This is a genomic window from Curtobacterium sp. PhB170 (genome assembly GCF_003752345.1).
Classification (GTDB): Bacteria; Actinomycetota; Actinomycetes; order Actinomycetales; family Microbacteriaceae; genus Curtobacterium.
On sequence record NZ_RJUM01000014.1, the window covers coordinates 1 to 113,424 of the forward strand.

Sequence of the window (113,424 nt, forward strand, 5' to 3'; positions counted from 1 at the left end):
TGTGTTCGTTGTCTTCTCGTTGGGTTTGCGGGGTGGGTGGGTGTTGTTTTCTGTGCTGTTCTGTCCCGCGGGCGGGGGGGGGGGGGGGGGGGGGGGGGGGGGGCCCCCCCCGCCCCCCCCCCGCCCCCCCCCCCCCCCCCCCCCCCCCCCCCCCCCCGCTCGCGGGACCCCACGCTCGCGGCGGCGGCGGCGGCGGCCGACCGCACCGCACGCCCACCCGCACCCCCCGCACTCCCACCCCCCCCACCCCCCCCCACCCGCCTCCACCCACCCCGCGGCGGGCGGCAGGCACTCGCGGGGCCCCTCACGTGTCGGCGGGCTCCAGTAGCGTCGGGACCATGGAATTCAGGTACCTGGGCAACTCCGGACTCAAGATCTCCGAGATCACCTACGGCAACTGGCTGACGCACGGCTCGCAGGTCGAGAACGACGTCGCCTCCCAGTGCGTGCGGGCAGCGCTCGACGCCGGCATCACCACGTTCGACACCGCGGACACGTACGCCAACACCGCCGCCGAGACCGTCCTCGGCGAAGCGCTCAAGGGCGAGCGGCGGGCGGGGCTCGAGGTCTTCACGAAGGTGTACTGGCCCACCGGGCCCAAGCAGCACAACGACGTCGGACTCTCCCGCAAGCACATCACGGAGTCGATCAACGGCTCGCTGACCCGCCTGCAGACCGACTACGTCGACCTCTACCAGGCGCACCGCTACGACCACGAGACCCCCCTCGAAGAGACCATGCAGGCCTTCGCGGACGTCGTCCGTCAGGGCAAGGCGCTCTACATCGGCGTCAGCGAGTGGAACGCCGAGCAGATCCGCGCCGGCGCAGCGCTCGCGAAGGAGCTCGGCTTCCAGCTCATCTCGAACCAGCCGCAGTACTCGATGCTGTGGCGGGTCATCGAGGGCGAGGTCGTCCCCGCCTCGAAGCAGCTCGGCCTGTCGCAGATCGTCTGGTCGCCCATCGCGCAGGGCGTGCTGACCGGCAAGTACAAGCCGGGTCAGCCGCTGCCCGAGGGCTCACGTGCCACGGATGAGAAGGGCGGCGCCGACATGATCAAACGGTTCATGCGCGACGAGGTCCTCGAGGCCGTGCAGCGCCTGCAGCCCGTCGCCGACCAGGCCGGCCTCACCCTCGCGCAGCTCGCGATCGCGTGGACCCTGCAGAACGACAACGTCGCCAGCGCCATCGTCGGTGCCTCGCGTCCGGAGCAGGTCACGGACAACGTCAAGGCCGCGGGCGTCACGCTCGATGCCGACGCGCTCGCCGCCATCGACGAGGCGCTGGGTGACCTCCCGGAGCGCGACGCGGCCAAGACCGTGTCCCCGGCGCAGCGTCCCGCCTGAGACGCGACCCACCATCGGACGGGAGGCCCGTGGCGATGCCGCCACGGGCCTCCCGTCCGCTTTTCGGTCGGCCGCACAGCCCTGTTGGCCTGCACAGACCGGTCCGGTCTGCACAGACCGGCCGTCCGTACCCCGGATGAACGGCACGTGTCGTGGAACTGGCAGACGCCTGGGTAAGCCCGTACCCCACCCAAACCACGAGCCACTTACCCCCGAATCGGGGGCATGACCCGAACTGATACCCCCGTTCTGGTGTCGCCCGACACCGGTACGGTGCCGACCGTGCGACCCGGCACGGTCTCGCGCCTGCTCGCCACCGCGAGGCAACTCGCGTCGTTCGGCACGATCGGTGCCGTCTGCTTCGTCATCGATCTGGGCATCTACAACCTGCTGCGCGCCACCGTCATGCCCGACGGTCCCATCGCCGCGAAGATCGTGTCGGCCGTCGTGGCGACCGCCGTGGCGTGGATCGGCAACCGATTCATCACGTTCCGCGCCGAGCGCCAGACCGGCCGCCGCGAGACCGTGCGCGAGGGGCTGCTCTTCGCTGCCACGAACCTGATCGGGCTCGGCATCGCCGCGGCCTGCCTGTTCGTCTCGCACTACGTCCTCGGGTTCACCTCGACCCTCGCCGACAACGTCGCCGGCAACGGCGTCGGCCTCGTGCTCGGAACCGCCTTCCGGTTCGCCGCGTACAAGGCCCTCGTCTTCCGTTCCACCGATGCTCGTCGCACGAAGGGGCTCGCCGCATGACCATCTCCGCCACGCTGCTGACGGCCGCAGGGCCGCTGCTCCAGCCGAACGAGGGGACCGCTCCGTCGAGCGTCCCGAACCGAGGGACCACCGACGTCCCGACCGGAGGCTCCGGTGCCGTCCAGCAGGCCGCGTGGTCGCTCGGTGAGTGGATCGGCTACTCCGCGCTCATCGCGATCTCCGTGCTGCTCACGATCGTCGCGCTGACGACGCTCTGGTGGATGCTGCACGCCTGGCGCTCGCGGGACGCGCTGAAGTCGACGAGCTTCAGCCAGACCCCGCGCCCGGCCGCGCACCGCTTCACCCTGCTGGTGCCCGGACGACACGAGCAGGAGGTCATGGGCCAGACGCTCGACATGCTCGCGAAGCAGGATCACCCCGACTTCGAGATCATCGCGATCGTCGGCGAGGACGACCCGGAGACGGACGCCGTCGTCCGCGCCGCCGCAGCCCGCCACCCCGAGCTGATCCGGGTGGTCGTCGACGACACCCTGCCGAAGAACAAGCCGAAGGCGATGAACCTGGCGCTGCAGTACGCGACCGGTGACGTCGTCGGTGTGTTCGACGCCGAGGACGAGGTCTACCCGCACCTGCTCACCCTGGTGGACTCGCGGTTCCAGGAGACCGGGGCCGACGTCGTGCAGGGCGGCGTGCAGCTGATGAACTTCAAGTCCAGCTGGTGGTCGCTGCGGAACGTCCTGGAGTACTACTTCTGGTTCCGCTCGCGCCTGCACTTCCACGCCGGCTCGAAGTTCATCCCGCTCGGCGGCAACACCGTCTTCGTGACGAAGGAGCGCCTCGACTGGTCGAACGGCTGGGACGCGCACTGCCTCGCCGAGGACTGCGAGCTCGGTGTCCGTCTGTCCGCCGACGGCGCGAAGGTCGTCGTCGCGTACAGCCCCGAGGCCGTCACCCGCGAGGAGACCCCGCCGACCTTCGCCTCGCTGCTCAAGCAGCGGACGCGCTGGAACCAGGGCTTCCTGCAGGTGCTCGGCAAGGGGGAGTGGAAGAAGCTGCCGTCGTTCCGTCAGCGCTTCTTCGCCCGGTACATGCTGACCATGCCGTTCATCCAGGCGGCCACCGGACTGCTCATCCCGCTCAGTGTCCTGATGATCTTGTTCGTCAAGGTGCCGACGGCGATCGCCCTGGTGTCGTTCATCCCGGTGGCACCGACGCTCATGCTGCTGGCCGTCGAGGTCGTCGGCCTCAACGAGTTCGGTCGCATCTACAAGGAGAAGGTCCGGTTCCGCGACTACGTGAAGCTCGTGCTCGGTCTCGTGCCGTACCAGATCTTCCTCGCCGCAGCAGCCGTCCGAGCCGTCGTCCGCCACGCCAAGGGGCAGAACGGCTGGGAGAAGACGGAGCACACGGGCCAGCACCGGAACGCCGAGCAGCCCGCCGAGGTCGTCGGCTTCGCGTCGGAGTTGACCGGTTCCGCGGGCGCGACGTCTTCTTCGTCTTCGTCTTCGTCTTCGTCTTCCGAGCGTGAGCTCGCCGGTACGACCACAGGAGGGACCCGATGACCGCCAGCATCACCAACACCACCGGCATCCCGATCCGCGGTGCCGTCGCGGGGAACCACACCGGCATCGGCGCCTGGTTCCGCCGGCACGCCGCGAGCCTGACGTGGCTGCTGCCCGTCGTCGCCGTCACCGTCATCGTGCAGGCGTGGAACATGTCCGGCACCCCGCAGCGGATCGACGACGAGGGCACGTACACGGCGCAGGCCTGGGCGATCATGCACCTCGGCGAGATCACGCACTACACGTACTGGTACGACCACCCGCCACTCGGCTGGATCCAGATCGCCGGCTACACCGGTCTGACCGGGGCGTTCGCGCGCTACCCGTTCGCCGTCGAGGCCGGCCGCGAGGCGATGGTCTTCTTCTCCGCCGTCTCCAGCATCCTGCTGTTCGTCCTGGCCCGCCGCCTCGGTGCCGGTCGGATCACCGCTGCCGCAGCCGGACTCGTCTTCGCGTTGTCGCCGCTCGCCTTGCAGTACCACCGCACGGTCTACATCGACAACGTCGCGACGCCGTGGTTGCTCGCCGCGTTCGTCCTCGTCCTGAGCCGTCGCCAGCAGCTCGCCGGGTTCGCCGGCGCCGCTGCGTGCCTCGGCATCGCGGTGCTCTCCAAGGAGACGTACCTGCTCGCCCTGCCGTTCCTCATCTGGATGGCGATCCGTCGCGCCGACAAGAGCACCCGCCGCTACACGCTGAGCGTCGCCGGTGCCGTGCTCGTGGTGATCGGCGGCGGGTACCTGCTGCTCGCCGCGGTCAAGGGCGAGCTGTTGCCGAGCAGTGGTCGGGTCAGCCTGTTCGAGGGCATCACCTACCAGCTCGGCTCGCGCTCGGCATCGGGTTCGCTGTTCGACCCGGGCAGCCTGGCCAACGCCGCCGCGTCGCAGTGGTGGGCGCTCGACCCGGTGTTCATCGTGCTCGGCTCGGCCGCTGCGGTCGTCGGGCTCTTCCTGCGCCGGGTCCGTCCGATCGCCGCGATGCTCGTCTTCCTGCTCGCGATGATGTTCCGCCCGAACGGGTACCTGCCGGTGCCGTACGTCATCATGCTCATCCCGTTCGCCGCCCTGCTGGTCGCCTACACGGCCGAGCGTGCCGTCCTGGCGATCGCCGGGCGGGTCCGCACCCGAACCCGCCTCGGCGCTGGGACCCGTCGTGGCCTCGGCATCACCTGGGCCGTCACCACCGCGGTCGCACTCGTCGTGGCGGTGCCGCTCTGGGGAACACAGCTGCGCGGCTTCGTGCTGGGCAACCTCGACCTGCCGATGCAGCAGGCCGAGCAGTGGGTCGGGGACAACGTCTCGAAGTCCTCCCGACTGCTGGTGGACGACGCCATGTGGGTCGACCTCGTCGAGGACGGCTTCGCCCGGAACAACGTGGTCTGGTACTACAAGCTCGACACCGACGGAGCCGTGGAGCGCCAGTCGCCCAACGGGTGGAAGGACTCGGACTACGTCATCACGACGGACTCCATGCGGACCGGCGGCAACTCGTCGTCCGACATCCGCCAGGCGATCGAGAACTCGACGGCCGTCGCGACCTTCGGGTCCGGTGACCAGCAGGTCGAGGTCCGACGCATCCACGCCGAGGGGTCGACGGCCGCACAGACCGCGATCACCCGGGCCAGCGACCTGCGGAAGACCATGGGCACCGAGCTGGCGTCGAACCCGGCGCTCCGGGCCGACGACGGCACGAAGTCGCAGTTCCGTGCGGGTCAGGTCGACTCGCGAGCGATGATCGCGCTCGGCCAGGTTCTCGCCGACCAGGACGTCCGCGTCGACCGCTTCACCCCGCTCACGGGCGAGACCGGCCAGCCGTTCCGCACCGCCGTCCTGCACACGAGCGACGCTGCCTCGGCGGAGCGCGTGGCCGCCACCCTCGAGGCGATGCCCGATTCGTTCCGGCCGGCGTCGGTCGAGCGTGAGGGCGAACGCCTCACCGTCACCTACACCCCGGCGGACCCGACCACGACCGCGACGAGCGCCTCGTGACCCGCCGCCCCGCCGAGCGGCGCGCCGCCCGGATCGCCGAGCGGGCGAAATGCCCGGGTGCTCCGGACGCCGACCCCGGTATTTCGCCCGCTCGCGGGGCGGCTCGCGGGGCGGCCCGCGAGAACACCCCCGGGAACGCCCGCAGCACCCCCGGGAACGCCCGCAGCACCACCGCACACAACTCGACCAGCACCACGACCCGAAGGAGCACGACCATGACCGCACACACCCAGCGACGCCGCACCGTCGTCGTCGGCGCACTCGCAGCGACCCTCGTCGCCGCGACCGTCGGACTCGCAGCACCCCAGACCGCCTCCGCCGCGACCGCCGACGAGGGCTGGCTCCGCGTCGGCCACCTCTCGCCCGACACCAAGGGCGTCGACGTCGAACTGTCCAGCCTGTCCGGTGGCAAGACGATCTTCGAGCTCGACGACGTCACGTACGGCCAGGTCAGCAAGTACCAGGAGCTCCCGGTCGGCACCTACGTGCTGTCGATGCGGGCCTCGGACGCCCCGGACTCCACGCCGGTGATCTCCACCGACGTCAAGGTCGACAAGGGCGACGCGAGCACGGTCGTCGCGTACGGCAAGAACACCGACCTCAAGACGACGGCGTTCACCGACGACCTGCAGCAGCCCGGCGACGGCAAGGCGAAGCTCCGGCTCGTCCAGGCCGCCACCACGGCGAAGCAGGTCGACGTGAGCACCTCCGAGGGCACCGCCATCGCCGAGGGAGCGAAGTTCGGCACCGCCACCAAGTACGCCACCGTCGACTCCGGCAAGTGGACGCTCGACGTCTCCGGCAGCGGCCAGCAGGGCACCGCCAGCGTCGACCTCGCGGGCAACACGGTCTCCACCCTGTTCGTCCTCGACGACAGCAAGGGCGACCTGACGGTCGTGCCGGTCACGGACGCCGCAGCCACCGCCGCGACGCCGACCGGCGGCGTGCAGACGGGTGGCGGCGGCGCAGCCGCCGACCGCCCGATGACGGAGGCCGTCCACACGGCCATCGCAGCGCTCCGCTCGCTGTACCGCTGACGCCCTGGCCGGGAGGCACGGATCACGTGCGCCGTCACGCTCACGTGATCCGGCCCTCCCCACCGGCACGGCCGGTCCGCCGCTGGCGCGTCGGCCCGGAACCGGCGTCGTAGGCCGACCCGCCAGATCCATCGTCACCATCCACGGAAAGGCAGGCCAGCATGACCCGCAGGACCTGGATACCCGTCACCGCCGCAGCGGCGGTGGTCGTCGCCGTCGGCGTCGCGCTCATCGCGGTTCGCCCGTGGGGGCAGGACACCGAGGCCTCGAGCGGCTCGGTCGCCACCCCGACCTCGACCAGCGCGCCCGACGCGGCACGCTCCCCGAAGGAGCTCCGCACGGAGTTCCTCGACCGGTACGTGCAGGACGGCCGTGTCGTCCGCACCGACCAGGGCGACGACACCGTCAGCGAGGGACAGGCCTACGGGCTGCTCATCGCCTTCGCGAACGGTGACCGCGACCGGTTCGACGACATCTGGAAGTGGACGAAGACGCACATGCTGACCGACGACGACCTGCTCGCCTGGCGTTGGACGCCCGACGACGGTGTCGCCGACGAGCAGCCGGCCAGTGACGCCGACCTCGACGCCGCGCGGGCCCTGGTCCTCGCCGGTGATGCCTGGGGCGAGGACCGCTACACCGCAGCTGGCAAGCGCATCGCCTCGGCGATCCTGGAACACGAGACCGCGACCACGGAGCTCGGCACGATCCTGCTGCCCGGGCCGTGGGCGGACTCCGAGCCGTACCGGTACAACGCCTCGTACGCGTCTCCGGCAGCCTTCGCGGTGCTGGCGAAGGCCACGGGCGACGACCGCTGGACCACGCTGAACCGTGGGTCCCGCGCGGCGACCGCGGCGGTGCTCGACGAGTCGCAGCTGCCGAGCGACTGGTCGCAGGTGCACGCCGATGGCACCGTCGACCCGATGCCCGCCACCGGTGGAGACCAGCGCGTGCTGTACGGCTACGACGCGATGCGGACGCCCGTCCGCTACGCCGAGGCCTGCTCCGCCGACGACCGCGCCCTCGCCGGATCGCTCGCGCCGACCCTGCGTCGGACGACGCAGCTCGCGGCGCAGCTCGACCTGGGCGGCACCGCCGTGACCGGGGACACGAACGCCCTGGCGTACACCGCCCGGGCCGCCGCCGAGTACGCGGCCGGTTCCTCCGGTGCGGCCGCCGACGACCTGGAGCGGGCCGACCGGACGGCTGCCACCACGCCGACGTACTACGGGGACGCCTGGGCCGCACTCGGTTCGACCATGCTCACGTCGGACGTGCTCGGCGGCTGCGCGACGACGGCCGGAGGCGCATCGTGACCGGCCGGCGATCCGCCGGGCGTGGTCCGGCGTTCGGACGTCGTGGCGTGGTGATCGGGGCCGTGCTCGCCGCGGTCGTCGTGGGCGGCGGCGTCACCGGTGTGGCGCTCGCGTCGACCGTCGGCAGCGACGGGTCGGACGGGCGGGCCGGTTCGGCGGCGTCGAGTTCGGCGTCGGCATCTGCTTCTGCTTCTGCTTCTGCAGGGTCGGGCATCGAGGGGTTCCAGGACCCGGCGGCACCCGCTGCCCGATCCGAGGCAACCCCCGTCAGTGTCTCGATCCCCGCGATCGGCGTGCAGTCGAACCTCGAGGACCTGCACCGCGGCACGGCCGGCGAACTCGACCCGCCGGTCGACTGGGACAGCGCCGGGTGGTTCAGCGACGGCATCGTCCCCGGTGAGGTCGGCCCGGCCGTCATCGCCGGCCACGTCGACAGCCCGACGAGCGCCGCCGTGTTCTTCCGGCTCGACGAACTGGTCGCCGGCGACGAGATCCACGTCGCGATGTCCGACGGCAGCACCCGCACGTTCACCGTCGACCGCTCGGAACGCGCCGCCAAGTCGGCGTTCCCTACGAGCGACGTCTACGGCACCACCCCGACCCCCCAACTCCGACTGATCACCTGCGACGGCGTGTTCGACACCGCCACCGGGCACTACACGGACAACCTGATCGTGTTCGCAGACCTCTCGTCGGACTGACCCACCACCGACCGATACATTCGATGTGGAGCACGAGGAGCACCATGAGCGAGACCCTGGTCATCATCCCGACCTACGACGAGGCGGAGAACGTCCGTCCCATCGTCGAGCGCACGCTCGCCGCGACCGACGAGAACGTGCACGTGCTCGTCGTCGACGACAACTCACCCGACGGCACCGGTGACATCGCCGACGCGATCGCCCGCGAGACCGACCGCGTGCACGTCATGCACCGGACGGTGAAGGACGGCCTCGGCGGCGCGTACCTGTCCGGGTTCGCGTGGGGCCTCGAGCACGGCTACGCCAAGCTCGTCGAGATGGACGCCGACGGCTCGCACCACCCCGAGTACCTGCCGTGGATGCTCGAGCTCGCGGACACGAACGACCTCGTGCTCGGGTCCCGCTGGATCAAGGGCGGCAAGGTCGAGAACTGGCCCTGGTACCGCGAACTGCTCTCCCGCGGCGGCAACCTCTACACGCGCCTGGCCCTCGGCATCGCTGTCCGCGACGCCACCGGCGGGTTCCGGGTCTTCACCTCGCGGGCGTTCGAGCGGATCGACCTGGCCGGCGTCGCGTCGAAGGGGTACTGCTTCCAGGTCGACCTGTGCTGGCGTGCCCTCGAGGCCGGTCTGCGCGTCGTCGAGACCCCGATCACGTTCACCGAGCGGGAGTTCGGTGTCTCGAAGATGAGCGGCAACATCGTGCGCGAGAGCCTGGCCCTCGTGACGAAGTGGGGCATCGACCGCCGCATCCGCGAGACCCGTTCCCTGGTCAAGGACCACCGGAAGCTGCCGTCCGTGCGCACCAACGCACACGCCGTGGCCGACCACGCGGCCTGACCCGCTGGAACGGCGTCCGACGTCGGCGTCCGACGTCGGCGCCCGGCGTCGGTACCGCGAAAGCGACAGTGTCCCGCGAACCATTCGCAGGACACTGTCGCTTTCGCGGATCGGGCTCCCATGGGCAGCCCGGTCGCCGAGCGCACTGACTAGCGCAGCACCACCACGCCCCGCCCGCGGAACCGCACGCAGTCCGTCGCGACGTCGGCCGCTCCGAACCGGTAGAGCTCTTCGCCGGTGGCACCGGGGACCGGCACCTCGGCAGCGTCGTCGAGGAAGTTCACCACGACGTGCACGGGTGCCACGTCCGGTCCGAGCAGCCCACGTGTGAGCACCAGCCACCGCCGGTCCTCGCTGAACCGCACGGCGTTCGCCTCGTACCGGTGGTCGACGAAGGCCTGGTCGGTCCGGCGCAGGGCGACGAGCACCCGGTAGGCGCGCAGGATCGCCGCACCCCGCTCGGAACTGACGTCGGCCCAGTCGAGCTTCGAGTTCGTGAACGTCGTCGGGTCCTGCGGGTCCGGCACGGCCGACTCGTCCCAGCCGTGCTCCGCGAACTCGCGGATGCGGCCCTCGGCCGTCGCCTTGCCGAGCTCGGGCTCCGGGTGCGACGTGAAGAACTGCCACGGTGTCGTCGCGGCGAACTCCTCGCCCATGAACAGCATGGGCGTGAACGGACCCAGCAGCGTCAGCGCCGCGGCGATGACGAGGCCTTCGTCGTCGAGCGTCGCCGCCAGACGGTCGCCCGCCGCGCGGTTGCCGATCTGGTCGTGGTTCTGGTTCGTGACCACCAGGGCCGTCGCCGGGGAGGTCCCACGGTCGATCGGTTGCCCGTGGCGTCGGCCACGGAACGACGACCACGTGCCGTCGTGGAAGAACCCGTGGTCGAGCACCTTCGCGAGCGCCGACAGCGGTGCGAAGTCGGCGTAGTAGCCGTTCGTCTCGCCCGTCAGCGCCACGTGCACGGCGTGGTGGAAGTCGTCGGACCACTGTCCGGCGAGCCCGTACCCGGCGGCTTCCCGCGGGCGGAACATCACCGGGTCGTTGAGGTCCGACTCGGCGATCAGCGACAGCGGACGACCGACGAAGGAACCGTAGGCGTCCGTCTCGTCGGCCATCTCGGCCAGCACGTGCGGTCGGGTGGTGTCGCGGATCGCGTGCACGGCGTCGAGTCTGAGCCCGTCGACGTGGTGGTCGCGGAACCACATGCGCACGTTGTCGAGGACGTACCGACGCACCTCGGGGTGCTCGACGTTCACCGAGTCACCCCACGTGTTCGCGAGCCCCTGCACCAGGTACGGCCCGAACAGCGGCAGGTAGTTGCCGCTCGGCCCGAGGTGGTTGTAGACGACGTCCTGGATGACGCCCAGACCGAGTGCGTGCGCCGTGTCGACGAAGCGGTCGTAGGCTTCGGGGCCGCCGTACGGGGCGTGCACCGCGTACCAGGCGACCCCGTCGTAGCCCCAGTTCCACTCGCCGTTCACACCGTTCACGGGCAGCAGTTCGACGAACTCGACGCCGAGCTCGACCAGGTGGTCGAGCTTCTGCGCCGCCGCGTCGAGGGTGCCCTCCGGCGTGTACGTGCCGACGTGCATCTCGTAGATCACGGCACCGCGGGCTGGACGTCCGGTCCACGACTCGTCGGTCCACGCGAAGCGCGCAGGGTCGACGACGGCGGACGTGCCGTGCACTCCGTCCGGCTGGAAGCGACTGCGGGGGTCGGGTCGCACCGCGTCGTCGTCGCCGAGGCGGAACCCGTAGCGGGCACCGACGACCGGCATGATCGCGTCGGTCGACCACCAGTCGTCGTCGCCCCGGGTCAGCGGGTACTCGACGTCGTCGACGACGAGCCGGACGCGGTCCGGCTCTGGCGCCCAGACGGCGTAACGGTCGGGTGCGGTCATGCGTGACCCTCCAGGATGTCGATCTCCGCTTGCGCGTCGGATTCGGTCGCCGGGGTGGTCCGGGCGGTCGACCGGGAGGCCCGTTCCGAGCCGGACGCGTCGGTCACCGTGTCGGCGTGGCCGGGTTCCCCGACCGTGGCGGCCGGCACGAGCAGCGCGACCGGGTAGGTGGTGAGCAGGTCCGCGAGGGCGATGCCCCGGCTGGCCGGGAAGGACCTGCCGGTGAGCAGGTCGACCCGGTCGACGGGGACGGCGTGCACGAGGGTGTCACCCCAGCCACCGACCCGTTCGAGGCCGATCGGCAGTCGCGTGGCGATCGTCACGGCACCGCCGCGGTCGAACGCGACGACGTGGTCCGCCGCGCTGCCCGTCGCCTCGAGCGCGAGGTACCGCGTGAAGAGCTCCGGGTGGTCGCGGCGGAGACGGAGTGCACGGGCGGTCACGAGGAGCTTCGCGGCGCCGTCGATCCCGATCGCCGGGAGGTCCTCGGGGCCGTCGTCGTCCGGGCCGTCGATCTCGGCGAGGACGTGGCGCCGTTCGGCGTAGTCCACGGCTCGGCGGTTGTCGGGGTCGACGAGGGACCGGTCCCAGAACTCGGTGCCCTGGTAGACGTCGGGGACGCCGGGTGCCGTGAGCTGCACGAGCTTCTGCGCGAGCCCGTTCGACCACCCCGCCGCGTCGATCCGTTCGTCGAGGGCATCGAGCACGGCCACCACCGCGGGCTCGTCGAACGCTGCGTCGACGAGGGCGTGCATGCGCTCCTCGAACCCCGCGTCCGGCTCGGTCCAGGTGGTGCTGTCGCCGGCTTCGCGTGATGCCTTCTCGGCGTAGGCGTGCAACCGCTCACGACTCGCGGGCCGGGCGCCGACGATCGCCTGCCAGAGGAGGTCCGCGAACACGCGGTCCTCGAGCGGGACGAGGGACTGCAACCGGTCGAGCGCGTCGGCCCACTCGCTGCCGAGCTCGGCCAGGACCGCGATGCGTGCGCGGGTGTCCTCGCTGCGCTTCGTGTCGTGGGTGGTGAGGGTCGTCATGGTGTGCGGCCAGCTGCCGAGTCGGTCGCGCTGCGCCTGGTGGAAGTCGGCCACGGACACCGCGAAGACGCTCGGGTCACCCCCGACCTCGCTCAGGGACGTCAGGCGCGATGTGCGGTAGAACGCGGTGTCCTCGACGCCCTTGGCCATCACCATGCCGCTCGTCTGCTGCAGGCGGATCGCGGCGGCGTTCTCCGGGTCGACGAGCGCCGGGGCGATCCGGTCGATGACGTCGTCGAGGTCGGGACGGGCCTCTGCCGCGCGTTCGAGCGACGCGATGAGGTGGTGCGCGCCCTCGGGCAGGTAGGTGCGGTACACGTCGAACGACGCCACGACCTCGGCGAGGGCGTCGACGAGCCGTTCGTGCGTGATCGCGTCCGCTCCGGCGGTGACCGGCGCGAGCAGTCGGGCGAGTCGCTCGACCTCGCTGCCGAGGATCCCGTCGGCGATGCCGCGGCGGGTGTCGTGCGTGAGCTGCTGCCAGTCGGCGGGCTCCGCGCCCGATGCCGCGGTCAGCGCGGGTTCGCCCGCGGGGTCGACGAGCACACGGTCCAGGACGCCGAGCGCGTCGTACCCGGTCGTGCCGTCGACCGGCCAGGAGCTCGGGAGCTCCTCGCCGGGTTCGAGGATCTTCTCGACGAGGGTGTACGCACCGCCGGTCAGCTCGGCGAGGTCCTGCAGGTAGCCGGCGGGGTCGTACAGTCCGTCCGGGTGGTCGATGCGCAGTCCGTCGACGAGGCCGTCGCGGAACCAGCCGCCGATGACGCCGTGCGACGCCGCGAACACCTCGGGTTCCTCGACCCGGATGGCCGCGAGCGTGTTCACCGCGAAGAACCGGCGGTAGTTCAGCTCGTGGTCCGCACGCTTCCAGTGCACGAACGCGTAGTGCTGCAGCGCGTGCACGGCCTCGACCGAGTCGCCCGGGTGGGCGGTGCCCGGCGCGGTCGGGTACGCGGTCTCGCCGACCCGGAGCACCGGGTGCTCGGCGTCGGACGTGTCGAGCGTCACCGCGTCGAGCAGCCGGTCGTCGAGGACCGGCACCCGGACCTTGCCGTCGCCGGCGTCCCAGTCGACGTCGAACGCCCAGGCGACGGGGGAGCCCTGGCCGAGTTCGAGCAGGGACCACCACCACGGGTTGACCGCCGGGGTGGCGACCCCGACGTGGTTCGGGACGACGTCGACCAGCACGCCGAGCCCGACCGCGTGCGCGGCCTCGGCGAGGACCCGGAGGGCCTCGTCGCCGCCGCGGTCGGTGTCGACGTGCGTGTGGTCGACGACGTCGTAGCCGTGGTTCGAGCCGGGCTCCGACTGCAGGACCGGCGACAGGTACAGCCAGTCGGCCCCGAGGTCGTGCACGTAGTCGACGAGGTCGCGTGCGGCGGCCAGGTCGAAGTCCGCCGACACCTGCAGCCGGTACGTCGAGACGGGCACGCGACGCCCGGCCCCCGTCGTGCCGGTCGTCATCGCGCGGTGCCGCTCGGTGCGGTGGAACCGGCCGGGTTGGCCGGGGTGACGGCGTCCTGCGGGGACCGGGGCTCGGGGGCGCCGTCGTGGTGCTGCACCTCGACCGGGGTGACCGAGACCTCGTGGTTCGGCTCGGCACGCAGGACGATCATCGACCGCGCCGGCACGTCGAGCGGTGTGCCCGCCTCGACGATGTCGTCGCGGGCACCGGGCTCGGCGGTGTCGATGCGGACCGTCCAGCCGGGTGCGTACTCCTCGGGCGGCAGCGTGAAGGTCACGACGTCGTCGTGGGCGTTGAAGTACGTGATGAACGCAACGTCGGTGACGCGCTCGCCGCGGGAGTCACGCCCGCGGATGCCGTCGCCGTTCAGGTACATGCCGACGCTCTTGCCGAAACCGGAGTCCCAGTCCTCCGGCGACATGGCGTCGCCCTCGGGCGTGAGCCAGACCACGTCGGGCAGCGGCTCGTCCTGACCACGGCGCACCGGGCGCCCGTTGAAGTACCGGGTGCGGCGGAACGTCGGGTGGTCGTGGCGCAGCTTGACGACGTCGGCCGTGAACTGGACGAGGTCGTCGTCCGCGGTGTCCCAGTCGATCCAGCTGAGCTCGGAGTCCTGTGCGTAGACGTTGTTGTTGCCGGACTGCGAACGGCCGAGCTCGTCACCGTGGGCGATCATCGGCACGCCCTGGCTGAGGAGCAGCGTCGCCAGGAAGTTCCGGCGTCGCTGGAGCCGCAGGGCGTTCACGGACTCGTCGTCCGTCGGGCCCTCGGCGCCGGAGTTCCAGGACCGGTTGTGGCTCTCGCCGTCGTTGTTGTCCTCGCCGTTGGCGTCGTTGTGCTTCTCGTTGTAGGCGACGAGGTCGTACAGCGTGAAGCCGTCGTGGGCGGTGATGAAGTTGATGCTCGCCTTGGGCGTCCGGCCGTCGTGCTCGTACAGGTCGGCCGAGCCGGAGATGCGCGAGGCGAACTCACCGAGGGTCGACGACTCGCCGCGCCAGAAGTCGCGCACGGTGTCGCGGTACTTGCCGTTCCACTCGGACCACTGGGGCGGGAAGTTGCCGACCTGGTAGCCGCCGGGGCCGACGTCCCACGGCTCGGCGATGAGCTTGACCTGCGACACGATCGGGTCCTGCTGCACGAGCTCGAAGAACGCGGACAGCCGGTCCACCTCGTAGAACTCGCGGGCGAGCGCCGAGGCGAGGTCGAAGCGGAAGCCGTCGACGTGCATCTCGGTCACCCAGTAGCGCAGGGAGTCGAGGATGAGCTGCAGCGAGTGCGGGTGCCCGACGTTGAGCGAGTTCCCGGTGCCCGTGTAGTCCATGTAGAACTTCTTGTCGTCGTCCACCAGGCGGTAGTACGCCGCGTTGTCGATGCCGCGGAACGACAGCGTCGGCCCGAGGTGGTTGCCCTCGGCGGTGTGGTTGTAGACGACGTCGAGCACGACCTCGATGCCGGCACGGTGGAGCTCCCGCACCATCGTCTTGAACTCCTGCACCTGCTGCCCCTGGTCGCCCGAGGACGAGTACGAGGAGTGCGGCGCGAAGAAGCCGATGGTGTTGTAGCCCCAGTAGTTCGACAGCCCCTTGTCCTGCAGGGTCGAGTCGTTCACGAACTGGTGCACCGGCATGAGCTCGAGCGTCGTGATGCCGAGTCGCTTCAGGTGCTCGATGACCGCGGGGTGCGAGACGCCGGCGTAGGTGCCGCGCTGCTCTTCGGGTACGTCGGGGTGGGTCTCGGTGAGGCCCTTGACGTGCGCTTCGTAGATGACCGTCTCGCCGTAGGGCGTGCGCGGTGCGCGGTCGCCCTGCCAGTCGAAGAACGGGTTGATCACGACGCCCTTCATCATGTGCGCCGCGGAGTCGTCGTCGTTCGTCGAGTCCGGGTCGCCGAACGTGTAGGCGAAGAGCGACTGGTCCCAGTCGATCTCGCCGCTCGTCGCCTTGGCGTAGGGGTCGAGCAGGAGCTTCGACGGATTGCAGCGTGCACCGTTGTCGGGGTCGTACGGGCCGTGGACACGGAAGCCGTACTCCTGGCCGGGGCCGACGTTCGGCAGGTATGCGTGCCAGACGTAGGCGTCGACCTCGACGAGGGGGATGCACTCTTCGTTGCCGTCGGTGTCGAACAGACAGAGTTCGACGCGCTCGGCGACCTCACTGAAGAGCGCGAAGTTCGTGCCGCTTCCGTCGTAGGTCGCCCCGAGCGGGTACGGGTTGCCGGGCCAGGTGTGCAAACGGTCCTCCAGGTGATGGTCGCGCCAACATATCGGTGACACCCGTCCGCGTCCGCAGACAAGCACCAGCTGTGTACCCGTGCGCGCGTGGCCCGCCCTGTGGAGGAACGGACGAGTAGCGTCGCGCGCATGGCCAACATCGTCACGCAGATCGCAGACAAGGTACGCCCGATCGGCGTCTCCACGAACTACGGAGACCCCGTCGAGGTCGGCGACCAGACCCTCATCCCGGTGTCCCTCGGCTGGTTCGGCTTCGGGGGCGGCGGGGACGACGAGAACGGCGGCGGCGGTGGCGGCGGCGCGTCGATCCCGGTCGGCGCGTACATCCGTCGCCCCGGCAAGGACCTCGAGTTCGAGCCGAATCTCATCTCGCTCGTCGCCGTGAGCATCCCGCTCGTCTGGGTGACCGGCACCGTGCTCCGCAAACTGGTGCGCGTCCTGAAGAAGTAGCGACACATCGGACGGGAGGCCCGTGGCGGACCCGCCACGGGCCTCCCGTCCGATGTGTGGTCGCGACCCGTCACGTGGTCGCGACCACGTCTAGACTGCTGGGACACACACGGGAGTCCGGGACCGCCGGGCTGAGAGGGAGCGAGTGGCGCTCCGACCGTCGAACCTGATCCGGATCATGCCGGCGCAGGGAGGAGTCCAGCACCATGTCTTCTGGCACGTCATCAACCGTCCACACCGCACCGCGGCGATCGCTGCGCTGGCGGGTCGTCGACATCGTCGTCGCGAGCGTGCTCGCGGTGGCGCTCGGCGTCGTCTTCCGGCTGTGGGAGTTCGGCTACGAACCCATCAGCGCCGTCATGGACCTCGTCCTCCCGGGAACGAAGGCCCTGTTCGGCGGAGTGTGGTTGCTCGCCGGGCCGCTCGTCGCGATCGTCGTCCGCAAGCCCGGCGCCGCGCTCTACGGCGAGATGGTCGCCGCGTCCGTCGAGGCACTGTTCGGCACGCAGTGGGGGTGGCTGACGCTCGAGGCCGGACTGGTCCAGGGACTCGGTGCCGAGATCGTCCTCGCACTCTTCCTGTACCGCGTGTACCGGCTGCCGGTCGTCGTCCTGGCGGGCGCCGCAGCCGGCCTCGCGCTCGGCATCAACGACACCGTGCTGTGGTACCCGGGTCTCGACGCCGCGTTCAAGGTCGTCTACGTCGTGAGCGCGATCGTGTCCGGTGCCGTCATCGCGGGCGCCGGCTCGTGGCTGGTCGTCCGCGCGCTCGCACGCACCGGCGTGCTGTCGTCGTTCGCGGCCGGCCGGGAGCACAGCCGGCGTCGGCCCCGCGAACTGGTGTGACGGTGTCCGCTCCGTCGTCGACGTCCCCGGACGTCGTCGGCGTGCGCGCCGCGCGCATCGCGTTCCGCGACTGGGGGTGGCGCTACCCCGAACGCGCCGAGTGGGCCGTCCGCGGCGTCGACCTGACCGTCGAGCCGGGGGAACGGGTCGCGATCGTCGGGCCGTCCGGCTCCGGCAAGTCGACGCTGCTCCGGGCAGTGGCCGCCGTGCTGCCCGACGAACCCGACCCCACCGACGACACCGCTGCTTCCGTGCAGGGCTCGGTCCTGGTCGACGGTGCCGACCCCCGCGCGGTCCGCGGGCGTGTCGGCCTCGTCATGCAGGACCCCGAGGCGCACACCGTGATGTCGCGGATCGGCGACGACGTGGCCTTCGGGTGCGAGAACCTCGGCGTCCCGCGCGACGAGACCTGGGCACGGGTGCGGGCGGCGCTCGCGGTCGTCGGGCTCGACCTGCCGCTCGACCGTTCGACCGCGATGCTCTCCGGCGGCCAGCGGCAACGACTGGCGCTCGCCGGGGTGCTCGCGATGCGTCCGGGAGCCCTCGTGCTCGACGAACCCTGCGCAAACCTCGACCCGGCCGGCGTGGCCCAGGTGCACGACGCCGTCCGCGCACTGCTCGACGAGACGGGGGCGACCCTGCTCGTGGTGGAGCACCGGATCGGCACCTGGCTCGACCTGGTCGACCGACTCGTGCTGCTCGAACCCGGCGGCGGGGTCGTCGCGGACGGCGCGCCTGCCGAGGTGCTCGCGCGCCACGGCGCCGCGCTCACCGCGGCCGGGGTGTGGGTGCCCGGCGCCGAGCCCGAGCGTGGTGCGGCCCGCGGGCGGATCCGTGCGGCTGCGCGAACGGGCGAAATGCCCGAGTCGGCTGCCGAAGGGACCGCGGCATTTCGCCCGCTCGGCGAGGGGGCCGGAGAGGTGGCGGGCGACGAGTTCCGTGCGGCTGCGCGAACGGGCGAAATGCCCGCGTCGGCTGCCGGGGGGACCGCGGCATTTCGCCCGCTCGGCGAGGGGGCGGGCGCGGGCGTCGGGGCGGGGGCGGGCACTGGGGCGGGCGCGCTGCTCGTGGCGCGGGACCTCGGGACTGCCCGGGGCAAGCGACAGCGGGTGGGCAGCGGGATCGACCTCGAACTCCGAGCCGGGCAGGTCCTGGCGATCACGGGGCCGAACGGGATCGGCAAGTCGACGCTCGGCCTCACGCTCGCGGGGCTCCTGCCGCCGGCCGCGGGGGAGCTCGCGGCCACGACGGACCTCGCCGCAGGCCTCGACCCAGCGCCGCACACGTGGTCGAGCCGCGAACTCGCCGCCCGCATCGGCACCGTCTTCCAGGACCCCGAGCACCAGTTCGTCGCCGGCTCCGTCCGCGAGGAGGTCGAGGCCGGCCCCCGCGCGATCGGTGCTCCGGACTCCACGGGTCGGGCGGACGTGCTCCTCGGCGAGTTCGGCCTCGCCCACCTCGCCGACGCCAACCCGTTCACGCTCTCCGGCGGCGAGCAGCGACGGCTCGCCATCGCCGCGGTCGTCGCCGCGCGGCCGCCGGTCGTCGTGCTCGACGAACCGACCTCCGGGCAGGACCGGTCCACGTGGGACGCCGTCGTCCGGCACCTCGGAGCACTCGCCGACGCCGGCACCACCGTCGTCGCCGTCACGCACGACCGCGACCTGATCCGGGCGCTCGACGCCGATGAGGTCGTGCTCGCGGCGGACGGCGCCCGGCGTGTGGACCGCGACCAAGGGGGTGCGACGGCGACCACCCCGGAGACGGGGCCGACGTCGACGGGCCGAACCGCGCCTCCAGGCCGAACCCACGCGACGACCGCCACCGCGACCGATCCGCCCGCGCCCGCCACCGACCGGACAGACCACCGCCGCGGTGTCCGCGCCGTGCAACCGGTGGCCTCGCTCGTCGGCGTCCTCGCGCTCGGCGTGTGCCTCGTGCTGAGCCTGGACGTCGTGTCCGCAGCCGTCGCCCTCGCTGTCGAGCTCGCGCTGCTGCCCCTCCTGCGGCTGCCGGTGCGGACCCTGCTGCTGCGGGTGTCACCGATCCTGGTGGCAGTGCCGCTCACGGCGGTGAGCATCGCGCTGTACGGGCGGCCCTCCGGACGGGAGTGGTTCGACTTCGGCTTCGCCCACGTCACCGACGGGTCGCTGACGCTCGCCCTGGCGACGGCGCTCCGCGTGCTCGCGGTGGGGCTGCCCGCGGTCGCGTTGTTCATCCGCGTCGACCCGACCGACCTGGCCGACGGGCTCGCGCAGGTGCTGCGGCTGCCGGCGCGGTTCGTGCTCGGGGCCCTCGCGGCCATCCGGATGATGACGCTGCTGGTGGACGACTGGCGGCAGCTCGCGATGGCGCGGCGTGCGCGGGGTCTTGCCGACACCGGACGGCTGCGGCGCGGGGCGTCGATGGCGTTCGCGCTGCTGGTCCTGGCGCTGCGACGGGCGACGACGTTGGCGGTGGCGATGGAGTCGCGCGGGTTCGGGGCTCCCGGGCGACGCACGTGGGCGCGGGCCGCACGGTTCGCGTGGCCGGAGTGGGCGATGGTGGCGGTGCTCGTCGGGATCGGTGTCGCGTCGATCGCAGTCGCCGTGGCAGCGGGGACCTGGCGTGCGTGAGTCGACGGACCCGGTGGACCCGGCGGACCCGGCGGACCAGGTGGACCCGGCGGACCCGGTGGACCCGGCGGACCCGGTGGACCCGGCGGACGGCGAGGGCCTCGCCGCAGGCGTCGCTGCGGCCGCGGCCGGTGCTGCGGCGGCATCGGGCGGGCGCCTCGTGGTCCTCGTCGACGGCCGCTCCGGCACCGGCAAGACGACTCTCGGCGATCAGCTCGCGCAGCTGCTGGGGGCGCAGGTCGTGCACCTCGACGACCTCTACTCGGGGTGGGACGGACTCCGCGCGGCGGCCGACGCCGTGGTCCGCGACGTGCTCGGGCCTCCCAGCGGGTACCGCCGGTGGGACTGGGTCGCCGACGGCCCGGCGGAGTGGACCGCGGTCGACCCCGACCTGCCGATCGTGATCGAGGGTTGCGGGGCGGTGTCCCGGGCGTCGGCGCCGCTGGCCTCGTTGGCGGTGTGGCTCGAGGCCGACGACGCAGTCCGCTGGGACCGGGCGATCGGCCGCGACGGCGACACCTTCGCGCGCGAGTGGGACCGGTGGGCGGCGCAGGAGCAGGACTTCATCGCCGCCGAGAACCCGGCGTCCCTGGCCGACGTGGTGCTGCGGACGTAGCGGACCGGCCGGCGCGACCAGCTGGCCGCGCCGAGTCTCGGGCCGGCCGCGCCGAGTCTCGGGCCGGCCGCGCCGAGTCTCGGGCCGGCCGCGCCGAGTCTCGGGCTGAGCGACAGTTCACGGACGCCCGAGCGCGAGAACTGTCGCTCACCGCGAGACTCGGCCCCGCGCAGCGCCCCGCGCAGCGCCCCGCGCACCGCCCCGCGCACCGCCCCGCGCCCGCGCGACCGGATCCACCGCGAACACCGCCGCCACGATGGTCAGCACCGCGTACACCCCGAGGTACCCGCACAGGATCCACGGCGAGCCCCCACCGAGCTCCACGAACACCGCGGCCAGCAGCGGCGTGAGTCCCACCGAGAAGATCGACCCGATCTGGTACCCGAGCGACATCCCCGAGTACCGCCGACCGGTCGGGAACTGCTCCGCGAACCAGGCTGCCTGCGGCCCGTAGATGCTGTCGTGGAAGACGCACATCCCGATCAGCGCCACGAGCGGCAGCAGCACGAGCGGCCCGGCGTCGAGGAACGCGAAGAACGGCCAGATGAGCACGGCGATGCCGACGGCCGACCAGATCGTGAGCACGCGGCGTCCCACCCGGTCGGACAGCCACCCCCAGAACGGCGTCGACACGAGCGACACCGCCGAGATGACGAGCACCGCCTGGAGCCCGGCGGCCGACCCTTCCTCGCCGCGTTTCGCCAAGAGGTACGTCAGCGAGTACGTCGTCAGGATCGAGTACAGCGCCGGCTGCACCAGGCGCAGTCCGGCGGTCACCAGGATCGCGCGCGGGTGGTGCCGGATCGCCTGCCAGACCGGGAACCGCTCGACCCCGCCGGAGGCCCGCAGCTCCTGGAACACCGGAGCGTCCTGCACACCGAGCCGGATCACCAGTCCGACGGCCACGATCACCGCGGAGAACAGGAACGGCAGCCGCCACCCCCAGGCCAGGAACGCCTCGTTGCCGAGCAGGGACCGCACCACGGTGAACACGCCGGTCGCGAGCAGCATCCCACCCGCCGATCCCATCTGCGTGAACGCCCCGAACAGCCCGCGGTGCCGTTCGGGTGCGTGCTCGACGGACAGCAGTGCAGACCCGCCCCACTCCGCGCCGGCGGCGACACCCTGCAGCAGCCGCAGGAACACCAGCGCGACGACGGCACCGACCCCGATGGTCGCCGCCGACGGCACGACCCCGATCAGGGTCGACGCGATGCCCATCAGCACCAGGGACGCGACGAGCAGCTTCTTCCGCCCGATCCGGTCACCCAGGTGGCCGGCGATCACTCCGCCGAGCGGCCGCGCCACGAACCCGACGCCGTAGGTCGCGAACGACGCGATGACCCCGACGGCCGGCGTCACGGACGGGAAGAACGTCGGTGCGAACACCAGCGCCGAGGCCGTCGCGTACAGGTAGAAGTCGTAGTACTCGACCGTCGTGCCGACGAACGAGGCGAGGGCGACGCGACGGCGGGTCGCGGTGGTCGACGGTGCGGCGGGACGGCCGGGAGGCGCGGTGACGGTGCTCGGGGTCGGCATGCCTCAGGAGCATGGTCGCCTCCAGGGCCGGGGGGAACACCGCGCGTAACGGAAGGTCACGTCGCTGTCGTCCGGCGGTGCCCGCCGACCACGATGGGGTGCATGAGCGATGCACCGAACCGACCGCTGCGCTTCGCGGCCTTCGTCATGAACACGACGTCGCACATCCAGCACGGCCTCTGGCGGCACCCGGACGCCCGCCAGGCCGACTTCGACGACGTCACGCTCTGGACCGACCTGGCGAGGACCCTCGAGCGCGGCAAGTTCGACGCGATGTTCTTCGCCGACGTCGTCGGGACCTACGGGCCGGGGCGCGGCGACTACTCGACCAACCTGCGCGAGGGGCTGCAGATCCCCTCGGACGACCCCTCGGTGTTGCTCTCCGCGCTCGCCGTGTCGACCGAGCACCTCGGCCTGGCGTTCACGTCGAGCGTCATCCAGTCGCACCCGTTCGACTTCGCCCGCAAGGTCTCCACCCTCGACCACATCACCCGGGGCCGGATCGGCTGGAACGTCGTCACGAGCGCGCTCGACAGCGCCGCCCGGAACTTCGGCGCCGACCGGCTCGAGGAGCACGACGAGCGCTACGTCTGGGCCGAGGAGTACCTCGAGGTCTGCGCGAAGCTCTGGGAGGGCTCGTGGGAGGACGGCGCCGTGCTGAAGGACCCGGTGCGTGGCTACGCCGACCCCGACAAGGTGCACCGCATCGATCACCACGGGAAGCGCTACGACGTGCAGGGGCCGCACCTGAGTGCGCCGAGCCCGCAGCGGACGCCGGTGCTGTTCCAGGCCGGCTCCTCGCCCGCCGGTCGGGCCTTCGCCGCACGGAACGCCGAGGCCCAGTTCATCCTGACCTCGAACCGCGACGCCACCGAGCAGCTCATCCGCGAGACCCGCGACCTCGCCCAGGCAGCCGGGCGTCGGCGGGAGGACATCGCGTTCTTCCTCGGGCTGACCTTCGTCACCGGGTCCACCGAGGCCGAGGCGAAGGCCAAGGAAGCGGAGATCGACGAGTACCTGGCCGCCGACGGGTTCCTGGTGCACTCGAACCTCGGCTTCGACCCGGACACCGGCGAGGCCCTCGACCCGGACACCCCGCTGTCCGAGGTCCGCACCCACGCCGGGCAGTCGCACCTGCAGTGGCTCCGCGAGGCCGCCGGCGACCGCGAACCGACCATCGCCGACCTCGCCCGCCTGTCCGCCAAGCTCCGTGCCCGGGTCGTCGGCACGCCCGACCAGATCGCCGACGAACTCGCGGACTGGCAGCGCGTCGGCGTCGACGGGGTGAACGTCATCAACTGGACCCTGCCCGGCTCGTACGAGGAGTTCGTCGACCACATCGCGCCCACCCTGCAGGAGCGTGGGTTGATGCAGTCCGAGTACCGCGAGGGCACCCTGCGCGAGAAGCTCTTCGGGCACCCGCAGCTGCCGGACTCGCACCCCGCCCGGCAGTGGCGCGGCGCGTTCACGGGCGGCGCGAGCGCGACCGTGACGGCGCCTGCGAACGCGGCACGTGCCGTGGAGGTGACCGCATGACGGACGCGACGACGACCGACGGACGGGTGACGGGCCTCCCGGCCGATCGTCTGGCGACCCTGCGCGAACGCTTCGCACCCGTGTTCGCGACCATCCGCGAGGGCGCGGTCGAGCGCGAGCTCGCCTCCGGCACCCCCGGCGACCGGCCGTTGCCGCACGCCGAGGTCCGCGCACTCGCCGACGCCGGGTTCGGGCGGCTGCGCGTCCCCGAGGACCGCGGCGGGTTCGGCGTGAGCCTGGTCGAACTCGTGCACCTGGTGGCGGACCTGGCGGCCGCGGACTCGAACATCGCGCACCTGTGGCGGGGGCACTTCGGGTACACCGAACTCGTGCTGCTCCGGCGATCGTCGGCCGGACGGGATGAGTGGCTCCAACGCATCGTCGACGGGGCGATCGTGGGGAACGCGACCTCGGAGCGGACCGGGACGACCCTGGCCGACATCTCGACGACGGTGACGCCGGCTGGCGATTCCCTCCGTCTCGACGGGCGGAAGTTCTACTCGACCGGCACGCTCTACGCCGACTGGATCTACCTGGCGGCGGACCGCTCGGGGGACCGCGTGACGTTCGCCGTGCCGGTCGACGCGCCGGGCGTGACGAGCGTCGACGACTGGGACGGGTTCGGCCAGCGGCTGACCGCCTCCGGCACCACGGTCTTCGAGGGTGTGCCGGTCGACCCCGCCGTGGTGTCGGCGTACAAGGACGCACCGCTGTCGCACATCCAGGCCTTCTTCCAGCTGTACCTGCTGGCCGTCCTGGCCGGCATCGGACAGGCGGTGTCCGACGATGCGGTCGCCTTCGTGCGGCCGCGGACCCGGACGTACATCCACGCGAACGCGGCGACGCCGGGGGAGGACCCGCAGGTGCTGGCGGTCCTCGGTCGGTTGTCCGCCGGGGCGTTCACCGCCCGGTCGCTCGTCGTCGCGGCCGCGGGGCTGCTCGACCAGGTCGTCGCGACGAACGAGCCGGGGGTCGGGGTCGACCACGTGCTGCTCGATGCCGCCGAGAACGCCGTGTACCAGGCGCAGGTCGAGATCGGGCCGCGGGTTCTCCGGTCGTGCTCTGAGCTGTTCGAGGTCGGCGGGGCGTCCGCTGCCGACCGGACGCGCGCGCTGGACCGGCACTGGCGGAACGCGCGCGTCGTGGCGTCGCACAACCCGGCCGTCTACAAGGAGCGGCTCGTGGGGGAGTACGCGCTGCACGGGCGGGGGCCGGTGGACGCGTGGGAGAAGTACCACGAGGTGGGGCCGACGCGGTTCTGAGGGGCGCGGGGGCTGTCCGGGCGGAGGCGGCGAGACTCGGCGTGGGCGACACTTCTCGCGTCCCGAGCGCCGAGAAGTGTCGTGCAGCCCGAGTCTCGGCCCCCGCGCGACGAGTCTCGGGGCGCCTACGCCCAGCCGAGCTCGTGCAGCCGCTCGTCGTCGATGCCGTAGAAGTGCCCGATCTCGTGCACGAGGGTGGTGTGCACCTCGTCCTTGAGCTCCTCGACGGTGTCGCACTCGGCCAGGTGCTGCTTGCGGAACACCACGATGCGGTCGGGCAGCTCGCCGAAGCCGTACTGCCCGCGCTCGGTCGCCGCGATGCCGTCGTACACGCCGAAGAGCTCTTCGCCGTTCTCCGGCTCGTCCTCGACCACGAACACCACGTTGTCGAGCCCGTCGACCATCTCGTCGGGGAGCAGGTCGAGTTCGTCGGTCACGAGTTGCTCGAAGTCGTCGGCGGACATCTCCATCACGCAGGGATCGTCCCACACCGCCCTGACCACTCGCGGCGAAGCCGCACGGCGCCGGAGGCGCCCAGACAAACACTGAGGGAGAGCCCCGGTTGCGTCACACGCAACAGGACTCTCCCTCGACTGGGGTGAATAACGGGTCTCGAACCCGCGACCTCCTAGACCACAACCAGGCGCTCTACCAACTGAGCTATATCCACCATGCACACACCGGCGGACCGGCGCGACCACTCAATAGTAGTACATGCTGCGGGCGGTGCCGACCACCCGTGTCGTCACTCGGCCGCAGGCTGTGCCAAGCGCGGTTCCCACTTCTCGACGACCTCGGCCTGGACGGCTCGCACCTCGTCCGTGGTCGGCCCCGGCTCGGCGACGAAGCCGGCGCGGCGGTAGTACTCGAGCTCGCGGATCGACTCGAGGATGTCCGCGAGGGCACGGTGCCCGCCGTGCTTCTCCGGCGAGTTGAAGTACACGCGCGGGAACCAGCGGCGGCAGAGCTCCTTGATGCTCGACACGTCGACGCTGCGGTAGTGCAGGTGGCCGTCGACGCGGGGCATGTACTTGGACAGGAACGCCCGGTCGGTGCCGATGGTGTTGCCGGCCAGGGGAGCGGTGCCCTCGGCCGGGACGTGCTCGAGGATGTACTCGAGCACCTGGTACTCGGCGTCCGCCAGGCTGACGCCGTTCGGGATCTCCTCGATGAGTCCCGACGTGACGTGCATGTTCGTCACGAACTCGTTCATGTTGTCGAGCGCGGACTGGTCCGGCTTGATCACGATGTCGAATCCGGGGTGCACGGGCTCGAGGTCGAAGTCGGTGATGACCACGGCCACCTCGACGAGTTCGTCGACCTCGAGGTCGAGGCCGGTCATCTCGCAGTCGATCCAGACGAGGCGGTCATTCGCGGTTGCCATGTGCACGATCCTATTCCCGGCCCGCGCGCGCCCCGTGCGCAGGTGGTGCGCGGCCGCTGTGGGGCTCGCGTCCGCGGCTGGTGCGCGGTCGCGTGCCCCGAACCCGCGAGCGGGCGAAATGCCCGGGTCGTGTCGCGGGGCACACGGGTGTTTCGCCCGCTCGCGGGCGCGGCGGTGCCGGAGGCGCGTGTGGCGGTGGTGGTGACGGCCTGGAGGCCCGGTTCCGGTCCGCCGGGCGGGCGCCGCGCCTCCCGGCTGGTCGCGTCCAGTGCGCGCACCGCGAGCGGGCGGAATGCCGCGGTTGCGCGGCGGGGTGACGCGGGCATTTCGCCCGCTCGGCGAGGCGCTCGGCGAGACCCTGGGGAGGGGCTGCGCTCTGGCCACTCCGCGCCAGCGCGAGCGGGCGGAATGCCCGGGTCGCGTCGGGAGGCACCCAGGTGTTTCGCCCGCTCGGCGAGCGGGCCGGCCGAGGGGGCGGGGCGGACGCACGCCCGGCGGTGACGATGACCACCTGGAGGCCCGGTGGCTGTCCGTCGGACCGGCGCCGCGCCTCCAGGCTGGTCGCGCCCAGTGCGCAGAGCGCGAGCGGGCGAAATACCCGGGCCACGTTGCAGGGGACCCAGACATTCCGCCCGCTCGCGGCCGGCCAGCCGGGCGGACGACGGCAGGCGGACGTGCGTGGGCAGAGCGCGAGTGGGCGAAACACCCGGGCTGCGTCGGGAGGCACCCGGGTGTTTCGCCCGCTCGCGGAAGCGGCAGCGGGGCGGGGCGGGGCGGGGAGGGTGAGCTGTGCGGCTAGGACATCTCGCCGGCGCCGATCGCCTCGGCCTCGATGCGCTCTGGCTCGGCACCGTCGTCCACGCGGCGCAGGACCTTCGTGGTGCAGAGGATGACGACGAACGCGACGGCGACGGACGCTCCGGCGAAGACGTACGCGGCCGAGGGGGCGTACGCGTCGGCGAGCAGGGTCGCGACGGGCGGGGCGATGGCGCCGCCGATGAAGCGGACGGCCGAGTAGGCGCTCGAGGCGACCGAGCGGGGCAGGTCCGTGGCCTCCATGACGCACTCCGTGAGCACCGTGTTCAGAACACCGAGCACGAGTCCACCGATGATGACGCAGATGATGAGGCCGACCTGCGAGTCCACGACGACGGCCGCGGCGAAGAGGTCGAGTGCCAGCAGGGGCAGCGCGATCTTCAGCACCGTCGTCCTGCGGAGACGGGCGGTGAGCATCGGGGCGACCCAGACGGAGGTGATCGCGAGACCGAGCCCCCAGCCGAAGAACGTGAAGCCGATGCCGAGCGCACCGAAGCCGAGCGGGAACGGCGTGTAGGCGAGCAGGACGAAGAAGCCGATGTTGTAGAAGAGCGCGGTCGCGGCGAGTGCGGCGAGCGCGGGACGGCCGAGGGCGCGGAACGGCGCCGAGAGCTTCGTGGGCGTGGGCTTCTCGAGGCTGCCGGTCTTGAGGAGCGCCACGATGGCGATGAACGCGACGGCCATCAGGGTGGTGACGCCGAAGAACGGGCCGCGCCAGCTGACCGACCCGAGCAGGCCGCCGACGAGCGGGCCGACGGCGATGCCGAGGCCGAGCGCTGCTTCGTACAGGATGATCGCCGAGGCGGTCCCGCCCGACGCTGCACCGACGATGGTCGCCAGGGCGGTGGAGATGAAGAGCGCGTTGCCGAGGCCCCAGCCGGCACGGAAGTCGATGATGCTCCACACGCTGTTCGACGTCGCGGCGAGGACCGAGAACACGACGATGAGCGCCAGGCCGATGAGCAGCGTGCGCTTCGCGCCGATGCGGCTCGAGACCCAGCTCGTGAAGAACATCGCGACGCCGGTGACGGCCAGGTAGCTCGTGAAGAGCAGTTCGGTCTGCGCCGGGGTCGCCTTGAGCGATCCAGCGATCGCGGGGAGGATCGGATCGACGAGGCCGATGCCCATGAAGGCGACGACGCAGGCGAAGGCGATCGCCCAGACCGCTGAGGACTGCTTGAGGATGGAGCCGGACTGGCCGGCAGGTGCGTGGGCGTTCACGCGGTGGTCTCCGTTCTGGTGTTGGTGCGCTGGGCGATCAGGACGGACGCGTGGTGCAGCACGTCCCAGTCGTCGTCGGTGAGGTCGGCGAACAACGGGCCGACCGTGTCGGTGAGCGTGGCGCGCCAGGCGGTGAGCCGGGCGCGCCCCGCGTCGGTGATCTCGATGAGCTGGCCGCGGGAGTCGTCGGGGTCGACGCTCCGCGTGACCAGGCCGTCGGCGAGCATGCCCGTGACGAGCCGGGTCATCGTGGGCTGCGCCACGCGCGAGGCCGCCGCGAGTTCACCGAGCCGGAGCGGCTCGTCGGACTCGAGGATGCCGAGCGTGCGCCAGACCGCGGCCGACGTGGTGTTGCCCGTCGACTGCGCGGCGCTGCGGATCAGGCGGTTGACGGAGACGAGGAGTGTCTCGATCGTCTGCGCACGCGTTGTTTCCATAGCTGAACTATATAGCAATGCTATGCGTTCTGCAACAGACCGCAACAGACCGCATCAGGGGCCGCCTGGTAGAAGGGATGCATGAGCGACATCACCATCCACGAAGGCGACGAGTACACCGCGATCTTCCACGGCGGACCCTTCGACGGCACGACCGACACCCGCACCGCGACGAGCGACGCGCTGGACGACGAGGTCACGGTGTTCGCCGACGTCGAGGGCCTGCAGACGGCCTTCACCTACCGCGCCACCAAGTCCCGTCAGGTCCTCGACCAGACCTCGGTCGAGTTCACCTACGAGCCGGGGGAGTCCGACCCGGTGGACGACCTCGCCGACCGCGGCGACCGCAGCGGCGAGTTCGACCGGGAGTAGAACCCCGCGCCGCCGCGTTGCACGGTCACATGCAGCTCGACCTCTGGACGTCCGCCTTCTGTGCGCCGTGCGCCGCCGCCCGCCGGGTGTCGGCCGAGGCGTCGGCGCTCGTCCCCGGGCTCGCCGTGACCGAACGCGACGTGGCGTCGTACCCCGATGACGCAGAGGACCTCGGCATCCGTTCCACGCCCACGATCATCGTGCGGCGGGAGGACGGGGCCGAGGTCTTCCGTTCACCCGGCGTCCCCACCCGCGACCAGCTCCTGCTGGCGATCGCCAAGGCCCTCTGACGCGGCGTGCGCCGCGCCGCCCGCCACGCGCTCGCCGCCCGCGCCGCCCGCCACGCGCTCGCCGCCCGCGCCGCCCGCCGCCCGTTGGGAAGTCGGCGCCGCCACCACGACCGGCTCCGGCGGGTCGACCAGCGCCGTGGCTTTCCGCGCCAGCCGCTTCGTCGTCCGGATCGGCGCCCCGATCACGAGCGCGAGCCAGCCCAGCGCCGAGCGGTCCGCTCCGCCCAGGGCGTTCTTCCGCTCCCAAGCCCGGCGCAGCACCCCGCCCCGGCTGCGGCGTGCGGGTTCCCGGTCGACGAGGGTCCCGGCGTCCCGCTGCACCATGAGCTCGGTGAGCCGGCGCTGCCAGTCGTCGTCCGAGGCCGGGTGGAAGTAGTTGTCCTGCATCCAGCTCGGGCGGACCGTCCCGAACCGGCCGTCCACCAGGTCGACCGAGTCGCCCTCGAGGCCGCTCGACACGAACACCTCGTTGATGAGGTGGCGGCCGATGCCGAAGTCCGTCAGCGTCAGCGCGGGCACACCACGTGCGGCCGCTTCGAGCACCGCCGTCGAGCTGATCGTCACGAGGGCCACCGCACGGTCGAGGTGTTCGGCCATCGGCCCGCTCTCGACCACGAGGTTCGCCGGTGCGTCGGCCGGCACGAGGTCGGGGTAGGGGTGTTCCTCGCGGTGCGTCTGGTGTTCGCCGGCGGCCGCGCGGGTCTTGATCACGACGCGCCACTCCGGGTGCTGCCGTGCGGTCGCGACGAGCCACTCCACGACGAGGGCCCGGTCGACGCGCTCCAGCGGGACGCTCGGCTGGGCTGCGAAGACGACGGCGTCGCGGACGGGCGCACCGTTCGCGCCCGTGCTGGCGCTCGCGGTCGCGCCCGTGCTCCCGCTCCGGGCGAAGGGCAGCGTGGCGAGCGCGAAGTGCGGCTCGACACCGCCCCCGATCGCCATCTCCTCGTACGCCCGCACCTCGCGGTGGCTGTGCAGCACGAACAGGTCGGCACGCGCACGGAAGAAGATGCCCTTCCACTTCGCCGGGAACGAGATGCCCGGCAGGCCGGACACCAGCACCGGCCGGTCCGGGATCCGGCGGTGCACCTCGTCGATGACGAGTTCGGCGACCGGGCCGATCAGGGACACGAGGACGGCGTCGGGCGGATCGACGCGAAGCTCCTCGACGACGGCATCGACGTCCTTCGGCGTCGGCGGAGTCGTCCGCAGGTGCGCGAGTCGTGCGTCGAGCCCGCGGAACGCCGAGCGCAGCTGCTTCGCGCTGGCCGAACGCGGCGTCGCGACGGTCCGCAGGTCGAGGTCCCAGCCGGCCGGCGCCGCCGCGAGCAGGTGGGCGCCCCACTTGGCGAACGAGTCGGTGTCGACCAGGGCGACCACACGTCGGCCGCGGGGTGACGGGCCGGACGGGAGGCGCGCCTCCCATCCGACGGTCGACGCACCCCCGTCAGCCGGCACGTCCAGGGCGCCGGTCTCGTCGACCGGGCCGCTCACGCGGTCGCTGCTCACGTGGTCTCTGCTCGCGTGGCTTCCGCTCACGCGCCGACGCGGCGCAGCTTCGCGAGCGGCGCCCGCTCGCCCGGGAAGATCCGCTTCACCCCGTCGCCGAGCGCGGTCTCGATGATCCGGATGTCCCGCGCCAGGGTCTTCAGGCCGTGCGGCTCGAGCGAGGCCGCGTGGTCCGAGCCCCACATCGTGCGGTCGAGCGTGATGTGCCGTTCGACCGCGGTGGCGCCGAGGGCAACGGCGGCGATCGAGATCTGCAGCCCCGGCTCGTGGCCGGAGTACCCGACCGGAACGCCCGAGTAGCGGTGCGCGAGGGTGTCGATCATGCGCAGGTTCGCCTCCTCGGCGGGGAGCGGGTACGTCGACGTGGCGTGCATGAGCACGAGGCGGTCGGTGCCGAGGGCGTCGACGGCGGCGTCGATCTGCTCGAGCGTCGACATGCCCGTCGACAGGATGACGGGCTTGCCGGTCGCGGCGACGGCCGCGAGCATCCCGAGGTCGGTCACCGACGCCGAGGCGATCTTGTACGCGACGACGTTGAGGTCCTCGAGGAAGTCCACTGACGGCTCGTCCCAGGGGGAGGCGAACCAGTCCAGGCCGCGCAGCGTCGCGTGGTCGCCGATCTCGATGTACTGGTCGCGGTCGAACTCGACGCGGTAGCGGTACTCCAGGTAGGTCATCTCGCCCCACGGGGTGCTGCGGGGCGTGTTCTTCATGTGCTCGGGGGTGGAGATCGCCGGAGTCCGCTTCTGGAACTTGACGGCCTGCAGCCCGGCGTCGGCGGCGACGTCGATGAGCTGCTTGGCGATGTCGACGTCACCGTTGTGGTTGAGGCCGATCTCGCCGATGAGGTACGCGGGGTGGCCCGCGCCGATCGTGGACGTGCCGATGGTGACGGTCATGGTGCTCCGTTCAGTGCGGGGGCTGCCCGCGTCGGGGATGGGTCGTGATCGTGGTCGTGGTCGGGGATCTGGGGAGCGACGACATCGGCCGCGGCTTCGGCCGTGACATCGGCCGCGGCTTCGGCCGTGATCAGGTCGGTCTCGTCGTCGATGTCGATCGCGCCGGCGGGGTCGACGGCGATGAGCTCGACGCGGCCGTGGAAGCGGTGCCGGTGCTGCCGGAAGCCGTCGGTCCGCATGACGTACGAGGCGCCGGTCTCGCGGTACTCGGCCGCGCGGTCCTGGCGACGCGGACGGATGGCCGCGTCGTGGTTCACAGCGACGGCGGAACCGTCGTCGGCGATCCGCCACAGGAACGCGTGCGACGGCGCTGCGGCGAACACGACATCGGCGTGCCCCTCCGAGACGCGCCGGATCGCCGTGTCGAGGTCGTCCGGGTCGATGAACGGCGAGGTCGCCTGCAGGAACACCAGGACCTCGGGCAGCGCACCGCCGGCGGCCTCGAGTTCGTCGAGCACGTGGAGCAGCGCGGACTCCGATGACGCCTGGTCGCCCGCGAGGTCGGCCGGCCGTCGGACCACGTCGGCACCGGCGGCGCGGGCCTCGGCGGCGATGGCGTCACCGTCGGTCGTGACGACCACGGCGTCGATCAGTGCTGCGCTGCGTGCCGACTCCACGGCCCGGCGGACGAGCGACCGACCTCCGACCGTCCGGAGGTTCTTGCCCGGGATGCCCTTCGAGCCGGCGCGTGCGGGGACGACGGCGAGGACGGTGGCAGAGGAGTGCATCTCCCGGACGGTACGAAGCGCGGGTGTCCCGGAGGCGAACTGCGGGCAGACGACGGCCGAACCGTTCCGGAACCGCTCGACCGGCGGGTCCCGGTTAGAATCGACGTCGCTCGCCTCCGTAGCTCAGTGGATAGAGCAGGTGGTTTCTACCCACCGTGCCGCGGGTTCGATTCCTGCCGGGGGCACGACGCGAACGGGCCGCCATCCGATCGGATGGCGGCCCGTTGCTCGTTCGTGGGGGGTGTCGGACGCTGGGTGCTGGGTGTCCGTGCCCGCTACTCGTCGTCGTCCGTGGCGCGGCGGCGGAGTTCGGAGGCGCTGATCGGCTGCGTGTGCGTCGCCTCGGACGTCTCGTCCGCGTCCGTGGGCTCTGCCGGCGCCTGGGTGATGCGGGTCGGGATCGACGTCGTGTTCGTCGTGCCCGGGGTCTCGACCCTCGGAGCAGGAGCGGACGCCGGGGTCGTCGGTGCGCCCGGGGTCGTCGGGACGTCGTTGGCGGGCGTCCGGTTGACGTGGGCGTCGGCCGAGGTGGGCGCCGGCGTCGCGACGGCGGACGACGCGGGACGGTCGGTGCCGCGGGCCGGGGTCACCCGGTCGGTGTCACCGAAGGCCTTGGTGACGGCGTCGTCGTCCACCACCTCGGTGTCGTCGGTGCCGCGGCTCGGGGTGGAGCGTGCGGGGGACGTGGGGGTGCCGAGCGCCGGGCGCACGGGCGGTGCGGCGTCGTCACCGTAGACGCGGGTGGTGTTCTCGCCGTAGGAGCGGGTGGCGTTGGCGTCCGACCCACCGCGGTTCACCGAGAACCCGGGTCCTGCAGCGGGAGCGGACGCCGACCCGGCTGCGGCAGCGGGGGCGCCACCGGCGGGGGCCGACCCGGCGTTGGCCGGGGCCGACGGCGCGGAGGCGGGCGTGCCTCCTGGACGCTGTGCCGGACGCAGGGAAGTCGTCGTCGGCGTCGGGCGCTCGACGGGAGCGGCCTGAGCGGCCTGAGCGGGCGCTGCCGGGGTCTGCGGGCGGGCGGTGCTGTTCTGGTCGGCGTTCCAGTCCTGCTGGCGCTTGATCAGGTCGGCATCCGGGTCGGGGGACTCGAACTTCCAGCGCTCGAGGTCGGCCTTGAAGAGCTTGCGTGCGCGGCCCGGACGGGCCTGCCACTCGAGCAGGCGGTCGCGGAACTCCGCGAGCGACTGGTCGGCCTGGAAGCTGAAGGTCGACGAGTTCTTCTTGATGTCGGCGATCTCGTGCTGTGCCCAGTTGGCGGCGAGGGGCGCACCCGGCACGGGGAGCAGCCGGAGCCGGATGTCGGCATCCTCTGCCAGGTGGTCCGCGTAGCCGCGTTCGTCGTGCCCGAGCGAACCCCAGGCAGCGGCCTTGCGCGCCGCGGAGATGATCGCCGCGACGGCGGCGTTCTTCGACTCGCGCTCCTGCAGGGCGACGACCCGTTTGGTCGCACCCCGTCCGATGAGCGCCGCGATCACGCCGGCGACGACGATGGCGACGAAGGGGATCACGGCACCCGAGATCACCCGCCACCCGTTGTCGGACGCAGTCCAGTCGGTCAGGTCGTTCCACCAGTCCATGCGCGCACCATACTCACGAAACGGTCAGGCCCCGGGGAGGACGAACGGCGTTCCGCGCATCCGACCCGAGACGATTCCAATCTGGAACATCATGACCAGCGGAGGCAGTCCACGGCGTCGTCGGCGGACCACACGTTCGGCAGCTCGACGAACCGACGCTCGGTCGCGACGTAGCGACGGGCGCGGTAGGCGGTGCCACCGGCGACGTCGATGCGGTCGACGTAGCCGACGATCTCGCCGTTGGCGCGGGTCACGCGGCTCAGGTCGTCGCGGACGTCGAGGATGCGGTAGTCGCCGCGCGACCGGGAGAGCGGGACGGTGCGGATCCGCAGTGCGGGTTCGGTCGTGGTCTGCATCGTGGCCTCCTGGTCGGTGTGGTCTCGACGCTACGGGCCACCACCGACACGCCGGGGCCGTGCTGACGCATCGTGGACGGCGGAGTGGGCGGTGCGTGCTGTGGAGGGCATGTCCCCGGTCCGGCCCCGCGCAGATGTCGGGGAGGTAGGTTGTGGCCATGACCACGTTCGTGCTCGCAGGTGGATGTTTCTGGTGTCTCGACGCCGTGTACCGCACGTTGCAGGGCGTGCAGGACGTGGAGTCCGGCTACATCGGTGGCCGGGTCGAGAACCCGTCGTACGAGCTGGTGTGCACGGGGTCGACCGGTCACGCCGAGGCGGTCGCGGTCACCTTCGACGAGACGGTGATCCCGGCCGAGGTCATCCTCGACGTGTTCTTCACGCTGCACGACCCGCGGCAGCTCAACCGGCAGGGTGCCGACGTCGGCACGCAGTACCGCTCGGCGATGTTCCCGGCCGACGACGCGCAGCGCGCACTGTTCGAGCAGGCGATCGAGCGCGCGTCCGACATCTGGGACGGCGGGATCGTCACCACGATCGAGCCGCTCACGACGTTCTACCCGGCGGAGGAGTACCACCAGGACTTCTTCGCGAAGAACCCCGGTCAGGGCTACTGCCTCGCAGTCGCGCTGCCCAAGGTGAACAAGGTCCGCAAGGCCTACAGTCAGTACATCCTGACGTCCTGATCCTCGGGCGTCGGGGCCACGAGGAGGTGGTCGAACGATGACGAACAACACCGGGACCTGGGTCGCGATCGGTCCGGCAGGTGCGGTGGGCAGCATCCACCGTGCCGCGGACGGCTTCCAGGTCGAGCTCTACGGACGAGGGCGCACCGGCGGGCTCTACCCGTCGCTCGAGTCGGCGAAGGGCGCGGTGCACGCCGCGCTCGGCCCACTCGCGGCGCGGCCCGAGTTCCGAGCGCACTAGCGGTCCAGGGCCGGACAGGAGGCCCGGGGGACTCGTCCTCCACAGGTCGCCTGATCGGGTCCACACGCCACAGATCGAGCCCGGGGCTGCTTCCGCAGCCCCGGGCTCGATGACGATCGACGCATGAACGACATCATCACCGTCTGCGGAATCGTCGCCACGGAACCCCGTCACCTCGTCACCGAGACCGGCATCGCCATCACGAGCCTGCGCCTCGCCTCACCGTCACGTCGATGGGACCGGGCCAGCGCGGCCTGGGTCAACGGTGCGACCAACTGGTACACCGTCACCGCGTTCCGCTCCCTCGCGTCGAACGTGTTCAAGTCCCTGAAGAAGGGCGACCGCATCGTCGTGTCCGGACGCGTCCGGATCCGCACCTGGGAGCGCGATGGCCGGGGCGGCACGTCGGTCGAGATCGACGCCGACGGCATTGGGCACGACCTGGCGTGGGGCATCAGCAACTGGGTCCGCGTCCCTCGTCACACCGGGGAGCCGACCGCGCCTCCCGGACCTGCCCAGACGGTCGACCCGCGCACGGGCGAGATCGGCGCTGCCGGTCCGGACGCGGACACGCAGATCGACGGCGACCACCCCGACCTCGACCACCACGACCTCGACGCCGACGGTGGTCACCCGCAGCCCGATCCTGCTTCCCCGGACGCGATCGGGCAGGATCCTCGCCGACCCGCAGACGACGACGGGGACCCCAGCACGCGGATGGCGGCGTGAGGTCCCCTCGACGGAATCCGACCCGGGCGCTACCAGCGCTGGGTGATCATGGCGATGCCGGCGACCTCGGTCGTGTCCCAGTTGCCGCCCTTCGGCAGCCCGGACACCCGACCGTCGACCCAGAACGTCGCGCCCTGGACCTTGCCCGGGTTGGTCTGCTTGGCCTTCAGTCCGTGGAACGAGAAGTTCGGGTTCCAGGTGCCCTGGAGTCCGCTCACACCGGGCTTGTTGCGCACGGTGATCTTCACGTCACGCATCGAGGAGTGGACGACGTCGCCGTTGAGACGGCCGTTCCCCTCGACGTTGAAGAACAGCCGGCCCTTGAGGTTCAGGCCGACCGCGGCGATCGTGTGGCCGTTCGCGAAGAACGTGCCGACGTTGTTCGGGTAGAAGCGGAGTCCGACGGGTGTCACGTTGTGCGTCGCCGGACCGAGGTACCCGTAGGTGAACTTGCCGTTCTGCACGCGCTCCCAGATGAACCGCGGGGCGCCCTTGCTGACCGTCGACCCCTTGTCCGACTGGATCCCGACCGAGAAGGCGTTGTTGTAGGCGTCGTGCACGTTGATGTAGGACGAGTAGCCCGTCCCCGAACCACCCTCGGTGATGTTGGCCGTGTACTCGACCAACGGGGTGCCGTGGGGGGCGACGGTCGCGGCGGACGCCGTCGACGTGGTGCCCGTCGGGACGACGAGGGCCGCTGCGAGGGCGATGGCCCCGACGAAGGGGAGTGCGAGTCGGTGCAAACGTGTTCTGGTCATGATCCTGATCCTGATCTCCGCATGGACGACGATGCCTCTGGTCGAAGGCGAGGCCACGGTACGTCGAAGTACGCGAGGACAACACCCCCCGTGCGGGTTCCGGCGATCCGTCAGTAGACTTGCACCGATATGGCTGAGTACATCTACCAGATGGTCCGCGCCCGCAAGGCGGTCGGCGACAAGCTGATCCTCGACGACGTCACGATGTCGTTCCTCCCCGGCGCCAAGATCGGCGTCGTCGGACCGAACGGTGCGGGCAAGTCGACGATCCTGAAGATCATGGCCGGTCTCGACCAGCCGTCGAACGGTGAGGCGAAGCTGACGCCGGGCTTCACCGTCGGCATCCTCATGCAGGAGCCGGAACTCGACGAGACGAAGACCGTGCTCGAGAACGTCCAGGAAGGCGTCGGTGAGATCCACGCGAAGCTCGCCCGCTTCAACGAGATCTCCGCCCTGATGGCCGAGCCGGACGCCGACTTCGACGCGCTCCTCGCCGAGATGGGCACGCTGCAGGAAGAGATCGACGCTGCCGACGCGTGGGACCTCGACTCGCAGCTCGAGCAGGCCATGGCCGCGCTCCAGTGCCCCCCGGGGGACGAGCTCGTCACGCACCTGTCCGGCGGTGAGAAGCGTCGTGTCGCGCTCTGCAAGCTCCTGCTCCAGAAGCCCGACCTGCTCCTGCTCGACGAGCCCACCAACCACCTGGACGCCGAGAGTGTGCAGTGGCTCGAGCAGCACCTGCAGCAGTACCACGGTGCCGTCCTCGCCGTGACCCACGACCGGTACTTCCTGGACCACGTGGCCCAGTGGATCGCCGAGGTCGACCGTGGTCGCCTCTACCCGTACGAGGGCAACTACTCGACGTACCTCGAGAAGAAGCGTGCGCGCCTCGAGGTGCAGGGCAAGAAGGACGCGAAGCTCGCGAAGCGCCTGTCCTCCGAGCTCGACTGGGTCCGCAGCAACACCAAGGGCCGTCAGGCGAAGTCGAAGGCCCGTCTCGCCCGGTACGAAGAGATGGTCACCGAGGCCGAGCGCACCCGCAAGCTCGACTTCGAGGAGATCGTGATCCCCGTAGGCCCGCGTCTGGGCTCGCAGGTCATCGACGCCGAGAAGCTGCACAAGCAGTTCGGAGAGCGCGTCATCATCGGTGACCTGTCGTTCACGCTGCCCCGCAACGGCATCGTCGGCGTCATCGGCCCGAACGGTGTCGGCAAGACGACGCTGTTCAAGACGATCGTCGGGCTCGAACCCCTCGACGGCGGCACGCTGAAGATCGGCGACACGGTCGACATCTCGTACGTCGACCAGAGCCGTGGCGGCATCGACCCGAACAAGAACCTGTGGGAGGTCGTGTCCGACGGGCTCGACTACATCCAGGTCGGCAAGACCGAGATCCCGTCCCGCGCCTACGTCTCGCAGTTCGGGTTCAAGGGCCCGGACCAGCAGAAGCGCGCCGGCATCCTTTCCGGTGGTGAGCGCAACCGTCTGAACCTCGCGCTGACGCTCAAGCAGGGCGGCAACCTGCTGCTCCTCGACGAGCCGACCAACGACCTGGACGTCGAGACCCTCGGGAGCCTCGAGAACGCCCTGCTCGAGTACCCCGGTTGCGCCGTGGTCATCACCCACGACCGGTGGTTCCTCGACCGCATCGCGACCCACATCCTGGCGTGGGAAGGCCTCAACGAGGACGGCACGCCGAACTGGTACTGGTTCGAGGGCAACTTCGAAGCGTACGAGGAGAACAAGATCGAGCGCCTCGGTGCCGACGCCGCGAAGCCCGGGCGCGCGACGTACCGCAAGCTCACCCGCGACTGACCCGCGTGGCGAGACTGCACGCTCCCATCCGCATGCGGTGGAGCGACATCGACGCCTACGGCCACGTCAACAACTCCGCGATGCTGCGCCTGCTCGAAGAGGCGCGCATCGTGGGGTTCTGGGGCCCGGACGCCGGTGAGCTGTCGGCTGACGGCAGCCTGCCCGAGCCGATCATCGACGGTCGGCCGGGCTCCGGCACGATGACGGTGATCGCCGGACAGCGCCTCGAGTACCTCGCATCGATCCCGTACCTGCGCCAGCCGCTCGACATCCAGATGTGGATCGGGCGGCTCGGTGGGGCGAGCGTCGACGTGTCGTACGAGGTCTGGTCGCCGGTCGGGCAGCAGCCGGCCGAGCTCTACACCCGGGCGACGACCGCGCTCGTCATGGTGGACGCCGCCACGAACCGTCCTCGGCGGTTGACCTCGGCTGAGCGCGCGGCGTGCGAGCCGTACCTCGAGGCCCCGGTGGAGTTCAGCCGCCCGTAGGGACCCGCATCATGCCCTCCTGCGCCACGGTCGCCAGCAGGCGTCCGTCGCGGGAGAACATCCGACCGAACGCGAGCCCGCGGCCGCCCTGCGCGCTGGGGGATTCTTGCGTGTACAGGACCCACTCGTCGGCCCGACCGTCGCGGTGCCACCACATCGCGTGGTCGAGGCTGGCGCTCTTCACGCCGGGCGTGCCCCAGGCGACGCCGTGCCGCCGCATGATCGGTTCGAGGATCGACAAGTCGCTGGCGTACCCGAGGACCGCACGGTGCAGCGACGGGTCGTCCGGCAGGTCGCCCTGCACACGGAACCAGACCGCCTGGTGCGGCACGTGCTCGCCCTGCACGTCGACGAACACCGGTCCCTCGACGTGCCGCAGGTCGATCGACCGTTCGGCCCAGGCCTTGGCGACGGGGTGGTCGATGGTGGACAGGATCGACGCGGCGGACGGCAGCGACTCCGGTGACGGCGTGTCGACCGGGTACGGGTCCTGGTGCTCGACCCCGGTGTCCGGCACCTGGAACGACGCGATCATCGAGAAGATCGGCACACCGCGCTGGTAGGCCTGCACGCGCCGCGTCGCGAAGGACCGACCGTCGTGGATGCGTTCGACGCCGAAGGTGATCGGCACGTCGATGTCGCCGGGGCGCAGGAAGTACCCGTGCATCGAATGGATGTCACGCCCCTCGATGGTGGCCTGCGCAGCGACGATGCACTGAGCGAGCACCTGGCCGCCGAACACCCGCCCGCCGGGGGACCAGTGGTTCGCACCGGTGAGGATCGTCTCACCCGTGCTCGCACCGGTGTCCTCGAGTCGGAGTGTCCGCAGGAAGTCGGGTTCGCCGTTCACGTGGTGCAGTCTACGAACACAGGGTGCGCCGGTAGGATCGGTTCGACATGGGCACCTCGTTCACGCTTCCCGACGCCGCCTCCCTCGGGGACCTCCGCACGTACCTCGGACGTGCCGCTCGGATCGAGGACGGTTCGGTCCGGCTCATCGCCGACTCCGGTGTCCTCGCGGTCTACACGGCGATCCTGTACCCCCTCGGGCTCCTCGACGAGCTGCCGACGGTACTCGGCCTCCGCACGTTCTCGCTCACCGAGCCCGCGACGATCGACGTCGTGGTGCCGCTGCAGTCGCTGCTCGAGCGGCTCCGGCTCCTCGCCGAGGCGCAGGACGCCGAGCACGCCGACGGCGCCGACCCGACGCGGGCCACCCCGATCGAGGTCGAGCTCCCGCACGAGGTCCACACCGTGACGTGGGCGGCGATCTCCCCGCCCCGTGGCGGATGGGTGCCGCTGCCCGACGTCTCGCCGGAGCTGCTGCGCCGCGCCACCCGTGACGGCATCGCCGAGGTCGCCGACGCTGTCCCGACCAACGCGGGTGAGGCGATCATCCGCAAGGTGCGATCCGAGGTCTGGGGCCGTCCGGTGCCGGGCATCGAGCACCTGCCCGCTGGTGCAGGCTTCGCAGGGGAGAGCCTCGGCTTCCTCGGGCACGACCCGGTGCGCCTGTTCGAGACGGGTCCGTGGAGCCGCCTGACGACATCGCGCGGGCACGTGCTCGTCAAACGCCGCGCCTGGACCCTGAACCTGTAGCGAACGCCGCGTCCAGGCCAGGTGGTTGGCTGGCCGCATGCACGTTTTGCTCACCGGCGCGTCCGGGTACATCGGCTCCTCTGTCCTCCGCGCCCTCGTCGCCCACGGGCACGAGGTGACCGCCATCGTCCGCTCCGACGAGAAGGCGCAGCACGTGCGTGACGCCGGTGGGCACGCCCTCGTCGGGGACGTCACCGACACCGAGGTCGTCGAACGACTGCTGCACGAGACCGGCGGCGTCGTCCACACGGCGTCCGCGCCCGACGTCGACCCGGACTTCACCGCGACGGTCCTTCGCGCGTCCGTCGGCACACCGAAGCCGTTCGTGCACACCGGCGGCATCTTCACCTTCGGCAACTCGACGGACATCTCCGAGCAGTCGCCGATCGATCCGCCCGAGCTGACGTCGTGGCGTACGGCGAACGAGGCTGCCGTGCGGGCGAGCGACGTGCGGACCACGATCGTCGCCCCGGGCATCGTGTACGGGCGCGGTGCCGGCATCCCCGCGATGTTCGTCAGCGATGGCACCCAGCCGGTCACGCTGGTCGGTGACGGCTCACAGCGCTGGACCACGGTGCACGTCGACGACCTCGGCGAGCTCTACGTCCTCGCGCTGGAGCGTGCCGAGCAGGACGGGTACATCGTCGCCGCGACCGGGGACAACCCGACGGTGCGCGAACTCGCCGAAGCGGGGGCGCACGGCGCACCGGTCGTCGCCGAGAGCGTCGACGCTTCGCGCGAGCGACTCGGTGGGGCCTTCGCCGACGCGCTGCTGCTGCACCAGGAGACGTCCGGAGCCCACGCCCGCTCGGCCTTCGGCTGGAAACCGACCCACCCGTCCCTGGTCCAGGACCTCGCCACCGGCTCGTACGTGCGTTGAGGACGACGAACGGCCCTCGACGACGGCGTCAGCGCCGCCGAGGTTCCACGACACGCCGCGCACTGTTCGCCAAGGTTCCACGAACGGGGCGAGGCGGCGCCGAGATGTGCAGATTTCGGAACCTGGGCGGCAGGCGGGACCTGGGCGGCAGGCGGAACCTGGGCGACTGAAGAGCTGGCGTCAGTCGAAGGTGTTCGTCATGGCGTGCGCTGCGCGGTCGAGGTACGCCCAGAGCTCGGCCTCGTCGAGGGGTGCGAGCTGCAGGGACTCGACGGCCTCGCGCATGTGGTGCAGCCATCGCTCGCGGGCCTCGGACGTGATGCGGAACGGGTTGTGCCGCATCCGGAGCCGGGGGTGCCCGCGTTCCTCGCTGTAGGTGCCCGGCCCGCCCCAGTACTGCTGCAGGAAGGCCGACAGGCGCCAGATCGCGCCCTCGAGGTCGTCGGCCGGGTACATCGGCCAGATGACGTCGTCCTGCTGCACGCCCTCGTAGAAGCGGCGGACGAGCCGGTCGAAGGTCGGGGCGCCGCCGATGCGGTCGAAGAGCGAGCCGGTGGCCGAGACGCCGTGCTCGCCGACCCGAAGCGTGATGGGCTGCGCCGGAACACCGGGCACGCCGGGCACGCCGGGCACGCCGGGCATGCCGAGACCAGCCCCGCCGGGGCCACTGCTCGGAGGTGTGGGATCGGTCACTGGGGGTCCTTCCCACCGTCGTGGTGGTCGTCGGTGCGGATCGGCTGCCCGAGCACGTTGCGCTTGGTGCGGCGCGGCTTGGTCGGTGCCGGGGTGGGACGCGTCTGCACGGACCGCAGGCCGTTGATCGAGGTGGCGTTCTCCCAGCCCTCTGGCATGATCATCGCCATCGCCGGCAGGGTGATGCCGAGCTCGTCGACGGCGTGCTTCAGGCGGGCGCGGAGTTCGCGGCCGACGACGTCGAGCTCGGAGGCGCGGGTCTTCACGACGAGGCGGAACACCATGCCGTCGGGGGAGACCGACTGCAGCCCCCAGATCTCGGGCTTCTCGACGATGCGCTGGCGCCAGCGGGGCTCCTGCGACATGGTGACGGCGGCCGCGAGCAGGGCGTCCTGCACAGCGTCGATGTCGGTGTCGTAGGGGACGGTGATGTCGACGAGGACGCGCGACCAGCCCTGGGACAGGTTGCCGACGCGCAGGATCTGCCCGTTCGGCACGAACCACAGGATCCCGTTGACGTCGCGCACCTGCATGACTCGGAGTCCGACGTTCTCGACGACGCCCGTGGCCTGCCCGGTGTCGACGACGTCGCCGACGCCGGCCTGGTCCTCGAGGATCATGAAGATGCCGGACAGCAGGTCCTTCACGATCGACTGCGCGCCGACGGCGAGGCCCGCGGCGACGAGCGACGCGCCACCGACGATGCCGACGGCGGCGTTCGGGATCGCCACAGGGATGATGATCGCAAGGGCCACCACCACGACGATGACCGTCGCGAGGTTCTCGAGCACGCTGCCCAAGGTGCGGGTCCGCTGCACCACGCGCGCGGTCTGGACCGGCGACGCGATGAGTGCCTGCGTGTCCTCGGCGCCCTGACGCTTCTTCACGCCGTTCACGACACGGTCGACGATCTGCTTGATCATCCGGCGGAGGATCACGCGCAGGATGATCGCCGCGATGATCGTGATCACGATCGTGATCGGGATGTGCCAGGCGTCGACGAACTGGGTGAACGCGTTGGATGCCCACTTCGGGACGTCGGAGGTCTCTGCAGCCAAGGTCATATCCGGTCGATGCTAAGGGCGGGGCCTCGGCGTTCCATGAGGAACGCCGAGGCCCCGCAGATCAGCGACGCAGACTCAGGCGTCGGCGGCCTGCACCCGGAGCGCACGCTCCGTGCCCGCGACGCTCTCGGACACGATGCGACGCAGCGCCGGGGTCTCCGGGTGCGCCTCGAGCCACGCGTGGGCGGCGTCGCGGAGCTCGGCCGACGCGAGCGGCGCCGGGTAGAGGCCCGAGACGATGGTGTCGGCCATGTGGTAGCTGCGCTCGGCCCAGATGCGGGTGAGCACCTCGAAGTACTTCGGCACGAGGCCTTCGAGCACGACGGGGCTGTTCACGTGCTGGAACCCGACCGTGGTCTGGCGCACGATCGCGTTCGGCAGCTCGGCGGAGTCGACGAGCGACGCGAACGCGGCCAGCTTGCCCTCGGCGGTCGGGATCGTCGCACGGGCGCGGGCCGCGGCCTGCTCACCCGACGCGGTCTTGTCGGCCGCGAGTTCGGCGTCGACCTCGGCGTCGGAGGCGGCACCGGCGAGCACGAGGCCCTCGAGCAGCTCCCAGCGCAGGTCGGTGTCGATCTCGAGCCCGTTCAGCGTGACCGAACCGTCGCGGAGCCCCTGCAGGGCGGCGACGTGCTCGGGCGTCGACGCGATCTGCGCGAAGAACTTCACGAACTGGAACTGGGCGTCCGACCCGGCCTCGGCCGAGGCCGCGAGCTGCCAGAGCGTCTCGCCCACCGTGCGGACCGTGGCGTCGACCTTCGACGGCGCCACGTAGTTGCGCGTCGTCAGGAGCAGCTGCGACAGGGTCGTGCGGATGGTCGTCGACTCGGATTCGGTCGCGATGTTGCCGAGCGCGAGCCGGACGTAGTCGCTGGCGGGCGACTCGGCGTCGCGCGTGGCGTCCCACATCGCACCCCACACGATCGAGCGGGCGAGCGGGTTCGCGATGGCCGCGAGGTGCTCGATCGCCGTCGTGCGGGACTGCTCGTCGAGACGGATCTTGGCGTAGGCCAGGTCGTCGTCGTTGAGGAGCACGAGGTCGCCGCGCTGCACGCCGACGAGCTCGGGGACCTCGGTGCGTGCGCCGTCGACGTCGATCTCGACGCGGTGCACGCGCTCGAGCTTGCCGCCCGAGGACGCGGTGTCGGCACCGAACGGCGCGGAGTCGTCCGTCCCGAACGCGTAGACGCCGATGGCGAGGCGGTGCGGGCGGAGCGTCGGGTAGTCGGCCGGCGCTTCCTGCAGAACGGCGAACGAGGTGATCGCGCCGGACGCGTCGACCTCGATCTCCGGGCGGAGCGTGTTGACGCCCGCGGTCTCGAGCCAGAGCTTCGACCACTCGGACAGGTCGCGGCCGCTGGTGGCCTCGAGCTCGACGAGCAGGTCGCGCAGCTCGGTGTTCGAGTGGTGGTGCTTCTTGAAGTAGGCCGAGACACCGGCGAAGAACGCGTCGATGCCGACCCACGCCACGAGCTGCTTCAGGACGGAGCCGCCCTTGGCGTACGTGATGCCGTCGAAGTTGACCTGGACGTCCTCGAGGTCGTTGATCGTCGCGACGATCGGGTGGGTCGAGGGGAGCTGGTCCTGGCGGTAGGCCCAGGACTTCTCCATCGCCTGGAACGTGGTCCAGGCCTCGGTCCACTCGGTGGCCTCGGCGGTGGCGATCGTGGAGGCCCACTCGGCGAACGACTCGTTCAGCCACAGGTCGTTCCACCACTTCATCGTGACGAGGTCGCCGAACCACATGTGCGCGAGCTCGTGCAGGATCGTGACGACCCGGCGCTCCTTGATGGCGTCGGTCACCTTCGAGCGGAAGACGTAGGTCTCGGTGAACGTGACGGCGCCCGCGTTCTCCATCGCGCCGGCGTTGAACTCCGGCACGAAGAGCTGGTCGTACTTCTCGAACGGGTACGGGACGTCGAACTTCTCCTCGTAGTAGGCGAAGCCCTTCTTGGTGGTCTCGAACACGTACTCGGGGTCGAGGTACTCGGCCAGCGACTTGCGCGCGAAGACGCCGAGCGGGATGGTGCGGCCGTCGCTGCTCGTCAGTTCGTCGCGGACGACCTCGTACGGGCCGGCGATGAGCGCGGTGATGTAGCTCGAGATCGTCGCGGTGGGCGGGAAGGCCCAGGTCGCGTTCTCACCGTCGACGTGGGGCTCGGGCGTCGGGGAGTTCGACACGACCTGCCACCGTGACGGCGCCGTCACGGTGAAGGAGAACTGTGCCTTGAGGTCGGGCTGCTCGAACACCGCGAACATGCGGCGCGAGTCGGGGACCTCGAACTGGGAGTACAGGTACACCTCGTCGTCCACGGGGTCGACGAAGCGGTGCAGGCCCTCGCCGGTGTTCGTGTACAGCGCGTCGCTGACGACCACGAGCTCGTTCTGCTCCTGCAGGTCGTCGAGCTGGATGCGGACGCCGTCGTTCACCGCGGCGACGTCGAGCGCCGTGCCGTTCAGGGTGACGGAGTGCACGGTCTTCGTGATCGCGTCGATGAACGTGGACGCACCGGCGGTCGCGGTGAAGCGCACGCGGGTGGTGCTGCCGAACGTCTCGGCGCCGCGGGTCAGGTCGAGCTCGACGTCGTACGTCTGCACGCTGACGATGCCGGCACGTTCCTGGGCTTCGGTTCTGGTGAGGTTCTCTCCGGGCACGCAACGCTCCATCTTCGCTGAGGACGCGGACGATCGTGGTCCGCGAGGGGGAGTCCCGGCACGGCGTCGTGCACCGGCGGGACGGTCATCCCCAGCCTAGCGACGCCGCGTACGCTCGGAGCGTGAGCGAGACGACTGTGGACAAGACGACGGAACACACGACGGAACACACGACGGAACACCCGACCGAACGCACCACCGTGGAGTTCTGGTTCGACCCGAACTGCCCCTGGGCCTGGATGACGAGCCGCTGGGTGGGCGAGGTCGCCGAGCACCGCGACCTCGACGTCACGTGGAAGGTGATGAGCCTGTTCGTCCTGAACGAGGACCAGGACATCCCCGACGAGTACCGCGAGCGCATCCACAAGGGGCAGCTCTACCCGCGCATCGTCACGGCGGCGCGGCTCCGGCTCGGCCAGGACATCGTGAAGCCGCTCTACGACGCCCTCGGTGAGCACATCCACCACCGCCAGGAGCAGGACCCCGACCAGGTGGTCCCCGCCGTGCTCGCGGAACTCGGCCTCGACGCCGACCTGCTCGAGTACGCCTGGACGGACGAGGTCGACGCCGCCGTGCGCGTCAGCCACCAGGACGGCATCGACCGCGTCGGACAGGACGTCGGCACGCCCGTCATCGCCGTCGCCGGCACCGCGTTCTTCGGCCCGGTCATCTCCCCGGCGCCCAAGGGCCAGGAAGCGCTCGACCTGTGGGATGGCGTCGTCGCCGTGGCGAAGTACCCCGGCTTCTTCGAGCTCAAACGCTCGCGCACCGTCGGCCCGGTCTTCGACACCACCGCCTGACGCTCCGGCAAGCGGACGGGAGGCGCGGCTCGCCCCCGCCCCTCGGCTCGCGTTAGGCGAGGGGCAGGCGCATGAGCGTCAGGTGCAGCCAGCGGTCGAACTTGCGTCCGACCTCGGGCACGACCGCGACCGTGCTGAACCCGAGCTTCTCGTGCAGGGCGATCGACCCGGTGTTCGTGCTGCAGATCCCGGCCATCATGACGTGCCGGCCCTCGGCGGTCGCCCGCTCGACGAGCGACCGCATCAGGGTCGAGGCGATGCCCCGACCGCGGAACGACTCGACCACGTAGACGCTGTGCTCGACGGTCAGTCGGTACCCGTGGTGCGGTCGCCACTGTGAGTACGTGGCGTACCCGGCCACGGTGCCGTCGACCTCGGCGACGAGCACCGGGTACCCGTCGCCCTGCCGTTCGGCCAGCCAGCCGTCGAAGTACGCGCGGGGGTGCGGGGTCTCCTGCCAGATGGAGGTGGAGTGCAGCACGGCGTCGACGTGCAGGGCGTGCACGACGTCGAGGTCGCGGGGTCCGCAATCGCGCACCACGACCGGATCCGTCCCGTTCGTCGCATATGCTGTCGTCATGTCTCACATCGTAGACGACGAGCCGGGTGTCGCGGAACGTGCCCTCGGCGAGCGCCTCCAACGCCTGCGCACCGAACGCAAGTGGAGTCTCACCGAGCTCGCCGAGGAGTCCGGTGTCTCCCGCGCGATGATCAACCGCGTCGAACGCGGGGTGTCGAGCCCCACCGCGACGATCCTCGGCCGGCTCTCCGGCGCCTTCGGCCTGACGATCTCGCAGCTCCTCGATGAAGCCCTCGAGCACGAGGTGCCCAGGGCGACCGACCCCGACGACGCACGTGGCATCCAACGCGGCGCGACCGCGGAGTCCTGGACCGATCCCGACACCGGGTACCGCCGCCGTCCGGTCTCGAGTGCGGCGTTCCCCGCGGACGTCACCGAGGTGCGCCTCCCGGCCGGCCGCGAAGTGGCCTACCCGGCGTCCGCCTACGCGTTCCTGCGGCACTGCATCTGGGTGGTCGACGGCGTGCTCGAGCTCGTCGTCGGCGGCGAGTCGACGCGGCTCGCCGCAGGCGACCGGATCGAGCTCGGTGACCCCGCCGACGTGGTCTACCGGAACCCGGGCGAGGGGCCCACGCGGTACGTCGTCGTGGTGGTCCGGGGGCAGTAGCCGCAGGAATAGGATCGGTTCCATGCGCATCCACCTCGGAACGGACCACGCCGGCCTCGAGTTCAACCAGACCCTCGCAACGCACCTGACCGAAGCCGGGCACGAGGTCGTGGACCACGGACCGACCGAGTACGACGCGCTCGACGACTACCCCTCGTTCTGCATCAACGCCGCGCACGCCGTGGTGCAGGACCAGCAGGCCGGCGTCGAGGCGCTCGGCGTCGTGTTCGGCGGCTCCGGCAACGGTGAGCAGATCGCCGCGAACAAGGTCGAGGGCGTCCGCGCAGCGCTCGTCTGGAACGAGTCGACCGCACTCCTCGCACGCCAGCACAACGACGCCAACGTCATCTCGATCGGTGCGCGCCAGCACACCGAGGACGAAGCGATCCGCTTCGTCGACCTGTTCATCGCCGAGCCGTTCTCGGGCGAGGAGCGTCACGCGCGCCGCATCGCGCAGCTGGCCGAGTACGAGCAGACGGGGCACATCGCCGGCAAGCAGATCGACGGCTCGGCCGAGTAGACAGGTCCCATGCCCGAGGGTCACTCCGTCCACCGAATCGCCAACCAGTTCACCCGGCACTTCGTCGGCAAGCGCTGCGAGGTGTCCAGTCCGCAGGGGCGGTTCGCCGCCGGGGCCGCCCAGCTCGACGGCAAGCGGATGATCGCTGCCCGGGCGGTGGCGAAGCAGATGTTCCTCGAGTTCGAGGGCGACCTGTTCCTGCGCGTCCACCTCGGGCTCTACGGTGCGTGGGACTTCGCCGGCGACCTGTCGACCGCCACGGCGCTGTCGGCCGACGACGACGGCGAGGAGTCGCTCACCTCCATCGGTGCTCCACGCCTGGCGCGGTACCGGATGGCCGAGCAGGAGAAGGTCGAGGACCCGATCGAGTCGTTCCCGCCGGACCCCGTCGGCCAGGTGCGCGTCCGGATCCTGACCGAGGACACCGTTGCCGACCTGCGCGGCCCGACGGCCTGCGTGGTGGAGACCCCGGCCGAGGTGCAGCGTGCCCTCGACAAGCTCGGCCCCGACCCGATGAACGACGACGGTCCCGCGGCCGAGAAGACCTTCGTGGACAACGTCCGGAAGCGGAACGTCGCCATCGGCCAGCTGCTCATGGACCAGTCCGTGGTGAGCGGCATCGGCAACATCTACCGGGCCGAGCTGCTGTTCCGGCAGCGCATCGACCCGTACAAGGTCGGCAAGAAGATCACCGTCAAGCAGGCGAAGGCGCTGTGGGCGGACTGGTCGAAGCTGCTGCACGACGGCGTCCGCGACGGCCTGATGATGACGATGGACGGCCTGTCCGACGCCGAGTACAAGAAGGCGCAGCGGTCGCGCAAGGACCGGCACTGGGTCTACCACCGCCAGGGTGAGCCCTGCCGGGTGTGCGGCACCGAGATCCGGGTGGCCGACATGGCCGGCCGGAAGCTCTACTGGTGCCCGAAGGACCAGAAGTAGCGCGGCTCAGAACCGAGAGCTCAGAACCGAGAGCTCAGAGCTCGCAGTACGTGAACCGCCCGGCGATCGCGGTCGCGAGCACCCGCATCGACCGCAACGAGGACGACGACGCTGCCAGCGGGTCCGACCCGACGAGCACCAGGTCCGCGACGTCACCGACGGCCACGCTGACCCGACCGTCCGTGGACCCCTGCCACGCGGCGAGTGCGGAGAGCCGTTCGGCGGGGTGCCACGGGTCGCGGCCGTCCCGGTCGCGTCCGACGGCCGCGGCCATCGAGATCCACGGGTCGAGCGGCGCGACGGGGGCGTCCGACCCGAGCAGCAGCCGGGCACCGGCTCGGGCGAGCGACGCGAACGCGAAGGCGCGGTCGGTGCGGCCCGCCCAGTGCCGGTCGGCGATGTCGCGGTCGTCCATGGCGTGCTCGGGCTGCACCGAGGCGGCCACTCCGAGCCTGGCGAACCGGTCGACGTCGGTGTCGACGAGCAGTTGCGCGTGCTCGATGGTGCCGCGGGCGCCGACGGCTTCGAAGACGTCGAGCGCGAGGGTGTTCGCGCGGTCGCCGATGGCGTGGATGGCGGGCACGAGTCCGGCGTCGACGGCTCGGCGGGTGATCGCGACGAGGTCGTCGAACTCCCACGCCAGCACGCCGGAGCCGTCGGCCATGGCCGCGGTCCGGGTGCCGAGCGAGCCGTCGGTGACGACCTTGAACGGCCCCATCGTGAGCAGGCCGCGGGTCCGGTCGACGACGTCACCGGTGCGGAGTCCGCGGTCGATCGCCGCGTCGAGTTCGGCCCGGTAGACGCCCGACGCCACCCGGAGTGCGTCGGTGCCAGCGTGGATCCGGCGCGCCCAGCGGTCGAGGCCGAAGCGCATCTCGAGGTCGACGATGCCCGTCACGCCGCGGGCGGCAGCGGCCTCCGCGGCGTCGGCGACGTACCCGTCGAGCAGGTCGTCCGGCACCTGCGAGAGTGCACCGGTCACGTCGAAGGCGTCCTGCTCGCGCAGGACCCCGTCGTCACCCGCCTCGAGCGAGCGGCCGACGAGTGCGGAGAAGTGCGCGAGCGCGAGGGCGTTGCACCAGACGGCGTGCAGGTCACCGCTGATGACGACGGTCGGGAGGCCCGGTGCGGTTTGGTCGAGCAGCTCGCGTCGTGCGGGGGTCGGCCACAACCCGTCGCGGTAGCCGTGGCCGATCAGCACGCGGTCCGGCACCCCGGTCCGCGCGACCGCGGCGAGGAGGCCGGCGGTCGACTCCGCGGAGTCGCAGCCGGAGACGTCGACGCGGCGGCGCACCAGGGCCCACTGGTCGAAGTGCGTGTGGTGGTCGCGGAGGCCGGGGCCGAGCCAGGCGCCGGCGGCCTCGACGACCTCGGTGTCGGGGCCGGCGGGGTCGAGCGTGCCGGCCGGCGCGATCTCGGTGACCAGGCCGTCGGCGATGCGGACGTCGGCAGGGGCCCCGGAGGTGCCCACCCTGCGGACGGTGCGGAGCAGGATCTCGCTCATCGCGCCTCCCGGCTGTTCGTCGTGGAGCCGACGGACCGGACCCGCTCCATCTCGTCGGCGAGCGCCGGCGACGCGTAGGGGCCGTCGCCGCGCAGCCCCGCGATGATGCGGTCGACGACCTCGGGCGCCTTGTTCTGGGAGAGCTTCGCGCGGGCGTCGAACCGGGTGATGCGGATCCGGATGCCCACGGTGCCCTTCGCCATCCAGCGTGCGGTCTCCTCGTCGATCTCGAGCGAGACCGGCTCCGGCATGACCTGCTCGAAGTGGTCGACGAGCTCGCCGAGCACCCGGAAGTTCTCGTCGTCGGACAGCAGCTCGGGCGTGCCCCACAGGTGGGCGGTGACGTGGTTCCAGGTCGGGACGAACTGCTCGGGCGGGTACCAGGCGGGGGAGACGTAGCCGTGCGGACCCTGCACCACGACCAGGACCTCGTGGCGGCCGAGTTCGTGCGCGAGTTCGTCGGGGCGGCCGACGTGCGAGACGAGGACGACCTCGTCGGGGTCGTCGTCCGGCCCGGGTGTCTCGAGCAGGAACGGGTAGTGCGACGCGACGATCCCGGCGTCGGTGTGCGACACGATCGTGGCCCACGGGTTGCCGGCGACGAGGCGCTTGACCTCGTCGACGTCCGTCATCAGGAAGTGGGGTGTGTGCCGCATGGTCCGAGCGTGGCACACGGCCCCGGTCGAGCGCGACACCTGTCGTTTCGCGAGTGTTTCAGAACGGTAAAAGTTTCAGAGTTCATTGAAAGAAGCATTGTGCCGGGTACTCGAACGGGCCTAGCTTCACTCATCAACGACGACCCGAGGAGACCCCCATGCGACGCAGGACCATCGCCGCCCTGGCCACGGCAGCCACACTGGCGCTCGTGGTGACCGGCTGTTCGGCGAGCGGCACGGCCGACTCCGCCGGCGGATCGAGCCTGGTGTACGCCACCGGCGAGCCCGACCACCTGACGCCCGGACGACAGACCGTCGCGTTCGACCAGGTGCAGAGCCTGTTCGCGCCGCTGACGCAGACCGACGCGAAGGGCGAGCTCCACGACGTCGCCGCGAAGAGCGTCGAGAGCGACGACGCCACCACGTGGACCATCACCCTCCGGGACGGCTGGACGTTCCAGAACGGCGAGGCCGTCACCCCGGAGAGCTACGTGAAGGCCTGGAACCACGTCGCCTACGGCCCCAACGCGTGGGAGAACAGCGGGCAGCTCGCCGCGATCGTCGGGTACACGGACCTCAACCCGGCGAAGGGCACCCCGAAGACCAAGGAGATGTCGGGGCTGCAGGTCACCGGCAAGGACACCTTCACGGTCACGCTCACCCACGCCGACAGCCAGTTCCCGCTGCAGCTCAGCCAGGCCCAGACGGCGTTCTACCCGATGCCCGAGGCCGCCTACGACGACCTGAAGGCGTACGACGAGAAGCCGATCGGCAACGGCCCCTACGAGATGCAGTCGGCGTGGAAGGCGGACAAGGAGTTCACCGTCACCGCGTGGAAGGACTACGAGGGCACGAAGCCGGTCACGAAGGACGTCACGTTCCGGAGCTACTCGGACATGAACACCGCCTACACCGACGTCCTCGCGGGCAACGCCGACGTGCTGTTCCTGCCGACCGACAAGATGACGAGCGCGAAGGCCGACTTCGGTGACCGCCTGCACTCCTTCGACGCCCCGGGCATCGACTACCTCGGCTTCCCGCTCTGGGACGACCGGTACTCCGACCCCGACGTCCGGCGTGCCATCTCGATGTCGATCGACCGCGACGAGGTGAACACCGCCATCTACGGCGGCCTGTACGAACCCGCCACCGCACTCACGCCCCCGTCGATGTCCGGCACCGAAGAAGGCATCTGCGGCGATGCGTGCGAGTTCGACCCCGCCGCGGCGAAGCAGCTCCTGGCGAAGTCCGGCGGGTTCGACGGCACGATCACGCTCGTCTACCCCGGCGGCAGCGGCCTCGACTCGCTCTACGAGGCGTACGCCAACCAGATCCGGCAGAACCTGGGCGTCGACACCGTCGCGAAGGCCACCACCGACTGGGCCTCGTACTACTCCGAGCTGACGGACAAGAAGGTCGCCGGCCCGCACTTCGGTCACTGGGGTGCGCTGTACATCAGCCAGCAGAACACCCTCCGCGCCCTGTTCACCCTGGCCGGCGGCTGCTCGCCCTGCACCGGGTACTACCAGTCCGACACCGTCGACGCGTTGCTGGCGAAGGCCGACTCGGCCGGCTCGCAGGACGAAGCGAACGAGTACTACACGAAGACGCAGGAAGCCGTGCTCGAGGACTTCCCCGTCGTGCCGACCTTCTTCGACAAGTACTCGTACGTCACGAGCGACAAGGTCACGAAGCTCCCCGCGGTCGCCGGCAGCCCGGTCGTCGCGCAGATCGCCGTGAAGTAGGGCACCACCACATGGACCAGCGCACCATCCTCCGCCTGGCGGCCGAGGTCCCCGACCACGACGGCTTCCCGCTCGTCGACGACCTGCACGCCCGGTTCGACGCGCTCGCAGCGTCCCACCCGGACCGGGTCACGGTCACCCGGATCGGCACCAGCCGGCTCGGCGAACCGCTGCACTCCTACCGGATCGGCACCGGGGCGCACGCCGCCGTCGTGGTCGGCGGCGTGCACCCGAACGAACCGATCGGCTCGTGGACGGCCCTGCACCTCGCCGAGACGGTGCTCACCGACGACGACGCCCGTGCGCTCGACGTCACCTGGCACATCGTCCCGACGATCGACCCGGACGGCATGCGGCTCAACGAGGCGTGGTTCCACGACCCGCACGACCGGGTGTTCTACTCGCGGCACTTCTACCGCCCGGCACCGGACAGCCAGGTGGAGTGGACGTTCCCGAACAGCCACAAGTCGGTGTACTTCGACCAGGTGCTGCCGGAGACGCTCGCGTTCATGCGGCTCATCGACGACACCGAGCCGGACCTGCTGGTGTCGCTGCACAACGGCGAGATGGGCGGGGTCTACTACTACCTGTCCGAGGACCTGCCCGACGTCGTCGACACCCTGCACGCAGTCCCCGCCGCGCTCGGGCTGCCGCTCGACACCGGGGAGCCCGAGTCACCGTTCCTGCGCGAACTCGCCCCCGCGGTGTTCGCGATGGACGGGATCGAGACCGCGTACGACTACCTCGAAGCACTCGGGGTCGACCCGGGCGAGCACATCCACGGTGCGTCGAGCGCGGCGTGGGCGATGCGGCACGGAGCACTGTGCATGGTGGCCGAACTGCCGTACTGGAGCCACCCGGACGCCGACGACCAGACCCCGACCGACGAGTCGTACGCCGACCTGCTGCGGCGCTGCTCCGCCGAGCTCGGCGCTTCGGGCGAGGAACTCCAGCAGCTGCTCGACGAGGCGTCGCCGATGCTGTCGATCGAGTCGCCGTTCCTCGAGGCGTCGCGGGCCTTCGTGCCGATGCTCGCCAGCACGGCGGACACCGACCGCCGCCGGGCCGACCGCGAGCCGGCCGACCGGCGGGCCACCGTCGCGGAGCGCTTCGGCTGCGAGGACCTGGTCCGCTGCTTCCGGCTGCGCTACGGCGGCATGTTGCTCCGGGCGTTCGAGGCGGAGACCACCGCCGGTACGGCGTCCGCGCCGCTCCGGCGCCTGCGCGACCGCCTGGCGGAGCGCTACGCGCACTGGCAGGCGGACGCCGCCACCGAGGCGGACCCGATCCCGGTGCGGAAACTGGTGGGGGTGCAGTACGGGGCGATCCTCGCCTGCGCGAGCCACGTCGCCGAAGGCGACGACGGAAGGCACAGTGCGGACCCGACCCGTGCCTCCCGTCCGCCCCTGGTCACCACGAGCAGGTCTGGGCCCACGCCGCCGGTTCCGGACCGACGCGCCAGCGGCGGGACGGCCGTGCCGGTGGGGAGAGGCGCGTGATGCGTCCGACGCTCGCCGTCGGTCGCCGACTCGGCGGCCTGGCCATCGTGTTCCTCGGGGTGACGTTCCTCATCTACGCGATGACGTTCGCGCTGCCCGGTGACCCGATCCGGGCGCTCGGCGGCGACCGGCCGCTCAGCGACGCGGTCGTCCGCACGCTCCGGGCCGAGTACCACCTGGACCAGCCGCTCTGGCTGCAGTACGTGCAGTACCTCGGCGGGCTGTTCCGCGGCGACTTCGGCACCGACTTCAACGGGCAGTCCGTGGGCGAGCAGATGGCATCGCGGTGGCCCGTCACGATCACCCTGGCGCTGACCGCGTGGGCCCTCGAGATCGTCCTGGGCATCGGCCTCGGGGTGCTCTCCGCCCTGAAGCGCGGGACCGCCCTCGACAAGACGGTCCTGGTCGGCACCATCGTCGTCGGTGCGATCCCCGTGTTCGTCCTCGGCGTCGCCCTGCAACTCGTGTTCTCGGTGCGGCTGCACTGGTTCCCGGTCGCCGGCGTCACCGCGGGCTGGCCGACGGCGTACATCCTGCCGGCGTTCGTCATCGCGCTGTTCGGGCTCGCCGCGGTGTCCCGGCTCACCCGCACCTCGATGATCGAGACCCTGGACGCCGACTACGTCCGGACCGCACGGGCCAAGGGGCTCGCGCCCGGTCGGATCGTCGGCGTGCACGTGATGCGGAACTCGCTCATCCCCACCGCCACCTACCTGGCGACCGACCTCGGGTACCTGATGGGCGGCACCGTGATCATCGAGGGCATCTTCAACCTGCCCGGCGTCGGGAACCTGCTGTTCCAGGGCATCCGGTCGCACGAGGGCGCAGTCGTCGTCGGCATCTCGACCGCGCTCATCCTGGTGTTCCTCGTCACGAGCGTGCTCGTCGACCTGCTGCACGCCGCCCTCGACCCCCGCGTCCGGACCGGAGCAGCCGCATGACCACCTCAGCGCTCAGCGCCACCGTCGAACCCGTCGTCGGCGGACGACGACGACCCCTGCTGGCCGTGGCCCGCACCCCGGGCTTCTGGGTGCCGGCGTCGGTCCTGGTCGTCGTGCTGCTCGTCGCGTCGTTCCCGCAGCTGTTCGCCGGACTGTTCGGCCACGGCGACCCCCGGGTGTGCGACCTCGGGCAGAGCGGCGCCTCGCCGACCAGCGGCCACCCGTTCGGCTTCGACCTGCAGGGCTGCGACGTGTACGCCAACGTCGTGTACGGCACCCGGTCCTCGATCGCCGTCGCGGTGCTCACCACCGTGCTCGCCGGCATGGTCGCCGTCGTCGTCGGGACGATCGCCGGCATGGTCGGCGGCTGGGTCGACGCCGTGCTCGCCCGCCTGACCGACGTGTTCCTCGGCTTCCCGTTCCTGCTCGGCGCCGTCGTGGTGCTCAACAGCGTGGGGGAGCGGTCCGTGCTGACGGTGTCGCTCGTGCTCGCGCTGTTCGGGTGGCCGACGACGGCCCGGCTCGTGCGGTCGAGCGTCCGCAGCGTGCGGAACGCCGAGTTCGTGCTCGCCGCCCGCACGATGGGGCTGTCCACCTGGCGGATCACCACCCGGTACGTGCTGCCGTCGTCGATCTCGCCGCTGCTCGTGCTCGCGACCATCACCGTGGGCGGCGTCATCGTGTCCGAGTCGTCGCTGACCTACCTCGGCATCGGGCTCGAGAGCCCGGCGATCTCGTGGGGACTGCAGCTCTCCGCCGCGACGTCGCAGTTCCTCCGCGCCCCGCACATGCTCATCGCACCCGCGGCGTTCCTCGCCGTCACGGTGCTCTCCGTCATCGCGCTCGGCGACACGCTGCGCGCCGCGCTCGACCCGCGTCGGCGCTGACCTGCACGGTGCACGCCGCGTCGCGGTGGGCACCGTCGCGACCGACGCGCCAGACTCGAACCACCGCCCTTCGAAAGGACCACCGTGACCGACACCCTCTCCGCGTACCGGAAGACCCTGCCCTACATCCACGAGTGGGTGTCGTACAAGGTCTGGCAGCTGCGGGTGCCGGGCGTGCAGGTCGCCATCGGGTTCGGCGGCGAGGTGCTGTTCGACGAGGCCTGGGGCTACGCCGACGTCGAGGCCGGGCGTCGCCTGACCACCACCGACCTGTTCCGCATCGCGTCGCACTCGAAGACCTTCACCGCGACGGCACTGCTCCAGCTCGCCGAGCGCGGGTCGCTCCGGCTCGACGACACCGTCGGCACGTACGTCCCGGCGCTGGTCGACGGCGGCTCCCCGCTCGCCGACGCCACGATCCGTGAGCTCATGGAGATGGGCGCCGGCGTCATCCGCGACGGCCACGACGGCGACTACTGGTCGCTCCTGCGCCCGTTCCCCGACGAGCAGGAGCTGCTGGCGCTCGTGCTCGACCGCGGGCAGAAGGTCCCCACCGGGTCGTCGTTCAACTACTCGAACCTCGGCTACTCGCTGCTCGGGCTCGTCATCGCCGCGGTCTCCGGCCGGTCCTACAACGACTTCGTCCGTGAGTCGATCACCGAGCCGCTGGGCCTGCGGAACACCGGCCCCGACTGGGACCCCACGCGCGCCGACGACTTCGTGGTCGGGTACACCGGCTTCCACACCGCGCGGCAGCGGCAGCGCATCGACCACGTGGACACCCACGCGATGGCCGCCGCCACCGGGTTCCACGGCACCGCCTCCGACCTGGTCAAGTACTTCTCGCAGCACGTCATCGGGGCCGGCAGCCTGCTCGACGACCACTCGAAGCGACTCGCGCAGCGCAAAGCCTGGAGCGCCACCGACGACCCGGCCGCCCGCGGCTACGGCGCCGGGTTCATCGTCGACCGCATCGGCGGCCGCGACGTCCGCGGCCACTCGGGCGGGTTCCCCGGGCACATCACGCAGTCGCTGTTCGACCCGGCGTCCGGACTCGTCGTGTCCGTCATGACGAGCGCCGCCGCCGGGCCCGCCACCCTCATCGCCACCGCCGTCGTGCAGATGCTCGACGCCGCGGCGGACACGTCCGCGCCGGGTACTCCCGTGCCCGACGACGTCGACACCGCCGCCTACACCGGACGCTTCGCCAACCCGTGGGGCGTCAGCGACATCGCCCGGATCGGCGACCGGCTCGTCGAGGTCGACCCGTCCGGACCCGAACCGCTCGACACCCCGACCCGGCTCGAGGTCGTCGACGCGGACACGCTCCGGATGACGCACGGCAACCGCTTCGGCTCGGTCGACGAGGACATCACCTTCACGCGCGACGCCGACGGTACCGTCCGGTCGATCCGTGCCGGTGGGGGCATGACCGAGGAACCGTGGACGATCCCGACCGAGTCGCCCGAGGTCGCGGCAGGGCTGGCACCGTGAGCGACGTCGACGGTCGGGGCGACGGTGCCGGGCCCGGCGTCGGTGCCGGGCGCGACGACGGTGTCGGGCCCGACGACGGTGCCCGGCGCGACGACGTCGCGCTCGAACCCGAGCGTCAGGCGTTCGTCGAGGAGTTCGCCCTCATGCTCAACGACGGTGCGGGCATGGCGCTCACCGATGCCCGGGTGCTCGGCTACCTCATGATGACGCGCGCGCCGCACTCGTCCTCGGCCGATCTCCAACGCGCCCTCGGCGCCAGCTCGGGTTCGGTCTCGATGGCGACGCGCCGGCTCGTCGACTCCGGGTTCGTGAAGCGGCAGATCGTCGCGGGCGAACGCAGCCACTACTTCCGTGCCGAGGCCGACGTCTGGGGCTCCTGGCTCGCCGGCGAACGGAAGTACCTCGACCGGCAGCGCGACATCATCGGACACGGCCTGGCGGTGGTCGAGCACGCCGGCCGCACCGGGGCGGGCGACGTCGACGCCGAGGTCCGCGAGCGCCTGCTCAACGGCCGCGACTACATGCAGTGGTTGCAGGGCCACCACCACAAGATGCTCGAGGACTGGGAGGCGTTCAAGGCCGCCCGCGACCGCACCGACCGCTCGGAGACCCCATGACCGACGTCCTGACCGTCGACCACCTGTCCGTGACCTTCGACGTCGACGGCGCCGAGGTCCGCGCGGTCGACGACGCCTCGTTCACCGTCGGCCGCGGTGAGGTCGTCGCCGTCGTCGGGGAGTCCGGATCCGGCAAGAGCATGACCGCGATGACGGCGATGGGGATCGCGCCGGACGGGGCACGGTCCTCCGGCAGCATCCGGCTCGGCGACCTCGAGGTGCTCGGCACCGACGAACGCACCCTGCGCGGGGTCCGCGGCCGCAGCGTGTCGATGATCTTCCAGGACCCGTCGGCCGCGCTCAACCCGGTGTTCACGATCGGGTTCCAGCTGGCCGAGGCCGTCCGCCGCGCCGACGCCTCGCACGACCGCGCCGCCGTCCGTGCGCGGTCGCTCGAACTCCTGCGTGCCGTCGAGGTGCCGGAACCCGAACGCCGGCTCGGCCAGTACCCGCACGAGCTCTCCGGCGGACAGGCGCAGCGGGTGATGATCGCGATGGCGCTCGCCGCCGACCCCGACCTGCTCATCGCCGACGAGCCGACGACCGCACTCGACGTCACGGTGCAGGCCGAGGTACTCGACGTCCTGCGTGCGCTGCGGGAACGCACCGGCACCGCGATCCTCCTCATCACCCACGACATGGGCGTCGTCGCCGACATCGCCGACCGCGTGGTCGTCATGCGCCGCGGTCGCGTCGTCGAGACGGGCACCGTCGCCGCGGTCTTCTCCGCACCGTCCGCCGACTACACCCGTGACCTGCTCGCTGCGGTCCCACGCATGGGCACCGAGGTCGGCCGGGAGGCGCGGGTCGACCCCGTCACGGAGGCCCCGTCGGTCGTCCTCGACGTCCGGCACCTCGTGGTCGAGTACGGCGGTGCACTGCGCGGGCGGTTCCGCGCGGTCGACGACGTGTCGTTCACGGTCGGTCGCGGTGAGATCGTCGGACTCGTGGGCGAGTCCGGCAGCGGCAAGACCACCATCGGCCGCGCCGCCGTGGGGCTGGCACCGATCACGTCCGGTTCGGTCGTCGTCGAGGGCACCGACGTGGCGGTCGCCCGGCGAGCAGCTCGTCGGGAGATGCGGCGACACGTCGGCGTGGTCTTCCAGAACCCGCTCCGGTCGCTCAACCCGCGCTACACGGTCGGACAGACCGTCGCCGAACCGCTCCGGCAGATCCTGCGCCTGCCGTCGGCACAGATCGACGAACGGTTGGACCGGCTGCTCGCGGACGTCGGCCTGGACGGCGGGTACCGCGAGCGCTTCCCGCACGAGCTCTCCGGCGGACAACGGCAGCGCGTCGCGATCGCCCGCGCCGTCGCACTCGACCCCGCACTGCTCATCGCCGACGAGCCGACGAGCGCCCTCGACGTCTCGGTGCAGGCCCGGGTGCTCGACGTCTTCCGCGAGCTGCAGGAACGCCTCGGCTTCGCGTGCCTGTTCGTCACCCATGACCTGGCCGTGGTCGACACGTTGTGCGACCGGGTCGTCGTGCTGCACGGCGGGAAGGTCGCCGAGCAGGGGAGTCGCGACGCCATCCTCCGGTCGCCGGAGGATCCCTACACGCGTCGACTCATCCAGGCCGCGCCGGTGCCCGACCCGGACGAGCAGGCAGTGCGCCGATCCGAGCGCCTGGCGGCACGGGCGGGCTGAGGGGCGCTCGCCGGCCCTGATGCCCTGCGGCCGCAGCGGCCCTGCGGCCCTGTGGCCCTGTGGCCCTGCGGTCTCAGCGTCGTTGCGGAGTCAGCGCACCTCGGCCGAGGCCCAGAGCGCGTTCACGCCCCGGCCCACCGGACGCAGGAGCGGGACCGCGACGAGCACCGTCGCCGCCAGGTAGGCCACGGTCTGCAGCAGCCCCGGGACGGAGAACGCGATGCCGAGCGCCTCCTGCGGCAGCGCTGTGAGCAGGACCGTGTTCGACAGCAGCGCCAGGACGAACCACAGCGACGCCGCCACGGTGACGATCCAGCCGAAGGCCCGCTGTACGCCGTCCTCGTTCCGGATGGTCAGCACCCCGAACGCCACGAGTGCACCCTGCGCGACGACGAGGAGCACCTCCGTAACCCAGCTCGGCGCGGGCCACAGGAGCGCGAACGCAAGGACCGACACCGCGAACGCGAGCGCCCGACGGTCCCGAGCGCGCACCGCGGCGACGAGCACGACCGCACCCGCCAGCCCGGCGAGCGCCGTGGCGACGAGGAGCAGTCCGTTCGGCAGGTCCCACGGCGCGAGCCAGATCGTCCCCACCAGCCCGCGCGCCCCGAACACGACCGCTGCGACGACTGCCGCGGCCGAGACCACCCGAACCCCCGTGATGTTCTGCATGCCCGCACACTACGCGCAGCCCGCGCCGCGGGGAGAGCATGTTCTGTCCGGGCGGCTGACGGTCCTGGTTCGCGAACCGCGGGATTCGTGAACCGGAACCGTCAGAACCGCCGAGGGAGGTCGGTCTCCGGTGCACGGACCCGCTGCAGCGCGCGTCGCATGGAGGCGGTGGTGCTGAAGCCGAAGCGTGCAGCGACCTCGGCGGGACGGTCACCCCGGGTGAGTGCACGCCGGACGCCGAGGCTCCGGAACCACCGCCCGAGCTGGGCCGGCGTGCAGCCCGTGGTCTCCGCGCACCGGCGCTCGAGGGTGCGCGGAGACATGCCGACCCCGTCGGGCAGGTCCGCTGTCGAGTGCCCGCCCGCCGGGTCGAAGAGCCGGTCGAGAACCCTCGCCAGGCTGTTGTCGCGCAGCGAGGGCGGTGGGTTGTCGTGGAGCACGGTCGTGACCACGAGTCGCGCGAGCGCATCCTGCTGCACGCCGTGCCACCGGCCGCCGTCGAGGTGACCGACGTGCCGCAGCGCCAGCACGACGTCCGCCGACGCGAAGCCCGCGGGCTGGGTGGTGGCGATCGACGGGAGCGCGAGGACCTCGGCAGCGAGTGGCCCGAGCGTCGCCGACCCGACGACGACGCCGGTTTCGGCGAACAGGGCCTCGTGCGGGAAGTCGTACGATGGAGCAGTGCGAGGCGGACCGTGCCGCTCGGGGTCGGAGCCGATCGACGTCGTCGGGTGCTGCTCGACCAGTGCGGCTCCACCCGCCTCGATGAACACGAGTGTGTCGTCGCGGTGGAGCCAGATCGGCCGGTGCCGGGTCGCGACCCAGGCGTGCGTACCGTCCGGATCGAGGTCGATCGTCCAGCGGTCGTCGTCGGATCGGATCTCCTCGCCGGGGCCGACCTCGAGGCCGACGGCGTCGATCAGTGCTCGGAGTGCGTCGCCCATCACCACGAGCATGTCCGGCGGGCCGTCCCGCGACGATCGGCCTCGGGAGATCTGTGGAGAGGGGGGATAACCCCACCCGGGCTGGGGAGGGGGCAGGATGGGGGAACGGCCCCGTGATCGCGAGGCTGGAGTCATGACCGACACCGACCGCCTCGACCAGGCGCGAACCGTCCCGCTGGACGACGTCACACCCTCGCCCGACCAGGCCCAGACCGTCCCGCTGGGCGACTCCGTCCCACCTGGAGCCACCAAGCCGATGCCGCAGTACCCGCGACAGCACGAACAGCAGACCCCGCCGGCGTCGTGGGGAGCGACCCCGCCGAACGGATCGGCACCGGGTGGCGGTCGTGGCGGCAGTGCGGGCTCCGGCATGACCGCCGGCGCGTTCTACCGCGAGTCCTGGAAGCGCCTGCCGCGCGACTTCGGGTACATGGCCCTGACCGGGGTGCTGCTCTGCACGCTCTACTTCGCGTTCCCCGCGGCGATCTTCGGCGGCGGCTTCCGCGACCTGTTCAACCCGTTCGTGCTGCTGATGTTCTTCATCGCGCTGTTCGTGGCGCGGTGGCTCGGACAGTTCGAGAAGCTCCGCATCGGATGGGCCGACCGGCGTCCGATCCGCCCGGTGGACTGGACGCCCCGTTGGCAGCAGAACTGGTGGACGCGCACCGGTTCCGCGGTCGCCAACCCGCACTACTGGCTCTACCTGCTGCACGCAGCGGTCGTGTACCCGCTCGTCGCGCTCTTCACCGTGGGCGCCGGCGTCCTGCTGCTCGCCGGGTTCCTCTGGCCCGTCGGGCTCGCGGTGGTCGCGTTCGCGAACGGCCTGAGCGCGCAGTACTTCGGGTGGGACATGACCTCCGTCGTCGGCTTCGGGTTCCTCGGGCTGCTGTCGATGGCCGCCTCGGTCGTGCTGTTCCCGCTCTGGGCCCGTGGCTCGGTCATCGCGCACTACTGGGTGGACTTCGGTCTGCTCGGCGGGTTCCGTGCCGAGCAGCTCGAGCAGCGCGTCGCCGGACTCCAGGCCTCCCGTGCCGGTGCGGTGACCGCCGAGGGCCAGGCCCTGCGCCAGATCGAGCGCGACCTGCACGACGGCCCGCAGCAGCGCCTGGTGCGGCTCCGGATGGACCTGTCGGCAGCGGAACGCGCGTTCGACAAGGACCCGCAGAAAGCGAAGCAGCTCATCGGCGAGGCCTCGGAGCACGCGCAGGACGCCCTCGACGAACTGCGTGCACTGTCCCGCGGGTTCGCCCCACCGATCCTGCTCGACCGCGGGCTCGTGGCGGCCCTCGAAGCCCTCGTCGCCCGCACCCCGATCCCGGTCGGCCTCGACGTCCGCCTGCCCGAGGGCCTCGAGCTCGCGACGGAGATCCAGCGCAACGTGTACTTCACGGTGAGCGAGCTCCTGACGAACACCATGAAGCACGCCGGTGCCACGACCGCCGGGGTGTACCTCGGCCTCGTGGTCGACGCCTCCGGGCTCTGGTACCTGACCGTCAGCGTGACCGACGACGGCCGCGGCGGCGCACGACCCCAGCAGGGCCACGGCATCGAGGGTCTGATCGGCCGGATGCGCGCACTCGACGGCGACCTGGTCGTCGCGAGCCCCGAGGGCGGCCCGACCGAGGCCACGGCGCGGATCCCGCTCGGTGCCCTGAACGGCGTCCCCACGACGGCGAACCCGCGGTCGTGACCCCACGGGAGCGCCCGCGCTCCCACTAGGCTGGTCGGCATGACAGACGGCCCGGATGCAGCACGCATCCGGGCCGTCGTCGTCGACGACGCCGTCCTGCTGCGCGAGGGCCTGGCCCGCGTGCTCGACGAAGCCGGCATCGACGTCATCGGCCAGTACGCCGACGCCCGTGCGTTCCTCGCGACGCTGCCGGACGGCGCTCCCGACGTCGTCGTCATGGACGTCCGGATGCCGCCGACCTTCACCGACGAAGGCGTCCGCGCAGCCGTCGAGACCCGCCGGATCGCCCCGCGCACCGGGGTCCTGCTCCTCTCGCAGTACGTCGAGGCCACCTACGCCGAAGACGTCCTCGCCGCCGGTGCGACGGGCATCGGCTACCTGCTCAAGGACCGCGTCACCCGGCTCGAGGAGATCGACGACGCCGTGCGCCGGATCGCCGCTGGCGGCACCGTGCTCGACCCCGAGGTCGTCACGCAGCTGATGAGCCGGCGGCGCGACCCGCTCGCCGCGCTCACCCCGCGCGAACGCGACGTGCTCGGCCTGATGGCCGAGGGTCGCACGAACGCGGCCATCGCCCGCGCCCTCGTCATCGGCACCGGCGCCGTCGAGAAGCACGTGTCGAGCATCTTCGGCAAGCTCGCGCTCGAGGACACCGGCGAGGACCACCGCCGCGTCCTCGCCGTGCTCGCCTACCTCGGATGAGCCGGTCCGGCGGATGAACCAGGCCCGCGGCACCGACCGGATCCCGGCTCCGCTGCTCGCCCTCACCGCGATGGTGTCCGTCCAGGTCGGTGCCGCGATCGCGAAGACCCACTTCGACGACGTCGGCGCGGTCGGGGCCGCGACGCTCCGGCTCGTCATCGGCGCGGTGGTGCTCGCGCTGGTCGTCCGTCCTCGCGTCCGGCACTGGACCCGCGCGCAGTGGCTCGGCGCGGTCGGCCTGGGGCTGGCGCTCGGCGGGATGAACGTCTTCATCTACCTGGCCTTCGCGACCATCCCGATCGGGGTCGCGGTGACGATCGAGTTCCTCGGTCCACTCGCCCTGTCCCTCGTGCACACCCGGCGGTGGCTCGACGCGCTCTGGGCCGCCCTGGCGCTCGCCGGCGTCGTCCTGCTCGGGGTCGGCCCGAGCGCCGTGACCGAGGTCGGCGGCATCGTCTGGGCCGTGCTCGCGGCGGCCTGCTGGGCGGGCTACATCGTGATGAACCGGCACGTCGGCGCCGCGATCCCGGGTGTCGACGGCCTGGTGGTGTCGATGGTGGTCGCGATGCTCGTGTCGCTGCCGTTCGGGCTCCCGTCCGCGATCGACGGCGTGGTCCGCGAACCCGTGCTCCTGCTCGTCTTCGGCGCCGTCGCCGTCCTGTCGAGCGTGCTGCCCTACGCCCTCGAGATGCTGGCGTTGCGACGGATGCCGACACGGGTGTTCGGCGTGCTGCAGAGTCTCGGCCCGGCGATCGCCGCGCTGGCCGGCCTCGTGGTGCTCAGCGAGGGGCTGTCCGTGCTGGAGACGGTGGCGCTGGTATGCGTCACTGCTGCGAGCGTCGGCGTCACGCTGTCCGCGCGCCGCCGACGCCGCTGAACCACCGTCTACTCGTCGCCGAGGAAGTCGGCGTACGTGGGTTCCGTGTGCTCGCCCGACAGCAGGGCCGGATCGTTGACCCGGGCCTCGACGTAGGCGCTGATGACCTCGGGTGGGGTGAGCACGTGGGCGACCCAGGACGGCACCGCTGTGTTCTTCATGGTGCCTCCTCGTCCCGGAGCGGCACTCGAACGAATGCCTCGATCAGTGAGTTACTTACCGAACCGGTGTTCGCTAAACCATCCTCGGGGTGCGACCGGAAGTCAACGCGCTGCGTTCTGCGGACTCCGCATCGCGCGTTCCGCCTGGTCGGCACGCAGGGTGCGGTGCTTCACGGCCGACCGCCACACCCACGCGTCCGCCTGCTGTCCGAACTGCGCCCACTCGACCATGACGGCATCACGGGTCCAGCTCTTCGCGAAGGCCTTCACCCGGACGTGGAAGGTCGGGAACTGGATCCACGCCCAGACCGGCACGGGGGTGACGGCGTGGCAGACGTCGGGCCCGCGGGCGTCCTCGGACAGCGAGTAGGCGCGCGGACGTTCGACCTCCGGGTGTTCCGGGGGCTGCCACCGGTTCTCGCGACGCCGTCCCACGACGGTATTCGAACGTGTGTTCGAACGGGAGTCAAGTCCGCCGCGTGCCGTGGACCTCGGCCGGACGCCCGCTGGGCGTGTCGTCGTGGAACGCCAGGAGCGCCGGAGTGGCGTATCAGGACCCCGCGCGTGCCGTCGATTCCCGGACACTGAGGGTCAGTGGCGGCCCGGGGCGTGACGGCAACGGGGCATCGGCGTCGATCTGTGCGCGCAGGAGTGTCGCCGCGCGCTGCCCGAGCTCCACGGTGTCGCGGGTCAGCGAGGTGATGGACGGCCGGACGAGCTGGATCATCGCCGAGTCGTCGAACGACACGATCGAGACGTCGGTCGGCACGGCTATGCCCATCTCGCTCGCGACCCCGAGCCCGGCGACCGCCAGGACGTCGTTGTCGTACACGATCGCCGTCGGCCGAGTGCTGCGGGACAGCAGGGTGCGGGTCGCACTCGCGCCAGCCTCGGCGGAGTAGTCGGTCGGGATCGACACGGCGTCCGCGAGCCCCTCGGCTGCCGCGAACGCCCGGACGCGTTCGATCCGCATGGCGGTGTGCTCGAACTCCGGGCGCCCGGCGACGTGCGCGATGCGCCGGTGCCCGAGCGCGTGCAGGTACCGAAGGACGGTGTCGGTCGCGTCGCCGTCGTCGATCCACACGCTCGGTGCGGAGCCCTCTGGTGAGGGGTGGGAGCCGACGACGACCGTGGGCATGCCGAGCTCGGCGAGCAGGGTGAGCCGGTCGTCGTCGCGCCGCGGGTCGATGACGACGACACCGTCGACCCGGTGCCCACGCCACCACGCCCGGTAGGTCTCGAGCTCCTCGGCCGCGTCGCGTGCCACGAGCAGGTTCATCCCGACGTGGGTGCCGGCGAGCCCGAGCTGGATGCCGGAGATCAGGTCGCCGAAGAACGACTCGGTGCCGAGCGTGCGGGCCGGCCGGTTCAGCACGAAGCCGATCGAGCCAGCCTTCGCGCCGCCCAGGGCGCGCGCTGCGGTGTGCGGTTGCCAGTCGAGTTCGCGAGCGATCGCGCGGACGCGTTCGCGGGTCTCGTCGGACACGCCGGGGCGGTCGTTGAGGGCGAACGAGACCGCGCTGACGGACACGCCGGCACGCGCGGCGATGTCGGAGATCGTCGTTCGACGGTTCGTGGCCACGGGCTTGACTATAGCGTTTTAGTCCTCCATAGTCACTGCCACAAGCGGGTTCAGGGACAGGAACTGAACCGGTTCAGCACGATGACCACGCAGGATGACGAGGGAGTCAGACGCCATGAGGACCACCACACGTGCGACGAGGAGCCGCGCCGCAGCGCTGCTCGCAGGAGCTGCCGCCACGGCACTCGTCCTGACCGGCTGCTCGAGCGGCGGCAACGCGGCCGACACCGGCAGCGGGGAGATCAGCGGGTCGATCACGCTGCAGACGTGGGCGCTCACGCCGACGTACACGGGCTACCTGAACGGGGTGATCGCCGACTTCGAGAAGGCCCACCCCGACGCGAAGGTCAAGCTGCAGGACCAGCCAGGCGACGGCTACGCCGACAAGGTGCTCAGCCAGGCGTCGTCGAACTCGCTGCCCGACGTCATCAACCTGCCGCCGGACATCGCCCTGCCGCTCGCGAAGCGCGGGTTCCTGCAGGACGTCGCGAAGGACGACACGAAGCTCGCGAGCACGTACGTCGCCGGCGCGCTCGATTCCTACAAGTACAAGGGCGTCGACGGCACGTTCGGCTACCCCTGGTACCTCAACACCGACGTCGACTACTGGAACGCGACGATGTTCGCGAAGTGCGGCCTCGACGCGAAGAACCCGCCGAAGACCACCGACGAGCTGTTCACGCAGGCGAAGACCATGCACGAGAACTGCCCGACCGACTACCTGATGAGCCGGAAGCCCGGCCTCGGCGACTTCACCCTGGCCGGCGTGAAGGTCCTCAACGCGGACGGCACGAAGTTCACCTTCGCCGACTCGTCGAAGGCCGCCGACCTGATCGAGCGCTACAAGGACGCGTACCAGGACGGCTACATGCCCTCGAACGTGCTGAACAGCGACTACCTCGGCAACTCGACGCTGTTCACGCAGCAGAAGGTCGCCTGGACCACGGGCGGCGCGACCTCGCTCGCCGACTTCGAGAAGAACAACCCGTCACTCAAGGGCAAGGTGACGGTCAGCCCGGCGCTCGACACCCCGCCGCTGTACGTGCAGGGCCTGTCGGTGTCGGCCAAGTCGAAGCACCTCGCCACCGCCGAGGCGTTCGCGAAGTTCATGACGAACGCGGAGAACCAAGAGGCGTTCGCGCACAAGGTCAACATCTTCCCGTCGACCACGTCTTCGCAGTCCGACCCGTACTTCTCGAAGGACGACGGCACCGTCAACGGCGAGGCCCGTGTCCTGGCGAACGAGGCCCTGAAGACCGCGAAGGTCCTCAACCCGGTCGAGGCGAACTCCGCGATGACGGACTTCCTCGACCAGCAGATCGCCCTCGCCATGAAGGGCCAGGTCGCGCCGGAGAAGGCGCTGCAGACGGCTCAGACCAAGATGAACAGCCTGCTGGCCAACGGCTGATGCGCGCCAACCGCTGGTTCACGCCCTGGCTGCTCGTCCTGCCGGCCCTCGTCTGGCTCGTCGCGTTCAGCCTCTGGCCGTCGATCAACACCGTCCGGCTGTCGTTCACGAACGCGAGCCCGCTGGGGGGCGTGAGCCAGTGGGTCGGGCTCAAGAACTTCGAGACCCTGCTCGCCGATCCGCAGGTGTGGGAGGCGCTGCTCAACAGCGTCATCTACATGGCGATCTGCCTGCCCCTGCTGACCGTGCTGCCGCTGCTCATCGCGGTGCTCGTCCAGCAGAAGCTGCCGGGGATCGCGTTCTTCCGCACGGCGTTCTACACGCCGGTCATCGCGTCGGCCGTGGTCGTCGGGCTCATCTGGACCTGGATCCTCGACGACCGCGGCGTCATCAACGAGATGGCGCAGGCGCTCGGCGTCGTGCAGGGCAGCGTCCCGTTCCTGACCGACCGGTGGCTGCTGCTCCTCAGCGCGATCAGCCTGACGGTCTGGAAGGGCCTCGGCTACTACATGATCATCTTCCTCGCGGCTCTCGGGAACGTCGGCAAGGACCTGCACGAAGCGGCCGCCCTCGACGGCGCCGGGTCGGTGCGCCGGTTCTGGTCGGTCACCATGCCGGGGGTCCGGGGCACCATGACGCTCGTCGGGATCCTGGTGTGCGTCTCCGCGCTCCGGGTGTTCAGCGAGCTCTACATCCTCACCAACGGCACCGGTGGACCCGGCGGGCAGGACAACTCGCTCGTCATGCTCATCCAGCAGTACGCCCGCGGCTTCACCGGCAACCTCGGCTACGCGTCCGCCCTGAGCCTCCTGCTCTTCGTCGTGACGCTGATCCCGATGCTCGCCCTCGCGCGGATGAACAGCAAGGCGGACAAGTGACGAACACGACGACCACCGAACCCGCCCTGGGCGGGGCGCGCGGTGCAGCCAGCCCGACGCCGGACGTGACGGGCGCGACGGACGCGGGACGGGCCTCCCGGCCGAACGGACGAGACGGACGCAAGCGCCGTCGCGCGGTCTGGGGTGTCATGTCCACCCGCGAGAAGGTCGTGCGCTACGTCCTGCTCATCGTGGTGCTCTTCATCACGATCGGCCCGTTCCTGTGGCAGCTGTCCACCTCGCTCAAGGGCGCCGGCGAGGACATCTACACCGCGAACCCGTCGTTCATCCCGACCGAGCCGACCATCGAGAACTACCTCAAGGTGGCCGCCGCGATCCCGGTGTGGCGCTACATCGGCAACTCGCTGCTCGTCGCCGCGATCGACGTGTTCGGCAACATCGTCTTCGCGACCCTCGCCGGCTTCGCCCTGGCGCGGCTGCAGTGGCGGCACCGCAAGCTCGTGCTCGGACTGTTCCTCGCCACCCTCGTCCTGCCCGGCGAGGCGACGATCATCTCGCAGTTCGTCACCGTCAAGGACCTCGGCCTCGCCGACAACCTGGTCGGCGTCGCCCTGCCCGGCATGATCGCCGCACTCAACGTGCTGCTCATGTTCAACGCGTTCCGGCAGATCCCCGAGGAGATCGACCAGGCCGCCGTGATGGACGGTGCGAACGCGATGCAGCGGCTGCGGTACATCTCGCTGCCCGCCGTGCAGGGGACCATCGCCGTCATCGCGATCTTCTCGTTCATCGGGGCGTGGGACGACTTCCTGTGGCCGCTCATCGTGCTGCAGTCGCCGGAGAACCTCACCCTGACCGTCGGGTTGCAGTACCTGCAGGGCACGTTCGCGACCGACCAGCGCATGATCGCCGCCGGCACCATGATCGCGTTCATCCCGATCGCCGTGATCTTCGCCGTCCTGCAACGCTTCTTCTTCAAGGGCGTCGAAGAGGGCGGTGTGAAGGGCTGATGCGCTTCGGGGTCAACTACACGCCCTCGGTCGGCTGGTTCCACTCGTGGCTCGACTTCTCACCGTCGGACACCGCCAGGGACCTCGAGGCGATCGCCTCGCTCGGCGCCGACCACGTGCGGATCTTCCCGCTCTGGCCGGTGGTGCAGCCGAACCGCACCCTCATCCGGGCGTCGGCACTGCAGGACGTCGCGACGGTCGTGGACATCGCCGGCTCGTTCGGGCTCGACGTCAACGTCGACGCCCTGCAGGGGCACCTGTCGAGCTTCGACTTCGTGCCCTCGTGGCTGGACAGCTGGCACCGTCGGAACATGTTCACCGACCCGGACGTCGTCGCGTCGACCGCGGCGTACGTCCGGGCGCTCGCCGCAGCGGTCGCGGACAAGCCGAACCTGCTCGGCATCACCATCGGCAACGAGGTGAACCAGTTCGCGCACGCTCCGCACCCCGCCCCGCACGACATCACGGCGGAGCAGGGGCACGCGTGGGCGGCGGCGATGGTCGCGGCGGCACGGTCCGGGCTCGCGTCCGGTCCGTCCGGTTCGTCCGGTTCGTCGGGCCGGGAGGCCCGGGTCGACTCGTCCGCGTCGGCCCCGTCCGGCAGCGGGTCGCGTCCGCGGCCGCTGGTCACCGTCGCGCAGTACGACGCGGCCTGGTACGACGACGCGCAGCCGTTCGGACCGGAGCACGCGGCGGACCATGGTGACGCCACCGTCACGCACTCGTGGGTGTTCAACGGCTCGGCGGCCCTGCACGGCGCACTCGGGCCGGGGTCGGTGCGGCACGGGGAGTACCTCCTCCAGCTCGCCGCCGCCTGGAACCGAGACCCCGCACGGCCGAACTGGCTGCAGGAAGTCGGGGCGCCCACCAACGTCGTCGCCCCGGAGGACGCCGCCTCGTTCACCGAGCAGACCATCCGGCACGTGCTCGGGGCGCAGCAGGTGCTCGGCGTCACGTGGTGGTGCTCGCACGACGTCGCCAGGTCGCTCGCCGACTTCCCGGAGCTCGAGTACGACCTCGGGCTCTTCACCAACGACGGCCGGATCAAGCCCGCGGGCGAGGCCTTCGCCGTCGTCGCAGGGTCCGGTGCCACCGACACCGCTGCTGCGCCGCCGGCCACGGCGCTCGTGCTCGACGACGTGCTGCCCGACGGCTCGGACCGACACGGCATGCGTGCCGACTGCGCCCCCGGCGGACGGTTCGCCGCCGCCTGGCTCGCGGTCGCGTCGGCGGAACCGGACGGTCGCGGCCCGCAGGTCGTCCTGCGGTCGCGGCTCGGCGACACCGGGATGCTCGCCGCCCGTGGCATCGACCGGTGCGTCGACGTGCCCGCCGAGCTCGACTCCACCTCCATCCGCGTCGCGCACCCCGCGACCACGCGCTGACCCGCGCCCACGCCCCGACCCTGGAAGGCCCCATGCACGACGACATCCCCCTCACCACCGGACGGGCCCGCCGGGTCCTCGACGAGCGCATCACGCCGGCGGTGCACGCCACCGCGACGCCGCTCGAGACCGCCTGGCACGAGCTGCCGGGGGAGCCGATCCCGCCGGCGCAGGGACTCGCGCTCGAGTTCACGCCGTACGGGGTCGGCACGCCCTGGGGCGCGGCCTGGGGGACGACGTGGTTCCGGCTGACCGGGACCGTGCCGACCGAGTGGGCCGGCCGCCGGGTGGAAGCCGTCGTCGACCTCGGCTTCGACAAGAACATGCCCGGGTTCCAGTGCGAAGGGCTCGTCTACCTGGCCGACGGCACGCCGGTGAAGTCGATCAACCCGCGCAACCAGTGGGTGCTGCTGACGGAACGGGCCGAGGGCGGCGAGACCATCGAGCTCTTCGTCGAGGCGGCGTCGAACCCCGTCCTGCTCGACTACCACCCCTTCCTCGTCACGCACGAGGGCGACATCCAGACCTCGTCGTCGAAGCGGCTGTACACCTCACGCCGGATGGACCTCGCCGTCTTCGAGTCCGAGGTGCACGAGCTCGCGCTCGACATCGACGTCCTGCTCGAACTGCAGGCCGAGCTGCCCGAGGGACCGCGACGGATGCGGATCCTGCAGGCCCTCGACGACGCGCTGGACCGGCTCGACCTGCAGCACATCGCAGCGACCGCGGGTGACGCCCGAGCGGCGCTCGCCGACGTGCTCGCCGCACCTGCCGAATCCTCGGCGCACACGATCTCGGCGATCGGACACGCCCACATCGACTCCGCCTGGCTCTGGCCCGTCCGCGAGACGATCCGCAAGGTCGCTCGAACCACCTCGACGATGACCGAGCTCATCGACCAGACCGACGACTTCCTGTACGGCATGTCGAGCGCCCAGCAGTACGCCTGGATCAAGGAACACCGGCCCGAGGTGTACGCCCGGGTCACGGCCGCCGTCCAGGCCGGCCGGTTCCTGCCGATCGGCGGCATGTGGGTCGAGTCCGACACCGTGATGCCGACCGGCGAGAGCATCGTCCGCCAGTTCTCGCAGGGGCAGCGGTTCTTCGAGCGCGAGTTCGGCATCCGACCCAAGGGCGTCTGGCTGCCGGACAGCTTCGGGTACTCGCCGGCGCTGCCGCAGCTCATGCGCCGTGCAGGCTTCGAGTGGTTCTTCACGCAGAAGATCTCGTGGAACCAGGTCAACAAGTTCCCGCACCACACGTTCCTGTGGGAGGGCATCGACGGCTCACGGGTGTTCTCGCACTTCCCCTCGATGGACACCTACAACTCGCGCCTGTCCGGCAGCGAGGTCGCCAAGGCCTCCCGCCAGTTCCGTGAGAACCGGCTCGCCACCGGGTCGATCGCCCCGGTCGGCTGGGGCGACGGCGGCGGTGGCACCACCCGCGAGATGACCGGCACGGCTGCACGGCTCGCCGACCTCGAGGGCAGCGCGAAGGTGCGCTGGGAACACCCCGACACGTTCTTCGACCGTGCGAAGTCCGAGCTGCCCGACCCGCCGGTGTGGGTGGGCGAGCTGTACCTCGAGCTGCACCGCGCCACCCTGACCAGCCAGCACGGCACGAAGCAGGGCAACCGCCGGTGCGAACAGCTCCTCATCGAGGCCGAGCTCTGGGCCGCGACCGCCGCCGCACGCAGCGACTTCGCCTACCCGTACGACGAGCTCGACGCCCTGTGGCAGCAGGTGCTGCTCCAGCAGTTCCACGACATCCTGCCGGGCACCTCGATCGCCTGGGTGCACCGCGAGGCTGAGGCGAAGTACGCCGAGACGGCCGCGGCGCTGACCGCGATCATCGACCAGGCGCTCTCGGCGCTCGCCGGTGCCGGAGACGCGGCCGTCGTCGTGAACCCGGCCCCGTTCCTCCAGGCCGGCGCACCCGCGCAGGGCGCCGTCCTGGCGACCGACGTGGCGGAACCGACCGCTGTCACGCTGACGGAGCAGGACGGCGGGTACGTACTGGCGAACGAGCTGGTACGCGTGACCGTCACCGACCAGGGTCTCGTCACGAGCGCCGTCGACCTGGTCAGCGGGCGCGAGGCGATCGCCGCCGGGCAAGCCGCGAACCTGCTGCAGCTACACCAGGACTTCCCGAACATGTGGGACGCGTGGGACGTCGACCGGTACTACCGGAACCGGGTCGAGGACCTGGTGGACGTCTCGTCGCTCGAGGCCTCGGTCGACGACGCAGGTGTCGCACGGGTCGTCGTGTCGCGGTCCTTCGGCGACTCGACCGTGCGGCAGGAGATCGTCCTCGCACCGGACTCCCGCACGCTCGAGTTCGACCAGACGACCGACTGGCACGAGACCGAGAAGTTCCTCAAGGTCGCGTTCCCACTCGACGTCCGCGCCGAGCACACCGTCGCCGAGACGCAATTCGGAGCGCAGAAGCGGGTGACGCACACGAACACCTCGTGGGAGGCCGCGAAGTTCGAGACCTCGATGCACCGCTACGTGCTCGTGTCCGAGCCGGGGTTCGGCGTCGCGCTGGTGAACGACTCGATCCACGGCTTCGACACCACCCGCGACGCCGTCGACGGGCACGTCACCACCACCGTGCGGCTGTCCCTGCTGCGGGCACCGCGGTTCCCCGACCCCGAGACCGACCAGGGCGTGCAGACGCACCGGTACGGCATCGTCATCGGGACGGACCAGCTCGGGGCCACCGCGGCGGGCGTCCGGATGAACGCCGGCGCGCGGACCGTCACCGGGGCGCACGGGTTCGCGCCGCTCGTGTGGGTGTCCGGCGGGGTCGTGCTGTCGAGCGTCAAGCTCGCCGACGACCGCTCCGGCGACCTGGTCGTCCGGGTGTACGAGCCGGTGGGTCGGCGGGGGACCGGCGGGATCGCGGTCGATGGGCCGTTCGGACCGGCTGCCGAGGTCACCCTGCTCGAAGAGCCGTTGACCGATACGGATGCGTCGTCGTTCGCCGTCGACGCGTACGAGGTGCGGACCTTCCGGTACCCGCGCGTCTGAGACCCCGCCGCCGGGACTTCGGGTGTCCCGGCGGCGGTTCCCGGTCGGCGACCGCCGGCCGGTTCATCACTCGAAGAGGAGTGTCATGAAGAAGTCCATGAAGTTCGGGATCGTGGCGGCCGTCGCCGCGATGGTGGCGGCACCGCTCGTGCCGTCCGCAGCCACCGCAGCACCAGCATCGGCCGCTGCCACCAAGTCCGGGCCGACGAGCATCGCCTACGTCGAGGTCAACAACGACCAGCTCGCGAACGTCGGCCGCTACACGCTGTCCGGCGGTGCGAACGCCTTCGACGTCGCGATCATCTTCGCGGCGAACATCAACTGGAACGGCTCCAAGGCTGTTCTGGTCAACAACGACAAGGTGCAGGCGACCCTCGACAACGCCGCGACGCAGATCAAGCCGCTGCAGGCGAAGGGCATCAAGGTGTCGCTGTCGGTCCTCGGCAACCACCAGGGTGCGGGCATCGCCAACTTCCCGACCCAGGCGGCCGCGTCGGACTTCGCGTCCCAGATCGCTGCCACCGTGTCGAAGTACGGACTCGACGGCGTCGACCTCGACGACGAGTACTCCGACTACGGCGCGAACGGCACCCCGCAGCCGAACCAACAGTCCATCGGCTGGCTCATCACCGCGTTGCGTGCCCAGATGCCCGGCAAGCTCATCTCGTTCTACGACATCGGCCCGGCCTCGTCTTCGCTGTCGTCGTCGAGCAGCACCATCGGCTCGAAGCTCGACTACGCCTGGAACCCCTACTACGGCACGTACTCGGCGCCGTCGATCCCGGGGCTCGGCAAGGACCGGTTGTCCGCGGCCGCGGTCGACATCCAGAACACCGCGCAGTCGACGGCGGTGTCGCTCGCTTCGCGCACGAAAGCGGACGGGTTCGGCGTCTTCATGACGTACAACCTGCCGGGAGGTGACAAGTCCGCCTACGTCTCCGCCCTGACGCAGAAGCTCTACGGGCAGGCCGCGACGTACCGCTGACGCGTTCGCGCTGACGGAAGCGGCCGGGGGCTCGGCCTGGTGCGAGGTTCCGCACTCGGTGCGAGCCCCCGGCCGTCGCACCGAGTGTGGAACCTCGCACCGAGTGTGGAACCTCGCACGGAGTTCGGCCGACCTCGCACCGTGCGAGGGGTGCGGCCGTACGATCGCCGCATGGAGCTCGAGTTCCGCGGCGAGGTCATCGAGTGGCGCGGCCCCTCGCCGTTCTTCTTCGCCGTCGTGTCGCCGGACGCCGCCGAGGTCATCGCCGACCTCGCGCCGATGCTCACCTACGGGTGGGGTGTGATCCCGGCCCGGGTGACGATCGGCGCCGTGACCTGGACGACCTCGTTGTTCCCGAAGGACGGCGGGTACCTCGTGCCGCTCCGGGCGGCCGAGCGCAAGCGCGCACACGTGGACCTCGGGGACACCCCGCAGATCACACTCGAACTCGGCGGCCCCTGACCACGCGCGGTGCGCGCGTGTTCGCTCCGTGCGAGGTTGATCACTCGGTGCGCCGGAACAACCTCGCACCGAGCGTGTAACCGCGCACCAGCTGAAGCAAGAGAGGGGATGACGGGAATCGAACCCGCGTGGCCAGTTTGGAAGACTGGGGCTCTACCATTGAGCTACATCCCCGCGCTGCGCACGTGCCGCAGCCCGACCATCCTAGCGGACGAACGAGTACCGACATGCCACCCCGTGTGATGCTCCCGCCGACCGACGTCGATGCACGGCGGATCAAGCGGTCGCGGGTGGTCTCGTACGCGCTGGTGGTCCTCGCCGCGATCGTGTTCTCGATGCGCCCGGAGCTGTTCGGCGATCCGCAGTCGCAGCCCGCGCACGCCCTGCTGCACGTGTGGCGGATCGTCGTCGGCGCGCTGCTCGTCGTGGCGGCGCTCGGGGTCCAGGTGGTGGTCGGAGTGCAGTGGCGACGAGGACTACGACGCGCCGCTGAACCCGATGACGTCCCTCCCGGGAACCGCGCACCGGGGGACCGCTAGACTCATCGGCGTCGCATGCGCCCTTCGGCGCGCGCGGACACCCTGGCCCAGTCAAACGGGGCGTAGCTCAGCTTGGTAGAGCGCCCGCTTTGGGAGCGGGAGGCCGCAGGTTCAACTCCTGTCGCCCCGACCAGGTCCTCGAGAACCATCGACCACACGAACGTCAACCAACAGGAGAACATCCCGTGGCCACCAGCACCGTCGACAAGGTGAGCGACACCCGCGTCAAGCTCACCGTGAACGTGACGCCGGAAGATCTCAAGCCGAGCATCGACCACGCGTACAAGCACATCGCCGAGCAGATCAACATCCCCGGCTTCCGCAAGGGCAAGGTCCCGCCGGCGATCGTCGACCAGCGCGTCGGCCGTGGCGAGGTCCTGAACCACGCCGTCGGTGACGCCATCGACAACTTCTACCGCCAGGCGGTCGAAGAGCAGGAGCTGCGCATCCTCGGCCGTGCCGAGGCCGACGTCGCCGAGCTGCCGAACCTCGCCGACTTCGCGGGCGACCTCGTCCTCACCTTCGAGGTCGACGTCCGTCCCGAGTTCGACCTGCCGGACTACTCCGCGTACGAGCTCACCGTCGACGCCGTCGAGGTGTCGGACGACGAGATCGAAGAGGAGCTGCAGAACCTGCGCACCCGCTTCGGCACGCTCGTGACCGTCGACCGTCCGGCGAAGACCGGCGACTTCGCGCAGATCGACCTGACCGCCAGCATCGGCGACGACGAGGTCGACTCGGCCACCGGCGTCTCCTACGAGATCGGCTCCGGCGACCTGCTCGAGGGCATCGACGAGGCGCTCGAGTCCCTGACCGCCGGTGAGTCGACGAACTTCGAGTCGAAGCTCGTCGGTGGCGACCGCGAGGGCGAGACCGCCCAGATCGCCGTCACCGTCACCGCCGTCAAGGAGCGCGAGCTTCCCGAGGCCGACGACGAGTTCGCCCAGATCGCCAGCCAGTTCGACACGATCGACGAGCTCAAGGCGGACCTGAAGGAGCAGATCGCGAAGTCCAAGACCTTCGGTCAGGGCGCCGCGGCTCGCGACAAGCTCGTCGAGAAGCTCATCGAGGACGTCGACATCCCGATCTCGGAGCAGCTCATCGAGGACGAGGTGCACCGTCACCTCGAGCAGGAGAACCGCCTCGAGGACGACGAGCACCGCAAGGAGGTCTCCGAGTCCAGCGAGAAGGCCTTCCGCTCGCAGATCCTCCTCGACTCCATCGCCGAGAAGGAGGAGATCCAGGTCTCCCAGGAGGAACTGACCCAGTACCTCATCCAGGCTGCTGCGCAGTACGGCATGGAGCCGGCCGAGTTCATCAAGGTCATCGACCAGAACGGCCAGATCCCCGGCATGGTCGGCGAGGTCGCCCGCTCGAAGGCGGTCGCGACCGTCCTGTCGAAGGTGACCGTCAAGGACACCAACGGCGACGCAGTCGACCTGTCCGCCTTCACGGCGGGCGTCGCGCAGGCCCCTGCTGAGGACGCCGAGTAACGAACTCGACGCCACCAGCGATACAGACGGGAGGCACGGTGCCAGCTGGCACCGTGCCTCCCGTCTCGTGTTTTCCGCACCACCGCATTGCTGTCGGCGAACACACGCGAAGTGGTGCGTTGCAACCGATAAGTTCGACAACAAGCGACAACTGAACGGGAGCTTTTCCATGGCCGAAGCAACACTGAACCCCAGTGTTTTTGACCGCCTTCTGAGAGACCGGATCGTGTGGCTCGGCTCCGAGGTCCGCGACGACAACTCGAACGAGATCGCAGCCAAGCTGCTGCTGCTCGCCGCCGAGGACCCTGAGAAGGACATCTACCTCTACATCAACTCGCCCGGTGGCTCGATCACCGCCGGCATGGCGATCTACGACACGATGCAGTTCGTCCCGAACGACATCGTCACCGTGGGCATCGGCCTGGCCGCGTCGATGGGACAGTTCCTGCTGTCCTCCGGCACGCCGGGCAAGCGCTACATCACGCCGAACGCCCGCGTCCTGCTGCACCAGCCGTCCGGCGGGTTCGGCGGCACCGCTGCCGACATCCAGACGCAGGCCAAGGTCATCCTCGACATGAAGCAGCGCATGGCGGAGCTCACGGCCGAGCAGACCGGCAAGTCGATCGAGCAGGTCCTCAAGGACAACGACCGCGACAACTGGTTCAGCGCGCAGGAAGCCCTCGAGTACGGCTTCGTCGACCATCTGCGTGCCTCGTCGGCCGAGGTCGTCGGCGGTGGTGGCACCGTCGGTGACGGCGCGACGCCGACCGCGGCTGCCGACCCCGACGCCCAGTCCTGACCCCCACCGAAGAAAAGGAAACGAGAATGCATCTCCCAATGCTCGGTGGCGCGCAGAACGTCCCGGCTCCCTCCGATCGGTACATCCTGCCGAGCTTCGAGGAGCGCACGGCCTACGGCTACAAGCGCCAGGACCCGTACGCGAAGCTCTTCGAGGACCGCATCGTGTTCCTCGGTGTCCAGGTCGACGACGCGTCGGCTGACGACGTCATGGCCCAGCTGCTCGTGCTCGAGTCGATGGACCCCGACCGCGACATCGTCATGTACATCAACTCGCCCGGTGGCTCGTTCACCGCGATGACGGCGATCTACGACACGATGCAGTACATCCGTCCGCAGATCCAGACGGTCTGCCTCGGTCAGGCCGCCTCGGCTGCGTCGGTGCTCCTCGCCGGTGGGACGCCGGGCAAGCGTCTGGCCCTGCCGAACGCCCGCGTGCTCATCCACCAGCCCGCTGTCCAGCAGGGTGGCGGCCAGGCGTCGGACATCGAGATCCAGGCGGCGGAGATCCTCCGCATGCGCACCTGGCTCGAGGAGACGCTGTCGAAGCACTCCAACAAGACGCCGGAGGAGATCAACCACGACATCGAGCGCGACAAGATCATGTCCGCGCAGGAAGCCGTGGAGTACGGCCTGATCGACCAGGTCCTCACCAGCCGCAAGAACCTGCCGGCGCTCGTCAAGTAGCACCGCAGGCCGCTTCGGCGCCGACGAAGGGCGGTCGAGGTTCCAAGATCTTGGAATCTCGACCGCCCTTTCGTCGTGCTGTGGAACCTCGGCGGACCTGAGCGGCGAGTCGTGGAACCTGGGCGCGTCGGCTCGCCAGCACACCGGCCTGGAGGCACGGCGCGGGTCCGCCCCGTCGGCTCAGTCCTCGATGTCGTCCGTCTCGGGCGCGGGGCGGCGCCGCAGGAGCAGCAGGACCGCGACGACCGCGGCGACGAGGACGACGCCTCCGGCGCCGATCCAGAGCGCGTCGGTCGTGGCCGAGTCGGTGTCACCCGAGGCGGTGCCGGTGGTGGCGGCCGCGGTGGAGTCGTCTCCCGCGGTGGCGCAGGTCGGCGGCGTGGTCGATCCCGGGGCCGCGGAGAAGCCGGACGGGGCCTTCCACGTGAAGGCGTACTCGTCGGAGACGGTGTGGCCGTCGGCGGAGACGATCTGCCACTCGACGGTGTACTTCCCCGAGTCGCCGAGTGCGGCGGGCGTGGTCATCGAGGGGCCGTCGATGTCGACGCAGCCGTCCTCGTAGTACTTCCCGTCCGGACCCACGACCCGGAAGGCGAAGCCCGAACCGGAGTCGCCGATGTCGAGCAGCTTGTCGTTCGTGGTGATCTCGAACGCCTTCGGCAGCGCGGTGAGCGTGCCGCCGACCTCCGGGGTGGACGCGATCAGGTAGTTGTGCGCGCTGGCGGGACCCGCGAGCCCGAGGACCGCACCGCCCGCGATCGCGACGGCTGCGGCGGACCCGGCCACGAGCCTCCAGGCAGAGGACCGCAGCCGAGCCCGACGCGAGCCGCGCTGCGTCACTTGGCGGAGCTCCGACGACGCGTGCCGGCGACGGCGACGACCAGGGCGACGGCGCCGAGCACCAGACCGCCCAGGCCGAGGAAGCGGCCGACCAGGTCGGGGTCCGCGGGGGTGGTCGAGCCGGCGGCGGCCTCGGCGGTCGGGGTGGTGGCGACCGGGTCACCGTCGTCGTCCGTGGCCTCGGCCGCGGTCAGCGTGATCGAGGGGGCCGGGTGCTCGGGCTCGGCCTCGCCGGCCTGCTGCTCCTGGTTCCACTCGACCGAGCCCTTCTCGCAGGTCTGGATCGCGGGGAACTCGACGAGGTCGCCGGCCTTGCCGTCCGGCAGCGAGAAGGAGAGGGCGAAGGTGTCGCGCTCGTCGGCGGGGAGCGGGGTCTTCGCGGTGTAGGTGATGCTCGTGACGCGCTCGGCGGCATCCTCGGCGTGCTCACCGTCGGCCGCGGCGGAAGGGCTCGTGTACGGCTCGGTCGCCTTCGTGATCTTCCAGTTCGGGTTCACGGTGGGGGTGACCTCGATGACGGACTCCGGCACCTGGAACTCGATCTTCGTGGTGGGGGAGCCGTCGCAGCCGTGCGGGACCGAGAAGGTCGCCGTGGTGTACGAGTTCGCGGCGGTCGAGGTGGCCGTCGCGGAGACGTGCGCGCTGGCTGCGCCGGCGGTGCCGAGGACGATGACGGCCACGGCGCCGAGGGTGACGGCGCCGCCGGCGGCGAGACGCTTCTGCATGGGGATCCTTCGATGGTCGGGACGGTGTTTCTACAACTTGTAGAGAAGACTGGATCACGGTAGCAGGCCCGAACGCCCTGGGCGAACGCGCGCGCGAAATCCCGCGGCGCCGCACGGTCGGTGTCACCGGTTGCGGTTAGGCTCGTGTCCACGACGAGGTGCCCACCAGCAGCGGTGCACCAGCGGCCGGTGCGAGTGCGCGGGCCGGCACGTCCAACCAGGGAGGCACGGCAATGGCACGCATCGGAGAGAGCGGGGACCTCCTCAAGTGCTCCTTCTGCGGCAAGAGCCAGAAGCAGGTCCAGCAGTTGATCGCCGGTCCGGGTGTCTACATCTGTGACGAGTGCGTCGAGCTGTGCAACGAGATCATCGAGGAGCGTCTGGCAGAAGCCGGCGAGGACACCTCGAGCGGTGACTTCGAACTGCCGAAGCCGCGCGAGATCTTCGACTTCCTGCAGGAGTACGTCATCGGGCAGGACCCGGCGAAGCGCGCCCTCGCCGTGGCCGTCTACAACCACTACAAGCGCATCCGTGCGCAGGGGCAGATCACCGCTGCTGAAGACCGCGACGACATCGAGATCGCGAAGTCGAACATCCTGCTCATCGGCCCGACCGGCTGCGGCAAGACCTACCTGGCGCAGACCCTGGCGAAGCGCCTCAACGTGCCGTTCGCCGTCGCCGACGCCACCGCCCTGACCGAGGCGGGCTACGTCGGCGAAGACGTCGAGAACATCCTGCTCAAGCTGATCCAGGCCGCCGACTACGACGTCAAGCGCGCCGAGACCGGCATCATCTACATCGACGAGGTCGATAAGATCGCCCGCAAGGCCGAGAACCCCTCGATCACGCGCGACGTCTCCGGCGAAGGCGTGCAGCAGGCACTGCTCAAGATCCTCGAGGGCACGGTCGCGTCGGTCCCGCCGCAGGGTGGTCGCAAGCACCCGCACCAGGAGTTCATCCAGATCGACACGACGAACGTCCTGTTCATCGTGGCCGGTGCGTTCGCCGGGCTCGAGGACATCGTGTCCTCGCGCGTCGGCAAGCGGGGGATCGGCTTCGGGGCGCCGCTGCACAGTGCGACCGACCACCAGGACCTGTACTCCGAGGTCCTGCCGGAAGACCTGCACAAGTTCGGTCTGATCCCCGAGTTCATCGGTCGTCTGCCCGTCGTCACCACGGTGTCGCAGCTCGACCAGGCCGCCCTCATGCAGATCCTGACCGAGCCGAAGAACGCGCTGATCAAGCAGTACCAGCGGATGTTCCAGATCGACGGCGTCGAGCTCGAGTTCGACCAGGGTGCGCTCGAGGCGATCGCCGACCTGGCCGTGCTGCGCCAGACCGGTGCCCGTGGCCTGCGCGCCATCCTCGAAGAGGTCCTCGGCCCGGTGATGTTCGACGTCCCGTCCGACGACGACGTCGCCCGCGTGGTGATCACCCGCGAGTCCGTGCTCGAGAACGCGGCGCCGACCATCGTGCCCCGGCCGCGGGCGAAGCGCGTCGAGAAGTCGGCGTAGCGCTCCGTTCGCTCCGAAGCCCCGCCACCGGATCGGTGCGGGGCTTCGTCGTGGTGTGGCGGTCGGCACGGCCCGCGGATCGACGTCTGGTTCCTCCCATGACGGCTGCGATGGAAGGTGAGATCGGGCGTACCTGGTCGGAAGTCCCGACCAGGTACGCCCGTTTCGACGCGGTACGCCCGGAAGCGCGCGGTCCCCGCGCGCCCTACTCGAGCCCGCGGCGACGCAGCAGCGGCCCGACCTCGGCGTCACGGCCGCGGAAGTCGCGGTAGGCCTCGAGCGGGTCCTTCGAGCCCCCGACGCCCAGCAGTCGTTCCGCGAAGCGTCGACCGGCCGCGCGGTCCAGCCCGCCGTTGTCACGGAACCACTCGACCGTGTCGGCGTCGAGCACCTCGGACCAGATGTAGCCGTAGTACCCGGCGTCGTACCCGCCTGAGAACGTGTGCGCGAAGTACGTCGACGAGTACCGCGGGGGCACGGCCTCGACCGCGATGCCGGCGGCCTCCAACGCCGAGCGCTCGAAGTCCTCGACGGACGTCACCGCGGCGGCCTCTGCTGCGGAGAGCCGGTGCCAGGCCTGGTCGAGGAGCGCCGCGGCCAGGTACTCGGTCGTGCCGAAGCCCTCGTTGAAGCCCTCGGACTCGCTCAGGCCCAGGACGAGCTCCGGTGGCAGCGGGGCACCGGTCTCGTGGTGCTTCGCGTAGTTCGCCAGGACCGACGGCCACGACACCCACATCTCGTTCACCTGGCTCGGGAACTCGACGAAGTCGCGCTCGACGTTCGTGCCGGAGAACCGGGGGTAGGTGGTGCGGGCGATCAGGCCGTGCAGTGCGTGGCCGAACTCGTGGAAGAGCGTCTCGACCTCGTCCTGGATGAGCAGCGTCGGCGACCCGGGCGCCGGCTTCGCGACGTTGAGGTTGTTCACCACGACGGGCAGCGTGCCGAGCAGCTCGGACTGCTCGACCACGGGGTTCATCCACGCGCCGCCGCGCTTGCCGTCGCGCGTGTACAGGTCGAGCAGGTAGAGCCCGACCGGTTCGTCGTCCTCGCCGGTGACCTCGAAGACACGGACCTCGTCGTTGTAGCCGTGCAGGTCCGGGCGCTCGGTGAAGGTCAGGCTGTAGAGGGCACCCGCGGCGTGGAAGACACCGTCGTGCAGGACCCGGTCGGCCTCGAAGTACGGTCGGAGTGCCGAGCTGTCCGCGGCGAACTGCTCGCCACGCAGGATCTCGGTGGCGTACGCCCAGTCCCACGACTCGATGTCGAACCCGACCGTGCGGGACCGGACGGCCCGCTCGTCGTCGGCGTTCCGTGCCGCAGCGCCGACGAGCGACGACAGCAGGCCGTCGACGGCCTCGGGCGTCTTCGCGGTCTCGTCGGCGGTGACGACCGCGGCGTGGTTCGAGAACCCGAGCAGTTCGGCGCGCTCGGCACGGAGCCGGACGATGCGCAGCAGGACCTCGCGGTTGTCGTACTGGTTGCCGCGGCGGCCGCGGGCGAGCGAGGCGCGCATGATCCGCTCGCGCAGGTCGCGGTTCGCGAGCGACGGCAGCCACGGGTGGCCGGTGTAGAGCGGCAGGGTGATGAGCCAGCCCTCGAGGCCACGGTCCGCAGCGGACCCGGCAGCGGCCGACTTCGCACCGTCGTCGAGCCCCTCGAGCTCGGCTTCGTCGGTCACGTGCACGGCGGAGTCGTTCGTGTCCTCGAGCAGGTTGCGCTCGAAGGTGGTCGTGAGCGTGGACAGCTCCTGGTTGATCGCGGTCAGGCGCTCCTTGCCGGCTTCGTCGAGCCCGGCGCCCGCCAGGGTCATCTCGGCGTGGGTGCGCTCGACCAGGCGGAGCGCTTCGCCCTCGAGCCCGGCGGCTGCGGCGCCGTCGAGCACGGACCGCACGCGGGCGTAGAGCCGGGAGTCCAGCGTGATCGCGTCGCGGTGGGCGGCGAGGAGCGGCGAGACCTCGGCCTCGAGGTCGTGCAGCTCCGGCGTCGAGTCCGCCGACGACAGCGTGAAGAACACGTGGCTGACACGGGTCAGCAGCTGCCCGGAGCGCTCGAGGGCGATGAGGGTGTTCTCGACCGTCGGTGCGTGCGGATCGGTGGCGATGGCCTCGACCTCGGCGCGCTGCTCGGCCATGCCGGCCTCGAAGGCCGGTCGGTAGTGCTCGAGTCGCACGTCGCCGAAGGGCGGCAGGGCGTAGGGGAGGGTGCTCGGGACGTCGAACGGGGTTGCCATCTCCCCACCCTATTCACGGGAGGCCCGTGGCGGCCCCGCCCCGCGCCTCCCCTCCGCCCTGTGGTCGCGACCACCGAAGGACGTTTCGCGCGTACCAGGTCGAAAGAAGCGTCCTGCTACGCGCAAAACGTCCTCCGACGCGCGAAACGTCCCTCAGTGGGTCGCGGCGTCGATCAGCGTCGACGCGGCGCGGCGGGCGTGCGCTGCAGGTTCCGTGGTGCCGGCGATGGCAGCAGTGGTCTGCGCGCCCTCGGCGAGCAGGGCGAGCTGTGCGGCGAGTTCCTCGGCACGGTCGGGATCGGTGACGACCTCGGCGGTGAGCTCCTGCACGAACCGTTGGAACGAGTCCTTGTGGTCGCGGGCGATCTCGGCGACCGCGGGCGAGGTCGCGCCGAGCTCCCCGAAGGCGTTGATGAACCCGCAGCCGCGGAAGGTGTCGTCGCCGAACCACGACTCGAGGAAGTCGTACACGGCGAGCAGCTTGTCGCGCGGGGCCGTGGCGGCCTCGACCGCACCGTGCACACCGCGCTCCCACAGGTCGTGGCGCCCGGACAGGACGGCCGCGATGAGCTGCTCCTTGCCGGGGAACGCCGCGTAGAGCTTCTTCAGCGAGACGCCTGCGCCGGTGCGGATCTCGTCCATGCCGACGGACTGGATGCCGCGCGCGTAGAACAGCTGGTCGGCGACGTCCACGATGTGTGCGCGGACGTCGGCGTCGACCGTGCTGATGGTGCTGGTTGCCATGACGTACCCCGTTCGCTGCGTGTTCACCGTTCCCGAGTTGCGCCGGGAACGATCGTTCTCTAGTGTAGGGCACATCGACGGAGAACGGACGTTCTCCGCGAGGCTCAGGGAAGGAAACGATCATGGGTGCCATCACCGTCGGAACCGAGAACAGCGTCGACATCGAACTCCACTACGAGGACAAGGGGACCGGACAGCCGATCGTGCTGATCCACGGCTTCCCCCTCGACGGCAACTCGTGGGAGGGCCAGACCCCGGCCCTGCTCGAGGCCGGCTACCGCGTGATCACGTACGACCGCCGCGGCTTCGGGCAGTCCTCGCAGCCGAGCACCGGCTACGACTACGACACCTTCGCCGACGACCTGCACACCGTCCTCGAGACCCTCGACCTGCGCGACGTGATCCTGGTCGGCTTCTCGATGGGCACCGGCGAGATCGCCCGCTACATCGGCCGCCACGGACAGGACCGGATCGCCAAGGTCGCGTTCCTCGCCTCGCTCGAGCCGTTCCTGGCCATCACCGACGACAACCCCGACGGCGCCGGCCCGATGTCGTTCTTCGAGGGCATCGCCGCCGACGTCGAGAAGGACCGGTACGCGTACTTCACGAACTTCTACCAGGACTTCTTCAACCTGTCGGAGAACCTCGGCTCGCGCATCTCGGAAGAGGCCGTCCGCAACGCCTGGAACATCGCCGCCGGCTCGGGTGCGATCGCGTCCGCCGCAGCACCGCTGACCTGGCCGACCGACTTCCGTCAGGACATCCCGAAGGTCACCGTCCCGGCGCTCATCGTGCACGGCACGGCGGACAACATCCTGCCGATCGACGCCACCGGTCGCCGCTTCACCAAGGCGCTGCCGGCCGCGAAGTACGTCGAGATCGAGGGCGCGCCGCACGGCCTGCTCACCACGCACACCGCCGAGGTGAACGAGGTCCTGCTCACCTGGCTCGCCGAGTAGGCGCGAGCGGCGGGCGTCTCGAAGCGCTCGCATCGTGAGCAGAAATGGTCGGGTTCCCACCGGGGACCCGACCATTTCTGCTCACCAAGCAACCTCGCCCCGCGTCAGTCCTCTTCCGCGGCGTCGTCGGGGTTCGTGACCTGCGCGTGCCCGGCATCGTCGAGGTGGATCGAGGTGCCGTCGTCGAGCTCGACGATCGGCTTGCCCTCCAAGAACGTGAGGGTCCAACCCCACGCACCGGTGTCGACCGACTCGGCCGCCAGTTCGTCCTCGACCCCGCGCACGGCGACGACCATCGCCTCGGGCAGTCGCGCAGGCGGCTCCCCACCCACGCTCCATCGTGTGCCCAACTGCATCCGTGCCTCCTGTCCGGTGGTGGACGGGCCGGGTTGCCGAGGCGACCCGGCCCGGACGACCGACGTTACGCCTGCTGTTCCGCCAGCTCGATCTCGGTGACGGCGAGCTCGTCGCCGTCGACGAACGACAGGTTCTCGATGCGGCCGACGGCCGCCAGGTCGACCGCCGCGCGCTCGATGAGCGCCCGCGTCTCGGCCGGCGCCGCGACGACGGCACGCGTGACGGGCGTCTTCTGGGACGCCTTCGCCGACGTCTTCGCCCCGCGGATCCCGATGAGCGCCTGTCCGACGGCCGCGAGCAGCCCGGTGGGGGCCGCGTCGGTGGGCAGGTCGGCAGCGGTCGGCCAGGAGGCCCGGTGCACGCTGGTCTCGTGGGTCCAGGCCCACACCTCTTCCGTCGCGTACGGGAGGAACGGCGCCAGCAGTCGGAGCAGCACGTCGATCGCGCCGCGCAGCGCCAGGACCGCGCTCGCCTGGGTCTCGTGCGTCGCGTCGGCCGCCGTGCCGTAGGCACGTTCCTTCACGAGCTCGAGGTAGTCGTCGCAGAAGGTCCAGAAGAACCGCTCCGTGATCTCGAGCGCGCGGGCGTGGTCGAAGCCGTCGAACGCGGCGGTGGCCTGCTCGACGACCGCACCGAGCTCGGCGAGCATGTCGACATCGAGTGCCTCGGTCACGCTCGTGGCGCCCTCTGGAAGCGGGAAACCGTAGACGAACTTGGCGGCGTTCAGGACCTTGATCGCCAGACGGCGGCCGACCTTGATCTGCTTCGGGTTCTGCGGGTCGAAGGCCGCATCGGTGCCGAGCTTGGACGAGGCCGCCCAGTAGCGGACCGCGTCGGCGCCGTGCTGCTCGAGGATCGACAGCGGCGTGACGACGTTGCCCTTCGACTTCGACATCTTCTTGCGGTCGGGGTCGACGATGAAGCCCGAGATGCTGGCGTGCTTCCACGGCACGGTGTCCGCTTCGAGCTGGCTCCGGAGCACCGTCGTGAAGAGCCACGTGCGGATGATGTCCTGCGCCTGCGGGCGGACGTCGTACGGGTACACCAGGTCGTACAGCGCCGGGTCGGTCTCCCACTTGCCCGCGAGCTGCGGGGTGAGCGACGAGGTGGCCCAGGTGTCCATGACGTCGAGCTCGCCCTGGAACCCGCCGGCGACGCCGCGCTGGTCCTCGGAGTAGCCGGGTGCCGGGTCGGACGACGGGTCGACGGGCAGCTGCGCCTCGGTCGGGACGATCGGCTGGTCGAACACCGGGTTGCCATCGGCGTCGAGCGGGTACCAGACCGGGATCGGCACGCCGAAGAACCGCTGGCGCGAGATGAGCCAGTCGCCGGACAGGCCACCGACCCAGTTGTCGTAGCGGACGCGCATGAAGTCGGGGTGGAACGCGATCTCCTCGCCGCGGGCGCGGAGCGTCGTCTTCAGGGCTTCGTCGCGGGCACCGTTGACGATGTACCACTGGCGGGTCGAGACGATCTCGAGGGGCTTGTCGCCCTTCTCGAAGAACTTCACCGGGTGGTTGATCGTCTTGACGTCGCCGACGAGCTCGCCGGACTCGGTCAGGGCGTCCACGACGACCTTCTTGGCCGAGAACACGGTCTTGCCGGCCATCTCGGCGTAGAGCGCCTTGCCGGTCGCCGACTCGATCCACGCGGGCTCGTCGGAGCGCACGCGGCCGTCGAAGCCGAGGATCGCGCGGTTCGGCAGCTGCAGCTCGCGCCACCACACCACGTCGGTGGTGTCGCCGAAGGTGCAGACCATCGCGATGCCGGCGCCCTTGTCCTTCTGCGCCAGGTGGTGTGCGAGCACCGGGACCTCGACGTCGAAGAGGGGGGAGCGGACCGTGGTGCCGAACAGGTCCTGGAACCGCTCGTCGTCCGGGTGCGCGACGAGGGCGACGCACGCCGGCAGTAGCTCGGGACGGGTCGTCTGGATCACGACGTCGTCGCCGCCGTCGGTGCGGTGGAAGGCGATGCCGTGGTACGCGCCGGGCATCTCCTTGTCCTCGAGCTCGGCCTGCGCGACCGCGGTACGGAACGTGACGTCCCACAGGGTCGGGGCGTCGGCCTGGTAGGCCTCGCCGCGCTCGAGGTTGCGGAGGAAGGCACGCTGGGCGCTGGCCCGCGAGGTGTCGTCGATGGTGCGGTACGACTGGGTCCAGTCCACGGACAGGCCGAGGGTGCGGAAGAGCTCCTCGAACTGCTGCTCGTCCTGCACCGTGAGCTGGTCGCACAGCGCGATGAAGTTGCGGCGCGAGATCGGCAGCTGGTCGGCGGCCTTCGACGACTTGCCGTCGCCGCCCTCGAACGGCGGCGTGAAGTCGGGGTCGTAGGGGAGCGTCGGGTCGCAGCGGACGCCGTAGTAGTTCTGCACGCGGCGCTCGGTCGGCAGGCCGTTGTCGTCCCAGCCCATCGGGTAGAAGACGTGCTTGCCCCGCATGCGCTCGAACCGCGCCTTGAGGTCGGTGTGCGTGTACGAGAAGACGTGCCCGATGTGCAGCGACCCGGAGGCGGTCGGCGGCGGGGTGTCGATCGAGTAGACGGCGTCGCGGTGGCCGGCGGCGTCACGGTCGAAGCGGTAGGTGCCGTCCTGCTCCCAGACCGGCCCCCAGACCTGCTCGAGTCCGTCGACGCTGGGCTTCTCGGGCATGGGCTTGGTCATGGCTGCGCCTTCCGTGCGTGTGTGCGGCACCGAGTCCGTGATGAGGTGCCTGAGTGTCCCCGCTCGATGCGAGGTGCCCCAATCGTAGCGGGCAGGACCGACGCGGCTCACGACTGCCGGGAGCGGCGATTACCACACCGACCTGTCGGACACGCCGGAGACCTGGTAGTCTGTCGGAGTTTGTCCGGCGAGCGCGGGTTCGCAGGAACTGCACCGTTGCCGTCCGCCGGACGCCCGAAGGACGCACCGCACACCGGAGGAACGACTTGGCACCGAACGACGCACCCCACCCGCACGGCGATCGGCCGTTGCCGCACGGCGACCGACCGCTGCGCTCGAAGGGCGCTGCGAAGCGCGCTCGGCGCAAGCTGACGAAGGACGACGTCACCGTCGTCGAGGAGTCGCTGCTCAAGCGCGCCGTGGCAGCTGCCGCCCTCGGCAACGCGATGGAGTGGTTCGACTTCGGCATCTTCGCGTACCTGACCGTCACGATCTCGCAGGTCTTCCTGCCGCAGGGCGACCCGGCCGCGAACATCGTCGCGACCTTCGGGTTCTTCGCCGCGGCGTTCATCGTCCGACCGATCGGTGGCGCCGTCTTCGGTCCGATCGGCGACCGGATCGGCCGGCAGAAGGTCCTCGCGCTGACGATGATCCTGATGGCCGCCGGCACGCTGATGATCGGCCTGATCCCGTCGTACGACTCGATCGGCTTCTGGGCCCCGGTCCTGCTGCTCGTGGCCCGCTTCGTGCAGGGCTTCTCGACCGGCGGTGAGTACGGCGGCGCCGCGACCTTCATCGCCGAGTACTCGCCCGACAAGCGCCGTGGGTTCATGGGCTCGTGGCTCGAGTTCGGCACCCTGGCCGGCTACGTGCTCGGCGCGTCGATCGTCACCGGCCTGCAGTTCGGCCTGTCCGAGGACGCCCTGCTCAGCTGGGGCTGGCGCATCCCCTTCATCATCGCGGGCCCGCTCGGCCTGATCGGGCTGTACCTGCGCCTCAAGCTCGAGGAGACCCCGGCCTTCCAGAAGCAGCAGGAGCAGGCCGCCGAGCGCGAGGGGCAGAAGACCCCGTTCCTCAAGCTCTTCGCCGAGAACTGGCGCGCGCTCATCATCTGCATCGGCCTGGTCCTGGTCTTCAACGTGACCGACTACATGCTGCTGTCGTACATGCCGACCTACCTCGAGCAGAACCTCGGCCAGAACGCCACGTTCGGCCTCATCCTGATCGTCGTCGTGATGCTGCTCATGATGGTCGTCATCACGTTCGGTGGCCGGCTGTCCGACAAGTTCGGTCGTCGCCCGGTGCTCGCCGCCGGCTGCATCGGCTTCATCCTGCTGTCCTGGCCGGCCCTCAAGCTCGTCCAGACCGGCACGGGCGTCGGGGTCTTCTCCGGCCTGCTCATCCTCGGTGTCGTGCTCGTCACGTTCACCTCGACCATGCCGTCGACGCTGCCCGCGCTGTTCCCGACGATCATCCGCTACGGCGCCCTCGCGATCGCGTTCAACGTCTCGGTGTCGCTGTTCGGTGGGACCACCCCGCTCGCGACCTCGGCGCTCATCAACGCTGCGAAGGACGCCGGCTACGGCTGGGCCGAGGACATCCCGGCCTTCTACCTGATGCTGGCCGCCGTCATCGGGCTCGTCGCGGTGTACTTCACCAAGGAGACCGCATCCACTCCGCTCATGGGCTCCGGCCCGACGGTCGGTTCCGAGGACGAGGTCGCCGGCGTGATCGACGACTACAACGACCCGAACTCGGAGTTCGCGCAGTCCGACTGGGCGAAGGAGTTCGCGACGAGTGAGATCCCGATCATCTCGGGTGACACGCAGAAGAAGGAGTCCGCGGACTCCTGACCCCGGTCAGACCCGGCCAGGAGGCCCGGTGCACGTCCGCCACGGACGCGCGCCGGGCCTCCGGTCACGTCCAGGGCACGTGGCCCCCGGCCACGAGACTCGGCGTCAGCGACCGGCCTCGCGGCCTGCGGCCCGAGGCTGGTCGCCCTGCGCGAGACTCGGGCCGGCGGCGAGCCGCTCGGCGGCCTGCAGCAGGTGCGCGGTCACGGGGTGCGCCGGGCGCGCGAACACCGTCGCGGCGGGGCCGTGCTCGACGACCGCGCCCCGGTGCACGACGAGCACGTCGTCGGCCATCCGGCGCACGGCCCGCAGGTCGTGGGAGACGAACACCATCGCCACGCCGGTGTCGTCGCGGAGCCGCTCGAGCAGGGTCAGCACGGCGTCCTGCACGGTGGCGTCGAGGGCGGTGACCGGCTCGTCGAGGACGATCACCTCGGGGTCGGTGGCCAACGCCCGGGCGATCGCCAGGCGTTGTCGTTGCCCGCCGGAGAGCGTCAGCGGCGACCGCGGCCGGAGCGCCGGGTCGAGGTCCACCTGTCGCAGGGCTGCGTCCACCCGGGCGGCGAGGGAGCCACGGGCGCGGCGGTCGTCGCCCCGCGAGAACGCGTCGGCGAGGACCCGCTCGACCGACCACCGCTCGTCGAACGTGGCGCCGGGGTCCTGCACGACGGCCGCGACGCGGTGGCGTCGGGGTCGTCGGTCGTGTTCGGGGAGTGGTACCCACGGCGCTCCGTCGAGCGAGACCGTGCCGGCGTCGGGCGTCTCGAGCCCGAGGAGCATCCGCGCCAGGGTGGTCTTGCCCGACCCCGAGGTGCCGATCACCCCGAGCACCCGCCCAGGGTCGAGCCCGAACGACACGTCGTCGACGGCGCGGACGCCCTCGTAGTCGCGCGCGAGGCCCGCGGCGACGAGCACGCCCCTCGCACCGTGCGAGGTTGCGCGCTGGGTGCCGCGGTCGCCGATCGGCGCACGGTGCGTGGACGTGCGCTCGGTGCGGGGTTGCCCGCTCGGTGCGTCGCCAGAGGCCTGCACGGAGCCATCAACCTCGCACCGGTCGACCAGATCGGCACCGTGCGCAGCACGCACCAGGGCCTGCGTCGCGGCGTGCTGCGGATCCTGCAACACCGAGGCGACCGGGCCCTGCTCGACGATCCGGCCCTCGTGCATGACGGCCACCCGGTCGGCCCACCCCGCGACGAGCCCGAGGTCGTGCGTGATCACGAGCAGCCCCGCCCCACGCCGCTGTGCCGCCCGCAACTGCTCCATCACGGTGACCGCGACCCCGGCGTCCAGTGCGGTCGTGGGCTCGTCGGCGACCACGAGCTCCGGCGACCCGATGGTGGCCGCGGCGATGAGGGCCCGTTGCCGCATCCCGCCCGACAGCGTGCCGGCGAGGCGGCCGTCGGTCGCGATGTCCGGGTCGAGGCCCACTGCGCGCAGGGCATCGCGCACGGCGTCCACGCGCTCGGCCGCACCCATCTCGGTGTGCAGACGGAGGCTGTCGGCGACCTCGCGCCCGACGGGACGCAGCGGGTCCAACGCGCCCAGGGCCTCCTGGCCGACGTAGCCGACCCGCGACCCGCGTACCTGGCGCCACCGACGATCGGAGAAGGCGCGGACGTCGAGGCCGGCGACGGTGAAGGCGTCGGCGCGGACGGCGGAGCCGGGTGCAGACAGGCCGAGCGCGGCGCGGGCGGTGACGGTCTTGCCGGAGCCGGACGCGCCGACCAGGGCGACGCACTCGCCCGCGTCGACCCGCAGGACGACGTCGTGCACGATCGGCGTGCCCGCGATGGCGACGTGCAGCGCCTGGACCTCGAGGACGGTGGTCATCGGACGACTCCTGTTCGGCGGATCGCGCGACCGAGCACGGTGACGGCGGTCGCGAGCACCACGATGGCGAGCCCGGGGAAGGTGCTCATCCACGGTGCGGTCTGCAGGTAGGTCCGGCCGTCGGCGAGCATCGCGCCCCACTCCGGAGCCGGAGGTGGTGTGCCGACGCCGAGGTAGCTCAGCGCCGAGGCCCAGACGATCGCCTGGCCGACGCCGAGCGTCGCGACCGCCACGACGGGCCAGAGTGCGGTGGGCAGGACGTGCCGGACCACGATGCGGATCGGGGAGCGGCCGAGCAGCACGGCGGTCTCGACGACCTGCGACGACCGAGCGGCACGCACCAGACCACGGACGATGCGGGCGTAGCCCGGGGCGGTGGCGAAGCCGACGGCGAGCACGGCGGGGACCGGGCCGGGGCCGGTGACGGCGATGACCACCAGGGCGACGAGCAGCAGCGGCAGGGCGAAGGCGACCTCGGTGACGCGGCCGATCACGGCGTCGAGCAGCCGGCCGACACGCCCGGCGCCGGCGCCCAGTCCCGCGACGACCCCGAGCACGACGCCGGTGCCGCCGCCGATCAGGGTCGCGGCCACACCGACCACGAGCGAGGCCCGCGTGCCGGCGACGACCCGCGACAGGACGTCGCGTCCGGATTCATCGGTGCCGAAGGGGTGCGCGCCGCTCGGTGCGAGGAGCGCCTCGGACGGGTGCACGGCGAGCGGGTCCGCGCCGCCGAGCAGCGCCGGCCAGACGGCCGCCACGACGGCGAGCAGGACCACGGCACCCGCGACGGCGCCGGGGACGCCGAGGCCACGTCGCCGGCGACGTGCTGCTGCCGGTCGTCCGTCGACCGGTTCACCGGCCAGGAGGCTCGGCTCGGCGATGCCGCTCACCGCGCCGCCGCCTCGGGGCCGGGTCCACGGCGTCGCGCGGCTCGCGGGGTGCGGGGGCGCGGGGCGCCGGGGCGCGGGGTGCCGGTGCGCGGGCCTCCGCTGCGCGGGGTGCCGGTGCGCGGGCCTCCGCTGCGCGGGTCGACCACACGTTCGACGAGGTCGGCAACCGCGAGCACCACGACGTAGGCGGTGGCGGACACCAGCGCGATGCCGGCGACGAGCGGCATGTCCCGCTGCGTCACCGCGGTCACCAGGGCGCGACCGATGCCGGGCAGCGCGAACACGGACTCGACGACGACGGCGCCGGACACGAGGGACCCGAAGGCCCAAGCGGACAGGGCGATCCCGGGCAGCGCCGCGTGGCGGAGCAGGTGCCGGGCGAACAGCCCGAGGCGGGTCTCACCACGGCCCCGCGCGGCGAGGGCGAAGGCGGACCGTTGCGCGTCGACGACCCCGTCGCGCACGGTCTCGGCCAGGTACCCGGCGACCGGGACGGCCACCGTCAGCACCGGGAGCACCCAGCCGCGCACGGTTCCGTCGCTGACCGCGGGCACCCAACCGAGGGCGCTCGCGAACACCACGATGAGCACGCTGCCGAGCCAGAAGTGCGGCATCACGCTCGCGGTGACGCTCAGCGCGCTCGTCAGCCCGGCTGCGAACCGACCGCGCTGCGTCGACCACCAGGCCGCGACGATCGCCAGGACCCAGGCGACGACGAGGCCGGCCACCGCCAGGGTGAGCGTGACGGGCAGCTGCTGGCCGAGCAGCGTCGCGACCGGGGTGCGGAAGGCGTACGAGTCACCGAGCTGCAGGGTGGCGAGGCGTCCGAGGAACACCGCGTACTGCACGAGCACCGGCTGGTCGAGGCCGTACTCGTGCCGGACCTGGGCGACGGCCTCGGCGGAGGCCTGCGAGCCCGGACCACCGAGGATCGCGAGTGCGGGGTCGCCGGGGATGAGCCGGATCGCGACGAACACGATCGTCGCGACGGCCCAGAGCACGCCGATCCCGCCCGCGAGCCGTCGGACGGCCCACCACACCCAGGGCATCCGCGTCAGCGGTCGATCCAGGCCGTGCCGAACCAGGGCGTGGACACCGAGGTCGTCTGGATGCCGTGCACGGCCGAGCGCACCAGGAAGTGGTTCTGCTGGTCGTAGAGGGGCAGCACGGTGTTGCTCGCCAGGATCGTCTTCTGCGCCTGCTCGTACAGGTCGGCGCGCTCGTCGGCGTCCGAGGTGCGGGCCGCCTGCTCGAGCAGGGTGTCGAGCGCGGGGTCGTCGAGCTGCGCGAGGTTCGCGAAGTACCCGGACGGCGCCGGCTCGATGCTCGCGCTGTCGTACAGGATCCGCAGGACGTCGGGGCCGACCTTCGTGTACGGGGCGCTGACGACGTCGTACTCGTTCGCCGCGAGGGCCGCGTACCAGCTGGACAGGTCGAGTTCGTCGAGCACGACCTTGAACCCGACGGCCTTCTCGGACGCCTGGATCTGCTGGAACAGGCTGCGCTCGGCCGGCACCGACTGGTTCGTCGACACCGGGAACGTCACGGTGAGCTGCTGGCCGTCCTTGACGCGGATGCCGTCCGACCCGACCTTCCAGCCGGCGTCGTCGAGCAGCTGCTTCGCCTTCGTCGGTGAGTAGTCGAACCGGCTCTTCTCCGAGTACGCCAGCGGCTCGGCACTCGAGAGCACGGAGTACGAGCGCTTCGCGGTGCCGAGGAACAGCGACTGCAGGCCGGGGTCGATCTCGGCACCCGCGATGAACGCCTGCCGCACGGCCTCGTCACGGAACACGCCGTGGCCGGAGTTCAGCTCGAGGCGGTTCGAGGCACCGGGGCGCGGGGCGTCGAGGTCGCGGATGGCGCCCTTCGCCGACGCTGCCTTGAGCTGGTCGGGCTGCGCGTTGTCGATGACGTCGACCTGGCCGGACTGCAGCGCCGCGTAGCGCGACGTCGAGTCGGGCAGGAACCGCCACGTGATGCCGGACAGGCGCGGCTTCGTCTTCCCCCAGTAGTCGCTGTTCTTCGTCAGGGTGACGCGGTCGCCGTGCTTCCATCCGGCGACCTCGAACGGGCCGGTTCCGACGGGCGACTCGCAGTTCGTCGCCTGCTCGCGTTCGAGCGCCTTCGGGGACTCCATGCCGACCCACGGCTGCGAGAAGGACTCGAGCAGCGCGCTGTCCGGACGGCTCAGGGTGAGCGTCACGGTGTGGTCGTCGGTGGCCGTCGCCTTCGTGATGGACTGCAGCGCGAGGTAGCCGGTGCTCGACGCGGTGGCCGGGTCCTGCACGTGCTCGATGTTCGCCACGACGGCGGCGGCGTCGAACGGGGTGCCGTCGGTGAAGGTGACGTCGTCGCGCAGCGTGAAGGTGAGGGTCTTGCCGTCGTCGCTCGTGGTCCACTTCGTCGCGAGCTCGGGGGTCGGCTCGCCGTCCTCGAGCCCGACGAGCTCCTCGATGTACTGCGTCGCCAGGAGCGCCTGCGGGTAGTTGCCGCCGACGTGCGGGTCGAGGCAGGTGGGCTCGGCGTCGCCGGAGGCGTACGTCAGGGTCCCGCCGGTGACCGGCTTGCTGTTCGTGGTACTGGTCCCCGCACCGCTGCAGCCCGCGAGGACGAGGACGACGGCGGTGGCGCTCGCGACGGCGGCGACGGTTTTCTGTACTGAGTCCAAGATCATGGCTGGACGAGTCTAGCGGTTTACTGGGGCCCATGGACGAACCGATCCGCCGCGGTGGCCGGCCCCGACGCTCGAGCGCCGAGGTCCTCGCGGACGCCGCTGCCGAGCTGTTCCTCGAGCAGGGGTACGCACGCACCACGGTCGACCAGATCGCCGTGCGCGCGGGGGTCAGTCGCGCGACGTTCTTCAACTACTTCACGGCGAAGTCGGACGTGATGTGGCTCGAGCTCGACGCCGCGGTCGCGGGGCTGCCCGGGTACCTGGCGGCCTCGACCGAACCCAGTGCGGTGCGTGCGGTGGAGCAGGCCCTGCTCGCCGCGGCCCGGGCCCACGACCCCGAGCGGGTGCCGTGGGCGGTCGCGCAGGCCGAGGTGATGGGCATCGGCTCCGAGCTCGTCGCCGGGGTCGCCGTCCGGGTGATGGCGCAGCACGGGGCCGTCGCGGCCTTCGTGGCCGGGCGCACGGGGGACCAGCCGGGGGCGCTCTGGCCGCAGACGGTCTCTGGCGCTGTGCTCGGGGCGGCGGCGGCGGCGTTCGGGGTGTGGGTCGCCGACGGGGTGGCTCGTCGGCCGCTCGTCGAGTACGTCGCGGCGGCGCTGACCCCGGTGGTCGCCGGCCTCGACGCCCGCTGACGCCGTCGTCTCGCGCGCGCGACCTCCGTCAGTCGGTGCGCAGCGTCCCGGCGCCGCCGGCGGCCACGTCCGAGGCTGTCCCGTCGCGCACGACCTCGGGCACCTCGTCGCTCGTCGGCCGCAGCGAGGCGTCGCCCGGGTAGCTCAGCGTCAGCACGGCCTCCTCGATGTAGGGGCTGTCCTCGAGCGACTTCTCGACGTCGCGCAACCGCACCGCGACGTGCTCCTCGTTCTCGTTGCCCGTCAGGTCGACGGCCGCGACGAGGTACACCCGCGACGGTCCGACGAACTCCAGGTGCAGGTAGGTGACACGTTCGATCTGCGAGCGGCCGAGCAGCTCGACGAGCACGGCGTTCTCGAGCTCGGGCGACGTGCTCTCGCCGAGCAGGAAGCGGCGGTTGCGGTCGATGAGGATGATCGCCACGACCCCGAGCAGCACGCCGATCGCGATGGAACCGATCGCGTCGAAGATCGCCAGGCCGGTGATCTGGTGCAGGAACACCCCGAGGAAGGCGACGACGAGGCCGATGAGCGCAGCGGCGTCCTCGGCGAACACGGCCCGCAGCGTCGGGTTCGAGGACTGCAGCACGTGGCGCAGCACCGGCACCTTGCGCTTCGTCGCCGCTCCGTGCGCCTGGCGGTAGGCCTGCAGGAAGCTCGTGCCCTCGAGGCAGAACGACAGCGCGAGCACGATGTAGTTGAGCAGGACGTCCTCGGCCGGACCCGTCTCGCCGAGCTCGGAGATGCCGTGGTAGATCGACACGATGGCGCCGGCGGTGAACAGCCCGAACGCGGCGAACATCGACCAGATGTAGGTCTCGCGGCCGTACCCGAGCGGGTGTGCGGTGTCACGCTTCCGCGCGCCCCGTCGTTCGGCGACGAGCAGGAAGATCTCGTTCCCGGTGTCCGCCCACGAGTGCGCTGCCTCGGCCACCATCGAGGCCGAACCCGAGATGAGCGATGCGATGGTCTTCGCGATCGCGACGAGCAGGTTCGCGCCGAAGGCGATGATGACGGTGAGGGAGGACTCCGGGCGTTCGCCGGAGGCAGAGTCGTCGGGCATCCCTCCAGCATGCTCCCGTCCGCTAAACTCGTGTCACACGAGCGTCGATCCGGCCATCACCGGGGAGCTCCCGGAAGAACGCGGTCCGCGCGAGCGGCTCGTCAGTAGAACCGGGCGGACCGGGCCGCACCGAACCCGAACACGAGCGGTCGTGACGTGCGGACAGCACGGCGTGGCAAGCGAGGTGGTACCGCGGAGCCTGCTCCGTCCTCGTGGAGATCGAGCGAACCCACAAGGAGCCCCGGTGCCGTACCCGTTGAACGCCGATGCCGATGGCGTCGTCCCCTCGCCGTCCTTCCCCGCCGTCGAGCGGGGGATCCTCGCCTTCTGGAAGGGCGACGACACGTTCCAGGCGTCCATCGACCAGCGCCAGGGCTGCGACGAGTGGACCTTCTACGACGGCCCGCCGTTCGCGAACGGCCTGCCGCACTACGGTCACCTGCTGACCGGGTACGCGAAGGACGTCTTCCCGCGCTACCAGACCATGCGCGGCAAGCAGGTGCACCGCCGCTTCGGCTGGGACACCCACGGGCTGCCCGCCGAGCTCGAGGCGATGCGCCAGCTCGGCATCACCGAGAAGCACGAGATCGACGAGATGGGCGTCGACGTGTTCAACGCCGCCGCCAAGAAGTCCGTGCTGCAGTACACCGACGAGTGGCAGCAGTACGTCACCCGCCAGGCGCGCTGGGTCGACTTCGAGGACGACTACAAGACGCTCGACACCACGTTCATGGAGAGCGTGCTGTGGGCGTGGAAGCAGCTCTGGGACAAGGGCCTGGCGTACGAGGGCTTCCGGGTCCTGCCGTACTGCTGGAACGACCAGACGCCGCTGTCGAACCACGAGCTGCGCATGGACGACGACGTCTACAAGATGCGCCAGGACCAGTCCGTCACGGTGTCGTTCCCGCTGCAGGGTGCGCGCGCCGAGTCGCTCGGGCTGGCCGGCGTGCGTGCGCTCGCCTGGACGACGACCCCCTGGACCCTGCCCACGAACGCCGCGCTGGCCGTCGGGCCTGCGGTCTCGTACGTGGTGCTCCCTGCGGGGCCGGGAGGCGCGGCTGACGGCGCCGACGCCGGTTCCGTCCACTACCTGCTGGCTTCGGACACCGTGGCCGCCTACGCGAAGGACCTCGGCTACGAGACGGCCGAGGACGCCGCTGCCGCGGTCGTCCGCACCCTGGCGGGTGCGGAGCTCGACGGCGTCGAGTACGAGCGCCTGTTCGACTTCCTCGTCGATGCCGAGGGCATGGAGCACGCCTGGCGCATCCTGGTCGCCGACTACGTCGAGACCGGCGAGGGCACCGGCATCGTGCACCAGGCCCCTGCCTACGGTGCCGACGACCAGGTGGTCTGTGCTGCCGCCGGCATCCCCGTGGTGCTCTCCCTCGACGAGGGCGGGGTCTTCACCTCGCAGTTCGGCGAGGTCGCCGGCATGCTCTGGTCCGACGCGAACAAGCCGCTGACCAAGGCCGTCCGCGACGCCGGTCGCCTGCTCCGCCAGGCGTCCTACGAGCACAGCTACCCGCACTGCTGGCGGTGCCGGAAGCCCCTCATCTACAAGGCCGTGTCGTCGTGGTTCGTGCGAGTCACCGACTTCCGCGACCGCATGGGCGAGCTCAACCAGGACATCAACTGGGTGCCGGAGAACGTCAAGGACGGCCAGTTCGGCAAGTGGGTCGGCAACGCCATCGACTGGTCGGTGTCGCGCAACCGTTACTTCGGCACGCCGATCCCGGTGTGGCAGTCCGACGACCCCGAGTACCCGCGCACCGACGTGTACGGCGCGCTCGAGGACATCGAGCGCGACTTCGGTCGCCTGCCGCTGAACGCCGACGGCGAGGTCGACCTGCACCGCCCGTTCATCGACGACCTGACCCGCCCGAACCCCGACGACCCCACGGGGAACTCGACGATGCGCCGGATCACCGACGTGTTCGACGTCTGGTTCGACTCCGGGTCGATGCCGTACGCCCAGGTGCACTACCCGTTCGAGAACCGGGAGTGGTTCGAGTCGCACAACCCGGCCGACTTCATCGTCGAGTACATCGGGCAGACCCGCGGCTGGTTCTACGTCATGCACGTGCTGTCCACCGCGCTGTTCGACCGACCGGCCTTCAAGAACGTCATCAGCCACGGCATCGTCCTCGGCTCGGACGGTCAGAAGATGTCGAAGTCGCTGCGGAACTACCCGGACGTCTCCGAGGTGTTCGACCGCGACGGCGCTGACGCCATGCGCTGGTTCCTGATGTCCTCGTCGGTGATCCGCGGCGGCAACCTCGTCGTCACCGAAGAGGGCATCCGCCAGGGCGTCCGTGAGTTCATGCTCCCGCTGTGGTCGACGTACTACTTCTTCACCCTGTACGCGAACGCCTCCGGGCCGGACGGGTACCAGGCCCAGCGTCGGACCGACTCGACCGACGTGCTCGACCGGTACCTGCTCGCGAAGACCCGGGTGCTCGTGTCCGACGTGCAGCAGCACCTCGACGCGCTCGACACCCCGCTCGCGGCCCAGGCCGTCCGCGACTTCGCCGACGTGCTGACGAACTGGTACGTCCGCCGGTCGCGCGACAAGTTCTGGACCGGGGCCGACGGCGCGGCAGGGGACGACGCCCGTGCGGCGTTCGACACCCTGTACACGGTGCTCGAGACCCTGACGCGCGTCGCGGCCCCGCTCGCCCCGCTCGTCACCGAGGAGATCTGGAAGGGCCTGACCGGTGGTCGGAGCGTGCACCTGACGGACTTCCCCGACGCGGCCGAGTTCCCCGCGGACGACGCCCTCGTCGCGGCGATGGACCGCGTGCGCGACGTCGCCTCGAAGGGCCTCGCGCTCCGCAAGGCGACCGGCAAGCGCGTCCGGCTGCCGCTCGCCACGCTCACCCTCGTGGTGCCGGACCCGGCGGCGGTCGAACCGTTCGCCGACATCCTGCGCGACGAGCTGAACGTCAAGCGGGTCGTGCTCGAGGCCCAGGCCGAGGAGTCCCTGGCGCAGTACGGCATCGAGCGGAAGCTCACAGTCAACGCCCGCGTCGCCGGCCCGCGCATCGGCAAGGCCGTGCAGCAGGTGATCCCGGCCGCGAAGAAGGGCGACTGGACCGCGACCGAGTCCGGCGTGACCGTCGGCGGTGTCGACCTGGTCGAGGGCGAGTACACGCTCGACCTCACCGTCGCCGACCCGTCGGTCGCCGTGGCGTTCCTCGACGAGGGCGGCTTCGTGGTGCTCGACACCGTGACCACGCCCGAGCTCGAGGCCGAGGGGCTCGCCCGCGACGTCGTCCGCGCCGTCCAGCAGGCCCGACGCGACGCCGACCTGGACGTCAGCGACCGCATCGTCCTGACCCTCGGGGTCGACGAGGCCGCCGACGCGTCGGTGCGCACCCACCAGCAGCTCATCGCCGGGGAGACCCTGGCGACGAGCATCGAGATCGTGCCCCTCGGGGCAGGCGCCACCACCGATGTCGGTGACGGCGCGAAGGTGACCGTGGAGGTGTCACGCGCATGAGCGACGACGACCAGTACGACGAGCACGACCAGCACGACCAGCACGACGAGGACGGCATCCGGATCCCGGTGGGGCCGTCCGGTGACGCTCCGGTCGAAGCCGTGCCGTACGGCGGTGACGACGACGAGGTCAAGCGCGTCGAGGCCGCCCTGTACGCCCGGATCGGTGAGCAGTCGCCCGAGCACCGCCTGACCGCGACCCGTCGCGCCGTCGAGCTGCTCGGCGACCCGCACCTGGCGTACCCGGTGATCCACATCACCGGCACGAACGGCAAGACGTCCACCGCGCGCACGACCGAGAGCATCGTCCGCGCCCACGGTCTGCGCACCGGCCTGATGACGAGCCCGCACCTGGTGTCGATCCGGGAGCGCATCGTCATCGACGGGCAGCCGATCGAGCCGAGCCGGCTCGTCGAGAACTGGGACGACATCGCCCCGGTCCTCGAACTGACCGACCAGGAGCTCACCGCCAAGGGCGAGCTCCCGCTCACCTTCTTCGAGGCACTGACCGTCCTGGCCCTGGCGTGCTTCGCCGAGGCGCCGGTCGACGTCGCCGTGATCGAGGTCGGCATGGGCGGCGAGTGGGACTCCACCAACGTCGTGCAGAGCCAGGTCGCGGTGTTCACGCCGATCGCCATCGACCACGCGAAGCAGCTCGGCAGCACCGTTGCGGAGATCGCGCGGACCAAGTCCGGGATCATCAAGCCGTCGTCCGCCGTGGTGTCGAGCGAGCAGGTCCCCGAGGCCCTCGTCGAACTCGAGCGTGCCGCCGAGCTCACCGAGTCGACCCTCGCGGTCGAGGGCACCGGTTTCAGCGTCGTCGACGTCACGCCGGCGGTGGGCGGTCAGCTCATCACCGTGCAGGGGATCGCCGGCCGCTACGACGACCTGTTCCTGCCGCTGTTCGGGCGGCACCAGGCGCACAACGCGGCCGTCGCGATCGCCGCGGTCGAGTCGTTCCTCGGTCGGGGCACCCAGGCGCTCGACGAGGACGTCCTGTCCGAGGGCCTCGCCGGTGCCACCAGCCCGGGTCGCCTCCAGCCGATCGCCACCGACCCGACCGTCGTGGTCGACGCGGCGCACAACCCGCACGGTGCCAAGGCCCTGGCCGAGGCCCTGCCGGTGGCCTTCCCGTCCGAGCACGTCGTCGGCGTCGTCGGGATCCTCGGCGACAAGGACGCCCGCGGGTTCGTCCGCGCGCTGAAGGGCACCGTCGAGACCTTCGTCGTCACGCAGCCCCCGGGGGAGCGTGCCCTCGACGCGGACGCCTTCGCGAAGGTCGTCGTGGACGAGGTCGGCGCGGACCGTGTCGTCGTCGAACCGTCGCTCGCCGCCGCGCTCCAGCAGGCACGCGACCTGGCGGACGAGGCGGACGCCGAGGACGCCCTCGTGCTCGTCGCGGGCTCCATCGTGATGGTGGGTGCGGTCATGGACCTGGTCCACCGGGAAGGCGAGACGAAGTGACGAACGCACCACGGGCCTCCCGGCCAGGGCGCGCACCGCGCACCCGGAAGCCGCGACGCGACCGCGGGGCGCAGGAGAGCCTGCTGTCGATCGCGCTCGTGCTCGAGGCGATCATGTTCTTCTTCCCGATGCTCGTCGTGTTCGGCAAGGGGACCCTGCCGCCGGCCCTGGCGTTCGGCGGCGGCATCGGTGCGATGGTCGTGCTGGCGCTGGCCTCACGCCTGACCGGCAACCCCGCCGGTGTAGGGTTCGGGTGGCTGCTGCAGGCGGCCATCCTCGCCACCGGGTTCATCGAACCGTTCATGTTCGCGGTCGCCGTGGTGTTCCTGGCGCTGTGGGTCTTCTGCTTCGTCAAGGGCGGTCAGCTCGACCGCCAGAACGCTGCGCGCCGGGCCGCCATGGGCGAGGACTGACCACCCCTCCGATCCCGCGAACACACTAGGAGTACTGCGTGTCCGACCTCGAAGAGACCCTCGTCCTCGTCAAGCCCGACGGCGTCGCCCGCCAGCTCACCGGTGAGATCCTCCGCCGCATCGAGTCGAAGGGCTACGAGATCGTCGACCTGAAGATGCTCACCGCGCCGCGCGACCTGTTGGACGCGCACTACGAGGAGCACCAGGGCAAGCCGTTCTTCGAGCCGCTCGTCGAGTTCATGCAGTCCGGTCCGGTCGTCGCCGTGCGCGTCGCCGGCAACGGCGTGATCGCCGGCTTCCGGTCGCTCGCCGGCACCACCGACCCCACCAGCGCCGCGCCCGGCACCATCCGCGGCGACCTCGGTCGCGACTGGGGCCTCAAGGTGCAGCAGAACCTGGTGCACGGGTCGGACAGCACCGAGTCGTCGGCGCGCGAGCTCGCGCTCTGGTTCGCCTGAGACGCCGGGGGAACGACTCGTGACGAACAACGACCGACCCACCAAGAACGAGCGTCGCCAGCACGCGCGTGAGGTCTCGCGCCAGCGCGCCGATGCCGAGAAGCGTCGCAAGCGCCGCAACAAGTGGTTCCTGCAGGGCGGTATCGGCCTGGGCATCATCGCGATCGCCGCGATCATCACGCTCGTCGTGGTGAACGTGAACAACGCACCCGCCGTGTCCGCTGCCGGGCCGAAGAACATGGCCACCGGCGCGATCCAGTTCACCGGCGAGGGCGGCGAGGTCACCCCGGTGACCACCAAGGCCGTCACCGCGAAGGGCACCCCGTCGGCAGTCCCGACGTCGAACACCGACGGTGCGGTCGCGGTCACCGAGTACGTCGACTGGGCCTGCCCGGTCTGCAAGCAGTTCGAGGCCGCCTACGCCGGCCAGATCCTGGACAAGGTGAAGTCCGGCGACGCGACGCTGGCCATCCAGCCGGTGTCGATCCTCGACCGCAGCTACCAGAGCTCGCGCTACGCCAGCCGGGCCGCGAACGCCGCGATGTGCGTCGCGAACTACGCGCCGGACAAGTTCCTGGACGTCCAGACGCAGTTCTTCGACAACCAGCCCACCGAGGGCACCTCCGGCCTGACGAACGCCGAGATCGCGAAGCTCGTGAAAGCCGGCGGCGCGACCGGGTCGAACGTCTCCGAGTGCCTGTCGACCGAGCAGTTCAAGGGCTGGGTGACGAAGTCCACCAAGCTCGTCACCGCGGACGAGGCACTGCAGGGCACGCAGGGCTTCGGCACGCCGACCGTGGTCGTCAACGGCAAGCGCCTCGACGACCTCAGCACGGTCATCACCGCGATCGACGCCGCGGCGAAGTAGCACCACCCGCACGAGCGAAGGCCCCCGCTTCCATCCGGAAGCGGGGGCCTTCGTCGTCGCGCTGCCTCGTGCCTACGCGGCGCCGCCGTTCTGCTCGACGAAGGACGCGAAGGCGTCGGTGTCGGTCAGGGAGCCGGTGAACTGCTTGCCGTTGACGATGATCGTCGGGGTGCTCGTCACCTTGTCGAGCGACGAGTTCGGGATCGGGTCGTCCATCACCCGGTTCGTGGCGTCGGCGACCCACCCGGCGAAGTGCTGCCCGGTGATGCACGAGGCGACCTTGCTGTTCGTCGCGCCGGCGTCCTTCGCCAGGGAAGCGAGCTCGTCGTTCGTCAGGCCCTTGGTGCTCTCGGACGGCTGGTTCTCGTAGAGCGACGTGTTGTACGCCAGGAACGCATCCGGGTCGTAGTCTGCGACGCAGGCGGCCGCGGCGGCGGAGCGCGTGGAGTACTTCGACCCGAGCGACACCCGGTCGAGCAGGTTGAACGGGTGCAGTTCGAGCGTCGCAGAGCCGGCCTTCACCCACTGTTCGACCTGGTCCATCTGCGCCGTCTCGAACTGGTTGCAGTACGGGCACATGTAGTCCGAGTACACGGTGATGTTCGCCACCGAGTCGTCCTGCTTCGTCGCCGTCGGGGTCCCGCCGTCGGGCGTGGCCTTCGTCTCGACGGGCACGATCTCGCCGCTCTGGCCGGTGAACAGGATGCCGTCGCTCGCCATGTTGCGCGGTCCGGGCCCAGCGGGTTGCACCGAGTTCGCGATCACCAGGACGACCACGGCGACGACCGCCAGGCTGCCGACGATGATGCCGCTGATCCCGAGCGTCTTGTTGCGGCGACGTCGCGCCTGTTCCTGCACCCGGGCTTCGCGAGCGCGCTCTCGGGCGGCGTCACGACGGACCTTCTTGCTCTCGTTCTCGCTCATCGAGATCGAGCGTAGGTGCTGCACAGAGGTCGATCGGGCGTCCTGCCTGTGAAGCCCCCAGGAGTTCGGTGACACGTCATCGATGCGTCATGGACACCGCATCGGGGACGCCCAGCAGCAGATCAGAAGACCGTCAGGATGGTCGGGAACTTGATGATGATCGTCACGATGATGAACAGGTAGTTCGCCAGCGGGAACGCCCAGCAGAACGGGAGCAGTGCCCGGCCGACCCGCTGCGTGCGAGCACCGAAGCGGCCCTGCGCGGCGTTCCAGATCGTGAACACCCAGAACATCGGGATCGTCATCGACCACACGAGCATGCACCACGGGCACAGCGCGCCGATGAACCAGACGGTCTGGGTGAAGAGCCACGTCACGAAGACCCACGCCAGGAACACGCCGGCGTTGAACGCGATCCAGAACCACCGTGAACCGTTGCGGAAGCCCGCGAGCATCATCACCGCGACGGCGATCGGCGCGACGAAGCCCATCACTCCGAGCAGTGGGTTCGGGAACCCGAACAGGTGACCCTGCCAGCTCGCCATCACGTCCGAGCAGCTGATGAACGGGTTCACGTCGCAGGAGAGCACCGTGTCGGGGTCGGCGTACTTCTTGAACTCGTCGAGCACCAGGGAGAAGGACCCGTACAGGCCGACGAACCCGGTGATCAAGAGGAAGACGGCCATCGCGATCGGACGACGGGGGGCAGGCGCTGACGTGCTCACGCCGTCATCATCGCATGCGGCTTCCGGTCCTTTCCGGGAGCGGCGTGCGATACTGGCCGGAGGTCGTGTGGGCAACTGCAGACCGAAGAGAGCTTTCCGGGCAGTGCCCCACGGGGCAGTGTCCGGACGATCAGGTGCGGTGAGAGCGCACCGTGGTCGGGACAGCGTCACTCCGACGCCGAGCCGACCCGGGCCGGGTGCCCGGACCGGAACGGCAGCGGACGCAACGAGAAGTTGACGCAGACCGATCACGAAGACAGCGAGCGCGGGGCGTCGACGCCACCGCCACAACCAAAGAATTCCCGCCGCCTGACAAGGGTGCGAGTGGGGCCGAGGAGTGCGCCAGTCCATGGTGGAGCAGAACAACGACAACACGACCAACGACGAGAACGCCCCGAAGCGTCGGACCCGCCTGTTCGGCGGACGCCGCGCCCGGTCGTCCGGCCAGCAGGTCGCGGCCGACGCCGTGCAGGTGCCGGCCGTCGACGAGCCCCTCGCACTGACGGACGGGGCACCGGCAGAAGCCGTGTCCGTCGCGGTCGAGGCCGTCTCCGCGCAGAGCGCCGAGCCGGACGACGTGAGCACGCTGACCGGCGACCTGCCGGTGGTCGAGGCCGAGCCGACCGAGCCCGCAGCCGACGTGGCGGAGCCGAGTGGTGCCTCCCGTCCGACCGAGACCGAGCCGACGGCCGAGGCGAGCGAACCCGCCGCCCCAGCCGAGCCGTTCGTCCCGAAGGCGACGAGCACGCTCAGCCTGATCTTCCACGCCCCCGTCCTGCCGGAGCTGCCGCGCCGTGCCGCGCGGTACGAGCGCGACGAGGACGACCGAGACGACCGCTACGAGCGCTCCGACCGCTCCGAGCGCGAGGACCGGTTCGACCGCGATGACCGGTACGACTCCGAGGACCGCGAGGAGCAGGGCGGATCTCGTCGGCGCTCGCGTCGTCGGGGGAGCAGCGCCGACCGCGAAGCCCGTGCGCCGCGCGAGCCGCGCGACCACCAGGAGCCCCGCCGCCGCGAGCCCGAGCTCATCACCGAGCCGCAGCGCATCAAGGGCTCGACCCGGCTCGAGGCGAAGAAGCAGCGTCGCCGCGACGGCCGTGACGCCGGACGACGCCGCCAGGTCGTGAGCGAGGATGAGTTCCTCGCCCGCCGCGAGAGCGTCGACCGCCAGATGATCGTGCGCTCCAGCTCGTCGACCATCGAGATCGGCGTGCTCGAGGACGGCATCCTCGCCGAGCACTACATCACCAAGTCCGAGAACGTGTCGCTGATCGGCAACGTCTACCTCGGCAAGGTGCAGAACGTCCTGCCCTCGATGGAGGCCGCCTTCGTCGACATCGGCCGCGGCCGCAACGCCGTGCTGTACGCCGGCGAGGTCGACTGGAACTCGGTCGACACCAGCCACGGCCGTCGCATCGAGGCCGCGCTCAAGCCGGGCGACAAGGTCCTGGTGCAGGTCACGAAGGACCCCGTCGGCCACAAGGGTGCCCGCCTGACCAGCCAGGTCTCGCTGCCCGGTCGCTACCTGGTCTACGTGCCGAACGGCTCGATGAACGGGATCTCGCGCAAGCTGCCCGACACCGAGCGTGCGCGCCTGAAGAAGATCCTGAAGGAGGTCCTGCCGGAGCACGCGGGCGTCATCGTGCGCACCGCTGCCGAAGGTGCGACCGAGGAACAGCTCACCCGCGACGTGCAGCGCCTCACCAGCCAGTGGGAGGCCATCCAGAAGAAGGTCGCCGGTGGCCAGGCCCCGGTGATGCTGCACTCGGAACCGGACCTGCTCGTCAAGATCGTGCGTGACGTCTTCAACGAGGACTTCACGAAGCTCATCATCGACGGCGAGGCCGCCGGCGGCACCATCGACGAGTACCTGTCGGCCGTCGCGCCCGACCTGAAGGACCGCGTCGTCCGCTACGAGGGCCCGGACTCCTTCGAGGAGTACCGCCTGAACGAGCAGATCGACAAGGCGCTCGACCGCAAGGTCTGGCTGCCCTCCGGTGGTTCGCTCGTCATCGACCGCACCGAGGCCATGACGGTCGTCGACGTCAACACGGGCAAGTTCGTCGGCTCCGGGGGCAACCTCGAGGAGACGGTCACGAAGAACAACCTCGAGGCCGCCGAGGAACTCGTCCGCCAGCTCCGCCTGCGCGACATCGGCGGCATCATCGTCGTCGACTTCATCGACATGGTGCTCGAGGAGAACCGCGACCTCGTGCTCCGTCGCCTGATCGAGTGCCTGAGCCGCGACCGCACGAAGCACCAGGTCGCCGAGGTCACCTCGCTCGGCCTCGTGCAGATGACCCGCAAGAAGATCGGCGTCGGCCTGCGCGAGTCGCTCGACGAGGTCAACGCGAAGGTCAACGACAACAACGCCGACCCGGGCCCGAGCAAGGGGCGTCGCAAGGGGCGCAGTGGTGCCGGCAACAACGGCAACGGTGGCAACGGCAACGGTGGCAACGGGCACGGCAACGGCGGGGGCAACTCCGGCGGTGGCTCGGGTTCCGGTTCGTCGAACGGGCAGTCGAGCCAGGCGCACCAGATCACCGACGACGTGAAGAGCGCGCTGTCGCGGATCGCCGCCTCGACGATCCCGCACGAGGACTCACCGGCATCGCCGACCTCGGCGGAGGCACCGGCTTCGGCCGACGTGCCCGCAGCGACGTCCGCGTCCGACGACTCCGGAGCGGGCGAACAGCCCACCGGGTCGAAGCGTCGGCGCCGTGGCGGCCGGGGTGGACGGAGCGGCGAGCAGGCGAACGCTGCCGCGACCGAGGCCACCGAGGTCACCGAGTCGGCGCCCGTCGCAGTCGAGGCGGAGACGGCTGTCGAGCCGAAGCAGGCCGAGCCGAAGCGCGACCAGCCGAAGCAGGCTGCCCCGAAGCAGGCGGTCGCCGAGGCTGCTGCTCCTGCCGCCGAGCCGAAGGCCAAGGCCCCGGCCCGCCGTCGGGTCAGCTCCAGCGCGACGGTGACCCCGACCGAGAACACGGTCGCGATCCTGGACATCCCGCTCAACGCCGCCCCGAAGCGCGAGCCGCGGCAGGTCGCCCCGGACGCCGAGTCGCTGTTGGACTCCGTGCTCCAGGCGCTGCCGGAGCCGAAGCAGCCGGGTCAGGGTCGTTCGCGGTCCCGCCGGGTGTCGTCGCCGAGCATCAGTGCGCCGGCCACGACCGAGGGTGCATCCGGCGAGGACACCGACGGCTCCGTCATCCTGGGGAACTGAGCGTGACGAACCCCGGTGACCCGCAGCAGGATCGTGGGTACTACGGTGCGGGCTGGCAGCAGCCCGCACCGCCCGGCCCCGGGGGAGCCGGCGGTTCCGCCCCGCCGTACGGTGGGCAGCCTGTTGGGCAGCCGCAGCCTGGTGGGCAGCCGCCGCACGGCGTCCAGCCCGCCGCCGGGGTGCCCTACGCCCCGCCGCGACCGCCCCGTGCGCCGGCCGATCCGCGTCGGGCCTTCGCGCCCGGCGCCTCGGTGAACAACACCGCCGGGGCGCTCATCGCCGTGGTGTCCCTCGTGCTGGTCGAGTTCGTGTCCGGCATCGTCGGGCTCATCGGGACGTCGCTCGTCGTCAGTCCGTTCGCGCACTACGGCACGGGGGCCAGCCTGGTCGGCAGCTTCATCGCCTCGGTGTTCCTGGCGCCGTTCCCGTTCTACGCGGGGGCGTTCCTGGCGCTGGCGTTCCTGACGCCGATCGCCCGCCGCAGTCCGCTGCCGACCGTGCTGCTCCGTGCCGTGCTCGCCGGGGCTGCCGGGACGATCGCCCTCGCGCTCGTCGGTGTCTTCACGGGCGCGTTCGGTGCGATCACCTCGGGAGGGTCGCGCCTGGTCATCGACGTCGTCACGAACCCGCTCCGCAACGGCGTGCCGTTCACGGTGATGCTCCTGGCGAGCGCGACCGCGGCGTGGCTGTGGCTCGGGCGCCCGCGACGGAACCGTGGCGCCGCGCCGACGTCCGGCCTGCCGGGGACGGTGCGGCCCGCCGACGCCGTCCCGCCCGCGACCGTGCAGCCGGGGCCGCAGCAGCCGCAGCAGGGCCCGTACGGACAGGGTCTGGTCCAGCCGGACCCCCACGGGCAGTACGGCGGCCAGTACGGCGTACAGCCCCGTCCGGACCAGCAGCAGCCGCCGGCAGCCCCCTGGGGTGGTCCAGCGCCGCGCTGACCTCGCGTCGTCGCGCCTGCGGGCGTGTGATCGTGCGGGCGCTGCACGGTGCGAGGTTGACCACATGGTGCGGCCTTCGTGCCTCGCACCATGTGGTCAACCTCGCACGGTGCGCACGTGCGCGACCCGCGACCGCGGTCCTGCGAGGTCCTGCGAGGTGCGGCATCCGCCTGTCGCTGCACCGTGCGAGGTTCTCGGGGCGGTGCAGCGGCCGCGGCACGGTGCGAGCCTCTGGCGACGCACCGTGCTGCCGACCTCGCACGCAGTGGGCAACCTCGCACGGTGCGCTTGCCCGAGACGCGGCCCCGCACCGTGCGACAGGACGGGCGTGGCGGGCGTGCGCCGGGCCTCCCGTCCGCACCGTGCGAGGTTCCGGACATCGTGCGAGTCGGCGTGCCCCGCACCGAGTCGGGAACCTCGCACCGTGCGTGCCGGACGCACGCGCGCGGCGCGTCAGTGGGCGCGCTTGTCGCGTTGCGCCACGCGCAGGCCGCTGCGGATGAGCCGCAGCACGAGCTCCCGGCCGGACACCGCAGAGGCCCCCGCGGCGACCAGTTCGTCGTACTTCGCGAGCGGCACGTCGTAGTGGTCGTGGTCGAACGCACGACGCGGCACACCGGCGCGTGCAGCGAACGCGTGGAGTTCCGCGTAGGATTCATCACTGACGAGGTGCGACCACAGAGTGTCGTGAGCGGGCCACGTCGGTGGGTCGATCAACACGGTCACCGTGCAATCGTACGTGTGTCGCCGTTTGACCGGACCCATGGGGATCGAGTATTCTCGATCCCTGGTGTCAGCGGGCCGTTCTGCCTGCGTCGCCGATCGGGCCCGGCCTTCCGGGAGCCGCTCGTGCAGAAGTGGGCACCCGAGACTTCCCTCAAGCAGAGTTACGTAAGGATTTCCACGTGGTTTACGCAGTAGTGCGCGCCGGCGGCCGTCAGGAAAAGGTCGAGGTCGGCACCATCCTGACCGTCGACCGTGTCAAGGCGGACGACAAGGGCAACATCGACCTCGCCCCCGTGCTCCTCGTGGACGGTGACAAGATCACGTCGGCGGCTTCCGAGCTCGTCAACGTGACCGTCACCGCCGAGGTGCTCGACGACCTGCGCGGTCCGAAGGTCATCATCCAGAAGTTCAAGAACAAGACCGGGTACAAGAAGCGCCAGGGTTTCCGCGCTGAACTGACCCGCGTCAAGATCACCAAGATCGCGTAAGGGAGTCAGCTCATGGCACACAAGAAGGGTGCGAGTTCCACTCGCAACGGTCGTGACTCGAACGCTCAGCGCCTCGGCGTGAAGCGCTTCGGTGGCGAGGTCGTCAACGCCGGTGAGATCATCATCCGCCAGCGTGGCACCCACTTCCACCCGGGCGCCAACGTCGGCCGCGGTGGCGACGACACGCTGTTCGCCCTCTCGGCCGGTTCGGTCGAGTTCGGCACCAAGGGTGGCCGCAAGGTCATCAACATCGTCAACGCGTAGTCGCGACGATCAGCTTCAGCGGGAGGGGCGGGCCGAGTGCCCGCCCCTCCTTCGCTTTTCCCGTCGACGGATCACGTCGGCACAACGCGCCGACGGATCACGTCGGCACAACGCGCTGACGCACCCCGTCGGCGCAACGATCTTCCAGGAGTGGAACCATGGCGACCTTCGTCGACCGCGTGACCCTGCACCTCAGCGCGGGGAAGGGCGGCAACGGTTGCGTCTCGGTCCGCCGTGAGAAGTTCAAGCCCCTCGCCGGGCCCGACGGCGGCAACGGCGGTGACGGCGGCGACATCGTGCTCGTGGCCGACCCGCAGGTCACCACGCTGCTCGGCTACCACCGCTCCCCGCACCGTTCGTCCAAGAACGGGCAGCCGGGCATGGGCGACCACCGCAGCGGCGTCAGCGGCGAGGTCCAGGAGCTCCCGCTCCCGATCGGCACCGTCGTGTACGACGAGGCCGGCGAGGTCATCGCCGACCTGACCGAGCCCGGCATGCGCGT

The 113,424-nt window shown here is 70.8% G+C and carries 102 protein-coding genes, 4 tRNA genes and 1 riboswitch (1 of these 107 only partly in view); of the genes, 64 read left to right on the forward strand and 42 right to left on the reverse strand.

The window, feature by feature from the left end; all coding sequences use genetic code 11:
* Window positions 1-338 precede the first annotated feature (338 nt).
* The 8 genes from EDF40_RS17090 (at window position 339) to EDF40_RS17125 (ending at window position 9,497) form a co-directional block, all read left to right on the forward strand.
* Window positions 339-1,343 (forward strand): aldo/keto reductase family protein, encoded by a 1,005-nt coding sequence (locus tag EDF40_RS17090; protein ID WP_123341141.1) that lies wholly within the window; start codon window positions 339-341, stop codon window positions 1,341-1,343.
* A 282-nt stretch (window positions 1,344-1,625) separates the two neighbouring features.
* On the forward strand, window positions 1,626-2,096 hold the full coding sequence (locus tag EDF40_RS17095; RefSeq protein WP_235036072.1) for a GtrA family protein: 471 nt from the start codon (window positions 1,626-1,628) through the stop codon (window positions 2,094-2,096).
* Window positions 2,093-3,619, forward strand: coding sequence for a glycosyltransferase (locus tag EDF40_RS17100; protein ID WP_185003187.1), 1,527 nt, complete (start codon window positions 2,093-2,095; stop codon window positions 3,617-3,619). Before EDF40_RS17095 ends, EDF40_RS17100 begins: the two co-directional genes overlap by 4 nt.
* Window positions 3,616-5,604: a glycosyltransferase family 39 protein gene (locus tag EDF40_RS17105; RefSeq protein WP_123341140.1), complete on the forward strand. Its 1,989-nt coding sequence runs from the start codon at window positions 3,616-3,618 to the stop codon at window positions 5,602-5,604. Before EDF40_RS17100 ends, EDF40_RS17105 begins: the two co-directional genes overlap by 4 nt.
* A 215-nt stretch (window positions 5,605-5,819) precedes the next feature.
* The gene (locus EDF40_RS17110) at window positions 5,820-6,641 is read left to right on the forward strand and encodes a DUF4397 domain-containing protein (RefSeq protein ID WP_123294030.1); all 822 of its coding nucleotides are present in this window, start codon (window positions 5,820-5,822) and stop codon (window positions 6,639-6,641) included.
* 161 nt (window positions 6,642-6,802) lie between these two features.
* The gene (locus tag EDF40_RS17115) at window positions 6,803-7,957 is read left to right on the forward strand and encodes a glycosyl hydrolase family 8 (protein WP_123341139.1); all 1,155 of its coding nucleotides are present in this window, start codon (window positions 6,803-6,805) and stop codon (window positions 7,955-7,957) included.
* A complete protein-coding gene (locus EDF40_RS17120; RefSeq protein WP_123341138.1) occupies window positions 7,954-8,658 on the forward strand; it encodes a class F sortase in 705 nt (234 codons plus the stop codon). Before EDF40_RS17115 ends, EDF40_RS17120 begins: the two co-directional genes overlap by 4 nt.
* 44 nt (window positions 8,659-8,702) lie before the next feature.
* A complete protein-coding gene (locus EDF40_RS17125; RefSeq protein WP_123294027.1) occupies window positions 8,703-9,497 on the forward strand; it encodes a polyprenol monophosphomannose synthase in 795 nt (264 codons plus the stop codon).
* Window positions 9,498-9,646: 149 nt separating this feature from the next.
* On the opposite strand, the gene treZ is transcribed toward EDF40_RS17125, so the two are convergent.
* The 3 genes from treZ to glgX are packed head-to-tail and all read right to left on the reverse strand — an operon-like array spanning window position 9,647 to window position 16,130.
* Entirely contained in the window at window positions 9,647-11,401 is a 1,755-nt protein-coding gene (gene treZ, locus EDF40_RS17130; protein WP_123341136.1) for a malto-oligosyltrehalose trehalohydrolase, read from the reverse strand.
* Window positions 11,398-13,899, reverse strand: coding sequence for a malto-oligosyltrehalose synthase (gene treY, locus EDF40_RS17135; RefSeq protein WP_123341135.1), 2,502 nt, complete (start codon window positions 13,897-13,899; stop codon window positions 11,398-11,400). Before treY ends, treZ begins: the two co-directional genes overlap by 4 nt.
* Complete coding sequence (gene glgX / locus EDF40_RS17140) at window positions 13,896-16,130, reverse strand: glycogen debranching protein GlgX (protein ID WP_123341134.1); 2,235 nt, start codon at window positions 16,128-16,130, stop codon at window positions 13,896-13,898. The genes treY and glgX overlap by 4 nt, the downstream gene beginning before the upstream one ends.
* Window positions 16,131-16,259: 129 nt before the next feature.
* Here glgX and EDF40_RS17145 point away from each other — a divergent pair, with 129 nt between their 5' ends.
* From EDF40_RS17145 to EDF40_RS17160, 4 genes are all read left to right on the forward strand, one after another.
* On the forward strand, window positions 16,260-16,580 hold the full coding sequence (locus EDF40_RS17145) for a hypothetical protein (RefSeq protein WP_111086838.1): 321 nt from the start codon (window positions 16,260-16,262) through the stop codon (window positions 16,578-16,580).
* 99 nt (window positions 16,581-16,679) lie between these two features.
* Window positions 16,680-16,791: riboswitch (TPP riboswitch) on the forward strand.
* Window positions 16,787-17,425: an ECF transporter S component gene (locus EDF40_RS17150; protein ID WP_123341133.1), complete on the forward strand. Its 639-nt coding sequence runs from the start codon at window positions 16,787-16,789 to the stop codon at window positions 17,423-17,425. Its footprint overlaps the riboswitch before it by 5 nt.
* Window positions 17,426-17,427: 2 nt before the next feature.
* Window positions 17,428-20,040, forward strand: a complete 2,613-nt coding sequence (locus tag EDF40_RS19635; RefSeq protein ID WP_221180498.1) for an ATP-binding cassette domain-containing protein — start codon at window positions 17,428-17,430, stop codon at window positions 20,038-20,040.
* Window positions 20,033-20,656: an ATP-binding protein gene (locus EDF40_RS17160; protein ID WP_311316765.1), complete on the forward strand. Its 624-nt coding sequence runs from the start codon at window positions 20,033-20,035 to the stop codon at window positions 20,654-20,656. The genes EDF40_RS19635 and EDF40_RS17160 overlap by 8 nt, the downstream gene beginning before the upstream one ends.
* Window positions 20,657-20,803: 147 nt before the next feature.
* Here EDF40_RS17160 and EDF40_RS17165 read toward each other — a convergent pair whose 3' ends face one another.
* Entirely contained in the window at window positions 20,804-22,195 is a 1,392-nt protein-coding gene (locus EDF40_RS17165) for an MFS transporter (RefSeq protein WP_123341131.1), read from the reverse strand.
* 102 nt (window positions 22,196-22,297) lie between these two features.
* Between EDF40_RS17165 and EDF40_RS17170 the strand changes: the two genes are divergently transcribed.
* Together EDF40_RS17170 and EDF40_RS17175 are read left to right on the forward strand one after the other, a co-directional pair.
* Entirely contained in the window at window positions 22,298-23,731 is a 1,434-nt protein-coding gene (locus EDF40_RS17170; protein WP_123341130.1) for an LLM class flavin-dependent oxidoreductase, read from the forward strand.
* Complete coding sequence (locus EDF40_RS17175) at window positions 23,728-24,993, forward strand: acyl-CoA dehydrogenase family protein (protein ID WP_123341129.1); 1,266 nt, start codon at window positions 23,728-23,730, stop codon at window positions 24,991-24,993. The genes EDF40_RS17170 and EDF40_RS17175 overlap by 4 nt, the downstream gene beginning before the upstream one ends.
* 125 nt (window positions 24,994-25,118) lie before the next feature.
* Here EDF40_RS17175 and EDF40_RS17180 read toward each other — a convergent pair whose 3' ends face one another.
* The 5 genes from EDF40_RS17180 to EDF40_RS17200 all read right to left on the reverse strand — a co-directional run bounded on the left by EDF40_RS17180 (window position 25,119) and on the right by EDF40_RS17200 (window position 28,851).
* Window positions 25,119-25,463, reverse strand: a complete 345-nt coding sequence (locus tag EDF40_RS17180) for a metallopeptidase family protein (protein WP_123341128.1) — start codon at window positions 25,461-25,463, stop codon at window positions 25,119-25,121.
* 124 nt (window positions 25,464-25,587) lie between these two features.
* Window positions 25,588-25,663: transfer RNA gene (locus EDF40_RS17185), tRNA-His, on the reverse strand.
* A gap of 75 nt (window positions 25,664-25,738) precedes the next feature.
* Entirely contained in the window at window positions 25,739-26,377 is a 639-nt protein-coding gene (orn, locus tag EDF40_RS17190; protein WP_123294017.1) for an oligoribonuclease, read from the reverse strand.
* Between the two features lie 795 nt (window positions 26,378-27,172).
* Entirely contained in the window at window positions 27,173-28,414 is a 1,242-nt protein-coding gene (locus EDF40_RS17195) for an MFS transporter (RefSeq protein WP_123341127.1), read from the reverse strand.
* Window positions 28,411-28,851 carry a MarR family winged helix-turn-helix transcriptional regulator gene (locus EDF40_RS17200; protein ID WP_123341126.1) on the reverse strand — a complete coding sequence of 147 codons (441 nt, stop codon included), beginning with the start codon at window positions 28,849-28,851 and terminating at the stop codon, window positions 28,411-28,413. Before EDF40_RS17200 ends, EDF40_RS17195 begins: the two co-directional genes overlap by 4 nt.
* An 81-nt stretch (window positions 28,852-28,932) precedes the next feature.
* Between EDF40_RS17200 and EDF40_RS17205 the strand changes: the two genes are divergently transcribed.
* Together EDF40_RS17205 and EDF40_RS17210 are read left to right on the forward strand one after the other, a co-directional pair.
* A complete protein-coding gene (locus tag EDF40_RS17205; protein ID WP_111086801.1) occupies window positions 28,933-29,223 on the forward strand; it encodes an oligoribonuclease in 291 nt (96 codons plus the stop codon).
* A gap of 29 nt (window positions 29,224-29,252) precedes the next feature.
* A complete protein-coding gene (locus tag EDF40_RS17210; RefSeq protein ID WP_123313641.1) occupies window positions 29,253-29,513 on the forward strand; it encodes a thioredoxin family protein in 261 nt (86 codons plus the stop codon).
* On the opposite strand, the gene EDF40_RS17215 is transcribed toward EDF40_RS17210, so the two are convergent.
* From EDF40_RS17215 to EDF40_RS17225, 3 genes are read right to left on the reverse strand one after another with little or no spacing between them, the layout of a single operon-like run.
* Complete coding sequence (locus EDF40_RS17215; RefSeq protein ID WP_123341125.1) at window positions 29,457-31,022, reverse strand: DUF6716 putative glycosyltransferase; 1,566 nt, start codon at window positions 31,020-31,022, stop codon at window positions 29,457-29,459. The genes EDF40_RS17210 and EDF40_RS17215 overlap by 57 nt on opposite strands.
* A 26-nt stretch (window positions 31,023-31,048) precedes the next feature.
* The gene (locus EDF40_RS17220; protein ID WP_123294011.1) at window positions 31,049-31,921 is read right to left on the reverse strand and encodes an N-acetylneuraminate synthase family protein; all 873 of its coding nucleotides are present in this window, start codon (window positions 31,919-31,921) and stop codon (window positions 31,049-31,051) included.
* Entirely contained in the window at window positions 31,918-32,709 is a 792-nt protein-coding gene (locus tag EDF40_RS17225; protein WP_123341124.1) for a cytidylyltransferase domain-containing protein, read from the reverse strand. The genes EDF40_RS17220 and EDF40_RS17225 overlap by 4 nt, the downstream gene beginning before the upstream one ends.
* Window positions 32,710-32,821: 112 nt before the next feature.
* Between EDF40_RS17225 and EDF40_RS17230 the strand changes: the two genes are divergently transcribed.
* Window positions 32,822-32,894: transfer RNA gene (locus EDF40_RS17230), tRNA-Arg, on the forward strand.
* A 90-nt stretch (window positions 32,895-32,984) separates the two neighbouring features.
* On the opposite strand, the gene EDF40_RS17235 is transcribed toward EDF40_RS17230, so the two are convergent.
* Window positions 32,985-34,286, reverse strand: coding sequence for a hypothetical protein (locus EDF40_RS17235; RefSeq protein WP_123341123.1), 1,302 nt, complete (start codon window positions 34,284-34,286; stop codon window positions 32,985-32,987).
* An 89-nt stretch (window positions 34,287-34,375) separates the two neighbouring features.
* Window positions 34,376-34,642 carry a hypothetical protein gene (locus EDF40_RS17240; protein ID WP_123341122.1) on the reverse strand — a complete coding sequence of 89 codons (267 nt, stop codon included), beginning with the start codon at window positions 34,640-34,642 and terminating at the stop codon, window positions 34,376-34,378.
* Window positions 34,643-34,800: 158 nt separating this feature from the next.
* Between EDF40_RS17240 and msrA the strand changes: the two genes are divergently transcribed.
* The 3 genes from msrA (at window position 34,801) to EDF40_RS17255 (ending at window position 36,298) form a co-directional block, all read left to right on the forward strand.
* Complete coding sequence (gene msrA, locus EDF40_RS17245) at window positions 34,801-35,328, forward strand: peptide-methionine (S)-S-oxide reductase MsrA (RefSeq protein ID WP_123341121.1); 528 nt, start codon at window positions 34,801-34,803, stop codon at window positions 35,326-35,328.
* Between the two features lie 37 nt (window positions 35,329-35,365).
* Window positions 35,366-35,569: a methyltransferase gene (locus EDF40_RS17250; RefSeq protein WP_111086793.1), complete on the forward strand. Its 204-nt coding sequence runs from the start codon at window positions 35,366-35,368 to the stop codon at window positions 35,567-35,569.
* 123 nt (window positions 35,570-35,692) lie between these two features.
* Window positions 35,693-36,298, forward strand: coding sequence for a single-stranded DNA-binding protein (locus EDF40_RS17255; RefSeq protein ID WP_123341120.1), 606 nt, complete (start codon window positions 35,693-35,695; stop codon window positions 36,296-36,298).
* 29 nt (window positions 36,299-36,327) lie between these two features.
* Here the strand turns inward: EDF40_RS17255 and EDF40_RS17260 are convergent, their stop codons facing one another.
* Complete coding sequence (locus EDF40_RS17260; protein ID WP_148053908.1) at window positions 36,328-37,056, reverse strand: hypothetical protein; 729 nt, start codon at window positions 37,054-37,056, stop codon at window positions 36,328-36,330.
* A 129-nt stretch (window positions 37,057-37,185) separates the two neighbouring features.
* Between EDF40_RS17260 and ettA the strand changes: the two genes are divergently transcribed.
* Both ettA and EDF40_RS17270 read left to right on the forward strand, forming a co-directional pair.
* Window positions 37,186-38,871 carry an energy-dependent translational throttle protein EttA gene (gene ettA, locus EDF40_RS17265; protein WP_111086790.1) on the forward strand — a complete coding sequence of 562 codons (1,686 nt, stop codon included), beginning with the start codon at window positions 37,186-37,188 and terminating at the stop codon, window positions 38,869-38,871.
* Window positions 38,872-38,903: 32 nt separating this feature from the next.
* Window positions 38,904-39,359, forward strand: a complete 456-nt coding sequence (locus EDF40_RS17270) for a thioesterase family protein (protein ID WP_123341118.1) — start codon at window positions 38,904-38,906, stop codon at window positions 39,357-39,359.
* Here EDF40_RS17270 and EDF40_RS17275 read toward each other — a convergent pair.
* Window positions 39,346-40,209 (reverse strand): acyl-CoA thioesterase II, encoded by an 864-nt coding sequence (locus EDF40_RS17275; protein ID WP_123341117.1) that lies wholly within the window; start codon window positions 40,207-40,209, stop codon window positions 39,346-39,348. The genes EDF40_RS17270 and EDF40_RS17275 overlap by 14 nt on opposite strands.
* A 47-nt stretch (window positions 40,210-40,256) precedes the next feature.
* Between EDF40_RS17275 and EDF40_RS17280 the strand changes: the two genes are divergently transcribed.
* Window positions 40,257-40,958, forward strand: a complete 702-nt coding sequence (locus EDF40_RS17280; RefSeq protein ID WP_123341116.1) for a hypothetical protein — start codon at window positions 40,257-40,259, stop codon at window positions 40,956-40,958.
* Between the two features lie 37 nt (window positions 40,959-40,995).
* Window positions 40,996-41,838, forward strand: a complete 843-nt coding sequence (locus EDF40_RS17285; RefSeq protein ID WP_123341115.1) for an NAD-dependent epimerase/dehydratase family protein — start codon at window positions 40,996-40,998, stop codon at window positions 41,836-41,838.
* A gap of 180 nt (window positions 41,839-42,018) precedes the next feature.
* Here EDF40_RS17285 and EDF40_RS17290 read toward each other — a convergent pair whose 3' ends face one another.
* The 3 genes from EDF40_RS17290 to pepN form a co-directional block, all read right to left on the reverse strand.
* Complete coding sequence (locus tag EDF40_RS17290; protein ID WP_395863208.1) at window positions 42,019-42,531, reverse strand: globin; 513 nt, start codon at window positions 42,529-42,531, stop codon at window positions 42,019-42,021.
* Window positions 42,528-43,595, reverse strand: a complete 1,068-nt coding sequence (locus EDF40_RS17295) for a mechanosensitive ion channel family protein (protein ID WP_123341114.1) — start codon at window positions 43,593-43,595, stop codon at window positions 42,528-42,530. Before EDF40_RS17295 ends, EDF40_RS17290 begins: the two co-directional genes overlap by 4 nt.
* A 75-nt stretch (window positions 43,596-43,670) precedes the next feature.
* A complete protein-coding gene (gene pepN, locus EDF40_RS17300; protein ID WP_123341113.1) occupies window positions 43,671-46,250 on the reverse strand; it encodes an aminopeptidase N in 2,580 nt (859 codons plus the stop codon).
* A gap of 239 nt (window positions 46,251-46,489) precedes the next feature.
* Between pepN and EDF40_RS17305 the strand changes: the two genes are divergently transcribed.
* Entirely contained in the window at window positions 46,490-47,050 is a 561-nt protein-coding gene (locus tag EDF40_RS17305) for a disulfide bond formation protein DsbA (protein ID WP_235036050.1), read from the forward strand.
* A gap of 52 nt (window positions 47,051-47,102) precedes the next feature.
* Here EDF40_RS17305 and EDF40_RS17310 read toward each other — a convergent pair whose 3' ends face one another.
* Window positions 47,103-47,630 carry a GNAT family N-acetyltransferase gene (locus tag EDF40_RS17310; protein ID WP_123341111.1) on the reverse strand — a complete coding sequence of 176 codons (528 nt, stop codon included), beginning with the start codon at window positions 47,628-47,630 and terminating at the stop codon, window positions 47,103-47,105.
* Between EDF40_RS17310 and EDF40_RS17315 the strand changes: the two genes are divergently transcribed.
* From EDF40_RS17315 to EDF40_RS17325, 3 genes are read left to right on the forward strand one after another with little or no spacing between them, the layout of a single operon-like run.
* Window positions 47,629-48,237, forward strand: a complete 609-nt coding sequence (locus EDF40_RS17315; protein ID WP_123341110.1) for an XRE family transcriptional regulator — start codon at window positions 47,629-47,631, stop codon at window positions 48,235-48,237. The genes EDF40_RS17310 and EDF40_RS17315 overlap by 2 nt on opposite strands.
* A 22-nt stretch (window positions 48,238-48,259) precedes the next feature.
* Complete coding sequence (locus EDF40_RS17320; protein WP_123341109.1) at window positions 48,260-48,757, forward strand: ribose-5-phosphate isomerase; 498 nt, start codon at window positions 48,260-48,262, stop codon at window positions 48,755-48,757.
* Between the two features lie 9 nt (window positions 48,758-48,766).
* Window positions 48,767-49,696 carry an Fpg/Nei family DNA glycosylase gene (locus EDF40_RS17325; RefSeq protein ID WP_123341108.1) on the forward strand — a complete coding sequence of 310 codons (930 nt, stop codon included), beginning with the start codon at window positions 48,767-48,769 and terminating at the stop codon, window positions 49,694-49,696.
* Between the two features lie 34 nt (window positions 49,697-49,730).
* On the opposite strand, the gene EDF40_RS17330 is transcribed toward EDF40_RS17325, so the two are convergent.
* Both EDF40_RS17330 and EDF40_RS17335 read right to left on the reverse strand, forming a co-directional pair.
* Window positions 49,731-51,200 (reverse strand): amidohydrolase, encoded by a 1,470-nt coding sequence (locus tag EDF40_RS17330; protein WP_123341107.1) that lies wholly within the window; start codon window positions 51,198-51,200, stop codon window positions 49,731-49,733.
* Window positions 51,197-51,856 (reverse strand): FMN-binding negative transcriptional regulator, encoded by a 660-nt coding sequence (locus EDF40_RS17335; RefSeq protein ID WP_123341155.1) that lies wholly within the window; start codon window positions 51,854-51,856, stop codon window positions 51,197-51,199. Before EDF40_RS17335 ends, EDF40_RS17330 begins: the two co-directional genes overlap by 4 nt.
* Window positions 51,857-52,014: 158 nt before the next feature.
* On the opposite strand from EDF40_RS17335, the gene EDF40_RS17340 reads away from it, so the two are divergent.
* From EDF40_RS17340 to EDF40_RS17370, 7 genes are all read left to right on the forward strand, one after another.
* A complete protein-coding gene (locus EDF40_RS17340) occupies window positions 52,015-53,601 on the forward strand; it encodes an ABC transporter substrate-binding protein (protein WP_228510196.1) in 1,587 nt (528 codons plus the stop codon).
* Between the two features lie 11 nt (window positions 53,602-53,612).
* Entirely contained in the window at window positions 53,613-55,100 is a 1,488-nt protein-coding gene (locus tag EDF40_RS17345) for a M14 family zinc carboxypeptidase (protein WP_123341106.1), read from the forward strand.
* Window positions 55,100-56,041, forward strand: a complete 942-nt coding sequence (locus EDF40_RS17350; protein WP_123341105.1) for an ABC transporter permease — start codon at window positions 55,100-55,102, stop codon at window positions 56,039-56,041. The genes EDF40_RS17345 and EDF40_RS17350 overlap by 1 nt, the downstream gene beginning before the upstream one ends.
* Entirely contained in the window at window positions 56,038-56,928 is an 891-nt protein-coding gene (locus tag EDF40_RS17355) for an ABC transporter permease (RefSeq protein WP_123341104.1), read from the forward strand. The genes EDF40_RS17350 and EDF40_RS17355 overlap by 4 nt, the downstream gene beginning before the upstream one ends.
* Window positions 56,929-57,012: 84 nt before the next feature.
* Window positions 57,013-58,422 carry a serine hydrolase gene (locus EDF40_RS17360; protein ID WP_260213549.1) on the forward strand — a complete coding sequence of 470 codons (1,410 nt, stop codon included), beginning with the start codon at window positions 57,013-57,015 and terminating at the stop codon, window positions 58,420-58,422.
* Window positions 58,419-59,039 carry a GbsR/MarR family transcriptional regulator gene (locus EDF40_RS17365; RefSeq protein ID WP_185003193.1) on the forward strand — a complete coding sequence of 207 codons (621 nt, stop codon included), beginning with the start codon at window positions 58,419-58,421 and terminating at the stop codon, window positions 59,037-59,039. The genes EDF40_RS17360 and EDF40_RS17365 overlap by 4 nt, the downstream gene beginning before the upstream one ends.
* Window positions 59,036-60,688: an ABC transporter ATP-binding protein gene (locus EDF40_RS17370; RefSeq protein ID WP_123341103.1), complete on the forward strand. Its 1,653-nt coding sequence runs from the start codon at window positions 59,036-59,038 to the stop codon at window positions 60,686-60,688. The genes EDF40_RS17365 and EDF40_RS17370 overlap by 4 nt, the downstream gene beginning before the upstream one ends.
* A gap of 90 nt (window positions 60,689-60,778) precedes the next feature.
* On the opposite strand, the gene EDF40_RS17375 is transcribed toward EDF40_RS17370, so the two are convergent.
* Complete coding sequence (locus EDF40_RS17375; protein ID WP_123341102.1) at window positions 60,779-61,360, reverse strand: hypothetical protein; 582 nt, start codon at window positions 61,358-61,360, stop codon at window positions 60,779-60,781.
* A gap of 101 nt (window positions 61,361-61,461) precedes the next feature.
* The gene (locus EDF40_RS17380; protein ID WP_185003195.1) at window positions 61,462-62,304 is read right to left on the reverse strand and encodes a helix-turn-helix domain-containing protein; all 843 of its coding nucleotides are present in this window, start codon (window positions 62,302-62,304) and stop codon (window positions 61,462-61,464) included.
* 133 nt (window positions 62,305-62,437) lie between these two features.
* On the opposite strand from EDF40_RS17380, the gene EDF40_RS17385 reads away from it, so the two are divergent.
* Genes EDF40_RS17385 through EDF40_RS17395 form a run of 3 tightly spaced genes read left to right on the forward strand, consistent with a single transcriptional unit; the run spans window position 62,438 to window position 65,573 of the window.
* Window positions 62,438-63,994 (forward strand): sensor histidine kinase, encoded by a 1,557-nt coding sequence (locus EDF40_RS17385; protein WP_123341100.1) that lies wholly within the window; start codon window positions 62,438-62,440, stop codon window positions 63,992-63,994.
* A gap of 39 nt (window positions 63,995-64,033) precedes the next feature.
* Window positions 64,034-64,696: a response regulator transcription factor gene (locus EDF40_RS17390; RefSeq protein WP_111084503.1), complete on the forward strand. Its 663-nt coding sequence runs from the start codon at window positions 64,034-64,036 to the stop codon at window positions 64,694-64,696.
* A 13-nt stretch (window positions 64,697-64,709) separates the two neighbouring features.
* On the forward strand, window positions 64,710-65,573 hold the full coding sequence (locus EDF40_RS17395) for a DMT family transporter (protein ID WP_123341099.1): 864 nt from the start codon (window positions 64,710-64,712) through the stop codon (window positions 65,571-65,573).
* An 8-nt stretch (window positions 65,574-65,581) separates the two neighbouring features.
* Here EDF40_RS17395 and EDF40_RS19335 read toward each other — a convergent pair whose 3' ends face one another.
* The 3 genes from EDF40_RS19335 to EDF40_RS17405 form a co-directional block, all read right to left on the reverse strand.
* Complete coding sequence (locus tag EDF40_RS19335; RefSeq protein WP_159572741.1) at window positions 65,582-65,734, reverse strand: hypothetical protein; 153 nt, start codon at window positions 65,732-65,734, stop codon at window positions 65,582-65,584.
* 102 nt (window positions 65,735-65,836) lie between these two features.
* Complete coding sequence (locus EDF40_RS17400) at window positions 65,837-66,169, reverse strand: hypothetical protein (RefSeq protein WP_123293983.1); 333 nt, start codon at window positions 66,167-66,169, stop codon at window positions 65,837-65,839.
* Window positions 66,170-66,284: 115 nt separating this feature from the next.
* The gene (locus tag EDF40_RS17405; RefSeq protein WP_123341098.1) at window positions 66,285-67,316 is read right to left on the reverse strand and encodes a LacI family DNA-binding transcriptional regulator; all 1,032 of its coding nucleotides are present in this window, start codon (window positions 67,314-67,316) and stop codon (window positions 66,285-66,287) included.
* Window positions 67,317-67,431: 115 nt separating this feature from the next.
* Here EDF40_RS17405 and EDF40_RS17410 point away from each other — a divergent pair, with 115 nt between their 5' ends.
* The 7 genes from EDF40_RS17410 (at window position 67,432) to EDF40_RS17440 (ending at window position 76,437) form a co-directional block, all read left to right on the forward strand.
* A complete protein-coding gene (locus tag EDF40_RS17410) occupies window positions 67,432-68,724 on the forward strand; it encodes an ABC transporter substrate-binding protein (protein ID WP_123293981.1) in 1,293 nt (430 codons plus the stop codon).
* Complete coding sequence (locus EDF40_RS17415; protein WP_111084508.1) at window positions 68,724-69,602, forward strand: carbohydrate ABC transporter permease; 879 nt, start codon at window positions 68,724-68,726, stop codon at window positions 69,600-69,602. The genes EDF40_RS17410 and EDF40_RS17415 overlap by 1 nt, the downstream gene beginning before the upstream one ends.
* Entirely contained in the window at window positions 69,599-70,573 is a 975-nt protein-coding gene (locus EDF40_RS17420; protein ID WP_207896044.1) for a carbohydrate ABC transporter permease, read from the forward strand. The genes EDF40_RS17415 and EDF40_RS17420 overlap by 4 nt, the downstream gene beginning before the upstream one ends.
* Window positions 70,573-71,958, forward strand: coding sequence for a cellulase family glycosylhydrolase (locus EDF40_RS17425; protein ID WP_123341097.1), 1,386 nt, complete (start codon window positions 70,573-70,575; stop codon window positions 71,956-71,958). The genes EDF40_RS17420 and EDF40_RS17425 overlap by 1 nt, the downstream gene beginning before the upstream one ends.
* A 32-nt stretch (window positions 71,959-71,990) precedes the next feature.
* Complete coding sequence (locus EDF40_RS17430) at window positions 71,991-74,990, forward strand: glycoside hydrolase family 38 C-terminal domain-containing protein (RefSeq protein WP_123341096.1); 3,000 nt, start codon at window positions 71,991-71,993, stop codon at window positions 74,988-74,990.
* An 85-nt stretch (window positions 74,991-75,075) separates the two neighbouring features.
* Entirely contained in the window at window positions 75,076-75,975 is a 900-nt protein-coding gene (locus EDF40_RS17435; RefSeq protein WP_123341095.1) for an endo-beta-N-acetylglucosaminidase H, read from the forward strand.
* Window positions 75,976-76,146: 171 nt separating this feature from the next.
* A complete protein-coding gene (locus tag EDF40_RS17440; RefSeq protein ID WP_123341094.1) occupies window positions 76,147-76,437 on the forward strand; it encodes a DUF1905 domain-containing protein in 291 nt (96 codons plus the stop codon).
* Window positions 76,438-76,540: 103 nt separating this feature from the next.
* On the opposite strand, the gene EDF40_RS17445 is transcribed toward EDF40_RS17440, so the two are convergent.
* A tRNA-Gly gene (locus EDF40_RS17445) sits at window positions 76,541-76,611 on the reverse strand.
* Window positions 76,612-76,664: 53 nt separating this feature from the next.
* Between EDF40_RS17445 and EDF40_RS17450 the strand changes: the two genes are divergently transcribed.
* The 5 genes from EDF40_RS17450 (at window position 76,665) to EDF40_RS17470 (ending at window position 79,954) form a co-directional block, all read left to right on the forward strand.
* Window positions 76,665-76,976, forward strand: a complete 312-nt coding sequence (locus EDF40_RS17450) for a hypothetical protein (RefSeq protein ID WP_148053906.1) — start codon at window positions 76,665-76,667, stop codon at window positions 76,974-76,976.
* Between the two features lie 56 nt (window positions 76,977-77,032).
* A tRNA-Pro gene (locus EDF40_RS17455) sits at window positions 77,033-77,109 on the forward strand.
* Between the two features lie 52 nt (window positions 77,110-77,161).
* Window positions 77,162-78,469: a trigger factor gene (tig, locus tag EDF40_RS17460; RefSeq protein ID WP_185003198.1), complete on the forward strand. Its 1,308-nt coding sequence runs from the start codon at window positions 77,162-77,164 to the stop codon at window positions 78,467-78,469.
* Between the two features lie 169 nt (window positions 78,470-78,638).
* Complete coding sequence (locus EDF40_RS17465) at window positions 78,639-79,268, forward strand: ATP-dependent Clp protease proteolytic subunit (protein WP_111084515.1); 630 nt, start codon at window positions 78,639-78,641, stop codon at window positions 79,266-79,268.
* A 26-nt stretch (window positions 79,269-79,294) separates the two neighbouring features.
* Window positions 79,295-79,954, forward strand: coding sequence for an ATP-dependent Clp protease proteolytic subunit (locus EDF40_RS17470; protein ID WP_111084516.1), 660 nt, complete (start codon window positions 79,295-79,297; stop codon window positions 79,952-79,954).
* A gap of 180 nt (window positions 79,955-80,134) precedes the next feature.
* On the opposite strand, the gene EDF40_RS17475 is transcribed toward EDF40_RS17470, so the two are convergent.
* Window positions 80,135-80,740, reverse strand: coding sequence for a copper resistance CopC family protein (locus tag EDF40_RS17475; RefSeq protein ID WP_185003200.1), 606 nt, complete (start codon window positions 80,738-80,740; stop codon window positions 80,135-80,137).
* Between the two features lie 50 nt (window positions 80,741-80,790).
* Entirely contained in the window at window positions 80,791-81,519 is a 729-nt protein-coding gene (locus EDF40_RS17480) for a YcnI family protein (RefSeq protein ID WP_123341090.1), read from the reverse strand.
* Between the two features lie 233 nt (window positions 81,520-81,752).
* Here EDF40_RS17480 and clpX point away from each other — a divergent pair, with 233 nt between their 5' ends.
* Window positions 81,753-83,033 carry an ATP-dependent Clp protease ATP-binding subunit ClpX gene (gene clpX / locus EDF40_RS17485; protein WP_111084519.1) on the forward strand — a complete coding sequence of 427 codons (1,281 nt, stop codon included), beginning with the start codon at window positions 81,753-81,755 and terminating at the stop codon, window positions 83,031-83,033.
* A 205-nt stretch (window positions 83,034-83,238) separates the two neighbouring features.
* Here the strand turns inward: clpX and EDF40_RS17490 are convergent, their stop codons facing one another.
* Together EDF40_RS17490 and EDF40_RS17495 are read right to left on the reverse strand one after the other, a co-directional pair.
* On the reverse strand, window positions 83,239-85,263 hold the full coding sequence (locus EDF40_RS17490; RefSeq protein ID WP_123341089.1) for a M3 family metallopeptidase: 2,025 nt from the start codon (window positions 85,261-85,263) through the stop codon (window positions 83,239-83,241).
* 153 nt (window positions 85,264-85,416) lie between these two features.
* Window positions 85,417-86,007 carry a TetR/AcrR family transcriptional regulator gene (locus EDF40_RS17495; protein WP_123341152.1) on the reverse strand — a complete coding sequence of 197 codons (591 nt, stop codon included), beginning with the start codon at window positions 86,005-86,007 and terminating at the stop codon, window positions 85,417-85,419.
* 122 nt (window positions 86,008-86,129) lie between these two features.
* Here EDF40_RS17495 and EDF40_RS17500 point away from each other — a divergent pair, with 122 nt between their 5' ends.
* Entirely contained in the window at window positions 86,130-86,966 is an 837-nt protein-coding gene (locus EDF40_RS17500; protein WP_123341088.1) for an alpha/beta fold hydrolase, read from the forward strand.
* 104 nt (window positions 86,967-87,070) lie between these two features.
* Here the strand turns inward: EDF40_RS17500 and EDF40_RS17505 are convergent, their stop codons facing one another.
* Both EDF40_RS17505 and valS read right to left on the reverse strand, forming a co-directional pair.
* Entirely contained in the window at window positions 87,071-87,322 is a 252-nt protein-coding gene (locus EDF40_RS17505; protein WP_123341087.1) for a hypothetical protein, read from the reverse strand.
* Window positions 87,323-87,387: 65 nt separating this feature from the next.
* Entirely contained in the window at window positions 87,388-89,982 is a 2,595-nt protein-coding gene (gene valS, locus EDF40_RS17510) for a valine--tRNA ligase (RefSeq protein ID WP_260213542.1), read from the reverse strand.
* A 266-nt stretch (window positions 89,983-90,248) separates the two neighbouring features.
* Here valS and proP point away from each other — a divergent pair, with 266 nt between their 5' ends.
* Window positions 90,249-91,835 carry a glycine betaine/L-proline transporter ProP gene (proP, locus tag EDF40_RS17515; RefSeq protein WP_260213541.1) on the forward strand — a complete coding sequence of 529 codons (1,587 nt, stop codon included), beginning with the start codon at window positions 90,249-90,251 and terminating at the stop codon, window positions 91,833-91,835.
* A gap of 105 nt (window positions 91,836-91,940) precedes the next feature.
* Here the strand turns inward: proP and EDF40_RS17520 are convergent, their stop codons facing one another.
* Genes EDF40_RS17520 through EDF40_RS17535 form a run of 4 tightly spaced genes read right to left on the reverse strand, consistent with a single transcriptional unit; the run spans window position 91,941 to window position 97,235 of the window.
* Window positions 91,941-93,668: an ABC transporter ATP-binding protein gene (locus EDF40_RS17520; RefSeq protein WP_123341086.1), complete on the reverse strand. Its 1,728-nt coding sequence runs from the start codon at window positions 93,666-93,668 to the stop codon at window positions 91,941-91,943.
* Window positions 93,665-94,561, reverse strand: a complete 897-nt coding sequence (locus EDF40_RS17525) for an ABC transporter permease (protein WP_260213540.1) — start codon at window positions 94,559-94,561, stop codon at window positions 93,665-93,667. The genes EDF40_RS17520 and EDF40_RS17525 overlap by 4 nt, the downstream gene beginning before the upstream one ends.
* Entirely contained in the window at window positions 94,558-95,610 is a 1,053-nt protein-coding gene (locus tag EDF40_RS17530; protein WP_260213539.1) for an ABC transporter permease, read from the reverse strand. The genes EDF40_RS17525 and EDF40_RS17530 overlap by 4 nt, the downstream gene beginning before the upstream one ends.
* Before the next feature lie 5 nt (window positions 95,611-95,615).
* The gene (locus EDF40_RS17535; protein WP_123341085.1) at window positions 95,616-97,235 is read right to left on the reverse strand and encodes an ABC transporter substrate-binding protein; all 1,620 of its coding nucleotides are present in this window, start codon (window positions 97,233-97,235) and stop codon (window positions 95,616-95,618) included.
* A 32-nt stretch (window positions 97,236-97,267) separates the two neighbouring features.
* Between EDF40_RS17535 and EDF40_RS17540 the strand changes: the two genes are divergently transcribed.
* Window positions 97,268-97,867 carry a TetR/AcrR family transcriptional regulator gene (locus EDF40_RS17540; RefSeq protein WP_123341084.1) on the forward strand — a complete coding sequence of 200 codons (600 nt, stop codon included), beginning with the start codon at window positions 97,268-97,270 and terminating at the stop codon, window positions 97,865-97,867.
* Window positions 97,868-97,895: 28 nt separating this feature from the next.
* Here the strand turns inward: EDF40_RS17540 and EDF40_RS17545 are convergent, their stop codons facing one another.
* Window positions 97,896-98,930, reverse strand: coding sequence for a cation diffusion facilitator family transporter (locus tag EDF40_RS17545; RefSeq protein ID WP_111084526.1), 1,035 nt, complete (start codon window positions 98,928-98,930; stop codon window positions 97,896-97,898).
* A gap of 244 nt (window positions 98,931-99,174) precedes the next feature.
* Between EDF40_RS17545 and ileS the strand changes: the two genes are divergently transcribed.
* From ileS to EDF40_RS17570, 5 genes are read left to right on the forward strand one after another with little or no spacing between them, the layout of a single operon-like run.
* Window positions 99,175-102,429 carry an isoleucine--tRNA ligase gene (gene ileS / locus EDF40_RS17550; RefSeq protein WP_123341083.1) on the forward strand — a complete coding sequence of 1,085 codons (3,255 nt, stop codon included), beginning with the start codon at window positions 99,175-99,177 and terminating at the stop codon, window positions 102,427-102,429.
* Window positions 102,426-103,892: a folylpolyglutamate synthase/dihydrofolate synthase family protein gene (locus tag EDF40_RS17555; RefSeq protein WP_185003204.1), complete on the forward strand. Its 1,467-nt coding sequence runs from the start codon at window positions 102,426-102,428 to the stop codon at window positions 103,890-103,892. Before ileS ends, EDF40_RS17555 begins: the two co-directional genes overlap by 4 nt.
* Window positions 103,889-104,305 carry a DUF4233 domain-containing protein gene (locus EDF40_RS17560; protein WP_123341082.1) on the forward strand — a complete coding sequence of 139 codons (417 nt, stop codon included), beginning with the start codon at window positions 103,889-103,891 and terminating at the stop codon, window positions 104,303-104,305. The genes EDF40_RS17555 and EDF40_RS17560 overlap by 4 nt, the downstream gene beginning before the upstream one ends.
* Before the next feature lie 38 nt (window positions 104,306-104,343).
* Entirely contained in the window at window positions 104,344-104,763 is a 420-nt protein-coding gene (ndk, locus tag EDF40_RS17565; protein WP_111084529.1) for a nucleoside-diphosphate kinase, read from the forward strand.
* A 19-nt stretch (window positions 104,764-104,782) separates the two neighbouring features.
* Entirely contained in the window at window positions 104,783-105,631 is an 849-nt protein-coding gene (locus tag EDF40_RS17570) for a thioredoxin domain-containing protein (protein WP_123341081.1), read from the forward strand.
* Window positions 105,632-105,703: 72 nt separating this feature from the next.
* Here the strand turns inward: EDF40_RS17570 and EDF40_RS17575 are convergent, their stop codons facing one another.
* Together EDF40_RS17575 and EDF40_RS17580 are read right to left on the reverse strand one after the other, a co-directional pair.
* Window positions 105,704-106,555, reverse strand: coding sequence for a thioredoxin domain-containing protein (locus EDF40_RS17575; protein WP_148053905.1), 852 nt, complete (start codon window positions 106,553-106,555; stop codon window positions 105,704-105,706).
* 122 nt (window positions 106,556-106,677) lie between these two features.
* On the reverse strand, window positions 106,678-107,280 hold the full coding sequence (locus EDF40_RS17580) for a vitamin K epoxide reductase family protein (RefSeq protein WP_243649877.1): 603 nt from the start codon (window positions 107,278-107,280) through the stop codon (window positions 106,678-106,680).
* Window positions 107,281-107,629: 349 nt separating this feature from the next.
* On the opposite strand from EDF40_RS17580, the gene EDF40_RS17585 reads away from it, so the two are divergent.
* Both EDF40_RS17585 and EDF40_RS17590 read left to right on the forward strand, forming a co-directional pair.
* Window positions 107,630-110,503 carry an Rne/Rng family ribonuclease gene (locus EDF40_RS17585; protein ID WP_123341078.1) on the forward strand — a complete coding sequence of 958 codons (2,874 nt, stop codon included), beginning with the start codon at window positions 107,630-107,632 and terminating at the stop codon, window positions 110,501-110,503.
* A 2-nt stretch (window positions 110,504-110,505) separates the two neighbouring features.
* Complete coding sequence (locus tag EDF40_RS17590) at window positions 110,506-111,444, forward strand: hypothetical protein (RefSeq protein ID WP_148053904.1); 939 nt, start codon at window positions 110,506-110,508, stop codon at window positions 111,442-111,444.
* Window positions 111,445-111,897: 453 nt separating this feature from the next.
* Here EDF40_RS17590 and EDF40_RS17595 read toward each other — a convergent pair whose 3' ends face one another.
* Window positions 111,898-112,170, reverse strand: a complete 273-nt coding sequence (locus EDF40_RS17595; protein WP_123313478.1) for a DUF4031 domain-containing protein — start codon at window positions 112,168-112,170, stop codon at window positions 111,898-111,900.
* 179 nt (window positions 112,171-112,349) lie between these two features.
* On the opposite strand from EDF40_RS17595, the gene rplU reads away from it, so the two are divergent.
* From rplU to obgE, 3 genes are all read left to right on the forward strand, one after another.
* Window positions 112,350-112,658 (forward strand): 50S ribosomal protein L21, encoded by a 309-nt coding sequence (rplU, locus tag EDF40_RS17600; protein ID WP_111084536.1) that lies wholly within the window; start codon window positions 112,350-112,352, stop codon window positions 112,656-112,658.
* Between the two features lie 12 nt (window positions 112,659-112,670).
* Window positions 112,671-112,922, forward strand: coding sequence for a 50S ribosomal protein L27 (rpmA, locus tag EDF40_RS17605; protein ID WP_071257351.1), 252 nt, complete (start codon window positions 112,671-112,673; stop codon window positions 112,920-112,922).
* A gap of 158 nt (window positions 112,923-113,080) precedes the next feature.
* A protein-coding gene (gene obgE, locus EDF40_RS17610) for a GTPase ObgE (protein ID WP_123341076.1) crosses the window boundary here: on the forward strand, window positions 113,081-113,424 show its start. It continues 1,255 nt past the right edge of the window; the window shows 344 of its 1,599 coding nt (coding positions 1-344); it begins with the start codon at window positions 113,081-113,083; its stop codon lies beyond the right edge, outside the window.

What these genes read in the sequence shown, in the direction of transcription:
- EDF40_RS17090 (WP_123341141.1), top strand. Translation starts at nt 339, where the DNA reads ATGGAATTCAGGTACCTGGGCAACTCCGGACTCAAGATCTCCGAGATC.
- EDF40_RS17100 (WP_185003187.1), top strand. Translation starts at nt 2,093, where the DNA reads ATGACCATCTCCGCCACGCTGCTGACGGCCGCAGGGCCGCTGCTCCAG.
- EDF40_RS17105 (WP_123341140.1), top strand. Translation starts at nt 3,616, where the DNA reads ATGACCGCCAGCATCACCAACACCACCGGCATCCCGATCCGCGGTGCC.
- EDF40_RS17110 (WP_123294030.1), top strand. Translation starts at nt 5,820, where the DNA reads ATGACCGCACACACCCAGCGACGCCGCACCGTCGTCGTCGGCGCACTC.
- EDF40_RS17115 (WP_123341139.1), top strand. Translation starts at nt 6,803, where the DNA reads ATGACCCGCAGGACCTGGATACCCGTCACCGCCGCAGCGGCGGTGGTC.
- EDF40_RS17125 (WP_123294027.1), top strand. Translation starts at nt 8,703, where the DNA reads ATGAGCGAGACCCTGGTCATCATCCCGACCTACGACGAGGCGGAGAAC.
- treZ (WP_123341136.1), bottom strand. Translation starts at nt 11,401, where the DNA reads ATGACCGCACCCGACCGTTACGCCGTCTGGGCGCCAGAGCCGGACCGC.
- treY (WP_123341135.1), bottom strand. Translation starts at nt 13,899, where the DNA reads ATGACGACCGGCACGACGGGGGCCGGGCGTCGCGTGCCCGTCTCGACG.
- EDF40_RS17145 (WP_111086838.1), top strand. Translation starts at nt 16,260, where the DNA reads ATGGCCAACATCGTCACGCAGATCGCAGACAAGGTACGCCCGATCGGC.
- EDF40_RS17150 (WP_123341133.1), top strand. Translation starts at nt 16,787, where the DNA reads ATGTCTTCTGGCACGTCATCAACCGTCCACACCGCACCGCGGCGATCG.
- EDF40_RS17165 (WP_123341131.1), bottom strand. Translation starts at nt 22,195, where the DNA reads ATGCCGACCCCGAGCACCGTCACCGCGCCTCCCGGCCGTCCCGCCGCA.
- EDF40_RS17170 (WP_123341130.1), top strand. Translation starts at nt 22,298, where the DNA reads ATGAGCGATGCACCGAACCGACCGCTGCGCTTCGCGGCCTTCGTCATG.
- EDF40_RS17175 (WP_123341129.1), top strand. Translation starts at nt 23,728, where the DNA reads ATGACGGACGCGACGACGACCGACGGACGGGTGACGGGCCTCCCGGCC.
- EDF40_RS17180 (WP_123341128.1), bottom strand. Translation starts at nt 25,463, where the DNA reads ATGGAGATGTCCGCCGACGACTTCGAGCAACTCGTGACCGACGAACTC.
- orn (WP_123294017.1), bottom strand. Translation starts at nt 26,377, where the DNA reads ATGGCAACCGCGAATGACCGCCTCGTCTGGATCGACTGCGAGATGACC.
- EDF40_RS17200 (WP_123341126.1), bottom strand. Translation starts at nt 28,851, where the DNA reads ATGGAAACAACGCGTGCGCAGACGATCGAGACACTCCTCGTCTCCGTC.
- EDF40_RS17205 (WP_111086801.1), top strand. Translation starts at nt 28,933, where the DNA reads ATGAGCGACATCACCATCCACGAAGGCGACGAGTACACCGCGATCTTC.
- EDF40_RS17210 (WP_123313641.1), top strand. Translation starts at nt 29,253, where the DNA reads ATGCAGCTCGACCTCTGGACGTCCGCCTTCTGTGCGCCGTGCGCCGCC.
- EDF40_RS17220 (WP_123294011.1), bottom strand. Translation starts at nt 31,921, where the DNA reads ATGACCGTCACCATCGGCACGTCCACGATCGGCGCGGGCCACCCCGCG.
- EDF40_RS17225 (WP_123341124.1), bottom strand. Translation starts at nt 32,709, where the DNA reads ATGCACTCCTCTGCCACCGTCCTCGCCGTCGTCCCCGCACGCGCCGGC.
- EDF40_RS17235 (WP_123341123.1), bottom strand. Translation starts at nt 34,286, where the DNA reads ATGGACTGGTGGAACGACCTGACCGACTGGACTGCGTCCGACAACGGG.
- EDF40_RS17240 (WP_123341122.1), bottom strand. Translation starts at nt 34,642, where the DNA reads ATGCAGACCACGACCGAACCCGCACTGCGGATCCGCACCGTCCCGCTC.
- msrA (WP_123341121.1), top strand. Translation starts at nt 34,801, where the DNA reads ATGACCACGTTCGTGCTCGCAGGTGGATGTTTCTGGTGTCTCGACGCC.
- EDF40_RS17250 (WP_111086793.1), top strand. Translation starts at nt 35,366, where the DNA reads ATGACGAACAACACCGGGACCTGGGTCGCGATCGGTCCGGCAGGTGCG.
- EDF40_RS17255 (WP_123341120.1), top strand. Translation starts at nt 35,693, where the DNA reads ATGAACGACATCATCACCGTCTGCGGAATCGTCGCCACGGAACCCCGT.
- EDF40_RS17260 (WP_148053908.1), bottom strand. Translation starts at nt 37,056, where the DNA reads ATGACCAGAACACGTTTGCACCGACTCGCACTCCCCTTCGTCGGGGCC.
- ettA (WP_111086790.1), top strand. Translation starts at nt 37,186, where the DNA reads ATGGCTGAGTACATCTACCAGATGGTCCGCGCCCGCAAGGCGGTCGGC.
- EDF40_RS17270 (WP_123341118.1), top strand. Translation starts at nt 38,904, where the DNA reads ATGCGGTGGAGCGACATCGACGCCTACGGCCACGTCAACAACTCCGCG.
- EDF40_RS17280 (WP_123341116.1), top strand. Translation starts at nt 40,257, where the DNA reads ATGGGCACCTCGTTCACGCTTCCCGACGCCGCCTCCCTCGGGGACCTC.
- EDF40_RS17285 (WP_123341115.1), top strand. Translation starts at nt 40,996, where the DNA reads ATGCACGTTTTGCTCACCGGCGCGTCCGGGTACATCGGCTCCTCTGTC.
- EDF40_RS17295 (WP_123341114.1), bottom strand. Translation starts at nt 43,595, where the DNA reads ATGACCTTGGCTGCAGAGACCTCCGACGTCCCGAAGTGGGCATCCAAC.
- EDF40_RS17305 (WP_235036050.1), top strand. Translation starts at nt 46,490, where the DNA reads ATGACGAGCCGCTGGGTGGGCGAGGTCGCCGAGCACCGCGACCTCGAC.
- EDF40_RS17315 (WP_123341110.1), top strand. Translation starts at nt 47,629, where the DNA reads ATGTCTCACATCGTAGACGACGAGCCGGGTGTCGCGGAACGTGCCCTC.
- EDF40_RS17310 (WP_123341111.1), bottom strand. Translation starts at nt 47,630, where the DNA reads ATGACGACAGCATATGCGACGAACGGGACGGATCCGGTCGTGGTGCGC.
- EDF40_RS17320 (WP_123341109.1), top strand. Translation starts at nt 48,260, where the DNA reads ATGCGCATCCACCTCGGAACGGACCACGCCGGCCTCGAGTTCAACCAG.
- EDF40_RS17325 (WP_123341108.1), top strand. Translation starts at nt 48,767, where the DNA reads ATGCCCGAGGGTCACTCCGTCCACCGAATCGCCAACCAGTTCACCCGG.
- EDF40_RS17330 (WP_123341107.1), bottom strand. Translation starts at nt 51,200, where the DNA reads ATGAGCGAGATCCTGCTCCGCACCGTCCGCAGGGTGGGCACCTCCGGG.
- EDF40_RS17335 (WP_123341155.1), bottom strand. Translation starts at nt 51,856, where the DNA reads ATGCGGCACACACCCCACTTCCTGATGACGGACGTCGACGAGGTCAAG.
- EDF40_RS17340 (WP_228510196.1), top strand. Translation starts at nt 52,015, where the DNA reads ATGCGACGCAGGACCATCGCCGCCCTGGCCACGGCAGCCACACTGGCG.
- EDF40_RS17345 (WP_123341106.1), top strand. Translation starts at nt 53,613, where the DNA reads ATGGACCAGCGCACCATCCTCCGCCTGGCGGCCGAGGTCCCCGACCAC.
- EDF40_RS17350 (WP_123341105.1), top strand. Translation starts at nt 55,100, where the DNA reads ATGCGTCCGACGCTCGCCGTCGGTCGCCGACTCGGCGGCCTGGCCATC.
- EDF40_RS17355 (WP_123341104.1), top strand. Translation starts at nt 56,038, where the DNA reads ATGACCACCTCAGCGCTCAGCGCCACCGTCGAACCCGTCGTCGGCGGA.
- EDF40_RS17370 (WP_123341103.1), top strand. Translation starts at nt 59,036, where the DNA reads ATGACCGACGTCCTGACCGTCGACCACCTGTCCGTGACCTTCGACGTC.
- EDF40_RS17375 (WP_123341102.1), bottom strand. Translation starts at nt 61,360, where the DNA reads ATGCAGAACATCACGGGGGTTCGGGTGGTCTCGGCCGCGGCAGTCGTC.
- EDF40_RS17380 (WP_185003195.1), bottom strand. Translation starts at nt 62,304, where the DNA reads ATGGGCGACGCACTCCGAGCACTGATCGACGCCGTCGGCCTCGAGGTC.
- EDF40_RS17385 (WP_123341100.1), top strand. Translation starts at nt 62,438, where the DNA reads ATGACCGACACCGACCGCCTCGACCAGGCGCGAACCGTCCCGCTGGAC.
- EDF40_RS17390 (WP_111084503.1), top strand. Translation starts at nt 64,034, where the DNA reads ATGACAGACGGCCCGGATGCAGCACGCATCCGGGCCGTCGTCGTCGAC.
- EDF40_RS17395 (WP_123341099.1), top strand. Translation starts at nt 64,710, where the DNA reads ATGAACCAGGCCCGCGGCACCGACCGGATCCCGGCTCCGCTGCTCGCC.
- EDF40_RS19335 (WP_159572741.1), bottom strand. Translation starts at nt 65,734, where the DNA reads ATGAAGAACACAGCGGTGCCGTCCTGGGTCGCCCACGTGCTCACCCCA.
- EDF40_RS17410 (WP_123293981.1), top strand. Translation starts at nt 67,432, where the DNA reads ATGAGGACCACCACACGTGCGACGAGGAGCCGCGCCGCAGCGCTGCTC.
- EDF40_RS17415 (WP_111084508.1), top strand. Translation starts at nt 68,724, where the DNA reads ATGCGCGCCAACCGCTGGTTCACGCCCTGGCTGCTCGTCCTGCCGGCC.
- EDF40_RS17425 (WP_123341097.1), top strand. Translation starts at nt 70,573, where the DNA reads ATGCGCTTCGGGGTCAACTACACGCCCTCGGTCGGCTGGTTCCACTCG.
- EDF40_RS17430 (WP_123341096.1), top strand. Translation starts at nt 71,991, where the DNA reads ATGCACGACGACATCCCCCTCACCACCGGACGGGCCCGCCGGGTCCTC.
- EDF40_RS17435 (WP_123341095.1), top strand. Translation starts at nt 75,076, where the DNA reads ATGAAGAAGTCCATGAAGTTCGGGATCGTGGCGGCCGTCGCCGCGATG.
- EDF40_RS17440 (WP_123341094.1), top strand. Translation starts at nt 76,147, where the DNA reads ATGGAGCTCGAGTTCCGCGGCGAGGTCATCGAGTGGCGCGGCCCCTCG.
- EDF40_RS17450 (WP_148053906.1), top strand. Translation starts at nt 76,665, where the DNA reads ATGCCACCCCGTGTGATGCTCCCGCCGACCGACGTCGATGCACGGCGG.
- EDF40_RS17465 (WP_111084515.1), top strand. Translation starts at nt 78,639, where the DNA reads ATGGCCGAAGCAACACTGAACCCCAGTGTTTTTGACCGCCTTCTGAGA.
- EDF40_RS17470 (WP_111084516.1), top strand. Translation starts at nt 79,295, where the DNA reads ATGCATCTCCCAATGCTCGGTGGCGCGCAGAACGTCCCGGCTCCCTCC.
- EDF40_RS17480 (WP_123341090.1), bottom strand. Translation starts at nt 81,519, where the DNA reads ATGCAGAAGCGTCTCGCCGCCGGCGGCGCCGTCACCCTCGGCGCCGTG.
- clpX (WP_111084519.1), top strand. Translation starts at nt 81,753, where the DNA reads ATGGCACGCATCGGAGAGAGCGGGGACCTCCTCAAGTGCTCCTTCTGC.
- EDF40_RS17490 (WP_123341089.1), bottom strand. Translation starts at nt 85,263, where the DNA reads ATGGCAACCCCGTTCGACGTCCCGAGCACCCTCCCCTACGCCCTGCCG.
- EDF40_RS17495 (WP_123341152.1), bottom strand. Translation starts at nt 86,007, where the DNA reads ATGGCAACCAGCACCATCAGCACGGTCGACGCCGACGTCCGCGCACAC.
- EDF40_RS17500 (WP_123341088.1), top strand. Translation starts at nt 86,130, where the DNA reads ATGGGTGCCATCACCGTCGGAACCGAGAACAGCGTCGACATCGAACTC.
- EDF40_RS17505 (WP_123341087.1), bottom strand. Translation starts at nt 87,322, where the DNA reads ATGCAGTTGGGCACACGATGGAGCGTGGGTGGGGAGCCGCCTGCGCGA.
- valS (WP_260213542.1), bottom strand. Translation starts at nt 89,982, where the DNA reads ATGACCAAGCCCATGCCCGAGAAGCCCAGCGTCGACGGACTCGAGCAG.
- EDF40_RS17520 (WP_123341086.1), bottom strand. Translation starts at nt 93,668, where the DNA reads ATGACCACCGTCCTCGAGGTCCAGGCGCTGCACGTCGCCATCGCGGGC.
- EDF40_RS17530 (WP_260213539.1), bottom strand. Translation starts at nt 95,610, where the DNA reads ATGCCCTGGGTGTGGTGGGCCGTCCGACGGCTCGCGGGCGGGATCGGC.
- EDF40_RS17535 (WP_123341085.1), bottom strand. Translation starts at nt 97,235, where the DNA reads ATGATCTTGGACTCAGTACAGAAAACCGTCGCCGCCGTCGCGAGCGCC.
- EDF40_RS17540 (WP_123341084.1), top strand. Translation starts at nt 97,268, where the DNA reads ATGGACGAACCGATCCGCCGCGGTGGCCGGCCCCGACGCTCGAGCGCC.
- EDF40_RS17545 (WP_111084526.1), bottom strand. Translation starts at nt 98,930, where the DNA reads ATGCCCGACGACTCTGCCTCCGGCGAACGCCCGGAGTCCTCCCTCACC.
- EDF40_RS17555 (WP_185003204.1), top strand. Translation starts at nt 102,426, where the DNA reads ATGAGCGACGACGACCAGTACGACGAGCACGACCAGCACGACCAGCAC.
- EDF40_RS17575 (WP_148053905.1), bottom strand. Translation starts at nt 106,555, where the DNA reads ATGAGCGAGAACGAGAGCAAGAAGGTCCGTCGTGACGCCGCCCGAGAG.
- EDF40_RS17585 (WP_123341078.1), top strand. Translation starts at nt 107,630, where the DNA reads ATGGTGGAGCAGAACAACGACAACACGACCAACGACGAGAACGCCCCG.
- rpmA (WP_071257351.1), top strand. Translation starts at nt 112,671, where the DNA reads ATGGCACACAAGAAGGGTGCGAGTTCCACTCGCAACGGTCGTGACTCG.